A 115,343-nucleotide genomic window follows, 5' to 3' on the forward strand; every position below is an offset into this window, starting at 1 on the left:
TACCTCGACGCGATGAAGGCCGCCGACTTCACCCTCCCGGTGATCCCGTCGGCGTCGAAGAGGCCGTCCCCGATCACGGGCGCCTCCGGGATGAAGATGAACGGCCCGTACGACTACGTCCCGCCGGTCTACTGGTACGACAAGTCGCAAAAGGACCGTGGTGGCGCCTGGAACTTCAACTCGGAGACCAGTGCCGGCGTCGACATCCCGACGATGGACACGCTGAAGCGCATGATGTCGCCGAGTGAGCTGGAAACGATGTGGAAGGACCCTTCGGCGCCGCAGTACCACCGTTCCTCGTCGACGACCTTCGCGAACCTGAAGCTCTTCGGCAACGCGCTCACCAAGCGCTACGGCGCACCGGCGGACCTGAACGACTTCGTGCGGAAGTCCCAGCTCGCGCAGTACGAGAACGTGCGTGCGGAATTCGAGTCGCATTCGCGCAACTACACCGACTCGACCAACCCGTCGACCGGGTTGATCTACTGGATGCTCAACAGCCCGTGGACCTCGTTGCACTGGCAGCTGTTCGACGCCTACATGGACCAGAACGGCGCTTACTACGGCGCGAAGAAGGCCAACGAGCCCCTGCACATCCAGTACTCGCACGACAATCGCTCGGTCGTGGTGATCAACCAGACGTCGAACGCGGTGAGCGGGCTGACGGCGACCACGAAGCTGTACAACCTCGACGGCACGGAGAAGTACAGCAACACCAAGACCGGGGTGTCGGTCGGGGCGCTGGGCGCCAAGGCCACCGCGGTCACCATCCCGGCGGTGAGCGGGCTGTCGACGACCTACCTGGCGAAGCTGGTGCTCACCGACTCGTCCGGCAAGGAGGTCAGCCGGAACGTGTACTGGCTCTCCACCAAGGCGGACACGCTGAACTGGGCCGGCAGTGACTGGTACTACACGCCCCAGTCGGCCTACGCCGATCTGTCCGGCCTGAAGAACCTCGGCCAGTCGGCCGTCGGCGCGACGGCCAAATCGGTCGCCGGAGCCGACGGCACCACCACGACGACCGTGACGCTGAAGAACACCTCGGGCGGCAAGCTCCCGGCGTTCTACGTCGACTCGAAGGTCGTGGACTCCGCGGGCAAACCGGTGCTCCCGGTGGAATGGAACGACAACGCGGTGAGCCTGTGGCCGGGTGAAACGACCACGCTGACCGCGAAGTACCGCACCTCCGACCTCAAGGGCTCCAAGCCTTCGGTGCGGGTCTCCGGCTGGAACACCGGGACGCAGACCGTTCCCGCCGACGGCTCCGGCCCCGGCCCGAACAACCCGGTCGACTACCAGGCGGAGGACGCCACGGTCGTCGGCGGCGCGGTGGAGTCCAACCACGCCGGGTTCACCGGCACCGGGTTCGTCAACTACGACAACGTTGCGGGCAGCTCGGTCGAGTGGACGGTCACCGCGCCCGCCGCGGGCACCTACGACGTCGTCGTCCGGTACGCCAACGGCACCACGGCGAACCGGCCGCTGGACTTCTCCGTCAACGGCACGGTCAGCGCGTCGGGTGTCGGCTTCGGCGGCACCGGGGCCTGGCCGAACTGGACGACGAAGACCGTCAAGGTGACGCTGGCCGCGGGGGTGAACAAGATCAGGGCGGTCGCCACCACGGCGACCGGCGGTCCCAACGTGGACAAGATCACGCTCTAGTACGGAAACCCACCCGAGGCCCCCTTCGCCGCCCGGCGAAGGGGGCCTTCGGCGTCTCAGCGTGGGTTACGCTTTCCGGGTGACCGGACAGCGTGCCCCCGACCCGCGCCTGCGCGACCTCGCCATGCTGCGACGCGTCCGCGACCGGATCGACCGCGACTACGCGCAGCCGCTCGACGTCGAGGCGCTGGCGCGCGGCGTGCACGTCTCCGCCGGGCACCTGAGCCGGGAGTTCCGGGCCGCGTACGGCGAATCGCCCTACAGCTACCTGATGACCCGCCGGATCGAGCGGGCGATGATGCTGCTGCGGCGCGGGGACATGTCAGTCACCGAGGTCTGTTTCGACGTCGGTTTCTCGTCGCTGGGCACCTTCAGCACCCGGTTCTCCGAACTGGTCGGCATCTCGCCGAGCGTCTATCGCAAGCAGGCGGTGGAAGAAGGCCGCGGCATGCCCGGCTGCGTCGTCAAACAGGTCATGCGGCCGATCAGGAATAGAGAAGCGGCTTCCCCGCGTCCCGACCTACCTTGACTCGCATGACCCTCTCGATTCACTCGTCCTTCCTCCCCGCCGACGATCTCGAGGCCGCTCTTTCCTTCTATCGCGACGTCTTGGGCTTCGAAGTGCGTGAAGAAAGCCCGCTGCGGGTGACCGTCGGAGCGCCGGGCCGGCCGGGGACGTCGATCGTGCTCCGTTCCCCGGCGGCCGATCCGGAGGTCACCGGCGAGGAACGCGCCGTGATCGCCGAACTGATGGCCAAAGGCAGCTACGCGACCATCGTGCTCGCCACGCGGGACCTGACGGAGACGTTCGACCGGATCCAGGCGACCGGCGCGGACGTCGTCCAAGAGCCACTCGACCAGCCCTGGGGCGTCCGCGACTGCGCTTTCCGCGACCCGGCCGGCACCCTGGTGCGCATCGAACAGCGGTAGCCGGGCCTCGGTGCGCGCGCACCGGGGCTCTCGGGTGATGATGAGCGGCGTGGAGATCGCGGTAGAACTCGTGGCACTGGTGGTGGCCGTCCTCCTGGTCACCGCCGCGGCGCGGAAACTCGACTGGTCGGCGCCCCTGTGCCTGATCGCGGTCGGGGTCGTCGCCTCGTACGTCCCCGGCGTCCCGGAGTACGAACTGGACCCGGAGGTCGTCCTGCTGGGGCTGCTGCCCCCGTTGCTGTACGCGACCGCGATCCGCACCTCGCTGATCGACTTCCGCCGCAACCGCGGGCCGATCCTGCTGTTGTCGGTGGGTCTCGTCATCTTCACCACGGTCGCGGTCGGCGTCGTGGCGTGGCTGGTGATCCCCGGCCTGCCGCTCGCCGCCGGGCTCGCGATCGGCGCGGTGGTCGCCCCGCCCGACGCGGTCGCGGCCACCGCCGTCGCCCGCAAGGTCGGGATGCCGCGCAAGCTGACCCGGCTACTGGAGGGCGAGAGCCTCTTCAACGACGCGGCCGCGCTGGTCGCGTTGCGGACGGCCATCGCGGCCATCGCCGGTTCGGTCAGCCTGCTGCAGGTGGGCGGGGACTTCCTGCTCGCCGCGGGCGGCGGTCTGGTGATCGGGTTCGCCGTCGGCGCGCTCGCCGCGATGATCCGCACGCGGCTCGAGGATCCGGTCAGCGACACCGCGCTTTCGCTGGTGGTCCCGTTCGTCGCCTATCTGGCCGCGGAGGCGATCCACGGTTCCGGGGTGATCGCCGTGGTCGTCGCGGGCCTGATCCTCGGGCACAAGGCGCCCAGCATGCTTTCGGGCCGCTCCCGGCTGGCGAGCAGGCTGAACTGGCAGACCATCCAGTTCCTGCTCGAGAACATCGTGTTCCTGCTGATCGGGCTGCAGGTCCGCCGGATCATGACCGAGGTCGGCGACAGCGGGCTGAGCGCGCTCCAGCTCGTCCTGATCTGCGTCGCCACGCTCGCCGCGACGATCCTCACCCGCGTCGTCTGGATGATCGGTATCGGCCTGGCGCGACGAGTGTTCCGCCGTCACGCCTGGCCCTGGCGGTACTCGACGGTGATCGCCTGGGCGGGGATGCGCGGGGTCGTCACGCTCGCGGCGGCGTTCGTGCTGCCGGCGGACACCCCGCAACGAGCCGTGCTGGTCCTGGTCGCGTTCGTCGTGGTGGCGGGGACCCTGCTGCTGCACGGCACGACGCTTCCGGTCCTGGTCCGGCGCCTGAAACTGCCCCCGCCCGATCCCGCCGAAGACGCGTTGCAGGAGGCCGCCGTCATCAACGACATGACGCGGGCGGCCCTCCAGGAGCTGGAGAAGATCCGGACCCCCGAGGATCCGGACGACATCGTCGAGCGGCTGCGCAGCAGGCTCCAGCACCGCTCCGACTCTGCGTGGGAAGAACTCGGCAGGCAGAGCGCGCTGACCGAAACGCCGAGCGACGCCTATCGCCGCCTGCGGTTGAGACTGCTCGAAGTCGAGCGGGAGAAGTTCCTGGAGGCGCGCGACTCGGGGATGGCCGATGATGATGTCCTGCGCCGGATCCTCGAACGCCTCGACATCGAGGAATCCATGTTGGACAGGGAGGAGGAGACCGTGCCGGACTCCGATCGGGAACTGCGCACCCCCGCCGCGACGGCGGGATCCTGCAAGCATCTGACCAAGGAGTGGCCCGCTGTCGAACCCAGCTCGCCCGACGTGTGCGCGGTCTGCGTCGAGAACGGGATGACCTGGGTGCACCTGCGCGAATGCGTCAAATGCGGGAACGTCGCCTGCTGCGACTCCTCACCGGGCAAACACGCGACCGAGCACTTCCACGACTCCCTGCATCCGGTGATGCGCAGCCACGAGCCCGGCGAGACCTGGCGTTGGTGTTTCGTCGACAAACAACTGGGCTAGCTCGGTATCGTCGGCGTGCATGAGCACCCCAGAGCAGGAGATCGAATACCGCCAGCACCGGTTCTCTCCCCCGCCGGGATCGACCGAGATCTTCCTCGTCCGCCACGGTGAGTCGGCCCCGGCGAAGGGCGACTCGCCGTTCGACCTCGTCGACGGGCAGGCCGATCCGGACCTCGCGCCGGAGGGCAGGGACCACGCCGAACGGGTCGGGCGCCGTCTGGCGGACGAGCGGATTTCCGCGCTGTACGTGACGACGCTGCGCCGGACCTCGCAGACCGCGGCACCGCTGGCTGCGAAGCTCGGGCTCACGCCGGAGGTCGAAGCCGGCCTGAGGGAGATCCACCTCGGCGACTGGGAGAACGGACTCTTCCGCCGCTACACCCACGAAGGCCACCCGATCGTCGAGAAGCTGTGGCGGGAACAGCGCTGGGACGTCATCCCCGGCGCGGAGACGATGGAGGCGTTCGGCGGCAGGCTCAGGGCGGCCATCGGCAGGCTCGCGGCGGCCAATCCGGATCGGCGGATCGCCGTGTTCACCCACGGCGGGGTCATCGGTGAGGTCTTCGCGCACGCCAGTGCCGCGAAGAACCGGTTCGCGTTCCTCGGGGCGGACAACGGCTCGATCTCACACCTGGTGGTGTCGGGCGAGCACTGGATGGTGCGGCGGTTCAACGACACTTCGCATCTTCAGTCGCCTTTCGGCTGATCCGGCCCGCGGCGACCAGGTGCACGGCGACCAGGACCGCGACGGCCTCCGCGGCCAGCAGCCCGATGAGCACGAGCACCTGGGTCACCCCGGCCTGCAGCGGCCCGGCGCCACCGAGGAGGACCCCGACGTAGGCGCCGGGCAGGGTCACCAGGCCGACCGTCCGCGTCTGGTCGAGCGCCGGGATCAGCGCGTGCCCCGCCGAAGGACGGCAGATCTCCAGCGCGGCCGGGCGGCGCGGGAAACCCAGCGCCAGCGCCGCTTCGTACTCGCCGTGCCGGGACACCAGTTCGTCCAGTGCGCGCCTCGCGGCCTGGGAGGTCGCGGACATCGCGCCGCCGATGACGATCCCGGCGATCGGGACGATCGCGATGGGCCGCCACGGGACCACCCCGGTCGCGAGCACGAGCGCCAGCACCGGCACCACACCGGAGGCGATGGCGAGCGCCACCCACGCGAGGTCTTTCGGCACACCGATCCGGCGCGACGAGGTGACCGCCGCGATCGCGAACATCAGCAGCACGAACCCGCCGGTCAGCCAGCCCGATTTCAGGATTCCGACGATCACCAGCGAGACGGCGGCGAGTTGCACGACGGCGCGCGCGGCCGCGAACAGCACCGCCTTGCCCTGCCCCAGCCGTCCGAACTGCACCACGGCCGCACCGAAGATCGCCAGCACGGCCAGGACCACGGCGAGCACCGGGCCAAAAGCGATCGCACCATCCGTCACGCGGACGATCCTGCCGCAGCGCGGGGGATCAGGACGTGCAGGTCACCGGCGCGCCCGCGGCGGGGGCGGCGCGTTCGCTGACGACCTCGCCGTCGACGAGGATCCGGCACCGCAGCGCGCCGCTGCCCGTGCCCTGTGCGGAGAGACTGTAGAACTCGTCGCGGCCTTCCTGGCCCACCCGCTCGAAGGTGGTGCTCCACGGCGCCGTCACTTCGGTCTTCTGCATGAGCTCGGAGCCCTGCGCGACGTACGTGACGTTCTGAGCGCCCTTCGCACCGGAAAGCTCGTAGACGACCGAGTGCGTCACGGTGCGCACGGCGGCCGCGGCCTGTTCGACCTGCGGCGCGGGCGGGTTCTGCACCGGCTTGGACGCCTTCGGCAGCACATAACTGGTCAGGGTGACGGCGACGGCCATCACACCCAGCACGACCACGACGGACCCGAGCGGCTTAAGCCTGCCCGGGGCACCCTGTCCCGGCGCCGATGCCGGAGGGGTCGCGATGGGAACACCCATGGAGAGGTCTTCTCTCGTCCGAGCGCACTTCCAACGAGTGCGTCGTTTACTTCTCGTTCCAAGGTGACTCCGCGTTAGCCGTTATCGGGAAGAAACCCGATATTCACCCTTTTGGGTGCCCTGAAGACAGCGGAGTACCTGGTCATCGGACGATCGGCGTAAACACGGTGAGCCGGATAGCTCACTTTGAGTGATATGCCTGGCTCGATTCCTGTCGTACCCCCGGGGCATCATGGCAACCGTGTACCGGGAAACGACGGCATCCGCCGGGCTGGGCGGCGTGGTGCGTTGCCTGTGGGAAGACGCGGGCCGGGCGCCGAAGCGGATCGTGCCCGACGGCTGCGTCGACCTGGTCGCGAGCGGAGATGAGGTCTTCGTCGCCGGACCGGACACCACGGCCTGGACCTGGGAAACGCCGTCCGGCGTCCGGGCGCGCGGCGTGCGGTTCGCGCCCGGCAGGGCGGGCGACGTCCTGGGGCTGGGCGCCGACGAGCTGCGTGATCAGCGCGTCCCCCTCGGCGACCTTTGGGGCAAGGAGGGCGCGCTGCTCACCGAGCGGGTGCTCGACGGTGCCGCCTCGCTCACCGACGTCGTCGCGGAACACCGGACCGGACGAGGCGACCGGGAGATCGCGGAGCTGATCGCCAGGCTCGACGGCGGCGTCTCCCGGGTCTCCGCCGCGCTGAAGACGTTCGCCACCGGGGAGCGGCAGTTGCGGCGGCGGTTCACCCTCGCGGTCGGCTACGGCCCGGCGACGTACCTGCGCGTCACGCGGTTCCAGCGCGCCATCGGGCTCGCCGGGACGGCGCCGGATCTCGCCTCGCTGGCGTTCTCGGCGGGCTATGCCGACCAAGCCCACCTGAGCCGGGATTGCCGCGAGTTCGCCGGGGTTCAGGCGAGGGAGTTCTTCCTCGCCAGGAAATGCGCTATGTCCACTGTGGACTCGTACAGCGCGCGATAATGCGGATAGAACTCGTCGTAGACCTCGGCGTCCGGGCCGGGGCGGACGATCTCGGCGACCGGGTTCCAGGCTTCGACATCCGGCTCCCGGCCCAGGGCGACGGACGCGAGAACGGCGTTGCCGAACGCGGCACCGATGGTCTCCGCGGGGATCTCCTGGTCGATCCGCGCGACGTCGCTGACGATCCGCGTCCACACGCCGCCCTGCGTCCCGCCTCCCACGGCGACGAACCGCCGTGTGCCGCCACCGGCTTCCCGCATGGCTTCGAGGTTGTGCCGCACCCCGAACGCCGTGCCTTCCAGCGCCGCGCGGTAAAGGTCGGCGCGGCCGTGGGAAGTGGTGAGCCCGGCGATGACGCCGCGTGCGTCCGGATCCGGGATCGGTGTCCGCTCTCCGGCGAAGTACGGCAGCATCAGCAGTCCGCGGCTGCCCGCCGGGACCTCGCCCGCCGCGGCGGACAGTTCCCCGAACTCGCCGCCGGTGAGTTCGCGCAGCCAGTCGGTGATCGCGCCGGACGTGGCCATGCCCGCCGCGAGTGAATAGGTGCCGGGGAACACGCCGCGGGTCGTCCACAACCCCTGGCCGGGGCGTGGATCGGCGAGCACCTGGAGCAGGAACATCGTGGTGCCGTACATCAGCATCGTGTCCCCGGGCGAGGTGACCCCGGCACCCGTCGCCTCGGCCCAGGCGTCGATCGTGCCCGCCGTCACCGGGATCCCTTGCGGCAGGCCGGTTTCCGCGGCCGCCTCGGCGGTGACCGAACCGACCACCTCGGTCGGCCACGCGAGCCGGGGCAGCTCGATGCCCGGCGCGATCGCGGCGACCCGGTCCGGTGCCCACCGGGCCTCGCGCAGGTCGTACATCGGATCGCACTGGCTCGCCGAATGGTGGTCGAGGACGTACTCACCGGTCAGCCGCAGCACGAGGAACGAACTCGCCATCAGGAACAGCTTCGCGCTTTCGAACACGTCCGGCTCGTTCTTGGCCAGCCAGCGCCATTTCGGCCCGACGGCTTGCGAGCCGAGCGCGCTGCCACCGCGTTCCACAATGGATTCTTCACCGAATTCCCGGTTCAGCTCACGGATTTCGTCATGAGCGCGGGTGTCCACGCCGTAAAGGATCGCCGGGCGCAACGGTTTTCCGGAAGCGTCCGCCGGGAGGAGCACCGGTCCGATCCCGCTGACCGAGACTCCGATGATGGGATGATCCCCGGCTCCTGCCAAGAGTTCCCTGGCCAGGGCGAGAAAATCCTGCCACCACACGGTTTCGGCGTCGTGTTCGAACCAGCCGGGACGAGGGCGGGAAGTGTCGTGCCGCCGGAATGCTCGTGCCACCACGGTTCCCCGGGAATCGACGAGGACACCTTTGGAACTCGAGGTGCCGATGTCGATGCCGAGCACCAGGCCCGGGTCCCCCACGGCACCTCCGGAGTCCCAGCGCGAACTTTCAAGCGCGAGTAGCGCGATCAGCGGATGGTAACGATTGTCGGTCAAGCTATTCTTCCCGTGCGAAGGTGTCAAGACACCTGCAGAAGGGGAGGTCACGGTGGCCACCATCAACGACGTGGCGGCGAAGGCCGGGGTTTCGACGGCGACCGTGTCGAGAACGCTCAACGGGAAGTCCACTGTGGACCCGATCCTCGCGGCGCGGGTACAGGCCGCCGCCGCGGAGTTGGGATATCACCCGAACGGGCTCGCAAGGAACCTGCGCCGTCAGGAAACCGCGGTGCTCGCGCTCATCATCTCCGACGTGGAGAACCCGTTCTTCACCGCGATCGCCCGCGGCGTGGAGGACATCGCGCAGACGGCGGGCTATTCGGTGGTGCTGTGCAACGCCGACGACAACGAGGAGAAGGAGCGGCGCTACATCGACGTCGCCCTCCAGGAACGGGTCGCCGGCGTGGTGCTCTCCCCCACCGGCCGGGCCACCAACGTCGACAGGCTGACCCAGCGCGGCACGCCCGTGGTCGCCGTCGACCGGCCGCTGCTGGAGAACACCGGCGACCAGGTGCTCGTCGACACGCGGCTCGCCGCCCGCGACGCGACACGCCACCTGATCGACGGCGGCTACCGGCGGGTCGCCTGTGTCAGCGGGCCTCCCGGGGTGCGCACGGCCGAAGACCGGCTGGCCGGGTACACCGACGCCGTCGGCGTGGAGAACGCGCTCACCCGGCGTGCCGAGTTCCGCGCCGAGGGCGGCAGGCTCGCCGCGCTCAGCCTGCTCGACGAGCCGGAGCCGCCGGACGCGCTGCTGGTCGGCAACAGCACGATGGCGATCGGCGTCCTGGAAGCGCTGGCCTCGCGCGGCCTGCGGTCGGGACAGGACGTGGGGATCGTGTCGTTCGACGACGCGCCGTGGACGACGTTGATCGATCCGCCGCTGACGGTGGTCGCCCAGCCCGCGAACGAGGTGGGCAAGGTCGCCGCCGAGCTGCTGCTCGCCCGGATCGGCGACAGCACGCGCAAGGCCACGACGACCACGTTGCAGGCGAAGCTGATCGTGCGCCGGAGCTCACGGCGCGGCTGATCCCGGAGATCCCGGATGAACGACGTGCCTGGGCGACCGGTTCGCGCCGGCCGCCCAGGAACGCCCCACCCCCTTGTTCCCCCAAGCCGGCCCCATACCAGCCGGGTTCTCCGAAGCGGTGGGAAGAAATCGATTACCTTTCGGAAGGTAAGTTCCCCCCTACGACCTGTCAAGCCGGGATCCCTGGACAAGGTCGCCCGATCCGGGCACACTGTTCCGATATTGCCTACTGCGCGTGTGTGATCCCGTGCGCTCTGTGTTCGTTTCTGGTGAATTCCCCCACGAAACCGAGATGAGACCGCACGAACCCGCACAGACGCGTTACCCTAGGCGCTATGTCCATTGCGCTCGAGAACGTTCTCGCCAAGGCGGGCCTGAAGGTCGACGCCAACGAGTTCCTGAACCTCGTCGAGGACGCGGCGCGGAGGCTTTCCCCGCCGAACCCCGATCCGTCGCACTACTTCTCAGCGGATCAACGTGCCGCGCTCACCGACGTCGGCCTGGACATCTCCCCCCGCAGCGAGGACGAACCGGACTTCCGTGCCCGCACGGTCGCCGCGCACGCCGTACTCGCCGATTCGGCACTGAGCGTGCTGGAGGCGGCGAAAGCGCTGGGCGTGGACGACAGCCGCATCCGTCACCGCCTGAAGGAGGGCAGGCTCACCGGCTGGAAGGACCAGGGCTGGCGGCTGCCCGCCTGGCAGTTCACCGGCTCCGGAGTGCTGCCCGGCCTGGAGGTCGTGCTGCGCGCCGTCCCCGAGGACCAGCCCGCGCTCGTCGTCGCCGCGTTCATGAGCACCCCGCAGTCCGATCTGGTGATCAACGAACACCCCGCCACCCCGCGCCAATGGCTGCTCTCCGGCGGCGACCCCGAACATGTCGCGAGGCTGGTGGCCACTCTCGGTTCCCCGTTCTGAGGTTTTGCCCGACGACGGAAAAATTCAGTCGGGGGCAGGCCGTAGGCTGACCCCACCGAGCAAGATCACCCGACAAGGACGGACGACTCCCGAGGTATGGCCCGGCTCCCCCTGCCGCCCGCACGCTCTGTCCTGGTCAAGGAGCTGCACCGCACCAATGACGTGGTGACGGTGCATCCCGGCACCAGGCTGGTCAGGATCTTCACCGCGCACGGCAACCACCCCCAGCAGTGGAATTCGTTCCGCTACAGCGGCCCGCTCCCCCATGGCCGCTTCGACCCGCAGACCCCAGGTCGCGGCGGGCGCCCGGTCACCGACCCCGGGAACGGTGTCCTGTACTTCGGCCTCACCGTGCGCACCAGCATCGCGGAGGTCTTCCAGACCACGTCGACGGTCGACCGCAAATCCCGCGGCCCGCGCCTCGTCGTCGTCCGGCCGACCCGCACGCTGCGGCTGCTCGACCTCGCCGGCCTGTGGCCGACCCGGGTCGGCGCCTCGCAGGAGATCTCGAGCGGGCCGAAGAAGATCACCCAGGCTTGGGCTCGCGCCATCCGCGCGGCCTTCGGCGACCTCGACGGCGTCTGGTACCGGTCGTCCATGGACTCCGGCGGGCCCGCGCTCGCGCTGTGGGACCCCCCGGCGGGGAACTCGCTGCCGGTCGCGCCGGACGTGCTGCTCCCGCTGGACCACCCTGGGCTCGACGTCCCGCTGGGCCGGGTGTGCGAAGAGCTGAACTACACGCTGTTGAGCTGACCGATGCTGAGCTGACCAATGCTATGAAAGGCCCGTTACTTGCAAATTTTGCAAGTAACGGGCCTTTCATAGCGTTCGGTACCGAAGATCAGAGGTGACGGGCCCACCACTGCAGCACGGCGTCGAACCGCTGCACCCGGTGCCGCGGCTGACCCGAACGCGTGAGTTCGTGCCCCTCGCCCGGGAACAGCAGGAACTCGGCAGGGGCCCCGGCGCGCCGCAGCGCCACGTACATCCGCTGCGCCTGCTCCAGCGGGCACCGCCAGTCCTGCTCGGAGTGCGCGACCATGAACGGGATGTCGATCTTTTCCGCGTAGGTCAGTGGGCTGCGCTTGCGCTGTTCTTCGACATCGTCGCCGATGTAGCCGCCGGCGAAGAACCAGCCGATGTCCGAGCTGCCGACGAACGAGTCGTGGGCGTTGACGGCGCGCTCGCTCCACGCCGCCCGGAACCGGCCGCCGTGGTGCGCGGCGAGCCAGCTGGTCATGAAGCCGCCGTACGAACCACCCATCACACCGACGCGATCACTGTCCAAATTGGACATCTTGAGCGCTTCGTCCAGCAGTGTCAGCAGATCCTGCGCGTCCACGGTGCCGAAGCCGCGGACGATGCTGCGACCGTGGCTCTCGCCGTAGCCCGCGGAACCGCGCGGGTTCCCCAGGACGACGGCGTACCCCGCCGCGGCGAGCACCTGCGCCTCGTCGAAGACCTTCCATTCGTACGGCGCGAACGGCCCACCGTGGATCATCAGGACGACAGGATGCGGTCCGTCGCCCTCGGGCCGGACGATCCAGCCGTGCACCGGATAGCCGTCGGACCCGGTCGCGTCCAGTTCCTCCAGCGGCCGGATCCCGATGTCCCGCAACGTCTTCGAGTAGTCCGTGAGCACACGGGGCTCCTCGTCCGACAGGAGCACGACGTCGCCGGAACTCTCGGGCGTCCCGATCACCGCGGCGATCCGCGCGCCGTCGACGACGAACGACTTCACCGCGGCGAACTCGCCGGCCAGGTACCGCAACGACTTCAGCTCGGCCAGTTCGGCGTCGAGCGGAACGGCGCGCAACTCGGCGGCGCCGCGGGTGCGGACCACGACGAGCACCTCGTCGCCGAGGACGGCGGGCGGGCCGGCCGCGTTGTCGCAGTCCACCGTTTCGACGTCGGTCAGCCGGCGCGCGGACGACGGCTCGTCACCGGAAGGCCACGGCGCGTGCCACAGCCCGGTGTTGCGGGCGATCTCCTCCATACCGGGGAATTCGGTGCCGTAGAACAGGATCGCACCGTCCGGAGTGGACACCGGACTGGCCGCGCTGCCCGGGGTCCTGACCAGCAGCCGGGGCTCGCCACCTCCGGCGGGCACGGCGTAGACGTCCGAGCGGACGGTGTCTTCGACCGCCCAGTCACGGGGCGCGACGATGAGGACGAACTCACCGTCGACCGTCCACGAAGGATGCTCGACGTCGGCGCGGTCGTCGGTCAGCGGCGTGAGGTCGGCGGGCGCGGCCTCCTCCAGCGCGGCGACGGCGTCCACGACGAACAGACGTTGTGGACGGTCGTTGAGGAAACCGATGTCGTCGACCCGGTAGAAGAGGTTCGTGATGTGCCGCGGCGCTTCTTCGGCGGGCTCCGGGGTTTCGCCGTCCGCGTTCTCCGTGCCGTAGCGGCCCGGCTCGGGCACGCGGGCGACGAAGGCGATCCGGCGGGAATCGGGTGCCCAGACCGGGGTGCCCGCGCCGAGGGGCAGGTCGGTGATCCGCTTCGCGTCACCACCGGCCACCGCGATCACGTGCACCTGCGACTTGGCTTCGCGCCCGGAGCCCTCTCCCGCCCGGAGGAAGGCGACCCACCGGCCGTCCGGGGAGATGACGGGGGCGGAGTCCTTGGTCCCGTGGGTCCAGGGCTCTTCCCCGCCACCGCGAGGATCGACCCTGCGCAGGCCGCCGCGGTAGCTGTTCGTCTTCAGATCAGGCCTGCTCAGCGCGGTGAGCAGCAGGTCGCCGCGCAGCGCGGGGATGCCGGGGACCGTCAGGGCTTCGATGTCAACGGGACGCACAGCCCCGACGGTACCCGATCCTTAGCAGCTCTAACTACTGATTGAAGACTCCCGCTCGGCGGCTTCCAGCTTCTTCGCTTTCGACAGGCTGGCCACCGTCGTCACGGTCAGGACCACGACGATGACACCCAGGGAGACCCAGTTGTTGATGTCCAGCCAGTCCGGCACGACGTGGTACTCGTGCAGCGCGTGCAGGAACAGCTTGGCGCCGATGAAGGCGAGGATCACCGCGAGGCCGTAGGACAGGTACACCAGCTTGGTGACCAGGCCACCGAGCAGGAAGTACAGCTGGCGCAGGCCCATCAGCGCGAACGCGTTGGCGGTGAAGACCAGGAATGCCTCCTGCGTGATGCCGAAGATTGCCGGGATCGAGTCGACGGCGAACAGCAGGTCCGCGCTGCCGATCGCGACGATCACCAGGAACATCGGGGTGATCCAGCGCTTGCCGTCCTTCTTCACGAACGACTTGTGGCCGTGCCACTCGTTGGTGACCGGGAAGAGCTTGCGCACCCAGCGGGTGAGCGCGTTCTCTTCGTATTCCTCGTCCTCGTCCTTGTTGCGGACCATGCTGACCGCGGTCCAGATGAGGACGGCGCCGAAGAGGAAGAAGACCCAGACGAACTGCGCGATCAGCGCGGCGCCCACGGCGATGAACACGCTGCGCATGGCGAGCGCGAGCAGGATGCCGATCAGCAGCACGCGGTGCTGGTGGATCGCGGGCACCTTGAACGACGTCATGATGATCATGAAGATGAACAGGTTGTCGACGCTCAGCGAGTACTCGGTGATGTACCCGGTGAAGAATTCGACGCCGGGGTCGTGTCCCCCGAAGATCCAGACACCGATGCCGAAAGCGACGGCCACGGCGACGTAGAAGATGACCCACCGCGCGGCTTCGCCGGTGGTGACCTCGTGCGGCTTGCGATCGACGATGACCAGGTCGAGTGCGATCAGCGCGAGCAGACCACCGACCGTGGCGATCCATAGCCACAGGGGAACAGACATGTAACCAACCCTCCGGATAGTGCACAGCAGCAACTAACCGGAGGTCTCTTCCGCCGGTACGAGACCGGCCGACGGTGCCGGGGGCCTGCGAAGACCACCGTGCTGACGACACCGCCGCGAAGGAATACTCCCCTCACAGCTGGTCCAGTTTGACCTGTCTGTACGCATGACGCCAGTTAAGGTTGCCCTTGTCACCAAGATGATGGCGTAACTCCCGTCACACTCACCTCTCCTCGCTGTTCTAGTACCCGTTTTGATGGCGGGACAACCCACCCTTGTGTGGTCCGCGTTAGCTCGACGAGGCGTTCTCAGCTTCGGGCGAATACGGTCATTCCGTGCCCCGAATCCCGCTCCCTCGTACGCGAGGCGCGAAGCTCATCGCGCTCGCCGCGGTCGTGGTGGTCCTGGCCGCCGCGGCCGTCGTGTGGACGAACAGCGATCCCGCTCAGTCCACGGTCAAAACCCAGGAAGCGACCCTCGACCTGCCGGAAGTCCCCGGCTCGTCCGAGGTCGTCAAGATCGACACGACCACCTACCTCCCCGAGCAGACCCCGGCGCCCGCCGTCTTGCTCGCCCACGGCTTCGGTGGCGACAAGAACAGCGTCGCCACCGAAGCACGCGAGCTCGCCGAGAAGGGTTTCGTCGTCCTCGCCTGGTCCGCGCGTGGTTTCGGCCGCAGCACCGGGAAGATCGCGCTCAACGACCCCGACCGCGAGGTCGCCGACGCCCGGAAGCTGATCGACACCCTGGCCGCACGGCCCGAGGTCCTCAGCGAAAACGGCGATCCGAAGGTGGCCGTGTCCGGCGCTTCGTACGGCGGCGCGCTTTCGCTGCTGCTCGCCGGGACCGACAAGCGCGTCGACGCGATCGCACCGGTGATCACCTACAACGACCTGGCACAGGGACTCTTCCCGAACGCCGCCGCCCCGGCGGCGCCGAACGCCACCACTCCCGCCGCCGGAGCGTTCACTTCGGACGGTGTCTTCAAGAGGTCGTGGGCGGGCATCTTCTTCTCCGCCGGTTCCGGTGCGGCCCAGGGTGGATCGCCTTCCAACGACGCGCCCGAGGCCGGTGACGAGACCAGTGAGTCCGGCGCCTCCCAGGGCGCGGCCGCGGCGGGCGCGGCGGCGCAGTCCCTTCCGCTCGGCGGCCCGAACGGACAGCGGCCGACACCCGGTCCCGCCGACCCGTGTGGACGGTTCACCGCCGACGTCTGTCAGGCCTACACCGAACTCGCGACCACCGGCAAGGCGAGCCAGCGCACCGTCGACCTGCTTCGCCGCGTCTCCCCCGCGTCCGTGACGGACAAGATCACCGTGCCGACCCTGCTGGTGCAGGGCGAAAGCGACACTCTGTTCGGATTGGACCAGTCCGACGCGAGCGCCCGGCAGATCGCCGCGGCGGGCGGCAAGGTCCGCACGATCTGGTACACCGGCGGCCACGACGGCGGGAAGCCCGGGCAGAAGCTCCGGGCGCAGATCGCCGATTTCCTCAAGTTCTCGCTGACCGGCCAGGGCACCGACCCCGGCACCGGGTTCAGCTACGACATCCAGGGCACGCTGCGGGCCAACGGCGCCCCTTCGGTCCGGACCGTCACCGCGCCCGCGTACCCGGGAGCCACCGGGGACGCCACCGAGCGGCGGCGTTTCGCGCTGGAGGGCCCGGCCCAGCCGGTCGTCCGGCCCGCGGGCGGCAACCCCGCCGCGGTGAGCGGGATCCCCGGTTTGAACGGAGCGGTCGCGGGCTCGTCCCGGCTTTCCGGGCTGTTCAGTATCGACCCGCCCGGTCAGGCCGCGCAGTTCGCGACGACGCCGCTTAGCGAGCAGACGATCGTGGCCGGTTCGTCCACGGTCCGGCTGCAGGTGTCCGCGGATCCTTCCGCCGCGCCGGCGCAGAAGGAAGCCGTCCTGTTCGCGAAGCTCTACGACGTCAACTCGGAAGGCGTCCGCACGCTCCCGGCCAACGCCGTCGCACCCTTCCGTGTCTCCGGACTGCCCGCCGACGGCAGCCCGGTCGAGGTGACGGTGACCCTGCCGGGCATCGTGCGGCCGCTGGAGGCCGGGCACACGCTCCGGCTCGTCGTCGGCACGACGGATCAGGCGTTCGCCACCCCGGTCGAACCCGCGGTGTTCCGCATCGGGCTGGCGGACGGCGGAGGGCTGGGAGTCCCGGTCGTCCACGGCACGTCGGTCGGCGCGGGAGCCCCCGTCGCGCAGCTGCTCGGGATCGCCGGAACCCTGCTCGCGGGAATCGCGATCACGGTGATCGCCGCGTTCCGCCGCCGCCGCGCCCACGACGTCGACGAGAGCCTCTCGAAGACGCCGCTGGTGATCGAGGGCCTGCACAAGTCCTACGCGGGCGGTTTCGTCGCGGTGAAGGACCTGTCGTTCCGGGTCGAACCCGGTCAGGTGCTCGGGCTGCTCGGGCCGAACGGCGCGGGCAAGACGACGACGCTGCGCATGCTGATGGGGCTGATCACGCCGACGGCGGGCCACATCCGCGTGTTCGGCCATCTGATCGCTCCCGGCGCGCCGGTGCTGTCCAGGATCGGGTCCTTTGTGGAGGGTTCGGGCTTCCTGCCGCATCTGTCCGGCAAGGAGAACCTGGAGTTGTACTGGGCGAGCACGGGCCGCCCGAAGGAGAGGGCGCATTTCGCCGAGGCACTGGAGATCGCCGGGCTCGGCGACGCGGTGAACCGGCGGGTCCGCACCTACAGCCAGGGCATGCGGCAACGGCTCGCGATCGCGCAGGCGATGCTCGGCCTGCCGGAGCTCATGGTGCTCGACGAACCGACCAACGGACTCGACCCGCCACAGATCCACCAGATGCGCGAGGTGCTCCAGCGCTACGCGGCGACGGGGCGCACCGTGGTGGTCTCGAGCCACCTGCTGGCCGAGGTCGAGCAGACCTGTACGCACGTGGTCGTGATGCACCGCGGCATGCTGGTCGCTTCGGGTGAGGTCGGCGAACTGGCCGCGTCCAGCGGCGAGGCGACCTTCCGGGTCGACAAGCCCGCCGAAGCGGCCGAAGCGCTGCGGAAGGTCGGGGGCGTTTCCGGCGTCGACGTCGACGGGGAACTGGTCCACGCGGATCTCGACGGTCTCGCACGCGCCGAGGCGGTCGCCGCCCTCGTGCGGGCCGGGGTCGCGGTCGAGCAGGCCGGGCCGCGGCGCCGTCTGGAAGACGCGTTCCTGCAGCTGGTCGGAGAGGACTCGAAGGGTGAGTAAGACCAATGGTTCTTCCCCGGTGACCCGGGCGGATCACGGAGTGCACACCGATCCGGCGGCCCTGCTGGAGCTGACCGAGGTCGCGTCGCACGAACGCACCGAGGTCGGCCCGGACGGGGCGGTGGCGGGTTACCGCGCCGACCGGACGCTGCGGCTCGGCGTCGAACTGAAACGGCAGCTCAAACGGCGGCGGACCCAGCTCATGCTGGGGTTCGTCGCGCTGCTGCCGTTCATCCTGGTGATCGCGTTCGAGATCGGGCAGGCCAACCCCAACCGCCGCAGCGGCGGGTTCGTCGACCTCGCCACCGCGAGCGCGCCGAACTTCGTGGTGCTCGCGCTGTTCGTCTCCGGGACGTTCCTGCTCCCGATGATCGTGGCGCTGTTCTACGGCGACACGATCGCGAGCGAGGCGTCGTGGTCGAGCCTGAAATACCTACTCGCGATGCCGGTCCCCCGGCATCGGGTGCTGCGGCAGAAGGCGATCGTCTCCGGCATCCTGTCCGCGATCGCGCTGATCCTGTTGCCGCTGGTGGCGCTGATAGTCGGCGTCATCTGGTACGGGGCGGGCGACGCGATCAGCCCGACCGGGGACGCGGTGTCGTTCAGCGACAGCCTCGTGGCCATGGGGCTGGCGACGATCTACATCATCCTGCAGCTGGCGTGGGTGGCCGGTCTGGCGATGCTGCTCTCGGTCGCCACCGACGCCCCGCTGGGCGCTGTCGGCGGTGCGGTGATCGTCGCGATCGTTTCGCAGATCCTCGACCAGATCACCGCGCTGGAAGGGCTGAGGGACTACCTGCCGACGCATTTCGCCTTCTCGTGGATGGATCTGATCTCGACCGACATCGACTGGACGAACATGGCCAACGGCCTGCTGTCGGCGGCGTTGTACGGCACGGTCTTCTTCCTCCTCGCCGGCCGCCGGTTCGCGACGAAGGACATCACCAGCTGAGAGCGTTTCCGTACTCGAAAATCACCGGGGCCCACCGGGAAGACGAAAATCACTTCCCTGGTGGGCCCCGGTTTTCACTGGCCGTGGCGACCTTCACCCATTAGCGCCGGTAACCGGTGTTTCATGCGCATGAGAACATCGATTTTCCGATCATCGACTCATTGGGTGAAAAGTCACCGTTCAGCTTCGGCGACCCCCGGGAAATCCTTATCTTCAGGGGAAAGGTGCCGACGCGAGCAGAAAGCGGGGATGTCACCATGACCCAGTCACTGGAGATCCCGGTCCAAGAATTCTCCCTTGCTTGGACCATGACCGCCGACAAGGGCGGCAGAGTCGGATTCGCCGCTTCGGGTCAAGTGACACTTCTCGACAACAAGCGTTTCTACAAGATCGACGGGGTCCTCTACATCTCCGAGGGCAGCGCCTACTGCCGCGACATCGGCAACCCGCACCTGTTCGTCCGCCGCAACGGCGTCGAAGAGAGCGGCAGGCAGTGGGGCTGGGAGACCATCTGCAACCGCAAGTCGTGCAGCAGGCTGTGCGCGATGGACGCGTACTTCGTCCGCACCGGCTACTGGTCGCCCTCCGACCGGGCGATCCAGCTCAGCATCGGCGCGGAATCCGGCTGGAACCGCAAGCGTTCCTTCAGCCCGACGATCACCGTGCGCCTCGCGGATTGAGCGGTCCACTGTAGATCTCCGCGGGCTCGGGTACGGTCGGCCCATGGCCACCTCTTCGATCCGCGTGGACGACGAAGGCGGGATCGCCGTCGTCACCCTGCAGCACGGCAAGGCGAACACCCTCGACACGGAATTCTGCCAAGAGCTGGCCCTCCGGCTCGAAGACGTCCAGCTCGGCGGCTGTCGCGCGGTCGTGCTGACCGGTACCGGCGGCGTCTTCTCGGCGGGCGTCGACCTCCGGCGGGTGCACGACGGCGGCGCGGACTACGTCGAGGACTTCCTGCCCGCGCTGTCGGACGCGTTCCTCTCGGTGTTCGGCTTCCCCGGCCCGGTGGTCGCGGCCGTCAACGGGCACGCGATCGCCGGCGGGGCGGTGCTCGCCGCCGCCTGCGACCGCCGCGTCCTCGCCGACGGCCCTGGCCGGATCGGGATCACCGAACTGCTCGTCGGCGTCCCGTTCCCGTTGGCGGCGCTGGAGATCCTGCGGTCCGGGTTCGGCGCCGACATCCTCGCCGAACTCGCGTTCCTCGGCGAGACCCACCTGCCGGAGGACGCGCTCCGGCTCGGGCTGGTGAACGAGGTGACCGCGCCCGAGTCCGTGCTGCCGCGCGCGATCGAGGTGGCCAAGAAACTCGCCGAAATCCCCGCGGCCGCGTACGCGCACACGAAGGCCCAGCTGCACCGGCCGTTCCACGAGCGGATCGCCGAGCACCGCACCGGCGACGACGCCCACGTCCTCGAACTGTGGAGCTCACCCGAGGCGCTCGCGGCCATCAAGGCCTACGTCGACCGCGTGCTCCGCCGCGCCGGATAGCCGTCCCGGTCACCGGGACACCGTCCGGATAGGCGATTGCCCACCGGCGGGGACTCTGTGAGTATCCGACCGCTCAACAGGTCCCGATGGGGAGGGCATGGATGCGGAAGCTCACGGCGGCGTGGTCGGTCCTGGCGATCACCGTTCTCTCACTGGCCGGGCTGACCCCGGTCGCGCAGGCGGCACCCGAGGACGTCAAAGAGGCACTCGGGCGGATACCCGGCCTGACCGTCGTCTCGGAGAATCCGGCGCCGACCGGATACCGGTTCTTCAAGCTCAGCTACACCCAGCCCGTGGACCACCGCAGGCCTGGCTCCGGCACCTTCCAGCAGCGTTTCACCTTGCTGCACAAGGAGTTCCGCTCGCCGACCGTGGTGTACACGAGCGGGTACAACGTGTCGGAATCGCCCAACCGCTCGGAGCCGACCCAGATCGTCGACGGCAACCAGCTGTCGATGGAGTACCGGTTCTTCACCCCGTCGCGGCCGGACCGGCCGGACTGGGGCAAGCAGCTGACCATCTGGCAGGCCGCCGCCGATCAGCACCGCGCTGTGGAGGCCTTCAAGCGGCTCTACCCGGGCAAGTGGCTCGCGACGGGCGGCAGCAAGGGCGGCATGACGGCGACCTACTTCCGTAGGTTCTTCCCGAACGACGTCGACGCGACGATCCCCTACGTCGCGCCCAACGACGTCATCAACTCGCACGACCGCTACAACCGGTTCCTGGCGAACGTCGGGAACGACCCGGCCTGCCGGTCGGCACTGAAGGCGATCCAGCGCGACGTGCTGACCCGGCGTCCGGAGTTCGCGGCGCTCGCCGCGGCGGACGCGGCCAAGAACGGCTACACGTTCACGACCGTCGGCTCGGCCGACATCTCGCTGGAGATCTCGGTCATCGACTCGTACTTCGCCTTCTGGCAGTACCAGAAGCAGTCCGACTGCGCGACGATCCCGAAGGCCGGCGCCCCGGTGGCCGAGGTCTACGCGTGGTTCGAACGCGTCGAAAGCCTCAACACCTACTCCGACCAGAACCTCGGGATCTACGTCCCCTACTACTTCCAGGCGGCCTACCAGCTCGGCGCCCCGGAATCCTACGAAGGCTATCTCCGGGATCTGCTGCGCTACCCGGGATCCAACGTGTCGCGGACGTTCGTGCCGAAGTCGGTCGACATCCCGCGGTTCGATCACCTGGCGATGCCGGACATCGACTTCTGGGTGAAGACGCAGGGGAAGCGGCTGCTGTTCGTCTACGGCGGGAACGACCCTTGGGGCGCCGAACCGTTCCAGCTCGGCTTCGGCACGAAGGACTCGTACAGCTACACCGTGCCGGGCGGGAACCACGGCGCCCGGATCTCGCAGCTTCCGGCGGCTCAGGCCGCCGAAGCGACGAACAACGTCCGGCGCTGGGCGGGGCTGCCCCCGGTTTCGCCCGGGGTGACCACGCGCTCGATGCCGTCCGGCTTCCCGGACTTCGACGCGGACCTGAGCCTGCAGCACCGTCCGCGCCTCTGACCCCTTACGCGTTTCGTCCTCTAGTTGCGGTAGTTGCACGCGCAAGGATCGCAACTAGAGGACTAATTGCGGGATAAGTCTCCTCCGCGCCCGGTTTGGCCAGGCAGTACTCGATCACGTCCTCGACTGTCATCGGCCGCCCCCAGCGCTCCTCGCGTTTCGTCCTCTGGTTGCGGTACTTGCACGCGCTACTTGATGCCGGCCGCGTCCATGCCGCGCAGTTCCTTCTTAAGGTCGGAGACCTCGTCCCGCAGCCGGGCCGCCAGCTCGAACTGCAGGTCGCGCGCGGCCTGCATCATCTGCTCGGTCATCTGCTGGATGAGGTCCGCGAGCTGGGCGCGCGGCATCCCGGAGACGTCCTTGTCGACGAGCATCCCGGAGCTGCGCACCCTGTCGCCCTGCTCGGGCTTCTTGCCGCGCGACGCGTTCCGGCCCGAACCGCCGACGGCGACCGTCTCCTCCGAGTCCTCGGCCTCGCTGTAGACGCGGTCGAGGATGTCGGCGATCTTCTTCCGCAGCGGCTGCGGGTCGACGCCGCGTTCCTCGTTGTAGGCGACCTGCTTCTCGCGGCGGCGATCGGTCTCGTCGATGGCGTGCCGCATCGAGTCGGTGATCTTGTCCGCGTACATGTGGACTTCGCCCGACACGTTTCGCGCGGCACGGCCGATCGTCTGGATCAGCGACGTGCCGCTGCGGAGGAAGCCTTCCTTGTCCGCGTCGAGGATCGCGACCAGCGAGACCTCGGGCAGGTCGAGGCCCTCACGGAGCAGGTTGATGCCGACCAGCACGTCGAAGTCGCCCGCCCGCAACTGCCGCAGCAGCTCGATCCGGCGCAGGGTGTCCACCTCGGAGTGCAGGTACCGCACGCGGATGCCCAGCTCCAGCAGGTAGTCGGTGAGGTCCTCGGACATCTTCTTGGTGAGCGTGGTGACGAGGACGCGCTCGTCCTTCTCGGCCCGCTCGCGGATCTCGTGCACCAGGTCGTCGATCTGGCCTTCGGTGGGCTTCACGACCACCTTCGGGTCGACCAGGCCGGTCGGCCGGATGACCTGCTCGACGAACTCGCCGCCCGCCTGCCCCATCTCGTACGGCCCCGGCGTCGCCGACAGGTACACCGTCTGCCCGATCCGGTCGGTGAACTCCTCCCAGGTCAGTGGGCGGTTGTCGACCGCGCTGGGCAGCCGGAACCCGAACTCGACCAGGTTCCGCTTCCGCGACATGTCGCCTTCGAACATGCCGCCGATCTGCGGGACGGTCTGGTGCGACTCGTCGATGACCAGCAGGAAGTCGTCCGGGAAGTAGTCGATCAGCGTGGCGGGCGCCGTCCCCGCCTCGCGGCCGTCGATATGCCGCGAGTAGTTCTCGATGCCGGAGCAGAACCCGACCTGGCGCATCATCTCGATGTCGTACGCGGTGCGCATCCGCAGCCGCTGCGCTTCGAGCAGCTTGCCCTGCTTCTCCAGCTCGGCCAGCCGCTGCTCCAGCTCGGCCTCGATGCCGTGGATGGCCTTCTCCATCCGCTCCGGGCCCGCGACGTAGTGCGTGGCCGGGAAGATGCGGACCTCGTCGACCTCTTTCACGATGTCGCCGGTGAGCGGGTGCAGGTAGTACAGCTTCTCGATCTCGTCGCCGAAGAACTCGACGCGGATCGCCAGTTCCTCGTACGCCGGGATGATCTCGACCGTGTCGCCGCGGGCGCGGAAGGTGCCGCGCGCGAAGGCGATGTCGTTGCGGGTGTACTGCACGTCCACCAGTGCGCGGAGGAAGACGTCCCGGTCGAGCTGCTCGCCGACCTTCAGCTCCGAGGACCGGTCCAGATACGACTGGGGCGTGCCGAGGCCGTAGATGCACGAGACACTCGCGACCACGATGACGTCACGCCGCGAAAGCAGGTTCATCGTCGCCGAGTGCCGCAGCCGCTCGACGTCGTCGTTGATCGACGAGTCCTTCTCGATGTAGGTGTCCGTCTGCGCGATGTACGCCTCGGGCTGGTAGTAGTCGTAGTAACTGACGAAGTACTCGACCGCGTTGTGCGGGAACAGCTCCCTCAGCTCGTTCGCCAGCTGCGCGGCGAGCGTCTTGTTCGGCGCCATCACCAGCGTCGGGCGCTGGACTCGCTCGATCAGCCAGGCCGTCGTCGCCGACTTGCCGGTACCCGTCGCGCCCAGCAGCACGACGTCCCGCTCGCCCGAGTTGACCCGGCGTTCGAGCTCGTCGATGGCCGCCGGCTGGTCACCGGCGGGCTTGTAGTCACTGACGACCTCGAACCGGCCGCCGGTCCGGGGGATGTCCGTGACGGGCCGGTGGTCCGACTGGGCGAGTACGGGGTGTTCGGTTGCGAAAGCCACGAGGACCAGAGTAGGCGCTGGGTCCGACAGTTTCCGTTTCGCCTGGTCGGCTCAACAGGAACAGTCACAGCAGTTGCAGCAGTCACAACCGTCACAGTTGTTGCACCAGGCCTCGTGCGGCTTCCCGCTCCACGCCCCCGGGAACGGGTCCCGGCAGCAGAACTGGCACGAGCAGCACATGTAGGTCGCCACCGCGCAGCCGAAGAAGAACCCCCTCGGCTGGGCGGGCACCCGGAACTTCGGCGTCCAGCAGCAACCACCCTGGCCGTCGGTCGGCGGGCCGCCGTGCTTCCGCTTCTGCTTGGGCGGCTCCTGGGGCGGGCCTCCACCACCGGGAGCGCCCGGCGGCGGAGGCGGCGGCTGGTAACCGCCCTGGTGAACCGGATAGGGCTGGTGGGGATGCTGTTGCGGCCGAGGTCCGGGACCGATCCACCCCGGCGGTGGCTGCTGGGATCCGTGCCCGAAGGACCGCCGCACCGCCTGACGCAGTTCGTGCACCAGCAACGCGTGCACCAGCTTGGGCTGATCGAACCTCACCTCGCGAAGGGCGAGTTCGACACCGAGCACGGCGTCGTCGCACAGCCGCCGCGCCTCGGCGAGCCCGGTCCCGGTGGCCGTCAGCGGGTTCCAGGCACCGGCGGCCTCGTCCACGGCGAGATCTTCGACGGCGTCGAGCAGATGCGCGGCCCTGCCGAACAGGCGACCGGCCTCGGCCAGCGGCGCGGCGTTCTCCGGACGCCCGGCCAGCACGGCGGTGTGCGCGAACGCGGCCGAAGTCGCCAGTTCGGCGGGTTCGGTGGCGAGCACGGCCGAATCACCGAGACTGACGGCGCGTTCGATCTCGCCCTGTCTGTCGACGGCCTCGGTCAGGACCGCCGTGTCGAACCCGACCCTGATGCCCGTGCGGCTCCCCTGGTCCGCCCAGCGCGTCGCCACCCGCCTCGCGGCGAGAGCGACGGAGCGCCGCGCGAAGGCGCCGTCACGGTCCTCGACGTGGTCACTGATCTTGGCCGAAGCCAGCACCAGGGAGACCGCCGCCGCGAGCTGCGCGCCGTCCCCCTTCGCGACCGAAGTTCCCTTCATCGCCCGAAGCGGGCAAGGACCGGCGTCGCGCCGTCCCTCCGCACGCGGTGACTGGGCTTCGACGAGCGCCGAGATGATCAAGCCGTCATAGTTCGTCACCATTCGGGCGAGATGTCCGTGTTCGTCGCGCAACGCCAGGCAAAGACCGCAGAGATGAGCGAGCCAATCCGCGTGCAGACCCGCGGAAAGCCGATGGCGGCACGGCCTGATGATCCCGAACATGCGTTGTCTCCCACTCACCCCTATGGCGGAACCAGCGCACCCTATCCGGCCCCGGCGCCTTGCTCCGGGGAAACCACGAAACCGTGATCGTCCACCCGGTTGGGTGGTGGCCGCGGGCGCCGGGGCCTTCCAAGATGAGCGCATGACCGCGCTGCACCCGCCCAAGGTCGAGTACTTCGATCCGGCCGCGAAGACCAACACGGATCCCAAGGGCGTCGTGAGGGACGTCGAGGAATACCGCGAGGAGCCCTTCGGCCTCTACATGGCGCGACCGGCTCCGGGGCGGAAGCAGTTCCGCTACCTCGAGTCCTGGCTGCTGCCGGATCTCGGCCTGCGGATCACCGACTTCTGGTTCAACCCCGGCCACGAACGCGATCAGGACTTCTACCTCGACGTCGTCGACGTCCGTCGTGAAGACGGCGTCTGGGTCGCCACCGACCTCTATCTCGACCTCGTCCTGCGGGACAAGAAGTCCGTCGAGGTGATCGACACCGACGAACTCCTCGCCGCGGTCACCACCGGGCTGCTCTCCGCCGCCGACGGCGAACGCGCGCTCGGCGTCAGCCACACGACCGTGGACGGGCTGGCCGCCCACGGTCACGACCTGCGCCACTGGCTGTCCACAAAGGACATCACGCTCGGCTGGCGGCGGCATTGACCGGTCCACATCCACCGATCGGTTGATCCTGACTCATCCCTAGGATGAACGGACCCTGACCGGCCGGACGATTACCGGAGGAGTTGCCTCACGGGACCCTCGATCATCAGCGAAACCGATCGAGAGGGGGCGGATACCCGTGGTCGTCGAGGCCGAGGGACTCCGAGAGCGGTACGGGGAACGAGAACGCGCGGAGGTCGCGCCGTTCGCCAGGACGCCGGTGCTCGCGATCGCCGGGGCGATGGGTGCGGTGCTCACGGCGACGGCCGGTCGCTACGGCTACTTCGGCGACGAGCTGTACTTCCTGGCGGCGGGCCGGCATCTGGACTGGGGGTATGCCGACCAGCCGCCACTGTTGCCGCTCCTGGCCCGGCTGATGGACGCGTTCGGCGCCGATTCACCCTTCGCCCTGCGGATCCCGGCGACGCTGGCGATGGTCGCCGGAGTCGTGCTGACCGCGTTGATCGCCAGGGAACTGGGCGGCGGCCGCCGGGCGCAGGTGATCGCGGCGGCGACCTTCGCGGTGTCCGTCCAGATGCTCGGCGGCGGGCACTACCTGGCGACCAGCACCCTCGACCCGTTCCTGTGGACGCTGCTGATCTGGCTGCTCGTCCGGTGGACCCGGACCCGCGCGGACGGCCTCCTGCTCTGGAGCGGCGTGGTGACCGGGGTCGCGCTGAACACGAAGTTCCTCATCGGGGCGTTCTGGGTCGTCGCGCTGGCCGCCACGGTGGTCTTCGGGCCGCGCGATCTCCTGCGCCGTCCGGCACTCTGGTTCGGCGCGCTGATCGCCGTCGCGATGATCACCCCCACGCTCGTCTGGCAGGCCGCGAACGGCTGGCCGCAGCTGACGATGGGCGCCGCGATCTCCCAGGAGGTTTCGGCGGGCTGGGGCGGGCGGGCCACGTTCGTTCCGACGCTGGTGATGAGCGCGGGCGTCCCGGTGGGGATGGTCCTCGTCTGCTACGGGCTGTGGCGGCTGCTGCGCTCCGAACGCCTGCGGCCGTACCGGTTCCTCGGCTGGACCGCGCTCGGCGTACTCGCCCTGTTCCTGCTGGCGAACGGGCGTTACTACTACGCGGCCGGGATGTTCGCCCCGCTGTTCGCCGCCGCCGCGGTGGAGATCGAAGCGGGTCAGGCGTCGAAGTACTGGCGCTGGATCGCCACCTGGCCGGTCTACGTCCTGGCGGCGGTGATCACGATTCCGCAGACGCTTCCGATCCTCCCGCCGTCGTCGGTCGCGAGCACCCCGGCCTGGGCACGGCCGCTCCTCGCCGACGAGGAGATCGGCTGGCGGGAGATCACGGAGTCGGTGGCGGGGGCGTACCGCGCCGTTCCCGACCCGTCTCGCACGGGCGTCATCGCGGCGAAGTACTGGCAGGCCAGTGCCATCGACCACTATGGACCGGAGCTGGGGCTACCGTCGCCGTCGAGCCCGAACCGCGGCTACGCGACTTTCCCGCGGCCGCCGGAATCGGCACGGGACGTCCTGTTCGTCGGGAACGACGCTTCGGTGCTTGTGCCGTACTTCACGCAGGTGCGTGAGGTCGGCGCGCTCGACAACCGTGCCGGGGTGCCGAATTCGAGTCAGGGCATGAAGATCTGGCTGGCCACGGGCCGGAACGGGACGTGGGACGAGGTGTGGCCGAGACTCAAGGACTGGGGCTTCTGAGCTTCTCCGGTCCTCTCAAGACCGACGTGTCGCGCCGGTGGCGGCTAGGGTGCGAGAGGACCGGCACCCGAAGGATCTGCGAGGAATGGATGGAAGCCGCCAGCGCGGCCGAAACACCGACCGCGTGCGGTACGGCGTTCGCCCGGCTCCCGGTGGCGCTGCTCGCCGCCGCGACCGCGGCTCTCCTGCTGGCGACGGCGTGGCGGTACGGCTACTTCGGCGACGAACTGTACTTCCTCTCCGCGGGCAAGCGGCTGGCCTGGGGTTACGCCGATCAGCCACCGGTGCTCCCCTTCCTGGCGATGGTGATGGACTGGCTCGCGCCGGGCAACGTCTTCGTGTTCCGGCTCCCCGCCGTCCTCGCGACGGCCGCGGGGGTCGTGTTCACCGGGCTCATCGCCTACGAGATGGGCGGCGACCGCCGGGCACAGACCCGGGCGGCCGCCGCGTACGCGATCTGCGGCCAGTTCATCGGGAGCGGGCACTACCTGGCGACCTCGACGATCGACCCGGCCCTGTGGGCGCTGATCGCGTGGCTGCTCGTGCGGTGGATGCGGACGCGTGACGACAACCTCTTGCTGTGGCTGGGCGTGGCCACCGCCGTCGCGCTGAACGTCAAGCTCCTCATCGCGACCTTCTGGGTCGCCGCCGGGATCGCGATCCTCGTCTTCGGGCCCCGGGATCTCTTGCGCAGGCCCAAACTCTGGCTCGGCGCGGGGATCGCCGCGTTGTCGCTCGTGCCCACGCTGTGGTGGCAGGCCGCGAACGGCTGGCCGCAACTGGAGATGGGCGACGTCATCGCGCACGAGACCACCGGCGGCTGGAGCGGCCGCGCCGGGTTCCTGCCCGCCCTGCTGACCGGGGCCGGGCTCGGCATCGGCGTCGTGGGCGTCCTTTATGGACTTGGGGTGCTGCTGTTCTCGGCCAAGTCGCGCGAGTACCGTTTCCTCGGCTGGACCGCCGTCGGGGTGATCGCGCTGTTCATCCTGTCCAACGGCCGGTACTACTACGCGGCGGGCATGTTCGGCGTCCTGTGGGCGGGCGCGGCCGTCCACTTCGGACAGCTGAAGCCGTCCGCGTGGTTCCGCTGGATCCCGACCTGGCCGGTGTTCCTGCTTTCCGCGCTGTACACCCTTCCGTACGCGCTCCCGGTCTGGCCCGCCACCTGGCTCGCGGAAGGCCGCGAGGTCCCGCGTCCGGCGTACGCGCTGGAGGAGATCGGCTGGCCGGACCTCGCCCGTTCGGTCGCGGACGCCTACCACCGGCTCCCGCCGGAGCAGCGAGCGCGCACCACGCTCGTCACGGCCGGGTACTGGCAGGCCGGGGCGCTGGACCGGTACGGCGCCGACTACGGACTGCCCGCCGTGTACAGCCCCAGCCGGGGCTTCTGGTACTTCGGCCGCCCGCCCGAGACCGCGGACAGCGTGCTGTTCGTCGGACCGGATCCGGCGCGGCTGCTGCGTTCGTTCACCGACGCCCGGATCGTTTCCCACGTCGACAACGAGCTCGGTGTCCGCAACGTGAGTCGCGGGATGCCGATCTGGCTGGTCACCGGCCACACCGAATCCTGGGCGATGGCGTGGCCCGGCCTGCGGGAGTTCCGCGTGTGACCTACGGCGTCCAGCCCGTCGCCCCGGCCCACGCGTCGGCCCGCGCGAAGGCCGCGTCGACCCAGACCTGCTTCTCGTCGGTGTACCGCTCGACGGTCCCGTCGCCGGCGTGCTTCGCGGCCATGGCGTTCTTGACCGCGGCGTAGGCGTCACGCTCGTCGGAGTTGCGGCGCAGCCACTCCGGGAACAGCAGCGCGAGCCGCCAGGCAGGCGTCTCCTGGGAGCGGACGTGCAGGTTGACCGGACGGCGCGGGTCGCCACCGAAGTGGAACCGTTTCGGCCAGGTGCCTTCTTCGCCGTGGGCGTCGTCGAACCACTCGCCCTCCGCGCGTGGGAACCCGGCGTCGGACAGCGCTTCGGACAGCTCGTCGGCCTTGTCCAAAGTGGACACGGTCAGCTGGAGGTCGAGGATGTCCTTGGCGGGCAGTCCCGGCACCGACGTCGAACCGATGTGGTCGACCCGCACGGCGTCGTCCCCCACCACCACGCGGATCCGCGCGAGTGCCCGTTCGGCCTGCGCGGGCCACGTCCGGTCGTACTGGGCGATCTTCGGCGACATCGGCGCTCGCGGTTTGCGGAGCCGCACGTTCGCCTCGAACGGGGTCAGCCTGTCCGCCCACAGCGCGTCGACGTCGGCGAGCACGATGTCGGGCGCTCCGCTGTTGTCGAACCAGACGTCGGCCACCGCCCGGCGCTGATCGGTCGTGGCCTGCGCCTTGATCCTGGCGCGCGCGTCGGTCTCGGCCATCCCCCGCGCCTCGACCAGGCGGCGGACCCGGACCTCTTCCGGCGCGTCGACCATGACGACGAGGTGGTACATCGGCGCGAGGCCGCCTTCGACCAGCAGCGGGATGTCGTGGACGATGATCGCGTCCGGCGCCGCGGCGGCCATCAACTCGGCCGTGCGGGCGCCGACCCTCGGGTGGACGATCGAGTTCAGCCGCTTGCGGGACTCCTCGTCGGCGAACGCCTTGGCGGCGAGCGCGGCACGATCGAGCGAACCGTCGGACGCGAGGATGTCGTCGCCGAACGCTTCGACGAGCTCGGCGAGCCCGGGTGTCCCCGGTTCGACGACCTCCCTGGCGATCTTGTCGGAGTCGATGAGGACGGCGCCGTGCTCGGAAAGCCGGTTCGCCACCGTCGATTTTCCGGCGCCGATCCCGCCGGTCAGGCCCACACGCAGCATGACGATCAGCCTAGTGGCGTCACCTGGGCCGACCGCCGAGGGTCACGCGATGAGTACATCCGGCACAGACAGGTGCAAAAGGCAAGATCATCGTGACGCGCGACTCAACCATTTCGAGTGACACGCCGGTCGGTTACGCGGATTTGGGGGCTCGATTGCGTACCGTGCGCGGCGAAGGTAGCCCACACGGAGGAACGATGGCAGACGGCAAGCACACTGGAAGGCACCGGCTCGGATCGCCGGGCCTGGTGCACTGTGTCCTCCATCGTCCCGTGGCCGAGGCCCTCGCCGAATACCGGCGCACCTGGCTGAGCGCGCTCATGGTCCCCGCCAGGCACAGCTTCGCCGGACTCCGCCGCAAGGCCCGCGCCGCGGCGCTCGAACGCATCTGGGTGCCGGCCGTCCGGCCCGCCACCTCCTGACCCCGTCCCACCCGCACCGCAGGTAGTCCTCTACTTGCGGTAGTTGCGCGCGCAAGGACCACAACCAGAGGACGAAACGCGGAAAAGACAGCGGCCCCGGTCCGTGATGGACCGGGGCCGCTGTCTGTCAGCTAGCTAGTGGCTGAGCGCCTGGATCACGCGCCGCCCGACAGCTTCTCGCGGAGAGCCGCGAGCTGCTCGTCGCTGGCCAGCGTGCCACCGCTCTTGGCCTCGGCCGGAGCGGAGGTGTAGCTCTGCTCGCCCGAGTCGCTGCTGCTGGTGACACCGGTCGCGGCGTCGGCGGCGGCTTCGGCGTCGGCCTCGGCGGCCTTGACGACCTGCTTCATGTGAGCCTCGTAGCGAGTGTGAGCCTCGGCGTACTGACGCTCCCACTCCTCACGCTGCTTGTCGAAGCCTTCCTGCCACTCCTGGGTGTCCGGGTCGAAGCCCTCGGGGTAGATGTAGTTCCCCTCGGTGTCGTACTCGGCGGCCATGCCGTACTGAGTGGGGTCGAACTCGGTCTCCGGCGTGACGCCCTCGTTCGCCTGCTTCAGCGAGAGCGAGATGCGACGACGCTCGAGGTCGATGTCGATGACCTTGACCATCACGTCGCCGTTGACCTGGACGACCTGCTCCGGGATCTCCACGTGGCGCTCGGCCAGCTCGGAGATGTGCACCAGGCCCTCGATGCCCTCTTCGACGCGCACGAACGCACCGAACGGAACGAGCTTGGTGACCTTGCCCGGCACGATCTGGCCGATCGCGTGGGTGCGGGCGAACTGACGCCACGGGTCTTCCTGGGTCGCCTTCAGCGACAGCGAGACGCGCTCGCGGTCCATGTCGACGTCCAGAACCTCGACCGTGACCTCCTGGCCGACCTCGACGACCTCGGAGGGGTGGTCGATGTGCTTCCAGGACAGCTCGGAGACGTGCACCAGGCCGTCGACGCCACCCAGGTCCACGAAGGCACCGAAGTTGACGATGGACGACACGACGCCCTTGCGGACCTGGCCCTTGGCGAGCGCGTTGAGGAACTCGCTGCGCACCTCGGACTGGGTCTGCTCCAGGTAGGCACGGCGGGACAGGACCACGTTGTTGCGGTTCTTGTCCAGCTCGATGATCTTCGCCTCGAGCTCACGGCCCACGTACGGCTGCAGGTCGCGCACACGGCGCATCTCGACCAGCGACGCGGGCAGGAAGCCACGGAGGCCGATGTCCAGGATGAGGCCGCCCTTGACGACCTCGATGACGGTGCCCTTGACGGGCTCGTCCTTCTCCTTGAGCTCCTCGATCGTGCCCCAGGCGCGCTCGTACTGCGCACGCTTCTTGGACAGGATCAGACGGCCTTCCTTGTCCTCCTTCTGGAGGACCAGGGCTTCGACCTCATCGCCGACGGTGACAACCTCAGCCGGGTCGACATCGTGCTTGATGGAGAGCTCACGCGAGGGGATGACACCCTCGGTCTTGTAGCCGATGTCGAGCAGGACCTCGTCACGGTCAACCTTGACGATGGTTCCTTCGACGATGTCGCCATCGTTGAAGTACTTGATCGTCTTGTCGATCGCTGCGAGGAAATCTTCCTCCGACCCGATGTCGTTGATAGCGACCTGCGGGGCCCCAGTGGGGGCGGTCGGGGCGGTGGCGGTGTCGGTCGTCATTAGGCGGGTTGCTCCGGTGGATGGGAAGTAGTGGGTTTGCGGTTAGGGCACCATGGGCTCTTCCGGCATGAGGCGACCACATCTGCAAACGTCCACAGGGAACGACCGCGAGCATCACCGCATCCGGTACGCGACCCCCTGACCCGGACGCTGAGCGAACCGGGGGAAAGAGTAGCGCGAACCCACTGCGCTAACAGATATCCTACGCGGCCCCCTGTACACGGCACAATCAGGGTGGCTACCGCGATCACGCCGGGCGGATAAGCTGTCCAGCGAAGCCCTGACCTGGGGAAAGGATATCGGTTTGAGTCAGCAGTCCGCCACCGAGCAGCAGCCGGAGGCCGAAAGGCACGCGCAGGCCGAGGAGCGGCTCGGCACCGCGGGCGTCGCCTATCGGGCGGTCTCGGCGCCCGAGGCGACGGCCGCGAACCTGGCGTGGTGGGACGCCGACGCCGACGACTACCAAGCGACCCACGGCGGGTTCCTCGGCGACGCGGACTTCGTCTGGTGCCCGGAGGGCGTCCGCGAGGCCGATGTCGCACTCCTGGGTGAAGTCGGTGGCAAGCGGATCCTCGAAGTCGGCTGCGGGCAAGCGGCGTCCTCGCGCTGGCTTGCCGCGCAGGGCGCCGAAGCGGTGGCGACCGACCTGTCGGCGGGCATGCTCCGCCACGCGAGGGACGGCAACGAGCGGACCGGTCCCGCCGTCCCGCTCGTGCAGGCGACGGCGGAGTCGCTCCCGTTCGCCGACGCGAGCTTCGACGCGGCGTGCTCGGCCTTCGGCGCGATCCCGTTCGTGGCGTCGGTGGACGTCGTGTTCGCCGAAGTCCACCGGGTACTCCGGCCGGGTTCCCGGTGGGTGTTCTCGGTGACCCATCCGATGCGCTGGATCTTCCCCGACGACCCCGGGCCGCAGGGCCTCACCGTCACCCAGCCGTATTTCGACCGCACTCCCTACGTCGAGGTCGACGAGGAGGGCGTCGCGACCTACGTCGAGTACCACCGCACCCTCGGCGACTACGTCCGCGCGCTCGCCGACGCGGGTTTCGCGCTGACGGATCTCATCGAGCCCGCCTGGCCGGAGGGCCACTCCCGCACGTGGGGGCAGTGGAGCCCGCTGCGCGGCAAGCTCTTCCCCGGCACCGCGATCTTCTGCACCCAGCGGGGATGACCTCGACGGCGGCGCGGCAGCGGGCGCGGTTCGCCGCGCTCGACCCGCTGCTCCCGTCGCCGCCGCCGCTTCCGCCCGGCGAGCCCGTCGAAGCGGGCGGCGCCGCCGGGACGATCGCGCACGTGCGGTTCGCGGTGGGCTCCTGGCAACGGCTCTGGAGCCCGGCGCACCTGCAGATCCTCACCGCGATCCTGCCCCGCGACGCCGGCGCGGGCATGAGCGCGCTGCTCGCCGCCTGGCGCGAGCGGATCGCGCTCGCCGACCCCGAGCCCGATTCGTCGTGCACGGTCACCTGGCCCAGCCGTGACGTCGTGGTCACGCGGGCCCTGCTCGACCACGGGCTCGCACCGCAACTCGCACTGGCCGTCCGCGCGCCCGCACTGGGCGAGGCGCACGCCGTGCCCGGCGTGACCGTCCGGGAATCCTCCGGCGGCGACCTGGAGGAGATCGTCGCGCTGCGGTTCGAAGAACTTCGCTACACCTCGTTCGTCGGCCACGGCGTCGTCCGCTCCGGGGCCAAAGCCCTGCTCGCCGAGGAGGTCCGGCGCGGACTGCAGTTCGGCGGCCGCGTCTGGATCGCCGAAGAGGAAGGCGTGACGGTGGGGATGGTGACCGGCGGAAAGCGCTCCCCGGTCGCGGGCGACGCGCTCGCGGGACGGCTGCCGCCCGGCGAGTGGGGCTACGTCGGCACGCTCGCGGTCACCGCCGCCGCACGGGGGCGCGGGATCGGGCGCGCGCTGACCGCCGTGGCACACGACGAGCTGTTCTCTCCGTCGTCGCGCGGTACCTTCGTCTCGTACAATCCGGCCAATCCGCTTTCCCCGGTGTTCTGGCACCGGCAGGGTTATCGTCCTCTGTGGACGACGTGGGCGGCGAGCCCCGCCAGTGCCCTGCGGTAGCGGTGACCGGCGCGGTCGACCCTGGGGGCGGGATGGAAATCGAAAAGACGCTGTTCGACGCGCACCGGGCACGGTTCGCGGCGGTCGACCGGCTGCTGCCCGAAGCCGCCCCCGCCCCGGTCGCCGGCGAGCGGGTGGACGCCGCCACGGCGGCGGGTGTCCAGGTCACCGGCGTGGTCCAGCGGCAGTTGCACGGCCCGGACGACATCCCCCTGCTCTGGTCCGCCGCCGACGTGCGCCAGCTCTTCCCGTTCATCGGGAACACCGGTACCGAGGGCATGGACGTGCTGCTGCGCGCGTGGCGGACGTGGATGGACGCCGAATCCCCCGGTGAGGATTCGTCCTGCGTGGTCAACTGGCCGAGCCGGGACGCCGAGGCGATCCGCGCCTTCCTCGACCACGGACTGGTGCCCATGTCCGCGCTCGCCGTGCGCACGGGCTGCCACCCCGACGCCGCGGCCGACGACGGGGTGACCATCCGCCGGGCACGGACGGAGGACTTCGAGGAAGTGCTCGCGATGGCCGTGTCGACGCACGACTACATCGGCCAGGTCGCCACCCGTCAGCGCTCGAACGCCGCCGAACTGCTCGCCCCGGCCCTGGAACGGGCCCTCGGCAAGGACACCCCGCTGCTGTGGCTCGCCGAGCGGGAGGGGGCGGCCGTCGCGTTCGCGCACGCCGCCTGGATCACGTCGTCACCGGGGTCGGCCGAAGCGGAACTCCTCCCCCACGGCCGCTGGGGCTACGTCAACAACGTCGTCACCGTGCCCGGCCTGCGAGGGAACGGACTCGGCCGGACTTTGATGTCCGTGGTGCACAAAGAGTTCTCCGCCGACGGCGCGGACGGCACCTACCTCTACTACAACCCGACCAACCCGCTTTCTTCGGTGTTCTGGCACCGGCAGGGTTATCGTCCACTGTGGACGTCCTGGGAGGTCCACCCGGCTTCGGCCCTGCGCTAGCCGAAAGCGGCGCTAACCGTCCGGTTTGCGGTGGTTTCGTCACCCTTGCGTGTGACGTGGGCCCCGCGCGGTTGTGCACCTCCCAGGTCAGGGCTAACTTTTGAACTGACCAGTCAGTTCAAAAGTTCCGCGAGTCACCGACCTGGGAGTTCTTCGTGCGGGTTCAAGCCGACAGGGTGTCCGTCACCGGACCCCACGGCACGTTGCTGTCGCCTACCTCACTCACCGTTTCGGGTGGTGAGCTGGCGATCGTGCACGGCGAGCCCGGAGTGGGCGTCACGGCCTTCGGGCTGGCGCTGGCGGGCAGACTCAAGCCCGCCACCGGGACGGTGACCGTCGAGGGCGGCGACCCGCACAAGGTCGTGGCGGTCGTCGACGCGCCCGGCGTGAGCGAGCCGGACGGCGCGCTGTCACTGCAGGTCGTCGTCGGGGAGGAACTCGAGCTGGCGAAGCGGCCGTCGAACAAGGCCGCCGTCGCGAGCTGGCTGGCCGAGCACGACGCCGCCGCCTTCGCCACCACCCGCTTCGAAAACATCGCCGCGGTGACGCGCACCCGGCTGCTCACCGCGCTCGCCGCGGGCCGCAAGGACGTCGGCGTCCTAGTGCTCGACACCCCCGACAGGCACACCAGCGACGTCGCCAGCTGGGCCCGGCTCGCCCGTGAACACGCCGAACGCGGCCTCGCCGTCATCGTGCTGACCGCCACCACCCCGGTTTCGGCCCTGCCGGAGACGCCCGCCCTCTGCGGCGCCCTCGAGCAGCCCGACCCCGTGCGCTGCGCGCCTCTCGAACCGGAGGCGGAGCCGGACGAAACCGAAGAGACTGAAAAGACTTCAGGAGACCAGGAATGAACCCCGTCCGGATCGCCGCCAACGAGCTGCGCCGGCTGAGCAGCGGCACCCTGCCGAAGCTCGCCATGGCCGCGCTCGTCCTGGTGCCGCTGCTCTACGCGTCCTTCTACCTCTACGCGAACTTCGACCCGTACTCGCGCCTCGACAAGCTGCCCGCCGCCGTCTTCACCTCCGACGCCGGCGCGAAGGACTCGGCCGGAGCGGAACGCAACGTCGGCCGTGAGGTCACCGACGAACTGGTCAAGTCCGGCACGTTCCAGTGGCACGAGGTCTCCCCGGAGGAGGCCGCCAAGGGCGTCCGCGACGACACCTACTCGTTCGCCATCGGCATCCCGCGCGACTTCTCCACGGCACTGCTGTCCTCGGGCAACTTCCAGCCCCAGCAGGCGACGATCACGCTGACCACGAACGACGCCAACAACTATCTGTCGGGCACCATCGCGAAACAGGTGGCCGAACAGGTCCGCAAGACGATCGCGGAAAAGGTCGGCAGCGAGGCGGCCGACAAGTTCCTGGTCGGCTTCTCCACGATCTACGGCAAGATCCAGGAGGCGTCGACAGGCGCTTCGCAGCTCGCCGACGGCGCGGGCAAACTCAAATCGGGCCAGCAGCAGCTCGCCGACGGCGCGTCCCAGCTCGCCTCCGGCAGCTCCCAGCTGGCGACCGGGCTCGGCACCCTGAAATCCAGTACCGCCCAGCTGCCCGCCCAGACCCAGAAACTCGCCGACGGCGCCGGTCAGGTCGCCGACGGGAACCAGAAGGTCGCCGACGCGGCCTCGCTCGCGGCGACGGCGTCCGGGGACGTCCAGGCCAAGCTCGACGGCTACCGCACCCAGCTCGCGCAGGACCTGCGGAACGCCGAAGTCCCGGAGGCGAAGGTCCAGGAGATCCTGAGCCGCCTCGACACCCTCCGGTCGCCGGTGGACCAGGCCAACACCAAGATCCAGGGCGCGAACAGCCAGCTCACCCAGCTCGCGTCCGGTGCGCGGCAGGTGTCCGACGGCGCGCACCAGCTGGCCTCGGCGACGCCGCAGCTCACCAGCGGGATCGCACAGGCGGCCGACGCGTCGAACCAGATCCGTGACGGCGCTTCGAAGCTGAACGACGGCGAGAAGTCCGCGGTCACCGGCACGAACCAGCTCGCCGACGGCGCGGTCCAGCTGCGTGACGGACTCGCCGCCGGGCTCAAGGAGATCCCGAACCCCGACGACCCCACCCGCGCGGCCACCGCCAACACGATCGCCGACCCGGTCGCGGTCAGCTCGTCCGGCGTCGCCTCGGCCGGGACCTACGGCGCGGGCCTCGCCCCGTTCTTCATCTCGCTCGCCACCTGGATCGGCGCGTTCGTGCTGTTCCTGTTGCTGCGGCCGCTTTCCACCCGCGCGCTGACCGCGGGCGCGTCACCGTTCAAGGTCGCGCTCGGTGGCTGGCTCGCCTCGGCCCTGCTGGGGATCGCGCAGGTGATCGTGCTGTTCGGCGCGGTGACCTGGCTGGTCGGCATCGACGTCGCGCATCCGCTCGGTGCGATCGGATTCGCCGTGCTGGTGTCGCTCACCTTCACCGCCGTGGTGCACGCGCTCAACGCGTTCTTCGGCGCCGTCGGGAAGTTCCTCGGCCTGGTGCTGCTGGTGCTGCAACTGGTCAGCGCGGGCGGCACGTTCCCGTGGCAGACGATCCCGGACGCGCTGTACCCGTTGCACATCGTGCTGCCGATGGGTTACGCGATCGACGGGTTCCGGCACCTGCTCTACAGTGGCGCGTCGATGAAGATCCTCGGTGACATCGGTGTCCTGGTCGCGTACCTCGTCGGCGCGATCCTGGTTTCGACGCTGGCCGCGCGGAAACGGCGCACCTGGACGGTTTCGGCGCTGAAACCCGAGCTGGCGTTGTGACCACCCGGGGTGAGGCGACGAAGCAGAAGTTGTTCGAGGCGACGCTGCGGCTGTCCGCCAGCCGCGGCCTCGTCGGGCTGACGGTGGACGACATCGCGGCCGAGGCGAAGGTCGCCAAGGGCACCGTCTACTACAACTTCGGCAGCAAAGACGGTCTCGTCGACGCACTGCTGCGCTACGGCGTCGGCGTGCTCGCGGACCGGCTGCGCACGGCCACCGGCGACGGCGACCCGATGGACGTCATCGAGTCCCAAGTGGACGGTGCGCTGGAGTTCATCGCCGAATACCCCGGCTTCTCACAGATCTTGGTGAGCGAGATGTGGCGCACGCCCGGCACGTGGCACGAGACGTTGACGTTGCTGCGCGAGGAGATCATCTCGATCGTGCGGGAACAACTCCACCGGCTGGACGCCGCCGGGCGGCTGCCCGACGGCGTCCAGATCCAAACGGCCGCGGCCGGATTGTTCGGCACGATGCTGGTGGTCGCGCTCGACTGGCAGGTGTTCCAGCCGAAACGGACGCGGGCCGACGTCCGGGAATCGGTGATGGTACTGATCCGGGGCCTCGGCCGCTAACGGGTCCCCGGGTCCCGGACCCACTTCAGCTTGACCTCGAAGTTCCCTTCCAGCCCCGTTTTCGCGATCACCGCGCCCGCCTGAGCGGTCAGCTTGACGCCGAACTTGAGCTCGACCTCGTCCGGCCCCCTCGTCATCGACCGGAAGGTGTCGAGTGCCGCCGCGGCCGCGTCCTTCACGTTCGCCAGCGCCGCCTCGAACGATCCTTTGGCGTCCTCGACCAGGTCGTCACGCCGGGAGACCCGGGAGGTGCCGGGGACCGGGTCGATCTCGACGACCACCGAACCGCCGCCTTCGAGCGGGAACCGCGCCAGGTCGTTCACCGGCACTCCTTTACTGTCCACATTGGATTTTCAACCACTCGCCGGGCTGGATGCTCTTCCGGACGTCGTCGAGCTGTCTCAGCAGGATGTCCAGCCGGTCCCGGTTGCTCAGGTATTCCAGGACGGCGCGGTAGAAGGCGCCGGTCATCGTCGCGGGCATCAGGTCGGAAGCGTCGAAGCACAACGCGGGGGCCGAAGTGAGCGTGTCCGCGACCTTTCTGCGCACCTGGTCGGTGTAGACGTCGAGCCCGAGATTCCGGTTGACCGAGAACGCGCTCGCGTCCGGGATGGACGGCCAGATCCGCTGTGCCTTCTCCGAAGCCAGGTACTCGATCAGTTTCCTGGCCCGCGGGTTGTCCTGGAACATCCCGGCGAGGTCGGCGGTGACCTCGGAGACGTCGCGCCCCGGGAAGGAGAGGAAGTCGAAGTCGGCTCCGGGCCTCGGTGCCGTCCCGTCGGCCCGCTTGGCCTTCTCGTAGCGGCTGATGATGAAGGACGGCTGGTGTTCGAGCACGCAGCCCGGCGGGTCGGCGAACATCGGCTTTCCCGCGTCGCCGAAGTCGGTCAGCAGCGCGGCCGCGGCGCCGCCGCGGATCGCGGCGGACTCGAGCACCGAACCCCAGTCCAGCCAGGCCTGTTTGACCTCGGGAGAGGTCCACTCCAGACTGCCGGACGCCCATTGCCAGTACTTCTCGGGCCCTGCCGAGTGCAGCAGGATGTCTTCGATCCAGTCGGTTCCCGGCCAGCCCGAGGCGGGCGGGGCGCCCATCCCGACACACCACGGCGTGCCGCCCGCGGCCGTCAGCCCGGCGGAGTACGCGCGGAGGCCCTCGAACGTCGTCGGGCGGATCCCGGTCAGCTTGGCCGGGTTGTACCAGATCACGCTCTTGAGATCGGCCTTCACCGCGACCGTGTAGAGGTCCTGGGTGCCGATCTTCTGCAGGGCGACCCATTGCGGGCTGAAGGACCGCGTGACGGTGGCCGAGAGCTCGTCGCCGAGCGGCAGCAGGTCGCCCGACTTCCGGTACTTCGCCAGCACTCCGGCGTTGGGCAGGACGGCCACGTCCGGCGGCGTTCCGCGCTGGACGTCCGAGGCGAGGACCTGGTCGACGGCACGGGTGCCCTGATAGAGGTGGCTGATCCCGGTGTCGGCCGTGAACGCTTCCAGCACCTGCCGGAACGCGTCCTCCTCGGCGTCGGTCCACGACGCGAGCACGACGACCGGCCGGTCGTCGGCGGGCGCCGAGCAGCCGCCCGCGAGCAGCGACAGCGCCATGATCAAGGCCAGCGACCGTTTCACGGGCGGTACCGGTATTCCTCGACGCGGGCGTGCATCCCGAGCAGGATCAGCCCGCCGGCGAGCAGGGTGCCCGCCGGGATCAGGAACTCCCGGCCGCCGGATTCGGCCGCACCGTAGGCGTCGGCCGCCACGGCCCGCGCCCCCGCCGTGGCCACTCGCGTGTTGTCCGTCTCCACGGTGCCGGCTTGTCGTGCCCGCACCCGGAATTCGTCGGCCGTCACGCCGCATCCCTGCTCCTCGTCGCAGTACTCGCCCAGCAGGTCGGCGAGCCGTCGCTGGCCCGCGTCGTCGGCCGCCTGGATCTGCGCGTCCCTGGCGGTGGCGACGCCGTCGAGCCGCTCACCCACCGAATCCAGCCGGTCGCGGCTGACCAGGGTGAATACCAGGGCCACCCCGATCGCGGCGACCAGCACGGTCGCCGCGAGCAGCGGGACGTTGGCCACGCGGCGGAAGCGTTTCTTCAGGTACAGCTGAGTGAGCACCAGCAGCACCAGCAGGGCCAGCACCGGCAGGAGCCACAGCGGGAGCGTCGCGAGGCTCACCCCGGTGGACGACAGTTGCTTGTCCAGGGCCTCACGCTGCCCGGCCTGCAACGATTCCAGCTCGTCCAGGACACCACCGGGGGCGTGCAGCAGCCGCGAGGCGTGCCACAGGTCGACAGCGCCCAGAACGGGAGCGTCCGGCTGACGGAAGTGCACGTCGGCCTGCCCGATGGAGCCCGAGTAGGCCGCGACCTGGCTTTCCACCACCTGCAACGCGTTGCCGCCCGCCGCACCGGCCTGGTTGAACTCCGCGATCCGCGCGAGGCTCTGGCTGGCCAGCGACAGCTGATTCGAGTACTCCTGCCCCGGGCCGGCGAGTTTCGCCTCGCCGGAGGCGAAACTGGTGATCGCGGCGGCGTCGGCGGCCACCAGCGCTGCGCGCGCGGCGGTCACTTCGAGCACCGCCTGCGACGTCCGGTCGCGGACGGTCTCCGCGGTGCTCTGGACACTGTGGAACGCCCACAGCGAGAGCACCAGCACCGCGAGGGTGAGCGCCAGCAGTGCGGTGCGGAGCCGCACCAGCCGCACCCGGGTCGCCGTCACGAATCCGCCCCGTCGAGCGCTCTCCTGCAGCCGACGCAGAAGCTCGCCCAGCCGGGAGACAACTCGTGACAGACGGGACAGGCGACCGGCGGCACGTCGGCGGGTTCGGGCATCGGCCGATCTTCCTGCGCCGAAGCGATTTTCGAAACCCTCGACGGGACGACGAGATGCAGGATGGCGGAAGGTGGCACCTCGTCGCGCACGCGCACGAGGAAGTCCTTTTCGTCGAGGACCTCCAGGACGGCGCGGAGTCTGTCGAGCATGTCCGCGTCGTCCAGCTTGGTGGCCAAGGAGAACGCCTCGCGCCACTCCCGTTCGGCGGTTTCACGGTCGCCTGCCAGATAGGCTTCGGTGCCGGCGCCGAGCGCCTCGCTGAGCGCGTTCTGGTCGGCGTACCGGGAAACGAGCGGGTCGACCTTCGTCGGCGGGATCGGGTCGTGGGTCCACTGCCCCGCGATCGCCAGCGCGTTCTCGTCCCGCGAGACTCCGGGAACGGGCGCCAGTTCCGTCCACGCCAGCTGACGATCCCGCCCGAACCGGGGTTCGAGATCGGGATCGAGATCGAGGATCAACTGGTAGTCCCGTGTCTCGTCGCCCGCGAACGAACCGAGCGAGAGCTCCACCTCGCGGACGGCGGTCTCCTCGCACCGGTCGGTGAGGTCGTACTCGTCCGGGAACACCTGCTTGACCGATCTCAGCCAGCTGTACGGCATGGTGCCGATCCGCAGCCGGACCTCGGGCAGCACCTTCGTCATCGCGCTCTCGACGAGCTGCCGGAAGTCTTCGGCGAGCTTCTCGTCCTCGACGACGGAGTCGATGTTCCCGCGCAGCACCCGGCCGATCTGGGTGAGTTCGGCAGGCTCCCAGCCGTCGCCGATTCCCCTGGCGTCGCAGACGAACCGGCCCTCGCAACTGTTCAGCACGCTCATCAGGTCGGCCCTGGTCTGCGAATCGTTGCGGCCGTCGGTGAGGAGGATCGCGTGCCGGACGGCGTCGGGCACGCCGTCGAAAAGGTCGCGTGCCTTGGCGAGCCAGGCACCCATCGCGGTACCGCCGACGGCCGCGAGGTGCTCGACCGCCGCGCGGGCCTCCGCCCGGGTCTGGTCGGACGCGGCCACCAAGCCGCCCTCGGCCGGGTACAGCATCGTCGCGCGGTCGGTGCCCTGGATGACGGCGAAGCGCACGCCGTCGGGAAAGACGTCGATGGCGGCCGCCGCGGCACGCCGGGCCTCGCCGATCTTGGTGCTGGGAAAGCGCATCGAGCTGGAGCAGTCGATCATCAGGACCTCGGCGGCCGTCCTGGCGACGGGCGCCTCACCGCCGCGCGAGACGACGCGGACGATCGCGGTCATCGACCGGTCCCCCTCGGCCAGGAACTTGTTCTGGTGCACTTCGAGGCCCAGACTCGGTTCCCTCATCGTTCCCCTCTCACACCAGAGTCACCGGTCGCACCGAATTGGCGAGATCGATCAGGACGTCGTGCGGCCCGGCCCCGGGCGCGTGGTGGGCGAGCCGCCGGTACGACTTGTCCAGGAGCGTGCGGGCGCCCCTCTCGGTGGACCGCAGGATCTCGCCGTCGGTGATCCCGTCCTGCCCGGTGAGCACCGCCGCCAGCCCGGTCTCGCGCACGACCGTGACCAGCCTGTCGAAGGCGTCGCCGTCGAGGTCCGAAGCGGACAGCCGGACCACGGCGTCGTCGAGTTCCGCGGACGACGGGAGGTCGCCGGTCCCCGGCATCGGCGAGGACAGCACCCGCACGCCGGCGATCCGCGCGGCCTCGTCGTAGCGCGAGAACTCCGGGACCTGGTCGAGGATTTCGACGGCGGCCGCGCGGTTGCCCCGCAGCAGCCGGACCCGCGCGAGCCCGAACGCCGCGCTGACCTGGGACCGGTCCCGCGCCCACAAGGCGTCGTAGTACCGCTCGGCGGCGGCCGCGCCGTTGAGGTGCTCTTCGCAGAGGCCGAGCGCGAGTTTGGGCGGCTCCTCACCGGGGATGTCCCGGTAGACGGCGTCGAAGTTCTTCTTGGCCTCCGCGAAATCGCCCGCGCCGAGCGCGAGGAGGCCGCGATGCCAGGCCACCCGCCAGTCCTGGGCGGCGCGCTCGCCGAGCAGCCGTTCGGACTCCGCCACCGCCAGCGTGGCCTCCACGGTCGCCCCGAGTTCGAGCCAGGCGCGGCACCGGCGGAACCCGACCTCGACCGAACCGGGCACCTTGTCGAGTTTCTTCAGCAACCGCGCCGCGTCGGGGGCACGGACCGCGCGGAGGAAGTTCGCCTGCGCGTCCTCCGGATCCTCGCGCGGCAGCGGGAGACCGACGGCGATCTCGGCGGCGCTCGGCCGGTCCCCGAGCGAGACGGGTGTCCCCCGCGTCCAATGCTCCAGCGGCGGTGCCTGGCCAAGTCCCGCGTCGAGCAGCACCGATCCTTCGGTGAACAGTGTCGACCCTGCGGGCCGGGATCGCCTGTCCCGCAAGGAAAGGATTTCGCCGAGTACGCCGTCGAGCTGGACCAGCATCTCGTGCGCGGTCGCGAACCGCCGCTCGAACGGAGCGGTCGCGCGGTCGAGGACGCGGCCGAACGATTCGATGCCGAACCGGACGCCGCGTACGTCGGGGGTGACGGACCAGCCGTCGCTGGCCTGGAAGAGTTCCCGCAGCGTCACGCCGACGGTGTGGATGTCGGACCGGACGGTGAGACCGTGCTTCTTCAGTTCTTCCCGGGGCACCTGATAGTGCTCGGTTCCGACGACCGGGCTCTCGTCGTCGGTGATCTTCCTGATCGCGCCGAAATCGATGAGCTTGATCCGCTTCTCGCCGTGGATCACGTTGTCCGGCTTCATGTCGCAGTACAGCAGGCCTTCGCCGTGCAGGTACCCGAGCGCGGTCAGGATCTCCCTTCCGTACGCCACGACGTGTTCGACCAGCAGCCGTCCCTCGCTGGAATCCAGCCCGGCCCGGCCGCGGTTCTTGATCTCCCGCAGGGAAAGACCGTCGATGAACTCCATGACGATGTAGCGGGCACTGTCGTGCTCGACCACGTTCAGGATCCGGACGACGTTCGGATGTTCGAGCGCGATGAGCACCTGGCTCTCGTTCTCCGCGAGCTTGTCGGCGGCGGTGTCGTTCGCGTTGATCAGGCCCTTGAGCGCGACGTGCCTGCCGTCGAGACCGGAATCCGTTGCCAGGTAGACGAAACCCATGCCGCCGCGGGCGACACAGCCGAGTACGTGATAGCGGCCGTCGACCACGTCGCCCGCCGCGAGCTTCGGCGAGAACGAGAAGGGCGTCCCGCAGACCGGGCAGAAGCCCTCGACCGGCGCGGTCCTGCCGCCGATCGAGCGGCCGACCGGGGTGCGGGAGCAAGCGTGCTTGCCGCAGAACCGTTCCTCCTCCGGGACGTGCGGCACGGTCAGCAGACGGCTCGCGACGTCGGGGAGTTCGACGATCGGCAGCGGGACCCGGTCGTCCGCGGTCGCGTGGCCCGCCATCTGCTGGGAGCGGGTGACCATCGTGGTGGTGGTCCTGGCCGGGATCTCGCCGGGGCCCAGGATCACCAGGGTCGGTTTGTCCGGCCGCGCGGGTTCTTCCGGCGCTCCGGGCGCCAGCCCGCAGTACTCGCAGAAGCCGGTCTTGGCGAGCTTGCCCGCGCAACCGTCCTGTTCGCAGGCCGTCATCCGTCGATCCGTTTCCGTACGGTGTCCGCGTACCGCTCGACGGCGGCCGCCGCGGCCCCGAGGTCGCACGGTCCTTCGAAGAGCCTCCGCCAGGCGGGAGCGTAGGCGGCGTCCAGTTCGACGTCCTCGACGAGCCCGCTGTTACGGGCCATCTCGCCGTACGCGTCGAGCCGCGCACGGAGTTCCGCGCGCCGGGCGAGGTTCTCGTCGAGGAGACGGCGGAGGTCGCGGGCCCGTTCCCCGGCCCTGGCCACGGTCCGCTCGCAGGCGGGCAGATGTCGTTTCACCCATTCGGGTTCTCCGTCCCGCTCCGCCGAACGCAGTTGGGTCAACGCGCCTTTCAGCCGTCGCACCCTGGCCGGGGCCTCCGGCGCGTCCAAGAACCGGGGTGCGTCGCTCAGGTTGTCCTTCTCCAACCGCGCGAGTTCGTCCAGCCGGGTCTCCAGCGAAGCGAGGCGGCCCTCGATGTCGTCCTCGCCGGAGGGCAGGACATCGGTGCTCGACCGGACCACGCTCACCCCCGGCGAGCTCTCCTTCCGGAAGGCCAGCGCGAGCCGCAGGCCGAGTTCGTGCGCGCGCTGGGCCAGTGGCAGGAGCACCTCGCCGACGAGTCTGTCGGGTTCGGCCGACTCGTCGATCCCGTAGACGACGACGGTCCGGCCGGTCCCGTGACGGCAGGCGGGCGAGTCCGCGGCGACGTCCAGGCGTTCGGAGATGCGGCGGCGGACCTCGTCGGCGGTCTTGCCGACCGCGTCGACGGCGAGGACGACACTGCCCACCGGCGGCACCGTCGGCCCGGACGCGCTCCGCCCCGCGCCGTGTTCGCGGTCGGCGAGGAAGATCGCGCGGCGCAACGAGCCCGCGACGGCGGAATCGTCCGCGCCCATGATGATCACCCGGACGTCCGACCGGCCGTGCCCGCCGAGCCAGCTGGCGAATTCGCGGGCGAAGAGCACGTCGATCACCGGCGGTTCGGGATAGTGGACGAAACTCGGGTCGATCGCCGGGCTGCCCTCGGCCCAGCGGCGCAGTTCCGGCAGGTAGCCGAGCATGGTCTCGACCGGGATCATCCAGGAGACCTTGGCGGCCTCGGTCGCGTACCGGGTCGCGACCATGCCGACGACGTGCCCGGTCCGGTCGGCGATCACCGCGGAACCGCTGAACCCGTGGGTGATCGGCTCGGCGTCGGGGGTCCGGTGCAACTGGACGCGCTCGAGACCGTGCCCGCCGTCGCCGACGACGGTCGCCAGCGACCACATGCCGTCCGAACCGGACGGGAAGCCGTACGCGCGTACGCGCTGATTGTCTTCGAGAGCCGTCCGGTGGAGCGGGGCGCCGGTGATCTGTTCCTCGGGGTGCCGCAGGCGGAGCAGCGCGACGTCCCCGCCGTCGTCGCCGATGGGGTCCGCCCGCGCGACGATCGTGGCGATTCCGGGCTCCACCCCGGGAAGCGCCACGAAATCCACCGTGACGTCGTCGTGGCCTTCGATCACGTGAGCGCAGGTGAGGAGATGCTCATGGTCGAGCATGGTCCCGGCGCCCAGGATCCGCCCACGATGATCGCGCAGCCGCACCCGCCAGCGTCTGCGCTCGGAAGTCACCCGGGAGACCCTACCGATCGTGAGTGGTAATGACGGTTCTCACCGTCATTACCACTCACGAGGCCTAATGCGCGGCGTCGTTCCAGGACCGCCCGTACCCGACCGAGACCTCAAGCGGGACGGCCAGTTCATACGCCGAGCCCATTCCCTGGCGCACCAACGCTTCCAGCTGCTCGCGCTCGCCTTCGGCGACCTCGAGGACGAGTTCGTCGTGGACCTGCAGCAAGACCCGGCTTTTCAGCTTCGCCTCGGTCAGCGCCTTGTGGACGTTGAGCATGGCGACCTTGATGATGTCGGCCGCGCTGCCCTGGATGGGGGCGTTGAGCGCCATCCGCTCGGCCATTTCACGGCGCTGGCGGTTGTCGCTGTTGAGATCCGGCAGATACCGGCGGCGGCCGAAGATCGTTTCGGTGTAACCGACCTTCGCCGCGTCGCCCACGACGGAATGGAGGTAATCGCGCACGCCGCCGAAACGGGAGAAATACGCTTCCATCTGTTCTTTGGCGTCTTCGGTCGAAATCCGCAGCTGCTGCGAAAGCCCGTACGCCGAAAGCCCGTACGCCAGGCCGTACGACATCGCCTTGACCCGGAACCGCAGTTCCGGCGTGATCTCCTCCGGCGGGAGCGAGAACGCGCGCGACGCCACGAACGTGTGCAGGTCCTCGCCGCTGTTGAAGGCCTGGATCAGCCCTTCGTCGCGCGAGAGGTGCGCCATGATCCGCATTTCGATCTGGCTGTAGTCCGCCGTCATCAGCTCGGCGTACCCGTCCCCGACGACGAACGCGTCGCGGATGCGGCGGCCTTCCTCGGTGCGGATCGGGATGTTCTGCAGGTTCGGGTCGACCGACGAGAGCCGCCCGGTGGCCGCGATCGTCTGCAGCAGCGTGGTGTGGATGCGGCCGTCGTCGGCGACCGCCTTGATCAGGCCCTCGACCGTGGTGCGTAGCCGGGTCGCGTCCCGGTGCTCCAGCAGGTGCTGCAGGAACGGGTGCTCGGTCTTCTCGAAGAGGCTCTGCAGCGCCTCGGCGTCGGTGGTGTACCCGGTCTTGGTGCGCTTGGTCTTCGGCATGCCGAGTTCGTCGAACAGGATCACCTGCAGCTGCTTCGGCGAACCGAGGTTGACCTGCTTGCCGATGACCGCGTACGCCTCGTCCGCGGCCTGCGTGACGCGGTTGAGGTAGTGGGATTCCAGGTTCGTCAGGTGCTCGATGTCGACCGCGATCCCCGCGGCTTCGAGTCCGGTGATGACCTGCAGCAGCGGCAGCTCCAGCTCGGCGAGCAGCTGCGCGCCGCCGAGTTCCTCGAGCTCCTTGGTCAGCGCGCCCGCCAGTTCGGCGACCGCGCGGGCCTTGACCAGCTCGGCCTGGATCTCCTTCAGCTCCAGGTCCTCGGCGCCACCTCCGTCGAGCAGGGAGAGCTGCCCGTCGCCGGTGTCGGCCTCGGAACGCAGCTCGCGGTGCAGGTACCGCAGGGCCAGGTCGTCGAGCTCGAAGGTGCGCTGGCCCGGCCGGACCAGGTACGCCGCGAGCGCGGTGTCCATGACGAGCCCGGCGAACGCCCAGCCGCGCGCGCCGACGGCGTGCAGCGGGACCTTGAGCTCGTGGCCGATCTTCTGGATCTTCTCGTCGGCGAGCCAGGCGGTGAGCGCCTTGTCGTCCTCGGCGTCCATCTCGGTGACGTCGACATACGCGCCTTCGCCGTCCGGCGCCGCGAAGCTGATGGCCCTCAGGTCCGAGCGGACCGAGGCACCGGTGGTGCGGAATGCCACGCCGACCGGCTCGTCCTGCCCGGTGTGCGCGGAAAGCCAGCCCGCGAGCGCGCCCGGGGCGAGCTTCGCGCCGCTGACCTCGAAGCCTTCTTCGGCCTCGGGCTCGGCGCTCTGCAGGGTGGCGAAGAGACGGTCGCGCAGGACGCGGAACTCGAGCTCGTCGAACAGCGCGTGGACGGCTTCGCGATCCCAGGGGCGCAGCTCGAGACCTGTCGGGCCGAGCTCCAGCTCGACGTCGCGGATCAGTTCGGTGAGCTGGCGGTTCAGCATCACGGCGCCGAGGTGCTCGCGCAGCGCGTCGCCGACCTTGCCCTTGACCTCGTCGACCCGGTCGATCAGCTCGTTGAAGGAGCCGAACTGCCTGATCCACTTCGCGGCCGTCTTCTCGCCGACGCCGGGGATGCTGGGCAGGTTGTCCGAGGGGTCGCCACGCAGCGCGGCGAAATCCGGGTACTGGGCCGGGGTGAGGCCGTACTTCTCCTCGACCGCCTCCGGGGTGAACCGGGTCATCTCCGACACGCCGCGCTTCGGGTACAGCACGGTGACCTGGTCGGTCACCAGCTGGAGCGCGTCACGGTCGCCCGTACAGATGAGGACGTCGAAGCCTTCGGCGGTCGCCTGTGTCGTGAGCGTGGCGATGATGTCGTCGGCTTCGTAGTTCTCCTTGGTCAGCGCGGGGATGCCGAGGACCTTGAGCACGTCCTCGACCAGCCCGACCTGGCCCTTGAACTCGTCCGGGGTGGCGCTGCGGTTGGCCTTGTACTCCTTGAACGTCTCCGAGCGGAACGTCTTGCGGGAAAGGTCGAACGCCACCGCGAGGTGGGTCGGCGCTTCGTCGCGCAGCAGGTTGATGAGCATCGAGGTGAACCCGAACACCGCGTTCGTCGTCTGCCCGGTCTTCGTCTTGAAGTTCTCCGCGGGCAGCGCGAAGAACGCGCGATACGCCATCGAATGGCCGTCGATCAGCAGCAGCTTGGGCCGCTCGGCCTGTGCGGTGGCAGGTGTGGCGTTGGCAACGGTCGTGTTCTCACTCGGGCTCACGGGAGCGAGTCTAGGGTGAGGGTCTGACAGTCCTACCTGTCGTGTCGTTTAAGGAGCTCTGCGTGACCGAACAAGCCCTCGAATCCTTCGCCGGGATCGACCCGGCCTTCGCCGGCCAGCAGCTCAACGACAAGCTCGGGCTCGAGATCAGCGAATTCGGTCCCGAACGTGTCGTGGGCAGCATCCCGGTAGAGGGCAACCTCCAGCCTTACGGCCTCCTCCACGGCGGGGCCAACGCCGTCGTCGCCGAAGCGCTCGGCTCGATGGTCTGCGCGCTCAACGCCGGCACCGACAAGGCGACGATGGGGCTCGAACTCTCGTGCACCCACCACCGGGCGGTCCGTTCGGGGCGGGTGACCGGCGTCGCGACCCCGGTGCACGTCGGACGCGGGACCGTCACCGCCGAGATCGTGCTGACCGACGACCAGGGGCGCCGCTCCTGCACGGCGCGGCTGACCTGCGTGGTGCGGGAACGCCCGCCGGGCGCCTGAGCGCGCATCCCCGTGGATCTCGACACGGCTCAGGTGCGCGCGTTCGTCGCGACCGCGGACCACGGCCATTTCGGTCGCGCGGCAGAATCCCTGTTCCTCACCCAGCAGGCACTGTCGAAACGGATCCGGAAGCTCGAGGACGCCCTGTCGGTCCCGCTCTTCCGGCGCACCAACCGGTCCGTCGAGCTGACCTCCGACGGCGACCGTTTCCTTCCGCACGCGCGCGAGCTGATCCGCGCGGCGGACGCCGCCGTCGCCGCGATGGGCCTGCAGGATCGCCCACCGCGCCTCGACGTCATCGACCCGCGCCTCTCGCCGATGTACATGCTGCGGCGCATCGCCCAGCGCGACCCCGCGCTCGCCGTCGAACGGATCGCCGGGCGCGGACTGGCCAACGCCCTCGACCCGCTGGTCCGAGGCGAGATCGACCTCGCGTTCGGCCGCGTCGCGGACCTCGGCCGCGAAGTGCCCGCGGAACTCGAACACCGGCTCCTCCGGCTAGAGCCGCTGGTCGCCCTTCTCGCCCCGGAACATCCGCTGGCCGGCAACGAAGTGCTGAAACTGTCCGATCTCCGAAGCGAAGGCATCTGGATCCCGCAATTGGGCGGCCCGGTCGAATGGCTTTCCTATTTGCAACGCCTATGCAAAGAATTCGACGTCCCGATCGACGACTCCGGAGTCAGCTACGACCTCCGGCACACCCTGGAACAGACCCGCTACGGAAAGCAGCGGGTCACCCTCGCCGGCGCCGACATGGACCTCGCCTCCGACCTCAATCTGGCGGTCCTGCCCTTCGAGCCGTCGCCACTGTTCCCCTGGTCGGTGGTGTGGCGGCGGGGCGAAGGCCCGGCCCTGCGGCGCCTGCTGGCGCTCGCGGGCCGGACCAGCCACGAAGAGGGGTGGTGCGCCTACGATCCCGAGCGGTCGTGGCTGCCCGACGACGACCTCAGACAGCTAGGTGCCGGGCGAACCAGCGCGTGAGCTCGGCATCGACCAGCTTCGCGTGTTCCGTCTGCGGAGCGGGTTCGAGCCCCGGAGCCTCGGCGAATTCGTGCGCCATCCCCGGGATGGTGACGAGTTCGGATCGCTGCTCCCCCAGCACCTTGTGCAGTGCTTCGGCCGGTTCCGTGATCGAGACGTCGTCCTCCCCGCCGATGACGAGCAGCACCGGCGCGGTCAGTTCCCCGGCCCGGCGCACGTAGTCGTACTCGTTCGCGACCGCGCGGGACCGGTCCGACCAGGGGTAGGTGACGTCGTAGACCCGCTCGTTCGCGGCGATCACCGGCGCCAGCTGGGTCACCGGGTTCACCAGGGCGGCCGCCGCCACTTCGATCTCGGTGTGGGTCAGCATCTGCAGCGCGACCCCGCCGCCCTGCGAACCGCCGACCAGCCCGACCGGACCGTCCTCAATGGACAACCGTGAGCGCAGTTCCGCCACCGCGGCGGGAAACTCCGCCTCGACCTGCTTCGTGAGCGGCTCGACGACGTTGAGCACGTTGTCCTCGCTCGCGAGGCGGAAGAAGCCCTCGAAACCGCCTTCCGGGAACCGTTTCCCGGTCAGCGGCAACCCGAGGTGCACCCGCCACGCGTGCAGTTCCCGCATCGGCAGCGCCGCCGCCATGGCCGCCTCGCTGAACGGCGCGCCCAGCAGATGCCAGGTGAGCACCAGCGGCGCCGGGCGCTCCTTGTCCGACGGCGGCAGTGCCACGAACGGGACCCCCGCCGCCACGCCTTCGATCGCCCCGTCCAGTTCGATGCTCATCGTCATGCTCCCAGGTCCTCTCGGTCTTTTCCGGCTCTGGGAACAGCTAACCGCGAGGTCAGGGTGCTGATCCAACAGCCGTTCCGGCCTCGATGACAACCATCGGTTGTCATGGCGGAAGAGAAGGGAGGGCACGGTTGACGCCCTTTGGGGCAGCATTGCTACGACGAACGGACGCTCTCGGCGACGGAAAGGGCGCAAGATACGCGCCCGAAACATGATCATTACCCACAAGCATGATCGAGGTGGTAGCGGTGAATCCCCAGCGTGACCAGCGGAGACTCGCCAACCGGCAACATTCGCCTTTTCGTGCAATTCGTTCTGGTTTCGACCGTCACGATGTGGACACAGAGTGATGGGCGTCTGGGCAGATCATGGCGGAGGGGGATATCTTCCGTCCCTAACCTAGCCCCTGTGTCGGGGGCAACGCCTACCGGCGGCTGGTTGGTCATGGGAGGTAGTCGGTGTCAGGAGTGCGTTTTGGACGGGTTTTCGCCGTCGCGGCGGCTGCGTCGCTTGCGCTGGCAGGCTGCGCTGGCGGCAGCAGCTCGTCCGGCAGCGGTGACAGCAGCACGCTGAAGATCGGGTTCATGGGTGACCTCACCGGTGAGAACTCCGGGATCGTGATCCCGCCCCGCAACGGCGCGAAGCTCGCTATCGACGAGTACAACAAGACGAATCCGGCTACCAAGCTGGAACTGAAGGAGTACGACAGCCAGGGCAAGCCCGAGCAGGCGACGTCGCTGATCGCGACCGCCGTCGGCCAGGACAAGATCACCGCGCTGATCGGCCCGGCCTTCTCCGGTGAGTCGAAGGCCATCGGCGGTCAGCTGGAGCAGAACAAGATCCCGAGCGTCTCGCCGTCGGCCACCAACGCGGGCCTTTCCGCGAACGGCTGGAAGTACTGGCACCGTGTCGTCGCGAGCGACGCCAGCCAGGGCCCGGCCATCGCCAACTTCCTCATCACGGCGAAGTCGCCCAAGAAGGCGTACATCATCTCGGACGACCAGGAATACAGTGTCGGCCTGGCTGACAACTTCGAGAAGACGTTGAAGGAAAAGAACGTCCCGAGCGAGCGCGACAAGTTCGCCAAGGACGCGTCGGACTACTCCTCGACCGTGCAGAAGGTCAAGGCCGCGAACCCGGACATCATCCTCTTCGGTGGCTACTACGCCCAGGGTGGCCGTCTGCTCAAGCAGCTGCGTGACAGCCAGGTGACCGCCACCTTCGCCACCGGTGACGGTTCGCTCGACGCCCAGCTGATCAGCGGTGCGGGTGCCGCGGCCGCCGAGAAGGCCGTCGTCGGCTGCCCGTGCAACATCCCGGACGCCGGCTCCACCGACGAGTTCAGCACCAAGTACAAGGCGGCGTTCAACGTCGACCCGGCGATCTACTCGAGCGAGGGCTACGACGCCGCGACCGCCATCATCAACGCGGTCAAGGCGGGCAACACGACCTCGGAGAAGATCAACGAGGCCCTCAAGACGATCGACTTCAAGGGTGCCTCGAAGCAGATCAAGTTCAAGGAGAACGGCGAACCGTCCACGGACGCGATCAACGTCTACCAGGTCACCGGTGGTGTCCTCAAGAACCTCGGTGTCTCGACCGAAGCCAAGCTCAACGGCTGACGGAGCAGATAGGAACACGTAACGGAAGCGGGGGCGCTGTGCGACAGCACCCCCGCTTCCCGCAAATGTGGCGAAAGAATCCGCCCCGTCCCGTAAGGCATCCACGTCATGCTTCAAGATCTGCAAGCCCAGTTCCTCGGTAGTACCATCGGCGGACTGGTCGCCGGAAGCATCTACGCCCTCATCGCCCTCGGCTACACAATGGTCTACGGCGTGCTCCGGCTCATCAACTTCGCACATTCCGAAATCTTCATGATCGGGACGGTCACGTCCCTGTTCATCCTGATCACCATCGCGGGCGGCACCGCCCCGATCACGCTCGGCGTGTTCGGGATGATCGCCGTCCTGCTGCTGATCATCATCGCTTCGGCCGCCGTGTCCGGCGGTGCGGCGGTCCTGCTGGAGCAAGTGGCCTATCGGCCGCTCCGCAAGAAGGGCGCGACCCGCCTGGCCGCCCTGATCTCCGCCATCGGCGCCTCGCTGTTCCTGCAGGAACTGTTCGGCCTCGAGATCATCGAATGGATCACGGACAAGTCCGGGCGTGTGCAACAGAACGCGCCGCGGTTCATCCCGCACGACCCGCTGTTCCACATCGGCAACGGCGTCGTGCGCACCGACCACGTCTTCGTCGTCGTCGGTGCCGTCATCATGATGGTCGTGCTCGACCAGCTGGTCAGCCGCACCCGCATCGGCCGCGGTATCCGTGCCACCGCACAGGATCCCGAAGCCGCCGTGCTGATGGGTGTCAGCATCGACAAGATCGTCCGGCTCACCTTCCTGCTCGGTGGCGCCATGGCCGGTGTCGCCGCGGCGCTGTACGTCATGGAGTACGAGAACACCGATTACCGCATCGGCTTCCTCCTCGGCATCAAGGCGTTCACCGCGGCCGTGCTGGGAGGTATCGGAAACCTGCGCGGCGCTCTGCTCGGTGGCATCGTCCTGGGGCTGGTGGAGAACTGGAGTTCCATCTTCTTCGGTTCAGCATGGAAGGACGTCACCGCCTTCGTGGTACTGGTGCTGGTCCTGATGTTCCGACCCACCGGCATCCTCGGTGAATCGCTACAGCGGGCACGCGCATGAAGGGCAACGAAGAAGTGTCTACAGAAAACGGAAAGCCCGCGCGCTCCGGGTTTCACCCCGTCGACGGTCTTCGGGACTGGTGGGCCCGCGCTCCGCATTGGCAGCGTTATGGCGTCTACATAGCCCTGATCATCGGCGCGCTGATCCTGCCCGCGCCGGCGATCGGCTCGTTCATGTCGCCGGACTCGGACTGGACGACCGTCCTGATCTTCCCGGTCGGGGTTTACATCCTGCTGGCGATCGGCCTGAACATCGTGGTCGGCCATGCGGGCATGCTCGACCTCGGGTTCGTCGCGTTCTTCGCGATCGGCGCCTACACCCTCGCCGTGATGGGCACCAAATACGGCTGGAGTTTCTGGGGATGCCTCGTGCTCGGCATCTTCCTGGCGGCGATGTCGGGGGTAATCCTCGGTGCTCCGACACTCCGGTTGCGCGGTGACTATCTGGCCATCGTGACCCTCGGTTTCGGTGAGATCGTCCGGATCACCGCGACGAACACCGACAGCATCGGCGGCGCCCGCGGTATCACCAACATCCCGCACCCGGACCCGATGTTCGGCACGGAGTTCCTGCTCGACCCGGCGCCGTACTACTACCTGATCCTGGCGGCGATCGTGGTCGCGATCGTCTTCTCGGTCCGGCTGCACCGCAGCCGCGTCGGCCGCGCGTGGGCCGCGATCCGCGAGGACGAGGACGCCGCCGAACTGATGGGCGTCCCGACGTTCAAGTTCAAGCTGCTGGCGTTCGCCATCGGCGCCATGCTCGGCGGGATGGCCGGTGTGGTCTACGCCAGCAAGGCCGTCTTCATCGAACCGAACAACTTCCCGTTCATCCTGTCGGCGACCATCCTCGCGGCGGTCGTGCTGGGTGGCGCGGGAAACCTGCCCGGCGTGATCCTCGGGGCCTTCCTGGTCGCGTGGCTCCCGGAGCGGTTCCGGTTCCTGTCCGAGTACCGCATCCTGATCTTCGGTGGCGTGCTCGTGCTGATGATGGCGCTGCGGCCGGAGGGTCTGCTGCCTTCGCGGCAGCGCAAGGCGGAACTACATGAAGGAACGGGCGGGATGGGTGCCATGGGCGCCGAAGTCGCGGGTCCGGATTCCGAGGCTTCGTCGGAGGTGACGAAATGAGCGCACTGCTCGAGTTCGACAACGTGACGATGCGCTTCGGCGGCGTCACGGCCCTGAAGGAAGTCAACCTCACCGTCAACCAGGGTGAGATCTTCGCCCTGATCGGCCCGAACGGCGCGGGGAAGACCACCGTGTTCAACGTGGTCACCGGCGTCTACCGGCCGACCGAAGGCCAGATCCGTTTCGGCGGTTCGCAGGTCGACGGGATGAAGCGGTTCAAGATCAACCAGGCCGGAATCGCCCGCACGTTCCAGAACATCCGGCTGTTCCACAACATGTCGGCGCTCGAGAACGTGATGGTCGGTGCGGACTCGCACCACAAGACCGGCGCGATTTCGGCGACGCTGGGTCTTCCCGTGCACCGCAGGGAAGAGAAGCGCGGCCGGGAACTGGCGAGGGAACTGCTGGACTTCGTCGGCATCGGACGGGTCGAGCACAACACCGCGAAGAACCTCTCCTACGGCGACCAGCGCCGTCTGGAGATCGCGCGTGCGCTCGCGACCGATCCGAAGCTGCTGCTGCTCGACGAGCCCGCCGCCGGCATGAACCCGGCGGAGAAGAACTCGTTGCAGCAGTTGATCCGCAAGATCCGCGATGACGGCCGGACCGTGCTGCTCATCGAGCACGACATGGGCCTGGTCATGCAGATCGCCGACCGGCTGGCCGTGCTCGACTTCGGCCAGAAGATCGCAGAAGGGCTCCCCCACGAGGTGCAGAACAACCAAAAGGTGATCGAGGCTTACCTGGGGGTGGCGGAAGATGCTTCTTGAGGTTCAGGACATCAACGTCCACTACGGGAAGATCGCCGCGCTCAAGGGAATGAGCATCGAGGTCGGCGAGGGCGAGATCGTTTCGCTCATCGGGGCCAACGGCGCGGGCAAGACCACGACGCTGAAGACGATCTCGGGCCTGCGTCCGCTGACCAGCGGCCGGATCCTCTTCGACGGCAAGGACATCTCGAAGACCCCCGGGCACAAGCGGGTCGAGCTCGGGATCGGCCAGTCACCGGAAGGCCGGGGCGTGTTCCCCGGGATGACGGTGCAGGAGAACCTCCTGATGGGTGCGTACACCCGGAAGGACGACCTGAAGGCCGACCTCGACGAGGTCTACGAGCTGTTCCCGCGGCTGAACGAACGCAAGACCCAGTTCGGCGGCACGATGTCCGGTGGCGAGCAGCAGATGATCGCCATCGGCCGCGCGCTGATGACCAAACCCAAGGTGCTGCTGCTCGACGAGCCGTCCATGGGCCTGGCGCCGATGCTGATCGCGCAGATCTTCGACATCATCCGCGAGATCAACAAGCGCGGGACCACGGTCCTGCTGGTGGAGCAGAACGCGCAGCAGGCGCTGAAGCTCTCCGACCGCGCGTACGTGCTGGAGACCGGTGAAGTGGTCAAGAGCGCCCGCGGTGCCGAGCTGCTGGACGACCCGCAGGTGCGGGCCGCCTACCTCGGTGGCGACCTCGGCGTCTGACGCCTTTCGGGAAGGGCCCCGTCGCTTCCGCGGCGGGGCCCTTTTCTTTGTCGGGCACAGCTATCCCAGCTTGATGTCGGTGCCGGTGAGGTTCTTCATGTCGGTCAGCGTCGGGCCACCGAAAGCCCGCAGTACCAAGGGTTTCGCCGCTTTGGGGAGATCGAAGTAGAGGTCGAACTCGACCCGCACACCGCGTCCCAGTTCGACCTTGTCGGGCTGCCGCTTGATCGTCATGGCCTGATTGTCGACCGCGATCACGGCGCCGGAATCGGTGACGAGTTGCTGGCGCCGGGTGTCGAAGACGATTCCGGACACGCCTTTTCCGGTCACCACCAGCCGGAGCCGGACGAACTGGCCCTTCGCCTCGAACTCGGTATGACTGCCGCTGAGGCTGGGAAGTCCGGCGGCCAGCCCGATCAGCGAGAACTCGGTCTCGCCGTTGAGCGCGGGCGGCAGGTGCAGCGCGGTCTCGTCCGGCCGGACCTCCCGCGCGGGCAGGTCGTAGACGGGTTTGGCGGGCGGCTGCCGGGGTTCGCCGCCGGAGCAGCCGGCGAGCAGGAGAACAGTCAGGGCGGCCGTCAGACTTCTCCTCGCGTCTCTCACCCGGGGATTATCCCAGGTTCGGCGGCTTGATCACGTAGCTTCGCCTCGGTACAACGAGGTATGGCCCCGATCCCGTGCTCCGACCTGTCTGCCGCCGCTTGGCTCGCATCGAGCGACCTACCCTGGCAGCGGCTGGTCACCTTCGGGCCCGCGGGCTTCGACGGGTACGCGCGACTGCGGTTCATCCCCGACCCGGTGTTCGAGGGCCAGAGCGAGAACGACGCCGTCCCCGGCGCCCCGGAGCACGAGCTGCTGGGTGTCCTCTTCGAGATCCTCGGTGCGGAGACCGCGACCCCGGCCGACTGCTACTTCTGCGTCTGGGACGGCTACGGCGACGTGTCCGGCAACCCGAAGATCGTTGTCCCGCACCGGAATTACTTCCTCTTCAGTGGACAGCTCGAAGACGCCGGCTTCTGGGGGACGCCGGGGCCCGCGTTCGTCTGGCCCGCCGATCACGCGTGGTGCGTGACCAAGGACGTCGATCCGCATTGGGCGGGCATCGGGGCCACGAACGCCGTCCTCGACCGGCTTGTCGCCGATCCCCGTTTGGACGTCGGGACCGCCGATCCCGCGCGGGAGCAGCCTGCCTACCGCTGATCAGCAATCGTCGATGTGGGCGGCTTCGACGCAGGCGCCGGTCTCGTTCCGGCTGGTCGCCTGGTACAGCAGGTTGTACAGCGCCTCGCGCTGATCACCGTCCAGCGCGCCGAGCACGTCGTCCTCGACTCCGGCGAGGGCGAACTCCGCCTTGGCGAGCTGCTTGGCGCCGACGTCGGTGAGTTCGACGATATGCCGCCGACGGTCCTCCGGTGAGCGCCGTCGTTCGATCAGGTTCGCCGACTCGAGGTCGTTGAGCAGGCCGACGACGTTCGTGCTGTCCATCTCCAGCGTCTTCGCGAGGTCCTGCTGCGAGCAACCCGCGAGATCTCGCAGCACGGTCAGCGCGACGAGATGCCGCGGCCGCAGGCCGAGCGGGGCCAGGACCGACTCGCTGCGCAGCCGGATCCGGCGGGTGACGTGGTCGAGCAGCGCACCGCAGCGATGCGGGGGCTGGTTCACGACCGGAAGTTCGGACACTCGTCAAGTGTACGTTCCCACATAATGGCCATCACAGCATCAATGGTTTGCGTTACACAAACTATCTGTGCAAGATAATCAGTATGACGCATCTGCTGCACATCGACTCGAGCATCACCGGCGAGCACTCGGCCAGCCGCCGTCTCACCGCGCGGGCGGCCGCGGCCTGGCGCGCGGCGCATCCGGAGGGCACCGTCACCTACCGCGACCTGGGCGCCGAACCGCTGCCCCATTTCGACGCGGCGAGCAACGCGGCCAGGTCGGCACCTCCGGAACAGCACACCCCGGAGCAGGCCGAAGCCTGGCGGCTGATCACCGCGCTCATCGACGAGGTCAAGGCCGCCGACACCATCCTGCTGGGCCTGCCGCTCTACAACTTCGGGGCGCCGAGCACGGTCAAGTCCTGGGTCGACCACCTGATCGTGCCCGGGCTTTCGATCGACGCCGAGACCCGTGAGGGCCTGCTCGGCGGGCGGGACTTCATCGTCCTGGCCTCGCGCGGCGGCGGCTACGGCGAAGGGACCCCGCGCGAGGGCTGGGACCACGCCCAGAGCTGGATCACGCACGGCGTGTCCATGACCGGACTCGAACCGCGGTTCGTCACCGCCGAGCTGACCCTGGCGAAGGTCAACCCGGCGATGGCGGACCTGATCCCGCTGGCCGACGCCAGCCAGGCCGAAGCCGAACGGGCCATCGACGCGCTGTGGACACCGGTGGCGGCCTGAGCGCGGGCCGCCCATGCGGGGGTCGTGAGTGGTAAGGACGGTTCTAACCGTCCTTACCACTCACGAGAGCTAACCGATTCCCGCCGCGAACACGTGCATCGCGCTGTTCGACGGGAGCGTCACCGCGACGACCTCCTTGCCCGCGGTCAGCGGGACGGAGTTCGCGAAGACCCGGTACGGCGTGGTCGGATACGCCGCTCCGGTGCGGGTGTTCTTGCCCAGCACGGTCGCCACCGTCGTCGCGCCGTACTGGGCGGGATCGGCGCAGCACCAGTTGGGGAACCCGAGTTCGGCTCGGCTCGTGCTTCCGTCGGCGTAGCGGACGACGACCGCGCCCTTCGCCGTGCCCGTACCGGTTCCCGTCAGCACCAGCTTGGAGCCCGTCCCCCGCACCGCCACCGTCTGGCCGGACGCGAGGACGTTGTCCTTCTCCCCCGCGCCGGTTTTCGGCCAGGTCAGCTGGGCACCGAGGGCGGTGAAGCCCGCGCCGGGTTTGAGCCCCGCTTCGGCCAGGCCTTCGGCCCGGAAGCTGCTGCCACCGCCGTCGATGTCCCCCACCGCGACGTGAGCCGCGTCGGTGACGCCGACGTTGCCGTAGGCCGCGGCCAGCGAACCGTGCGGGACGGTGACCGTCACCGAGTCGGTCACCCGGTTCTCGCCCAGCCGCGCCTTGTACGACGCCGAAACGGTGAGCTGGTAGTCGTCCGGTTTGATCCCCGCGTCCGGCGTCACCTTCACCGGGACCTTCACCGTCTGGCCGGGCATCACGAACCGGGGACCGGCGGGAATCTCGGCGCGGAACCCGTTGGCGGGCAAGGAGAAGCTGACGTCCCGCACCGGGAGCGGCGTGCCGTTGGTGAAGCTCAGCGTGCCTTCCGCGGTCTGCCCCGGACCGGCGACCGCCGGGACGGACAGCGCGACCGATCCCTTGCGGTCTTCGGGGAAGATCCCGCCGACCGCGCTCGTGCCGAACAACCGGACGTCCTGGCGGTCACCGGCGCCGATCTTGCCGGTCTTGACCCGCGCGACCCCGCCGGTCGCCGGATCGAACCACCAGCCCGACGGTGCCGCGTCCAGTTCGGCCTTGCTGCCGTACTGCCGCAGGATCGAGGTCCCGGCCAGTACGGTCGCGGGCTTGCTTCCCGTGTGGACGGTCAGCTGATAGTTCCGCGACGCGGGCTTCCCGGCGTAGGAACCGGAACCGGCGCCGATCCCGACCGTCACCGTGCCCAGACCTGACTTCGGCGCGTCCACGGTGAACGTCTGCTTGGCCTGGTCACCGTTCTTGTACGCCCTGGTCACGCCGTCGTCTTCGGTGAGCGTGAACGAGCCCTTGCCCTGCGGGTAGACGTCGAGGTCGAGCACGCCCTTGTCCCTGGTCTGCCACGACTTCGTGCCCTCGGCCCACATCGGGACCACGGCCCCGGCGCGGACGAACAGCGGCAGGGTGTCGAGCGGCGCGTCGTAACCGTCCACAGTGGTCGGTCCGGTGTAGGTCTTGCCGCTCCAGTAGTCGACCCAGGTCCCCTTCGGCAGGTAGATGCCGTTGCGGACGGTGGAGTTCTCGTACACCGGCGCGACCAGGAAGTCCTTGCCGGACAGGAACTCGTACTTCGCCTTCTCGCCCCAGACGTTCGGGTCGTCGGGGTATTCGAGAGCGAGCGGGCGGACCTGGCCGACGCCGGTCCGGTGCGCCTCCACCGAATGGCTGTAGGTGTAGGGCAGCAGCCGCTCCTTGAGCAGCAGGTACTTGCGGTTGATCGAGGTGAACGGTTCGCCGTACCGCCACGGCTGCTTGTCCGACGCGGCCCAGCCGTCCATCGTCATCGAGACCGGCAGGAACGCCTTCCACTGCAGGTCACGGACATAGGTCTGCGGGCTGCCGCCGAAGATGCCGTCGATGTCGCCGGTGTTGTAGGCGATACCGGAGGTCGTGGCACCGGCATAGGTCGGGATCTGCCACTTGATGTAGTCGTAGGAGCCGGCCTGGTCGCCGCTCCACAGCACGCCGCAGCGCTGCGCGCCCGCCCAGCTGACCGGCGTCCAGACGAACCCGCGCGCGTCGCTGTTGTCCTCGATGCCCTTGTGCGCGGTGTCGCACGCGTCCAGCGCGAACTGGTAGCCGGGGCCGACCCACGCGACGTCGAGTTTGCGGACCCGGACCCCGGCCTTGACCTCTTCGACCTGGTTCGGCACGCCGTTCTCGGTCCACAGCCCGAGCTGCATCCCGTTCTTGCGCAGGCCTTCGCCCGTCTGCTGGAGGTTTTCGTACCCGCAGCCGTAGCCGTCGTTGACGAGCATCCAGCCGTTGGGCATCCCGTGCTCGGTGTACCCCTCCGCGACCTTCACCGCGTCCAGCGTGTGCCGTTCGCCGCGGTTGGCGTTGTGCAGGTAGCAGTCGGCGTCACCGTGTTCGAGCCCGTACAGCGGTGGCAGGAAAGGCTTTCCGACCAGATCGGTGTAGCCGGTGATGACGTCCTTGAGCCCGTCGCCGACCACGTAGGTCGCGTCGAAGCGGCGCTCGTCGTGCGTGGTGCGCACCGGCTCGGTGAAGGCGTAGGTGCCTTGGGCGAAGGTGTTGCGCAGCACGCCGTAGCCCGCCGTGGAGGCGTAGAACGGCTGCGAGTTCGGTGCCCCGCCGTCATCCCAGTTGTAGTCGGCGAAGATCCGGATCGTCTGGTCACGGTGGCTGAACCGGCCGTTCTGCTCACCGCCGCCGACGAACTGCTCGGCCGCCGTCCGCGCCAGGTTCTGCGTGGTCGTCTTGTCGGTCCAGGACAGCGGCGCCGACTCCTCCCAGAGCCGCTTGCGGTCCGCGCCGTCGTACAACGCGAGCCGCATCGGGTGCTTGTACGCCCGCAGCGTCGCCTTGCCCGTGGAAACCGCCCAGTAGTCCCCCTTGTCGGTCCTCTTCGGCGTGACCGGGTCGCCCGTGCGCGGCAGCACGATCTTGCTCCCGGCCGGATCGGTGAACGTGCCGTCCGGCGCCAGCCAGACGCGGACGGCTCCTTCGGCCGGGAAGCTGACGCGCACGGCGGCGCTTCCCGATTTCAGGGTGACCGTGGGGCCTTCGGCGGAGATCCCGGTCAGGTCGCCCAGCTTGCCGGACGCCGCCGCGGCCGGATCGGCGTGGGCGAGGACCGGGGAAAGTCCGAGAAGGGCCACTGCAGCCAAACAACTCAGGGATTGCGCAACTCTGCTCATTCAAGACACCTTTCGCGCATGAATACGCAATATGGTCTCTGTATAGCGCACGGTTCGCGCAAAGTCATCCGCCGAAGCGGTGCTGCCGACTTTCGTCGGGTCGTTCGAAGATCCTTATGCGGCAAGGAGTCTTCCTGCCCCGGACGTCAGGAAAGGGGCTTTCAGGACAGAATTCGTCCTGAAAGCCCCTTTCCTGACATTCGGAGCGGCCGGGTCAGACGGCCTGGACCTCGACCCCCGCGGCCTCAAAGGCACGCAGCACCTTCGGGTCGGCGTTGGAATCGGTGACCAGGGCGTGCACCTGCGGCGTCGAGCAGATCCGTGCGAACGCGCGGCGGCCCAGTTTCGAACCGTCGGCGACCGCGACGACGCGTTCCGACCGCTCGACCATCAGCCGGTTGATACTCGCCTCGCCCTCGTGGTGCGCGAAGGCGCCGGCCTCGGCGTCGAACGCGTCGACACCGAGGAAAAGCAGGTCGATCGTCAGTTCGCTGAGCACCCGCGTGGCCAGCGGACCGCTGAGCTCGAACGACTGCGGGCGCGCGACCCCGCCGGTCACCACGATCTTCACATGCGGCCGCACGGCCAGTTCGTGCGCGATGTTCAGCGCGTTGGTGACCACCGTCAACCCCGGCGAATCCCGCAGGCCCGCCAGATCCGACCGCGTCGCCAGCGACCGCGCGACCCCGGCCGTGGTGGTCCCGCCGTTGAGGCCGACCACCATGCCCTGCGCCACGAGTGCCGCCGCGGCGACGCTGATCCGTTGCTTCTCGGGCACGTGCCGCGCGGTCTTGTACCGCAACGGCAGGTCGTAGGCGAGATCGTTGGCCACCGCGCCACCCCGGGTGCGGGTGAGCAACTGCTGTTCCGCCAGGTGGTCGAGGTCGCGCCGGATGGTGGCCGCGGAGACGTTCAACTCCTCGGCCACGTCCTCGACGTCGATCTTTTCCCGCTGCCCCAGCAGGTCCAGCAGGGTGCTCAGCCGTTCGTGCCGGGCCATCCGCGCCACTCCTAGCTCGCTGCGGCCTATCGCGCATGACGTTGCGCTGTTGGCCACTGTTTCGAGCAGTATGCTGCATCGCGGTTGTCCGCCGCGAGCGGCACGCCGGTCGAGTGGCCCGGCCGCTCACTTCATCCGGAAGTCATGGTGTTCCGGCAGCGGTTCGTCGGAAACCGCCGCCCAGGTGTCCGAAAGAGACGTTTCCCCTTCCCTGAGGTTCGAGACCTCGAAACCCGTGTCGTACACGGCCTTGGCCGCGGCGAGATCACCTCGCGCGAGGTGGGTCCGGGCGGCCAGCAGGGCGATCCGCCCCTCCTGGGGCAGCCCGTCGAGCAGCTCGCCCGCTTCGTCCGGGAGCCCCGCGGCGAGCTGCGCCGCGATCGCCTCCACGACCAGAGGGCGCAGCGACGGCGCGAGGGCCACCGCCCGCCGGTACAGCCACGCGGCTTCGTGCCCGGCCGTGGCGACCGCGAGATTCCGCAGCGCCCAAGGATTCTCGTTCGCCGAGACGGACTCGCGCCAGGCGCCGACCGCGTCCGACTGCCGTCCGGCAGCCCAGTGCGCGACGCCGCGGTGATACCAGGTCAGCCAGTTCTTCGGGGCGTACTCCATGAGATCCGCCCAGTACCGGTTCACCAGCGTCGACGGCGGGACGGCGAGCGGATCCCCGTCCGGCGGCGTTCCGTCGAGCAACGCGAGCCACGGCTCCTGATCCGGCCCGAGGGACTCGTCCGGGAACGGTGTGCCGGGCAGGCACATCGGCGCCCGCCGGTTCTCCAGCGCGCCCCAGCCGGAGCCGGTGGCCAGGAAGGATTCCGGGGTGACGTCGGCGATCTTCCGCCAGGCGTCGTGGTACTCGTCCAGAAGCTCCGCCGACGGCAGACCGGCTGCGACGGCTTCACGCGCCGCCGTCCAGTCTTCCCCGTGCACCGTCGCCGGATCCGCGGTGACCGGACCGTAGGCCTCCAGCCAGTCCCAGCCCTCCCCCGGTGGCAACCGCAGGTGCTCCAGCTGGGTCCGGGCCAGTCCGGCCTGGATCTCCAGGTAGCCGCCCGCCCCGGGCGCCAGCCACTCCTGCCAGCGGCGTCCGCCGGCGGACTCGCCCCACAGGAACAGCTTCCGGCCGCGCAGGCGGTCGGTGGACAGCTGCGCCAGCCCCGTCCCGTCCTCCTCCACGGCCGCGACCCACGGTCTTCCGTTCACCTCGAAGAAGTAGTCCGCCGCGGCCTCGGCGCGGGCCGGGTACGTCAGCTCGCCGGGGACGTCGACCAGATCGAGCCGCCCCGAATAGCCGTAGTGCCAGGCCTGTGTCGCGGGAGCCAGTACCCGGGTGCCCTCGTTCTGCGGCACCGCGATGTTCGACCACCAGTACACCGGGACGTCGTAGGGATGCGGATTCCGCACCCGCACCGCCACGAGCAGCTGGTCCGAGCCGTCGGGCAGCCAGAAGTCGACCTGATAAGGCAGGTCGCGGGTCCGTTCCCACTCCCACAGCCGCAGCACCGGCGTGCCGTCCGGGCCTTCGATCTCCGCGGCGAACATCGGCTCGCAGGTCAGCGTCGTATGGCCGGTGCTGCCGAGGTTCCACTCGACGCCACCGGCGAACCACGCGTCCCGCAGGGCGAGGTTCGCGGGCTGGAACACCGGGTTGCGATAGAGCAGCTCGCGTCCGGACGGCTTGTGGACCAGCGAGTACAGCCGCCCTCCCAGCGAGGGCAGCACGGTGGCGCGGAGCTTGTCGTTCTCCAGCACCAACGCCGGGAGCTCGCGTTCGACGCGCTCACGGGTGTAACCGTCCTGCAGCAGACACGGCAACGTGGTGTCCAGGCGGCCGTATCCGACGCCCTCCGCGAGATCCGGCGGCAGTTCGTCCACATTGGACACCTTGGCCACCGCCTCCGGTTTCCGGAGCGGTGGCAACGGGTTCTCCGGTCCCAGCTCGGCCGCCGGGAGCACCAGCCCGGTGCGGTACAGGCGGGTCATGCGTCCGGGAGCCGGTCACCGGTGGCGGCGTCGAAGAGGTGCACCGAACCCGGCTGCGGGGCCAGCGAGATCTGCTCGCCACGCTGCCACGGCGCCATGCCCGGGGTGCGGACCGTCAGCACGCGGTCGCCGTCCCGGCAGTAGAGGTACTGGTCGCTGCCCAGTTCTTCGACGACCTCGACGACGGCCTCGAAACCGCCGTCGCCGATCGTCCAGCCCTCGGGCCGGACGCCGACGACGATGCCGGGACCGGTCAGCGCCGACCGCTGTGCCGGGGTCAGCGGCAGCCGCGTCCCGCCGACGACGGCACCGTCGGCGTCCACGGTGGTCTCCAGCAGGTTCATCGCGGGTGAGCCGATGAACCCGGCGACGAACACGTTGACCGGCCGCGCGAACAGCCCGACGGGGGTGTCGCACTGCTGCAGGATCCCGTCCTTCAGCACGGCCACCCGGTCGCCCATGGTCATCGCCTCGACCTGGTCGTGCGTGACGTAGAGCGTCGTGATGCCCAGCCGCCGCTGCAGGGACGCGATCTGGGTCCGCGTCTGCACCCGGAGTTTGGCGTCCAGATTGGACAGTGGCTCGTCCATCAGGAACACGCTGGGCTCGCGCACGATCGCCCGGCCCATCGCGACGCGCTGCCGCTGCCCGCCGGACAGCTTCGCGGGCTTGCGGTCCAGGTACTCGGTCAGGTCGAGCACGGCCGCGGCCTCGCGCACCTTGCGTTCGCGTTCGGCCTTGGGCATCTTGGCCAGCTTCAGGTGGAAGCCGATGTTCTCCCCCACCGTCATGTGCGGGTAGAGCGCGTAGTTCTGGAACACCATCGCGATGTCCCGGTCCTTCGGCGGCAGTTCGGTGACGTCGCGGTCGCCGATGTGGATGGAGCCGTCGTCGACGCCCTCCAGCCCGGCGAGCATCCGCAGCGTGGTCGACTTCCCGCAGCCGGACGGGCCGACCAGGACGAGGAACTCGCCGTCGGCGACCTCGAGGTCGAGGCCGTCGACGGCCGGGCGTTCGACCCCGGCGTAGAACCGGGTGGTGTCGGAAAAGGTCACGGTGGCCATCAGGTCCTACTTTCCGGCGCCGAGGGTCAGGCCGGTGATGATCCGGCGGGCGAGTACGAGGTAGAGCACCAGCATCGGGAGCACGACGATCGCCACCCCGGCGATCAGGCCGCCGTACTCCGACTGGTAGCTCGCGGCCCCGTAGAAGGTGAAGAGCGCGCGGGAGAGCGTGAAATGCGCCTGGTCCTTGAGGAACACGATCGCCAGCAGCGTCTCGTTCCACAGGCCGATGGCGTTCAGCGTCAGCGCGGTGATCATGCCGCCGCGCGTCAGCGGCAGCATGACCGAGAAGAACGTGCGCATCGGCGAAGCGCCGTCGAGCGCGGCGGCCTCCTCCAGTTCGTCCGGCAGCGACCGGAAGAAGCCGGTCATCAGGAACACCGTGAACGGGATGGACAGCGCCACGTACAGCACGAACAGGCCGTACTCGTTGTCCAGGTGGATTTTGCTCAGCACCACGAACAGCGGGATGATCACGGTCTGGAACGGCACGCCCATGCCGATCGCGACGACGTTCGTCATCGGACCGGAGCCGCGGACGCCGAGCCGGGTCAGGGCGTACGCGCAGGGTGCCGAAACGGCGACCGTCACGACCGTCGCGAGCCCGACCAGGACCACGGTGGTCAGTACCGCGTCACCGAAACCGGCGTTGTTCCAGGCGTAGACGAAGTTCCGGAACGGCTTGCCGTTCTTGAACCACTGGTACGGCAGGTCGAACGGCTTGGTGAAGATCTCCACCGGCGTCTTGAACGACGCGGTGAGCAGCCAGTACAGCACCAGGATGTTGCCCGCGGTGAACAGCCAGACGATCGTGGAACCCAGGACGCGCAACGGACTGAACCGTTTCGAGCCGGGTGCCGGACGAGGTTTGCGCGGTGGTTTGCGCACCGGTTTCGCCGGCGGGCGCGCGGGCGCCTCGACGTCGGTGACGGACATTTCGTCTCCCTCAGAACTGGATCGCGTCACGGCGCATCAAACGACGGAGCAGGACGACGAGCACGGACACCAGCGCGATCATCGCCACCGCGCAGGCACAGGCGGCGCCGAAGTCCGGGGTGCCGTTCGAGCCGAAGGTCCGGTCGAACACGTAGATCCCCAGCGTCCACGCCTCGTTGGGCGGGGCGTAGGTGCCCGGCCCGGCCAGCACGAACACCAGCTCGAAGATCTTGAGCGCGTTGATCGTCCACAGCACCCCGGCGACGCCGACGACGTCCCAGGTCATCGGCAGCGTGATGTTGCGGAACTTCTGCCACGGTGACGCGCCGCCCAGTTCCGCGTCCTCGTAGAGATACGGCGGGATGCGGTCGACCGCGGCCATCAGGATGGTGATGTAGAAGCCCGAACTGGCCCAGATCAGCGACGCCGTCACCACACCGGTCACATTGGACGGTGCGAGGAACTTCGCCGCGTCGGCGCCGAGGCTCTCCATCACGTAGTTCGCGAGCCCCTGCTTCCCCGGCTGGTACTTGAACACGAAGCCGAGGAACATCCCGAGCGCCACCGGCGCCACGATGTTGGGGAAGAACAGGATGGCGCGGACGGTCTTCCCGCCCTTCATGTCCCGCAGCACCATGGTGAACAGGAACGCCAGCGCGAACGTGCCGATCCCGCCGAGGAACACGTAGATCAGCGTGTTGCCGAAGGCGTACTGGAACGAGTCGCTCGACACCATCTGCGTGTAGTTGGTGACGCCGTTGGGTTTCGGCGTGTCCCCCGCACCGGCCCAGCTGGTGAAGCTCAGCACCACGGTCGCGATCGTCGGCAGCACCAGGAAGGCCAGGTACAGCGCCAGTGCCGGCGCCGCGAACGGCCAGAACAGCCGTTTCTTGCGGTGCAAGTGGGCCCCGGCCTTCAAGGGCCGGGCCGACTTGGTCGTGACCGTGGCCATCAGCCCTGGTTCTTCCAGAACTCAGCGCCCTTGGTGGCGAGCTGGTCCACGAACTGTTCCGGGGTGATCTGCCCCTTCAGCAGGGCGATGTCGGCCGGGTCGAAGACGTCGGTCTGCCATTTGCCGCCGGCGATGCCGTCGATCCCGTCGTACTGCAGGACGTGTTCCTTCTTCGGGTCGTCCAGCGCGGCCTTGACCTGCTTGAGGTCGTCCGGCACGGCGAGGTCTGCGCGCGGCACGAGGTTGTCGGCCACCGCCGGGATCCCGGAAAGCAGGTCCTTGTTGAGGAAGTAGGCGATGAACGCCTTGGCACCCTCGGCGTGCTTGGCCTTCTTGGTCACCGAGAAACCGATCGACATCTGCTCGACGGTGTCGTGCGTGGCGCCCGCGGGCATCGGGAACTGGAACGAGCCGTAGTTGATCTTCGTCCCGGAGCCCTGCTTGTCGAGGTACTCGCGGGTCTCGCTCGGCGCCCAGCTGCCGACGTAGAGGAAGCGGGAGTCGCCGTCGGCCCAGCGCTGCTGCACCTGCGGGAACTTCGCCGCGTCCCAGCCGTCGATGAAGTGCTTGGGCAGCTTCGCGGTTTCGGTGGCGGCCTTGAGGAAACCGGGCTCGGTCTTCCACGCCTGGCCGGTCTTGTCGGTCGCCGCCTTGTAGAGCCCGCCCGCGCCGACGTACCGCTCGGCGAGCTGGGTGTAGTAGTACATGTTGTAGAACGGGATGTCGCCGTCGAGGCTGATGGCGGCCTTGCCGTCGGTCTTCGCCTTGTCGAACAGGCCGATCAGCTCGTCCATCGTCTTCGGCTGCTGGATGTCGCCCGCGGTGTCCTTGTTGAACCACCAGGCGCTCGACTGGATCGTGTACGGGACCATGAAGTTGTGGCCCTCGCGGTCCTTGTTCTGCGGGAAGTCGTACGAGCTGGGCGAAAGCACGTCCTTGACGGTCTTGTCGCCCTCACCGACCTTCATCGCGAAGACGTCGTCGACGCTCTGCGTTCCGCCCGGCGTCATGATCGCCGCGCCGACCTTGCTGACGTCTTGGTCGAACAGATCCGGCACCGCGTCGGTGTTCAGCGCGGGCACCAGGTTCTGCGTGTAGGCCTTGCGGCCCAGCCACTGCACGTCGACCTTGACGCCGGTCTTCTCCGTGAAGCACTTGAAGGCCTTCTGCAGGACCTTGCCCTGCGGCTCGTCGGCCGTCCACATGGACCAGTACGTGAACTCCTTGTCCGTCGCGGGTTTCACCGCCGCCTCCGGACAGGGCGCGTTGAGGAACTGATCGACGCCCGGGAGCGCGTTCTCGCCGGTGCCACCGGCCGTGTCCCCGCCGCCGCATCCCGCGAGCAGGAGCGCCGCCCCTGCCGTCAATGCCGTGAGCCTGCCTACCCGCATCCGCCACCACCTGGATCGAAGATCACACAAGTTCTGCTTGTTCTTGCGCAGTTTTGTGAGGTTTCACGCACATGTCAACACTCAATCGCGCAAACTCTGCTCAATCGTCACCTTGACCGGTTCAACATGATCAAGCTTGAGCACTCCCAAGAGCCGCCGCACCTCGACGGCGACCGCGGCACGCCCGGCGCCGAGGTACTTCCGCGGGTCGACGCGCCCGGGATGCGCGCGCCAGTCGTCCGCGACGGCCGCGGTGAACACCTTGTTGAGCTGGGTGGCGATATTGATCTTCGTCATCCCGGCTCGCACCGCCTCGGCCAGCCCGTCGTCGGGCACACCCGACGAACCGTGCAGCACCAGCGGCACCGGCACGCGTTCCCGGAGCCGCGCGATCAGCTCGAAGTCCAGTGCTGCGTCACGGGTGAGCATGGCGTGCGAACTGCCGACGGCCACCGCCAGCGCGTCGACGCCGGTGGCCGCGACGAACTCCGCCGCCTCGTCCGGATCGGTGCGCGCGCCGGGGGCGTGGACGCCGTCCTTTCCCCCGACCTCCCCGAGTTCGGCCTCGACCCACACTCCGTGGTCGTGGCAGTACGCGGCGACTTCACGCGTCGCGCGGACGTTGTCGGCGTAGTCCAGTTTGGACGCGTCGAACATGACGGACCCGAAGCCGAGCGCGACGGCCTCGCGGACGAGGTCGGCCGATTCGGCGTGGTCGAGATGCACCGCGACCGGCGTGACGGCACCCCTGGCCGCGGCGAGCGCCGCCGTGCCGACCGGCGCCAGCGAGCCGTGGTACTTCACGGCGTTCTGGCTCAGCTGCACGATCACCGGCGCTTCCGCCGCGGCGGCGCCGTCGATGATCGCGGTGATGTGTTCGAGCTGGATCGCGTTGAACGCGCCGCAGCCGTGCCGGGCCGCCGCGGCGGCACCGACGATCTCCCCGGTTCCTGCCAGAGGCATGACGGTTCTCCTAATCCGGGCGGGCGCGCACGGCGACCAGCCCCTGTTCGGCTTGGTAGTGCGCGAGGTCGACGTCCCCGGCGAGCGGGCCGAGCACGGCCGCGCCGGACAGCGCGACGGCCCGGCGCAGGATGTCCGGCCACGACTCCCGGCGGCTCAAGCCCAGTGCCAGCGCCGCGACGACGGCGTCGCCCGCGCCGGTGGTGTTGCCCCGCAGCACCGTGGACGGTGCCGCGTGCCAGGTGCCGGATCCGGTCACCGCCAGCAGCCCCTCGTGGCCGAGGGAGACCACGACCGCGCCCGCCCCGGCCTCGCGGAGTTCGGCCGCGGCGGCCACCGGATCGCGCAGGCCGGTGACCTCGCGCAGTTCGTCGGCGTTCGGTTTGACCACGGACGGTTTCCCGGTGAGCCCCGCGAGCAGCGCCTCACCCGAAGTGTCCAAGATGGACGGTGAGGCGCCGAGCAGCCCGGCATATCCCCCGGCTCCCGGCGGGAGGCTGCCCGAGCAGACGAGCACGTCCGCTCGCCGGGCGCGGACGGCCACCGCAAACGCTTGCCATTCGTCCTCGGTGAGCCTGGGGCCGGGTTCGTTGAGCAGCGTGACCGATCCGTCGCCGGCCAGGACCGTGGTGGTGCGCCGGGTTTCCCCGCCGATCGGGACGGCCTCCGCGGCGACCCCCACCGCCGCGAGGTCCGCCACGACGGCGGATCCCGTCGCACCACCGGCGGTCAGGACCGCGCGGACGTCGGCGCCGAGCGCGTGCAGCACCCTGGCGACGTTGACGCCCTTGCCGCCCGCCCGGTTCCGCACGTCGCCCACCCGGTGCACCTCACCGGGCCGCAGACCGTCCACTGTGTACGTGACGTCCAGCGCGGTGTTCGGCGTGACGGTGACGATCACGGCGGCCTCAGGTCAGGACGACGGAACGGGTGAGGCTGCGGGGGTTGTCCGGGTCGAGCCCCTTGCGGGCGGCGATGGCCCCGGCCACCCGCTGCGCGCGGACCAGGTCGGCGAGCGGGTCCAGGCCGCTCTCGACGAACAGGCCGCCCGCGCGGGCGACGTCGTCGGCGAGGCCGTCCGGCGCCTGCCCGAACATCCAGGTCACGCGGCCGGGTTCGCTGATGCTGATCGGCCCGTGCCGGTAGTCCCACGCAGGGTACGACTCCGTCCACAGCAGACATGCCTCGCGGAACTTGAGCGCGGCCTCGTTCGCGATGCCCACCGACCAGCCGGTGCCGAGGAAGCTGAACTGCTCCGCGGTGATCAGTTCGTCGGGCAGCGGTTCGGCGAGGACACGTTCGGCCTGGTCCGCGGCCGCGTTCAGGTCCTCGCCGAGGTGCGCTCGCAGCATCGCCAGCGCCGTGGTGGCGAAGCGGGTCTGCACGACCGAGCGTTCGTCCACAACAGACAGGTCGACGATGGTGTCGGCGGCGTTCTCGATCTCGCCGGGCACCCCGGTGATCGCGATGGTCGGCGTCTTGCCCCGCAGCTTCGCCAGCAGGGCGTGGACCTCGGTGGTCGTACCCGACCGGGTCAGCGCCACCACGTGGTCGTAGCCGCGGCCCACCGGGAACTCCGACGCGGCGAAGGCGTCGGTTTCGCCGAGCCCGGCGGACTCGCGGAGGACGGCGTACGCCTGGCCGATGAACCACGACGTGCCGCAGCCGACGATCGCGACCCGCGCGCCGGGCGGCGGCAGCAGATCACTGTTCGCCGAGGCCAGCGCCGCCGCGTCCCGCCAGCAGCCGGGCTGGCTCGCGATCTCCGCCGCCATGAAGGTCCCGCTCATGAACTCCCCATCCGTGCCAGTTGTGCGCAATAGCTGTCACGTTAGGTGCAGTTTTGTGCAACGTCAATGCTCCAAGAGTGCAGTTTCACGCATTTGACCCGCTCAGATGTGCAGGATGCGCTGGTCACCTACCGTGGACGGATGCGGATCGTCTCGTTGCTCCCCGCCGCGACGGACTTCGTCGCGGCCCTCGGGCTGCTGCCGTCACTGACCGGCCGGACCCACGAATGCGACTGGCCGCCCGGCGCGCTCGACGACGTCCCGGTGGTCACGAGCAGCGCGATCGACCACGACGTGCTGTCGAGCCGGGAGATCTCGGCGGCCGTCGGCGGCGAGCATCGCGGCTCGGGCCTGTACTCCCTCGACTCCGCGCTGCTGGCGGCCGCCGAACCCGACGTCGTGCTGACCCAGGACCTCTGCGACGTCTGCGCGATCTCCTACCGGCAGGTCTCCGAAACCGTGCGCGCCATGGAGGGCGACACCCGCGTCGTCAGCCTCGAACCGCGAACGCTGGAAGGCATCTTCACCTGCTTGACCACACTCGGCGAGGTGCTGGGCGTCCCCGAACAGATCGAAGCGGCGGGCGGAACCCCGCTGCTCGCGGACGCGGGCGAACACACCCGGCCGATCACCTGGGACGCCGTCGTCGGAGCACGGCCCGACATCCTGCTGCTCATCCCCTGCGGCTTCCCGCCGGAACGGACCGAGGCGGAGCTCCCCCTGCTGACCGGCCTTCCCGGCTGGGACGAGATCCCCGCCGCGCACATCCTGGACGGCCCGGCCTACTTCAACCGGCCGGGCCCCCGCGTCGTCGACGGCGCGGAGCTCCTCGCGGACGTCCTGCACGGGTGACCGGCGTCACGCCGAAAGCTGTCACAACCTCTCCGGCCGGATCGTCATGTGTGCAGAAACCGACGGAGAGGAAAGATCATGGAACCGCGCATCAACCTGTTCGAGAACGAGGTCGCCCTCAAGTTCGTCAAGCGTCTCGGCGCCGCGAGCCGCCCGATCGAGGAGTCCTCGCTGCCGCACGCGACCCAGGAACTGGTGAAGCTGCGCGCCAGCCAGATCAACGGCTGCGGCTTCTGCACCGACATGCACAGCAAGGACGCCGCGCACGCCGGCGAGACTTCGGTGCGGCTCAACCTGGTCGCCGCCTGGCGGGAAGCGAACGTGTTCACCGAGGCGGAGCGCGCGGCGCTGGCGCTCACCGAGGAGGGCACCCGCATCTCCGACGCGCACCACGGCGTCAGCGACGACACCTGGGCGCAGGTGCGCAAGCACTACGACGACGAGCAGATCGGCGCCTTGATCTCCCTGGTCGCCACGATCAACGCCTACAACCGGCTCAACGTCATCGCGGGGACCCCGGCGGGCGACTACCAGCCCGGCATGTTCGGCTGAGCCCCGCGTTCACCGACAACAGGATTGCCTCGCCGGACAACGATTCCCGCGGGCCGCGGTGCTAAACCTTCGGAACCAGCGATCCTTCCGGAGGTTCAGCCCGTGGAACTCGATGTCCGCTTCTTCCCCGTGACCGGCACCCACCAGCTCAGCAACGATCTCGTCGGGCTGCGGGCGAACTTCCACTACGGCTCGGGAAACGTTCTGGAGCAGCACTACGCGGACAAGACGACGATGATCTGGACCGGCGTGTCCGGCGACTTCACCGGCGTCCGGCAGAAGGAGACGACGCTGCGCGTCTTCGAAACCGGGCCGGCGCAGTACTTCGTCACCTGGTACGAGACCGGGACCGTCGCGACGGCCGCGCACGGCGAGATCTTCGACGGCGGCTATCCCATCGCGGTGATGGCCGACTTCGGCCGGTCGATCGCGACGGCCGCCTATACGAACCCGCGGGAGGACGGCGGGCAGTACTTCCTGGTCGACCAGGCGACCATCGAGGTTCTGGAGCGGCCGCACCGTTGGCCTTCCTTCCCTGAGCCGCGATAATTCCTGAATGAACGCGTCAGGAGTTCCGCGGCAGAGCACAACCCACGAGTGGGCGAGTTCCGTGGATGCCGGGCACCTGGCACTGATTCGGCGGAACCCGGCGGAATTCGCGCCAGGCGGTGTCGCACAGCTGATCCTCGAGGTCCTCGCCTACGCGGCCGAGGAGGCCGAGAGCAACGGCGGCGGACGATGCACCCTCACCCTGCACCCCGACGGTTCGGTGTCCGTGGCGGACAACGGGCGAGGCACCGAAACTCACGTCACCGATCAGGGACGAACCGTGAGGAAGCCGATCATGGCGACGAAGGATCTGCGGTTCTTCGACTTCCCCGACGCCCAGCTGCTTCCCGACGGCCACCCGCGCCGGGGGATGTCCGTCGTCGCGGCGCTGAGCGAGTGGCTCGTGCATACCAACCGGCGCCACAACGGCTCCTGGACCCAGCGCTACGAACACGGAAACCCGGTCACCGACCTGACCCCGATCGCCGAGGACGGCACGACCGGGACGACCGTCCATTTCCGCCCGCGGCAAGACTTGCGCGCGACGGATCAACTGACGGTGAGCACGCTCAAGCGATGGACCGAGTCGTGGCCTCAGCTGTCCACCGAGACGCTTGACCGGCGAATCGGCTGACCTCGGCTATCGCACTCCAGCGTCGGCCTATGTCCTGAGATGCATGGTGTTACGCCTCGGTTCTCCGGTGGGGTCGAGGTAGGCAGGGGCGGTGAACTCCGGCAGGCCGTCTTGGGCAATCTGGACTTTCCATTCGCTGTGGTGGATCAACCGGTGGTGCTTCGTGCACAACAGAACCAGGTTGTCGATCTTCGTTTCGCCGTGGTGTCGCCAGAAAACGATGTGGTGTGCCGTGCAACGGGGCACGGGCATGTCACAGCCGGGGAAGGCGCACCCGCCGTCGCGGATGGTGAGCGCGTATTTCTGGGCCAGTGACACGGTGCGTTTGGAGCGGCCGATGTCGAGGGGTTCCCCTGCGGTGCCGAGGACTCCGGGCCGGACACGGGCATCACAGGCGAGGATCCTTGCGTCGGTGGCGCTGATCGGCCCGACCAGATCCAAATGCGCTTCACCGATGTCCCGGATGAGGTCTTCGTAGGACATGGTGACGAGGATGTGGGTGGCCTCGCCCGCCTGGCCGGGAAGGTTCCGGCTCGTGGTCTTCAACCGCACATAGTCGGTGAAGGCATCCCCGTACCGTTCGTCCTGGGTACGCGAGTCGCGGACTCCGTCGATGGCCTTGTGCGGTTTGGCCATCGGATCCAGGTCGGACTTCAACCGTGCGTAGGTCTCCAGATCCAGCGTGCCTTTGAGGCCGAGGGTGCCATTGCGGTGCTTGACGAACCGTAACTCCGGTCGAGTGTCCTTCGGGTTCTCGTCGCGAGGCTCTTTTCCGTCCGGATCGAGCTTGTCCAGGAGTCTCCGTCCGGCTTGGGCGATCGTGCGAGGCCCGGCGTGCCGGGCCAGATCCACAAGAATCTTCTCCCCACCCCGCACCTCCTCTTCCGGGACGAAAGACGGGATCCGCGCCAGGGCGCGGATGATCGCGTCGATCTGCGCACCACCGACCGCACCCTCCGCCGCGGCGTCAGCGGTCAGGGGCGCAAGTGGCGGTACTCGATCACCACCCACTGCTACGCCAGCATGTAAGGCGAGAACGCGGTCTGCGCGGGCATCGGCTTCCTTGGCAGTGACGTGGAAGTCCTCGAAAATCATCGCCGACAACGTCGCATGACCCGAACACCCACGAACCCCACGGATATTGATTTCCGCGAGAATCGCGTTCTGCTCAGCATCCAATTGCCGCTTCAGAACTTCGAGTTCCTGTTTACGGGCATGCAGCACAGCGGTCTCGACACGCCACCACTCGGCGCGCGTCGTCTGGGGTCTGTCATCGCTGGCCACGACATCGACATTACCGCCGTTCGAACACCTGTGCTATCACACGTTTATGTGACACGGCGAAAGAAAAGCTGTGGAAACAGTCGGCCTCGTGAGTGGTAAGGACGGTTCTAACCACCTTTATCACTCACGAGGCCCGAGACCTACCGCTCCGGCGAGCACCGAGACCGGGCACTGGCGAACAAGGGCCGAGCGCGCAAAGGCAAAGCCCGCACCCCCGTCCGCTCCCATACTGGCCGTCCAGCGAACAAGAGGAGCAGCGAATGAGCCGAGACGACACGTCGCTCGCCAAGAACGTCCTGGGCGTGCCAGGCATCGTCTTCCTCGTGCTCGCCGCGGTCGCGCCCTTGACCGGGATGGTCGTGATCGCGGCCATCGGCATCGCGGTCGGGAACGGCGGCGGGATGGTCGCCGCGTTCCTGCTGGCCACGGTCGTCCTGCTGTTGTTCGCGGTCGGCTACGCGCAGATGTCGAAGGTCCTCACCAGCGCGGGCGGCTTCTATGCCTTCGTGGTCAAGGGGTTGGGCCGGACGCCGGGTCTCGTCGCCGGTTTCATCGCGATGCTCGGCTACAACTGTTTCGTGGCGGGCGCTATCGGCACGAGCGGATTCTTCACCTCCACCGCGATCGACACCGTCTTCGGGCTGAAGCTCGACTGGCTCTTCTGGAGCGCGCTTTCGGTCGTGCTGGTCCTGCTGCTCAGCCGGCGCGGAATCGCTGTCAGCGCGAAGGTGCTGGGAGTCTCGCTGATCCTCGAAGTGTCGATCCTGCTGATCATGGACTTCAGCGTGTTGTTCCGGCACGGCTTCTCCTTCGCCGCGTTCAGCCCGTCCGTGATGTTCCAGGGCGCGAGCGGACTGGCGTTGTTGTTCGCCGCCAACGCTTTCATCGGGTTCGAGGCGACGGCGTTGTTCGGCGAGGAGGCCAAGAATCCCCAGCGGACGATCCCGCGGGCGACCTACATCGCGATCGGGTTCATCGGGGTGTTCGCCGCGTTCACGACCTGGGCCGTGGTCAGCGCGATCGGCGCCGAGCAGGCGCAGGACGTGGCCGCCGCGCACCTTTCGACCGGCGACCTGGTGCAGTCGGTCGCCCAGGAGTATCTCGGTGACACTCTGACCAAGGTGATGTTGCTGCTGCTGGTGGTCAGCCTGTTCGCGGCGTTGCTGGCGCTGCACAACTCGGCCACGCGTTACCTCTACGCGCTGGGGCGGGTCGGCGTGCTGCCGCGGCTGCTGGGCAAGACCGACCCGCGCAACGGCGCGCCGCGCTACGCCTCGATCGTGCAACTGGCCTTCGGTTCGCTGGTGGCGGTGGCGTTCCGGCTCGCCGGACTCGACCCGGTCGCCGACCTCACCGCGAGCATGACCGGCTTCGGCACCCTCGGCATTCTCACCCTGCAACTGTTCGCGGCGGTGGCGATCCTGGTCCATTTCCGCCGGACACGGGACCGCCGGATCGTGAAGACGCTGCTCGCTCCCGGGCTGGGCGCGGTGGGACTCGGGCTCATCGTGACGCTGGCGATCCTCAATTTCCCGACCCTCGCCGGATCCAGCAACGGCGTCGTCCCGCTGCTGCCGTGGCTGCTGCTGATCGTCGCGCTGGCCGGGCTCGCGCTCGCCGTCTGGCTGCGCAGGTTCCGCCCGTCGGTGTACGCGGCGCTGGAGTCCGACCTGGAACGCGAACCGTCAGACGTTGTTGGTCAGTGAAAGGTTGAACGAGTAGCGCGAGGCGCGGTAGACGTGCCACCCGTGTTCGACGACCCGGCCGGCGTCGTCGTAGGTGGTACGCCGCATGGTGAGCAGCGCCGCCCCCGGCTTCTCGTGCAGCAGCTCGGCGTCCTCCTCGGTCGCCTGCCGGGCGCCGACGTTCTGCTGGGCCGCGTGCAGCCGGACACCCGCGGACCGGAGTAGCTGGTAGAGCCCCTTGTCCCGCAGTTCGTCGTCGGCCGGGTCGATGATGCCGTCGGGCAGGTAGTTGTTCATGATCGCCAGCGGTTCGCCGCCGGTCGAGCGCACCCGCTTCAGCCGCCGGACGTGGGTCAGGCCCGGTGTCTCGAGCCGCTCGGCCACCTCTTCGCCGGCGGGCTCGACCTGATTGACCAGGACGACGGACTCCGGCTTGTCCCCGAGTTCGCTGAGATCGTCGAAGAGGCTGCTCAACCGCAGCGGGCGGGCGACCTTGGTGCGGACGACCTGCGTCCCGACACCACGTTTGCGGACGAGCAACCCCTGGTTGACCAGGGATTGGATCGCCTGGCGGATCGTCGGCCGTGACAGGTGCAGCCGCGCGGCCAGATCCAGCTCGTTGTCCAGCCTCGCTCCGTTCGGCAACCTGCCGTCTTCGATCGCGGCGCCGAGCTGCCGGGCGACCTGCGAGTACAACGGCTCCGGGCCGTTCGGATCCACCACGATCTCGCCGGGCGCCCAGGGCTTCATGCGCGGAGCTTACCTCGGACGAGACATATGACCTTATGTCCATATGTCTTGACAAAGTCTTCGGGCTCTTGCGATGGTCGAAGGACTAAGCGAGCCGGAAGGAACAACGGGTGTCCGAAACAGTACGCCGGGTAGTCGCCGCACGGGTGCGCGATCCGGAGGCCATCGCGGTGGCCGCGGCCACCCGGGTCCGGGCGAAATCGCCGTTCAACGACAAGGGCCGCACGATGATCATCGCCGCGGACCATCCGGCGCGCGGCGCGAACGGCGTCGGCGCCGATCCGCTCGCGATGGCCGACCGCGGCGAGCTGCTGGATCGCCTCGGCCTGGCGCTGGAGCGGCCCGGTGTCACGGGGGTGCTGGCGACGCCGGACATCATCGACGACCTGTTGCTCCTCGGCGCCCTCGAGGGCAAGACCGTCATCGGCTCGATGAACCGCACCGGCCTCGCCGGGTCGAGTTTCGAGATCGACGACCGGTTCGCCTGCTACGACGCCGAAGCGATCGAGCGGATGCGGTTCGACGGCGGCAAGACGCTCACCAGGATCTGCCTGACCGACCCGGCGACGCCGAGCGTCCTGGAGAACACCGCGAAGGCGATCAACGAGCTCGCGGACCGGAAACTGATCGCGATGGTCGAGCCGTTCCTCGCCGACTGGGTCGACGGCCGCCTCCGCAACGACCTCTCCCCCGAGGCCGTGATCCGCTCGGTCACCATCGCCTCCGGTCTCGGCCGCTCGTCGGCCTACACCTGGCTGAAACTGCCGGTGGTCCAGGACATGGAGCGCGTGCTGGCCGCCTCGACGTTGCCCGCCGTCCTGCTGGGCGGCGAGGTCAAGGATCCCGACGCCGCGTTCGCCGCCTGGCAGCGGGCGCTCGCGCTGCCGACCGTGCAGGGCCTCGTGGTCGGCCGGTCCCTGCTCTACCCGCACGACGGCGACGTCGCCAAGGCCGTCGACACGGCCGTCGGATTGCTGTGAACACCGTGGAGGACGACAAGTGAAGACCATCGACCACTGGATCAACGGCACCGCGACCACGGCGGGCTCCACTCGCACCGCTCTCGTTTACGACCCTGCCGCGGGGCGCCCGCAGGCGGAAGTGCTCCTCGCGGAACCGTCCGATGTGGACACCGCGGTGGCGGCCGCGGGCAAGGCTTTCGAGTCGTGGGGTGATTCGTCGTTGTCGCAGCGGACCAAGGTGATGTTCGCCTTCCGCGAGCTGCTGGTGAAGCACGAGGACGAACTCGCCCGGATCATCTCCTCCGAACACGGCAAGGTGATCGACGACGCGCGCGGCGAGATCGTCCGCGGCCGCGAGATCGTCGAGTACGCCTGCGGGATCGCCGACGCGCTGAAGGGCGGCTTCTCCGACCAGGTCTCGCGGGACGTGGACGTGCACGACTTCCGGCAGCCGCTCGGGGTCGTCGCCGGTATCACGCCGTTCAACTTCCCGATCATGGTCCCGCTGTGGATGCACCCGATCGCCATCGCGACCGGTAACACCTTCGTGCTCAAGCCCAGCGAGCGGGTCCCGTCCGCGTCCCGGCTGGTCGCCGAACTGTACGCCGAGGCGGGTCTTCCCGACGGCGTGTTCAACGTGGTCAACGGGGACAAGGTCGCGGTCGACGCGATCCTCGAACACCCGGGTATCGCCGCCGTGTCGTTCGTCGGGTCCACCCCGATCGCCAAGTACGTCCACGAACGCGCGACGGCCACCGGCAAACGCGTGCAGGCCTTGGGCGGGGCCAAGAACCACGCCGTCGTCCTGCCGGACGCCGACCTCGAATACGCCGCGAACCATCTCACCGCCGCCGCGTTCGGTTCCGCCGGTCAGCGCTGCATGGCGATCTCCCTCGGCGTCGCCGTCGGTTCGGCGGGCGACGGGCTGGTCGAGATCCTCAAGCGCAAGGCGGCCGAGATCAAGGTCGGCCCCGGCGACGAGAACGGCAACGACATGGGCCCGGTGGTCACCGAGGCCGCGCGACGGCGGGTGATCGACTCAGTCACCCGCGGCGCGGAGCAGGGCGCGACCGTGGTCGTCGACGGCAGGGCGCTGCAGGTCGAGACCCATCCGGACGGTTTCTTCGTCGGACCGTCCCTTTTGGACAACGTGACCGCGGAGATGTCCGCCTATCAGGACGAGATCTTCGGGCCGGTGCTGGGGATCGTCCGGGTGGCCGGCGTGGAGGAGGCGATCGCGCTGATCAACGCGAACCCCTACGGCAACGGCACCGCCATCTTCACCGGCAGCGGTGAAGCCGCGCGGCGGTTCCAGCGCGAGGTCAAGGTGGGGATGATCGGGGTCAACGTGCCGATCCCGGTGCCGATGTCGTACTACTCCTTCGGCGGCTGGAAGGACTCCCTCATCGGGGACAGCCCGATCCACGGCCCGGCGGGCGTCCGGTTCTACACCCGGGCGAAGGTCGTCACGACGCGGTGGCCGCACTCCACCGCCGGTTTCCACTTCCCGACCTCCAGCTGACCCCCGCGATTCGTCCTCTAGTCGCGGTAGTTGCACACGCAAGGACCGCAACTAGAGGACGAATCGCGAGAGGGGGTCAGCGCACCTGCTGCTGCCGTTTCCCGACGACCCGCCAGCCGACCGCCAGCACGACGACCAGCACCGGGATCGAGTAGAACGCGATCTTCTCCGCACCGTCGGAGAAGCCCATCAGGACCACGACCAGCGCGAGGAAGCCCAGCGTCGCCCAGCCGCTGTAAGGCGCCCACGGCATCCGGTAGGACGGCCGTTCCAGCTCCCCGCGCAGGGCAGCCTGGCGCATCCGCATCTGGCAGAAGATCAGCGTCGCCCAGGTCGTGATCACGCCGAGCGAGGCGATCGCGATCGCGATGTCGAAAGCGTCCTTCGGCACCAGGTAGTTGAGCACCACGCCCAGCACGTAGGCGGCGGAGGTGAACAGGATCCCGCCGTAAGGCACGTGACGGCTGCTCATCTTGCCGACGAACTTCGGCGCCTCGCCCTTGTCCGCCAGCGCCCGCAGGATGCGGCCGGTCGAATAGAGGCCGGAGTTGCAGCTCGACAGCGCGGCGGTGAGCACGACCGCGTTCATCACGTCACCGATGCCCGGGATCCCGAGCCGCGAGAAGACCGTGACGAACGGGCTCTCGCCGCCGTTGTAGAACGGCCACGGCAGCAGCATCGCCAGCATGAGCACGGATCCCACGTAGAACACGCCGATCCGCCAGACCACCCCGTTGATCGCCTTCGGCAGCACCTTGCGGGCGTCCTTGGTCTCGCCCGCGGCGATGCCGACGACCTCGATCGCCGAGTACGCGAAGATGACCGCCTGCAGCGTCATCAGCGCGATGCCGATACCCGCCGGGAAGAATCCGTTGTGGGCGGTCAGGTTGTGCACACCCGCCGTGGTGCCGCCGATGTCGGCGCTGGTGAGCACCAGCCCGATCGCGGTGACCAGGAATACCACGATGGCCAGCACCTTGACCACCGAGAACCAGAATTCCAGCTCGCCGAACAGCTTCACCGAGAGCAGGTTCACCAGGATCAGCACGCCGAGTGCGACCAGGGCGGTGATCCACTGCGGCACGTCGGGCAGCCACTTGTGCACGTAGATCGCGACCGCGGTGATCTCCGCGATCCCGGTCATCGCCCAGTTCACCCAGTACATCCAGCCGGAGGCGAAACCCGCCCACGGACCGATGAACTTGCGGGCATAGGTGACGAAGCTGCCGGAAGTCGGCTCGTGCAGCACGAGCTCACCGAGCGCGCGCATCACGAAGTAGGCGGCGACGCCGCAGAGCGCGTACGACAGGACCAGCGACGGCCCGACCTGCTGGAGCTTGCCACCGGCACCGAGGAACAGCCCGACGCCGATCGCGCCGCCGATGGCGATCATCTGCACTTGGCGGTTGCCCAGTGCTTTTGAGTAGCTTTCACCTTTTTCGGTGAGCAGCGAGGAATCCATGGTTGCCAGACGCTAGAGCGTGTGCGGCAGGTCACCAACAGTGCTAAGGAAGACTTAAGGTGTGCGGGACGTCACTCTAGGGGTTTTACCGGTATTTCCCTTTTCGATTTGACAAATTCGCCCGCGAACCCCGATCTTCGCGCGCGAAGGCGGCCTCCTACGCTACGGCCGTGGACCTCGCGGCGTTGCTGGACCGGATCGCGGACGACGTCGCGCCCGAGATCGGCCGCGGCGCCGTCGCGGACTACATCCCCGCCCTCGCCAGGGTCGATCCCCGGCGGTTCGGCATCGCGGTGGCCGAAGTGGACGGTGCGGTGCACGGGGTCGGCGACTGGGAGACGCCGTTCTCCATCCAGAGCATGTCGAAGGTCTTCACGCTGGCGCTCGCGCTCTCCCACGGCGACGGCGTGTGGACGCGGGTGGGCCGCGAGCCGTCCGGCAACCCGTTCAACTCGCTGGTGCAGCTGGAGAACGAGGACGGGATCCCCCGCAATCCTTTCATCAACGCCGGCGCGCTGGTGGTGACCGACGAACTGGCGCACCACGGCGACGCGGCGGAAACACTGCTTCGCTTCCTCCGTGAGGAAAGCGGTCGCGCGGACATCGGGATCGACGACGAGGTCGCCGCCTCGGAGGCCGCGCACGCCGACCGCAACCGCGCGCTCGCGTACTTCATGGCGTCCTACCGGAACATGCTCCGTCCGGTACCCGAGGTCCTCGACCAGTACGTGCGCCAGTGCTCGATCGCGATGAACTGTGGTGACGTCGCGCGCTCGGCGGTGTTCCTCGCCCGCCACGGCGTCCGCAACGACGGCACCAGGCTGCTCGGGCTGAGCGCGGCCAAGCGGGTCAACGCGGTGATGCTGACCTGCGGCACCTATGACGCGGCGGGCGAATTCGCCTACCGCGTCGGGCTTCCCGGCAAGAGCGGCGTCGGCGGCGGCATCGTCGCGATCGTCCCCGGCCGGTGCGCGGTCTGCGTGTGGAGCCCCGGACTGGACGCGCGCGGCAACTCGGTCGCGGGCGTCGCGGCGCTGGACCGGTTCACCACGCTGACCGGCTGGTCGATCTTCTAGGTGCTCGGCTTCCCCATCTCGTGTCCCGGCCGTCCCTCGGTACGCCGACGCCGCTTGATCAGCTCTTCGTGCAGATGCCGCCGTCCGCCGGTCAGGTCACCGGTGACGTCCCCGGTCATCTCGCGGAAGGCCGCGTAGTAGCCGTCGTCGTACTCCTCGACCAGCTGGAAGGTCCACCGCTCCGGCAGCACGTTGAGCCCGATCAGCTCGGTCCGGATCCGCTCGGCCCACTCGGGATGCCCGGCCTCCCGGAGTGCCTCGGCGGCCTCGTCGAGGGCGAAGTCGGCGCTGCCCGTCAGGTGATGGAAGGCGTACAGATGTCCTCGCGCCTGCTCGACCGTTTCGAGCGCGGCGACCAGCTTTCCGACGGCGTCGACGGTCGCGTCGTCGGGTTCTGAAGGTGTTTCCGGCATGCCCGGTGATTCCCCGGAGCAGGTGGTTTCACACCACCCTCAACGGTGGCTTTCGACGGCGATCCGGGCGAACGAGCGGATCAGCGGGCTCTCCTGTCCGGTCACCCACGCGACGACGAGCGGGCTCGGCGGCATGTCGGCCAGCGGCACCCAGGTGAGCCCGTCGGGCAGGGCGTGGCCCAGCGGCGCGATTCCCGCGGAGCCGTTCCACAGGACGGCTTGCAGGCATTCGCCGACCGTGCGCACCACCGGCCCGGCGGGCCGCTCCCCGACGGGCGCCGCCCCGTTCCAGTACGCGCGCCACAGTGGATCGGTCCCGTCCGGAAGCTGGAACCAGGGCCGGTCGGCGACGTCGGCCAGCCGGAGGGACTCACGGCCGGCGAGCGGATCCCCGGTGCGCAGGACGAGCCCGACGGGGTCGGAGCGCAGGACGCGGACGCTGATGCCGGTCTCGTCGAACGGCGACCGGGTCAGCGCGACGTCGGCCAGCCCGGCGCGCAGACCGGTGGTGGGGTCGGTGAAATCCGCCTCGCGGAACCGGATCGAGACCTCGGGATGACGCCGCCGGAACGCCTCGGCCAGCCGGATGCCCGCCTCCCCCGCTCCGTCGGCGAGGGTGCCGACGGTGAGCGTCGCGGGGCCCGCCACCGCCGCCACCCGAGCGCGGGCCCGCTCGGCCTGGTCCAGCAGGGTACGGGCCTCGGCGTACAGGGTGGTCCCGGCCGCGGTGGGCTCGACGCCGGCGGCCGAGCGAAGCAGCAGCACGACCCCCAGGTCGTTCTCCAGTTGCTGGATGGCCCGGCTCAGCGGTGGCTGGGTCATGTGCAGCCTCGCGGCGGCGCGGCCGAAGTGTCTCTCCTCGGCGACGGCCACGAAGTAGCGCAGCAGACGGAGTTCCATCACCGGCGATGATACCCAGCCGGTATCGGTACGCCGGAATCGGACTTGGACGGCGGGCGAGTACCGGCGCGACAGTGTGATCATGCCCTTCGAACCACTCACCCATGAGCCCTCCGTCGACCCCGGCGAGGCCCGCGAGATCGCCCGCGACCTGGTGGTGATCCCGAATCTCGGGGTCGACCTCGTCCCCAACATCGGCGTCATCGGCGGCTCGCACTCGGTGCTCGTCGTCGACACCGGTTTGGGTCCGCGCAACGCCGCGAAGGTCCTCGCCTTCGCGACCGAGCACGCCCGCGGCCGCAAGCTGTACCTGACCACGACGCACTTCCATCCCGAGCACGCTTTCGGCGCCCAGGTCTTCGCGGACCAGGCGACCTACCTCGTCAACAGCGCGCAGGCCGCGGACCTGGTCCACAAAGGACCGGGCTACCTCGAAATGTTCCGCGGCCTCGGCGCACCGGTCGCCCGCGACCTCGATGGTGTCGAACTGGTCGCTCCGGACGTGGTCTACGACGACGGGTACGACCTCGATCTCGGCGGGCGGGTCGTCCGGCTGGAGGCCACCGGGCGCGCCCACAGCAAGGGCGACCAGGTGGTGACCGTCCCCGACGCTGGTGTGCTGTTCACCGGGGATCTGGTGGAGACGGGCCAGTTCTCGATCTTCCCGTGGTTCCCGCCGTACGACACCGACGTCTCGGGACTCCGGTGGATCGAAGTGCTGCGACGGCTGGCCGCCGCCGGGCCGGACCTCGTCGTCCCCGGCCACGGCGACGTCTCCGGACGCCGGATCCTGACCGACGTCCGCGAGTACCTCGAACTGCTGCGCGACGAGACCTGGACACGGCGTGACTCGGCTCTTCCCGAAGAGACGATCGCCGCGGAGGTCGAAGCGCTGATGATCGAACGCCATCCCGAGTGGGAGGGCCGGGACTGGATCACGAAGGGTGTCGGCTGCTTCTGCTCGGAACACTCAGGCCATGAGACAGCAGGCGCCGGTGAAGCAGCCGAAGGCCCCTCCGCTTGACGTGTTCTTCCAGTTGTCGAAGTGATCGATCACGACGTCGACTTCGGCCTGCCCGGCCGCGGTGAAGTCGACACCGGAGTCGGCGAAGAACGAACGGATTTCGTCGGAAACGGTGGTCTGCATCGGAAATCTCCCCTGTCGAACCTGCGGTGTGGTACCGAAATCGTGCAGGTTCGGGGCCGCGGGCCGACAGTGCGAAGCGCCATGGACGACGTGTGGCTTTCGTCTGCTCCATTCGGCCGTGGCGGGGTTACTTGAAGATGGCGATGGGATGGACGACGAGTTCCCCGGTTTCGGGATCCCAGTCCTCGACCTTGCCCAGGCACCGCGCCCGGAACGCGCCGGCGGGCGCGGTGTCCCGCAGATCGCCGGTCAAACAGGTGAACCGGATCCGCCTGCTCTGGTCCGGATCGTCCGGGTTTCCGTACGGTGCGACGAAAACCGTCTCGTCTTCGGTCTCGGATCGTTTGCGGAACAGGCCCTTCACCGAGACGAACGCCTCGACACCGCGCAGCCTCGTCTTGAGCTGCCGGGTGCTCTCCGGACCATCGGCCCAGCCGAGTTCCTTGACCAGCGCGCGATTGTGGACCAGTTCCTGCTTCGCCAGGTCGACGTAGATGATGTCGTGGTGCTTCTCCAGCACCTTCATCACGATGCCGATCACGGTGATCGGTTCGGCCTTGCGGATGTACCGCCGGAACTCCTCGTCGGTGTCGGTGCGCTCAGCTTCCCCTTTCAGCGGGCCGAATCCACCCGATCCCCAGAACCGCCAGCCCCGGCTCCGGCGTTTCTCCACCTCCTGTTCCAGCGCCTCGTTGTAGCGATGCAACTGGTAGAGACCCATCACGGACTTCGTGTGCAGGTAGAACCCGATCCCCCGGATCATCCCTTGATCGCCGTCGGAACGCGCGCGACGCCAATGCTTCACGAAGATCACGATCGTGGTGACGATGGCGGCCAGGGTCAGCACCCAGACCGCCAGCCACAGTCCCCAGACTTCCCACCACAGATTACCGGCAGCCACGGATCTCCTTGAAGGCGTCGAGAAGGGAGGTCGAGTTCGCGTCGACCATGCGACCACCGGTGGCCTCGGCCGCGCGGGCCAGTTCGGCGGGATTCGCCTCGCCGAACCGGACGGTGTACGTGTGCACGCCGGATTCCCTCGGCGCGCGCAGGAATTCCTCGATGTCCGGCCCGGCGTTGCTTTCACCGTCGGTCATCAGCACGATCGAAACGTTCTGGCCGGGTTCCGCCCGGCGATGGGCACCGGCCTTCGCATACGCCTCACCGAGGGCCGACCAGACGGCGGTGGTGCCATCGAAGTCGTCGGTGGCGATGAAGGCCCGCAACGCGTCGAGATCCTGCGGCCCGTTGACCGTGAATTCCTTGTCCCCCAGAACTTTCCCGCCGAAGCGGAGGACAGTGAGCCGCTCGCCGCGATAGAAGCGGTCGAACCCGCCGCCCGAATCGCTCAGCCCGGCGAAAGTCGCCCTGAGCGCGGCGATCCGCGATCCTTTCATCGAACCGGAGAAGTCCAGCACGAAGATCACCCGCCCGGGTTTCCAGCCCGCGGGATCGGCGTAGTCGGCGAGCAGTTCGTCCACCACGGCGGGATCGTCGGGGAAATACAGCGAGTTCCCGGTCGAGGCGGGCAGCCTCGGGTCGAGCGCCACGTCACCGATGACCGGCCGCCGGAGGGTTCTTTCCATCAGTTTCTTCTGTGTCGCCGGGCTTTTGACCCACGACACGATCTTGTCGTACGCCTCCCGCTTGGCCGGGTCGAGCAGCAGGATCGGGTAGTCCGCCTGGACGATGCCGTCACGCGGGTACACCAGTTCCAGCGGCGCCTTGAGTCTCCCGCTGCCGTTCAGTGTGAGCAAAGTGGACTCGTAGCCGATGAACGCGCCGACTTCCTGGTGCTCGGCGAACCGATCGGCCAACGCGGCCGCGGTGTCCGCGGTGATCGTGTGCCCGGTGCGGAAACCCTGCAGCTTGTCGCACTTCACGTCCTCGAGCCGCAGCGCCGCCCCGGTGCCCGCGGCCGCCGTCGCCACCCCGACGAGAGAGATGAGCCCGCTGGTCGCCGTGGCGGGGTTCGCCATCGCGAACTGGAACGCTCCGCTCGCGGCGGCGTCCGCCAGATCCGCCCACGACAGCTTGCCGTCCGGTTTGCCGCGGCGCAGTTCCGCCGCCTTCGCCGGCGTCATCCCGACGACGACCGGCGAGATCATGGTCTTGGTGGCGAGCGGCCGTTCGCCCTTGTCCGCGGCCCGCCGGAAGTCGAGCTGGAAGAACCGGTCGGTGGAAAGCCAGGCGAGGTCGTGCGAGGCCCTTCCGGGAATGAGGGCGGTACTCGTGTTGACGGTTCCCTGGAAATCCATTTCCAGTTCGATTCCCGTTTCCTCGCGGAGTTCGCCGAGGAGTGGTCCGAGGTCCGCCAGTTCGGGACTGGCCAGCACACGCAGTTTCACCTTGTCCCCACCGCTCGTGCACGCGGTGGTCACCAGGAGCAGGCAGCACAAGATCATCAAGACCCGCTTCACGGGCAGTCCCCGACGGTCTTGATCATCTCTTCCAGCACCAGGTTGTCCGGCAGCGGCGTGGTGCTGTCGTTGTCCGCGATCTCCGGGGTCGGCAGCCCCTGTTCGCGCAGGAAGTCGTACAGCCGCGCGCTTTTCGTGCTGCCCGCCGGGGTCGCGACGCCGAACCCGAGCTCCATCGCGCGGTGTTGCAGCTCGGGATCGAAGGTGATCAGTTCGCCCAGCCGTTCCGCTTCCGGTTTCAGGGCGAGGAACTGCGGCTTCGTCAGGATGTTGTCCTTGGGGTACAGCAGAACCCGGTCCGGGTCCGGCTGTCCGCTCTGCGCCTTGGCCCGCAACTGCATGGCGAGGTACTGGTGCTCGTAGATGACGACGATCGGTTTGTCACCCTCGGCCAGGTTCGCGTAGGACTCGGACAGGTCGGCCGACGGGAAACCTTGCGCGGCCACGAGCGGTTTGACCCGGCCCGCCAGTTCCTTCGCGCTCGACAGGTTCGGCGGCCCGGCGGGCGCACCGGCCGGTTGCGGATCGACGACCGGAACGTGGCGGTCGTTTTCCAGGAACGCCAGCAAGATCAGATAGGTCGCGCCGGAATTGGCATCGCAGATGTTCGAGGTCTGCGCGAGCACCTGGTTCCCGTTCGCCGCGCCGAAGGCACCGACGCCCAGCGAGTCCCAAGTCGCTTTCCCCTTCATCGCCTGGATGAACTTCTCGGTGTCCAGCGTGTAGTACAACGGGTCCTGTCCCGGCGGTTTCGACGCGATTCCCCTGCTCGCCAGCGTTTCGGCGTAGCGGCGATACGTGGCGAGGACGATCGGGCTGGTGAACGGCTGGCGCGCGCTGCCCGTCCACTGGTTCGCCCTGGACCGCCGGACGAGGCTCGCGGCGGGCTCGCCGGACATGAACACGAAGTCGTACTGGCTGAGGTCGTGCGAGGCGACGTCCCGTGAGCCCGCCCGGGTCACATGGACCCGGATGTGATGGCGCATCAGGATTTCCTGGATCCTCGCGTCTTCGAAGAGATCCGATTTGGAGCCCATCTTGCCGCGCAGGACGAGCGTCTGCTGGAAGGGCACCACGACCGTCCCGGTCAGGAGCAGCAGGACCAGGCCGCTCACGGCGAGGGCCAGCGCGGGCCCGAAAGTGCGGAGAAAACGGCGGCGCAGGAAGAACGCCGCGGGTTTCGGTCTGATGGTGAGCTGGGGTTCTTCACGAAGCGAGCGATCGGTGGTCACCGATTTCCTCCCCGAATGTCCGGCAAGGCCCATTTTACCGGGACGCACCGACGGAAAAGCACGTCTCGATTCGGCTTCCCCACCACTTCGAGACCCACCCTCACCAGGCCGGGAGACCGAACGGTTAGGCTCTTCGGTGGCGAAAACAGCCATGCACCACGACGCCGGGAGATCTGAACCGCCATGCTGGACCGAGCAGTCATCGACGCCCTCTTCCCCGCCGACCTGCCCGAGCCCGAGCACTGGGAACAGCGTTACCCCGCCCGCGAGCTTCCCGAGGGCGCCCGGGTCACCCGTTTCGGCCCCTCGCCGACCGGATTCGTGCACATCGGCGGCGTCTACGTCGCCACCATCGACCAGGACGTCGCCCGCCGCAGCGATGGCCGCTACCTGGTCCGGGTCGAGGACACCGACCGGTCCCGCGAGGTCGAAGGCGCCATCGAGCAGTTCGAACGCGGCTTCGCCTACTTCGGCCTCGCCGCCGACGAGGACATCCACCGCGGCGGCGACTACGGCCCGTACCAGCAGTCCGAGCGCGAGCAGATCTACCTGACCTACGTCCGTCACCTGCTCCGCGCCGGCCGCGCGTACCTCGACTTCGCCACCAAGGAAGAGCTGGCCGCGATCACCGCGCGGCAGCAGGCGACGAAGCTGCCGACCGGTTACTACGGCTCGTGGGCCATCTGGCGCGACGCCGAGCCCGCCGACGTCCAGGCCAAGCTCGACGCCGGTGACCCGTACGTCGTGCGATTCCGCGCCCCGGACGACACCGGCGCCCGTGCCCGGTTCACCGACGCCATCCGCGGCCCGCTCGAGGCCGAGGCCAACCGCAACGACGTCGTCATCCTCAAGAGCTCCGACCAGAGCCCCCGGCTGCCGACCTACCACTTCGCGCACGCCGTCGACGACCACCTCATGCGCGTCAACCTGGTCATCCGCGGCGACGAGTGGATCTCGTCGGTGCCGACGCACCAGCAGTTGTTCGACGCGCTCGGCTTCGAGCCGATCACCTACGCGCACATCGCGCCGCTGATGAAGCAGGAGGGCGGCAGCAAGCGCAAGCTGTCGAAGCGCAAGGACCCGGAAGCGAGCGTCGACTTCTACATCGAGTCCGGCTACCCCACCAAGGCCGTCCTCTACTACCTGCGCGGCCTCGCGAACGGCCGTCTCGCCGAAATGCCGCTCGACCAGGCCCTGTCCGAGCCGATCAACCTGGACGAATGCGGTGTCGCCGGTCCGCTGGTCGACCTGGTCAAACTCGACGACATCTCGGCCGACCACATCGCCACGCTGTCCGGCCCCGAGATCCTCGAAGAGGTCCGTGCCTGGGCGGAGCGGTTCGACCCCGCGCTGCGGACCGTCCTCGACGCCGAGCCCGACCTCGCGATCCGGGCGCTCGCCGTCGAACGTGACGGGGCCGAGAACCCGCGCAAGGACCTGAAGAAGTGGAGCGAGTTCCGCGCCGTCTACGGCTTCTTCTTCCCGCAGCTGCACGCCGCCGTCGAGAGCCCCGACGACGAGCGGATCACCGCCCTCGGCGTCGACCGCGACGTCGTCCAGGCCGTGGTGCGCGACTTCGTCGGGAACTACCAGCAGCTCGACGACGGCCAGGAGTGGTTCCAGCAGATCCGCGACGTGGCCGCGAAGCACGGTTTCGCGAAGAACGCCAAGGAACTCAAGAAGAACCCCGAGGGCTTCCCCGGCTCCATCCGCGAGGCTTCGCAGATCATCCGGATCGCGATCACGGGCTCGACCCGGAGCCCGGACCTGCACTCGATCACCCAGGCGCTGGGGCGCGAGGAGACGCTGAGCCGGTTCGCCGGTCTCGAGTGACTCGTGAGTGGTAAGGACGGTTCTAACCGTCCTTACCACTCACGAGGGGGTGAAACGCGCGGGGCCTGACAGACGACTTACCCAGTACGCAAGTACGGAAAGTTGTGGTCCATGAGCACTGATCGCGTTGTCCAGCTGCGCTGGGAGTCCCGGCACGTGGCCGCCGACGACCGCGCGGCACTGTCGTATCCCGGGATCTCCGTGGTCCGCAGCCAGCGCGGCGAGGTCGTCGACCGGACCTGGTTACCGGTCGGCGAAGAACCCACCTTCGCCGACGACGAAGTCCTGATCGCCGTCCTGCGCGACGCGTGGCGCTGGACGAGGACGGCCGCTTAGGCGCGGGCTACGTCCGGCTCACTCGTCGCCCGACTTGTACCGGCGCCGGAGTTCTTCTTCCTGCTCACGCGGCGACTTCTCCACCCATCGCCCGTGGACCAGGTCGTTTTCCGTGTAGTCCGCGCGCCGCGAGGCCCAGCCCGGGAGCATGATCTTGCGGGTCCCGCCTCGCCCCCGATCACGCAGATCGGTGACCACGGCGACGCCGATCACCAGAACGAGTATCCCGAGCCCTACCCAGATGCCGACCATGTCCGCTCCCCCGCAGATCAGTCAGTTTCCACCAGGTTAGCGTCGAACGGCCCGCGGGCGGGCATCCTTTTCCCGTTCCCCCGCGCCCGCGTCCTCTCCGGGTGTCCGGCGGAACGGCGCCGCCAGGGTCGGCAGGAGGTGGCGGCGGTTGCGGATCAGGGCGGCGAGCGCGATGACCGCGTAGACCCCGCACAGGAGGTAGCGCGCGGTCTGGCCCGGCAGCGCGAACTGCACCGCGAACAGGCCGAGCAGGGTCCAGGCGGCCCAGCGAGGGAAACGCAACGCGAGCAGGGCGGCGACGCCGAGCAGGGTCTGGGTGGCGGTGAGGAGGAATTCCTCGATCTGACGGGCGTCCAGGTGCAGCGCGCTTCCTCCGCCGCCGAGGACGTAGGCGATCGGAAGGCTGCCCACCAGCAGCGTCCATTGGTTGACCTTGCTGGAGATCAGCGTGCCGATCGCCGCGTCACCCTTGCCGCGCAACGCGAAGAGGATCGCCACGATGAACTCCGGCGCCTCCGACGCCAGCGGCGCGAGCCATTGCACGAGCAGGAACCGGTCGATGCCCAGTTCGGTCCCGACGGAGATCAGGTTGTGCGCGAAAGGTTCCGCGCTCGCGAGGATCACGACGGCCGCGAACACGAACAACGCCGTCACCAGGATCCGGCGAGGTCGCTTGGCCAGGCCGCCGAGGGTCGCGGCCGGGCCGACCAGCTCCGGTTCGCCGGGTTCGGCGCGGGAGACCTTCCACAGGTAGAACACGAAGAAACCGAGCAGCGCGAAGCCGAGGACCAGCGAGATCTGCCCGGTCCCCGGGATGACGAACGCGACGATCGAAGCGATCGCGAGGAACCCGAGTTCGATCCGGTACGGCGAATCGAGGACCAGTTCCCGGACCGTGGCACCGCCGCGTTTCTTGGCGACGGCGAGCGCGATCAGCACGACGGTCGACCAGCCGAGGCCGAGCAGCAGCCGGTTGGAGCCGGTCATGTTCGCCGCGGCGTAGGCGACGTATTCGGGATTCGAGCCCGCCGTGTAGGCGAAATACAGGTCGATCGCGTACTCGGGAAGCACCGCGATGACGGCCAGGACGGCGATCGCGAGCCCGCCGGAGATGTCCACCTGCGCGGCCTCCGCGGCCCAGGCGAGGAGGAACGACGCCGCGACGACGGCCAGCCCGAACAGCAGCAGACCGGCCACCGCACCCGGTTCGGCGCCGGAGAACCGCAGGACGAGCGCGGGCGCGGTCAGCACGGCGCACAGGCCGATCGGCCTCAGTCGTTTGACGATCACGAACCGAGATTCCCGTCGGCCACCGGGTTACCACAACCGTTTCCCTTTTCGCCGCCCCGGCTAGAATCCCCTTGTGGGGCAAGGAAAAAGGAAGATCGTCATGCCGAAACCCGGACGTCGTCCCGCCGGAGTATCCGGGCCTTCCTGCTCCGACGTCACCCGTCCGCGACAGCGGCGGCAGGCGGTGCCGCGCTGCCGAACCGGCGGCGCACCGGTGGTCCTGGCGGAAAGTGCGCCTGATCACACCGTGAGGACGCGGACATGACGGATCCCCGGTATCCGCGAGTCGCGGATACCGGGGAGACCGGGGGCGGTCAGCCCCGGGCGTTCGGGTCGATCACGCCGCCCGCCAGTCCGGTGGCGGCGTCACCGAAGGCGCCGGTGGAGTCGACGACGCCCTGACCGGCCGCGGTGGCCGAGTCGACGGCGCCCTGACCCGCGGCGGTGGCGCCCTCGGCGAGCCCCTGGCCGGTCTCGGCCAGGTCGCCGGCGGACTGGGTGGCCTGGTCGGCGGCACCGGAAAGGTCGACGCCGGTCAGTTCGCTGACCTTGTCGCCCGCGCCACCCAGCAGTTCGGCGGCCTTCTCCTTCAGCGAGTCGAACAGGCTCATCAGGGGTACTCCTCGGATCGGTCGTGCGGAGGCGGCTGAAAGTTCACAGTACAGGACAAATCGGTCACACCGTGCAACGGGGCAGCTAACCGTCCACAAGGGACGATGCACCCGAGGAGGACCGACGACGTACCGCCGCACGATCGAATAGGGCCTCACCTGGCATTTCAGGGGGGATCGGTGCGCTCAGAGACAGGGCGGCCGGTAGCGATCGATCGCCAGGCCGCGGAAATCGAGTTCGTTCGGGGTCTTGCCGACGAAGACCAGACCTCGCGCTTCGGTCAGGGCCGAGGCAAAGGAGTACGTGGGCTTGCCCAGCTCAGGCAGTGTCGTCCACGCGTCGGACGCGAAGCTGAAGAACTTTTTCACGAGCTTCCCGCCCGTCGACGGCACCTTCGTGAGCCACTTGTCGCCGCCGCTCCAGTGCGAGGCGGGGCGGAGCTGGACGTAAAGGTCGTCGGTCGCGCTGTAGGTCATCCAGAATCCGGCGGATTTCGAAAGATCTGCCTGCGCCTCGAACTGATTCCCCAGCCAGACGACCACGACGTGCCATTCGGCGTTGAGGAACGCCACCTTGGCCGCGTAGCCACCGCGCTCGCGGACGAGCAGGCTGCCGGTCGACGGAACCGTGGTGCCCTCACCGGACGCGAGCCACTGCTGCAACCGGTCGATCGACGGGGTCGCGCACTCGCAGCCGTGCCGCGGCGGATGCCCGCCGGACGCGTTCGCGACGGCGCCGGGGCCGGCCAACGAGAGCAGAAGCGCCGACGCGACAACCGCGAGCGTCCGGCCGAAAGGAACCCTGGATCCTCCGCGCATGCCCCGGAAGTTAGCACAGCGATCACCGAAAACGTTCACACAGCGGGAAAGCGGTCCGGGATGCACCGCTCAGCGGAAACCGTCCTTTGTGGACTACTCATGAGCGACGAGGGCGTCCAGCTCGGCGGCGAAGAGCACGCCGGGATCGAACCCCATGCCGTCGAAGTGACCGGCGAGTTCGAGGGACAGGACGCCGTGGAGCCGGGTCCAGAACGTCATGGCACGACGGAGGACCGCGGACGGCACCGACGGGTCGCCCGCCCACTCGCGATGGTCTTCGAGGTGGACGTCGAACGGCGTCGGCCGCCTCTCCTCGGTACACGCGGAGTGGACGTCGAGGAGCACGGCCATGATCTCGTTCGAGATCTTCGTGGTGTCGCCGGGCGCGCGATAGCCGGGGATGGGCGTGCCGTAGACGAACAGGTATCGCTGCGGGTCCGCCAGCGCCCACTCCCTGATGGCGTGGGCGACTTCGGCCACGCCTCCCGACCCGGCGGCGGCTTGGACGACATCGGCGAGGCTCCGGTAGGCGTCGCGGACGAGGTCCGTGATCAGGTCGTCGCGACTGGCGAAGTACCGGTACAGCGCCGGGCCGCTCATGCCCACGTGCTTCGCGATCGCGTTGAGGGACAGCGCGGACACGCCCGTCGTGGCCAGCTGCTCCCATGCGTACTGCTTGATCTCCACGCGCACCTGGGTCCGGTAGCGCTCACGTGAGGTCTTCATCGGCCACTCCCTCCGAGCTCGTCGCCGCGTCTAGTTAGAGGTTATCACTTTTCCTATTGACACTCACACCGAGTGGTTATAGCTTCTAACTATCGCAAGCGACACTAACCAGTCCCGGACAAGGAGCAAAACCATGACGGACACCCGGCCCGCCCCGAAGACCCGCCGCCGCATCGCCGCCCGTACGGCCGTGCTCGCCCTCCCGCTGGCCATCGGACTCCTGGGCGGCGCCGTCACCCCCGCCCAGGCGGCCACCCCGGCCTCCCCCGCGCCGCTGTCGTGCCAGGGCAAGACCATCGACACGAAGGCACCGATCCACTACCGCACCGAAGCCTTGATCAAGGCTCCCCTGAGCAAGATCTGGCGGCTGCAGACCGATGTCGAGCGCTGGCCGTCCTGGCAGGAGCCGGTGCTGAGCAACGAGCGCCTCGACTGGGGCCCGCTCCGGAAGAACTCCCGGTTTCGCTGGACCACCCCGGCGCCGGCCACCGCCACGACGCCCGCCACCACGCTGTCGATCACCTCGACCGTCCACCAGCTCCAGCGCGGCAAGTGCATCCGCTGGAGCGGGCCCGCGGTCGGCGAAGGCCTGAGTATCGACAACGGCATCCACGTCTGGAACTTCACCGAGGTCAAGGGCGGCGTGCTCGTCCGCACCGAGGAGAACTGGTCCGGTGCCCAGGTCGAGGCCGACGTCCCCACCTCGACCCAGTTCCTCGGCTGGGGCCTCGAAGCCTGGATGAAGGACCTGAAAGCCGCCGCCGAATCCCACTGCTGACCACACCCGAAGCCGACCCGGAACCCCTAGGAGAAAACGATGTCCACGCAGACCCTCGACCGTGAAACCACCGTTCGCCGCGCCCCGCGCGCCGTCATCATCTCGGCCTGGGCCGTCCCGATCATGGTCCTCGGCCAGTTCGCGATGATCGCCATCGTCCCGGTCGCCCTCGTCCTGATCGGCACCCTGCGCGACGCCCGCCTCAAGGCGCTCCGCTGGGGCGCGATCGCCCTCACCGCCGCCTACGTCACACCCTTGGCCCTCTGGGCGATCGGCCCCGAACGCGCGCAGAGCCTCTCCAAGGACATGCATCCGGTGTTCGCCGCGATCATCGTCGGCGTGGGCGTCGCCTTCGCGGTCGCCTTTCACGTCCTGCGCCGGAAATCCCGCACCGAGGCCGTCTGATCACCCTCATCCGAAGAACGCCACGAGCCCTCAGCTCGTGGCCTTTTTCGCAGGCTTTGTGGTTAGCTATGCCTTACCTAACTAACTCCAGGTAAGGGTTCGACCACACATGAGCACTTCCCTTTCCCCTTCCGTGGACACTCCGGCAGAAGTCCCCGCCCGTTCTCCCGGCAGAGCGCATCGGCTCGCCTTGGCCGCGATCCTTCTCGTCACCACCGCTTGGTACGGCTGGGGGATCTGGGAACTCGGCTACGGCTATCCGTATTACAGCGCCGCTGTCGACTCGATGTCCGGCAGCTGGACCGGTTTCCTCTTCGGCTCGGTGGATCCGCTCGGCGTGGTGACGGTGGACAAGCCACCGATGGGACTGTGGGTCCAGGTGCTTTCCGTGCAGGTACTGGGTTTCCACGGCTGGGCGCTGATACTGCCGCAGGTGCTCGAGGGCGTGGCGACGATCTGGGTGCTGTTCCTGACCGTCCGGCGCTGGCAGGGTGAACGGGTCGCGCTGCTCGCCGCCGCGCTGTTCGCCTGCACGCCGATCGTCGTCGCGGTGATCCGCGACAACATGCCGGATCCGTTGCTGTTCCTGCTTCTGGTGAGCGCGGCCTACGCGGCGACGCGGGCGATCGACGACTCCGGACGCGAACGCCGCTGGATGCTGCTGGCCGCGGTGTTCCTCGGCTGCGCGTTCACCACGAAGATGGTCCAGGCGTGGCTCGTCCTGCCCGCCTTGGCCTTGGCCTACCTGGTCGGCTCGTCGTCGGGCGTCCGCGCGAAGGCACTGACGACCGCTTTGGCCACCGGGGTCCTCGCCGTCACGTCGTTCTGGTGGGTCGTGGTGGTGGACCTGTGGCCGAGCCCGAAGCCGTACATCGGCAGCAGCGCCGACGGCTCCGCCCGCGATCTCGTCTTCGGGTACAACGGCTTGGGCCGGATCGTCGGCCAGGACTTCGCCGCGGCGGCCAGCTACGCCGAGGAGCACGGGAAGTCCTTCTACCAGAGCGATCCCGGGCCGGGAAGGCTGCTGGGGACGTCGCTGGGCGGCCAGGCGGGCTGGCTGTTACCGCTCGCGCTGGCGGCGGTGCTGGCGGCCGTCGTCCTGGTGGTCCTCGGCAAGCGGCCGCCGCGCCGGACGGTGGCGGGATGGGTGCTCTGGGGCGGCTGGCTGCTCGTGTGCGTGGCCGTGTTCAGCTTCATGCGCGGAATCTGGCTGCTGTACTACACCGCGGAACTCGCGCCCGCGATCGCCGCGCTGTCCGCGGCGGCCCTGGCCACGCTGTGGCGGCAGTATCGGGCGGAGGGACGCTGGTGGCCGTTGCTGCCCACGGTCGTCGCCGCTCTCGGCTTCTGGGCCTGGCTCCTGGTGAACCGGGCGCCGGAATGGAACGGCTGGACGGGGATCGTCGTGGCCGCCGCGACGGCACTGGCTGTCGGCCTCCTCGTCCTCGGCAAGCTCGGACCGCGCCGCGTCGCCCTTCCCGGGTTCGCGATCGGGCTCGTGGCGATCTCGGCCGCGCCGGTGGTCTGGTCGACGGCGACGAGCATCGGCTACTCCGCCGGTTTGCCCATGCTCCCGGCCGCCGGTCCGGTCTCCCTGCAGACGGACTACCTCGAACCCGCCGTCCGCGACGACCTGAGGGGGCTCCTCGGCGGCTGGGGCGCCCGTGACTACCGGGCTTCGGCCGGGACTCTCGACGAAACCGGCAAGGCACTTCTCGGTTATGTGGAACGAGAGTCGGGTGACACGCGGGTGACCCTCGCGGTCGAAACCGCCGACACCGCCGCGCCGTTCATCATGGCGACCGACCGGGCGGTGATCGGCATGGCGGGCTTCACCAACCGCGACCCGGCACCGGCGCCGGACCGGTTGCGGGAGTGGATCGAACGCGGCGAAGTCGCCCACGTTCTGCTTCTGCCGGAGGAAAAGGGCCAGTACGAGTTCGTGCGGACGACGTGTGTCGCCGTGCCGCCCGCGGCGTACGGCGCCGAGGAAGGGCCGGGAGACCTTTACCGCTGCCGCCGATGAAAACTCGTGAGTGGTAAGGACGGTTCTAAGCCGAAGGGGTCTTAGGTACCTGCTGTTTGTGGCAGCAGTTGGTCGCAGGTCCGTGAAGGCCTCCTTGCCTACCCTGAAGGTAGTGAAGGAGGCCTTCACACCTTCCCCGAGTACATGAAGGCCCCCTTCCTGTACCTAGGCGCAAGGAAGGGGGCCTTCATGTACCGCAGAGGAGAGCCAGGGCGACAGTGGCGTGGTGGGTCGAGTCGTTGCGAGGGCCGCGCCAGCCAGCCCGGGTGTCGCGAAAGCCACTTTCGGGACATCAGACGTCGCGAAAGTGGCTTTCGCGACACGACCGCTGGGCATCACGAACTCGCGAACACTCGCACGCAGAATCCAGCAGGCACCGAAGGCACCCCTTGGTTCTAACCGTCCTTACCACTCACGAGGCCCAAGCGGCTCAGAACTCCTTGAGGATCTTTTCGATCTCGTCCTGGAAGGACATCGCGGCCTTGTAGTGGAGCGCGTAGAAGTTGCCGGTCGGCAGGGACTTGCCCGCCTTGACCGCGCGCAAACCCTGGTACGCGGGCAGATCGATGATCTGCTGGGTGTCCGCGCCCGCCTTGCCCTGGTAGTCGGCCTGGTACAGGATCACGTCGGCTTCGTTGAGCTTGTCCAGGTTCTCGGTCGAGAACTCCGGGGTGTTCTCCTTCGGGTCGGTGATGCCGGCCCGCGCGAACTGGACGCCGAGGTCCTTGAGGATCGTGCCGCCCCAGGATTCGTCCAGGTTCAGGTACCACTTGCCGCCGCCGCCGTTGATCAGCGCGAACTTGACCTTGGACAGCTTGTCCGCGTAGGTGCTGCGGATCTGGGCGGCGCGGTCCTCGTACTGCTTCTTGAGCGCTTCGGCCTCGGGCTTCTTGCCGACCGCGTCGGCGGCCTGGATGACCCACTGCGGCCACGCGACACCGGGTTCGCCCGCGGCGCCGCCGAGGATCGCCGTCGGCGCGAGCTTCTGGTAGTCCTCGATCTTGTGCTTCTCCAGGGAGAGGAACTTGTTGCCGAGGATCAGATCCGGTCCCTGCGCGCCGACCTGCTCGATGTCGATCTCCATCGAGCCGCCGACCTTGGGCGCCTTGGCGTACTCGTCGGCGTAGGCCGGGAACACCGCGAAACTGTCGGTGTAGCCGGACGCCGTGGCCTTGGGGTGCACCCCGACGTCCAGTAGCCCGAAGTAGGTGTACTGGTCGAGCGCGACCACCGATTTCGGCTGGACCGGGATCTGCACCTGACCGCTCGGGGTGTCGAACGGCCTGGTCGCGCCGGCACTGCCGGCGCTGTCGTCGGTCGAGCCGCAGGCGGCGGTGCCCAGAGCCAGTGCGGCCGCCGAAACCACGGCGACCGTCGTACGCCACTTCTGGAACTGCGTCCTCACGACGCCTACCTCTCTGTCAAGCGAACATTAGCCCGATTAGGGCAGGCTATCCTAATCACGCTTCGCGGCCCGAGAGGTCACCAGCCGGTCAAGATTTGTCATCCAGCCTTCGGCTATCCGGGTGAGGTCTTCGGCCGGAAGGACCTCGGGCAGATACGACCAGTGCGCGGTGAGCACGCCACGTTCGACCGACGCGTTGATCGACAGCGCGTGCGTGGCGGGCGCCTCGGGATCCACGTCGCCCCCGATGACGTTCTCCCCCGCGGCGAGCAGCCAGTCCTCGTCGCGGGCGCCACCCGCGTCGACCTGGCCGACGTAGTTGAACAGCACCTCGGCGCCGTCCAGGTCCTCGCCGTCCCGGTAACGCAGGAGGCCGTAGCCGATTCCGTTGTCCGGCAGCGCTTCCCGGTCTTCGCGCAGTTGTCGAGCGGTCGTGGCGAGCTCGACGGAAACCGCGACGCGGACCGGATACAGCGACGTGAACCAGCCGACCGTGCGCGAAAGATCCGCGTCACCGAGCAGTCCTTCCGCCCGGCCGTGGCTCTCCAGGTCGACCAGCAGCGCTCGCCCGCCACGGTGTTCGGCGATGGCCGCCGCGAGCGCGGCCAGCAGCAGGTCCTGCACCCCGCAGCCGAGCGCGGCGGGGACCGGGCCCAGCAGCGCGCTGGTCGTCTCCTCCGGCAGCGTCAGGGTTTCGTTGCGCCCGCGCGAGATCGTGTCCGACGAGCGGAGCGGCCGCCCGGCGGGCCGGATGTCGGCACCGTCCACAACGGACCGCCAGTACGGCAGTTCGGCGCGGCGGTCGGCCTCGTTCAGGCGCAGGGCCCATTCCCGGAACGACACATCGACCGGCGGCAGTGCTTCGCCCGGCGCGCGGCCGAGTACCGCGACGTCCTCGAACAACGGCTGCCACGACACCGCGTCGACCACCAGGTGGTGCACCATCACCAGCAGCCTGCCCGGCCGCTCCTCCCCCGCGTCGAACCACACGGCGCGCAGGACGTCGCCGGTGAACGGGTCCAGTTCCCGCACGGTCCGTTCGAACTCCGGGAACTCCGTGGTGAAGAGATCGTCGACAGGCCGGTCCGCCAGGTCGACGCGGCGCAGCAGGGCGGCGGCGTCGGCCGAGTCCCGCACGTGGACGGTCCAGTCTTCGGCCAGCCTGGCGCGGAGGACGTCGTGCCGGTCCAGCACCGAGCTCAGTACTTCGGTGAGACGGGGAAGACCGACACCGGCCGGGACACGCAGGACCGCGTACTGGCTGAGCCTGCCGATCGGGCCACCGCGTTCCCGTTGCGCCAACATGATCGGCGTCGCCGGGAACTCGCCGACGGCGGGCACCGCGGGACGGCTTTCGCCGGTGTCTCCGGTCGCGATCAGGGCGAGCGCGGCGACGGTCCGCTGTTCGAAGACCGCGCGCGGGGTGATCCGCAGCCCGGCGGCCCGCGCCCGCCCGACCACGCGCATGGACAGGATGCTGTCGCCGCCGAGGGTGAAGAAGTCGTCCTCCACCCCGACTTCGTTCAGCCCGAGCACTTCGGCGACGATCTCGGCCAGCTGCCTTTCGCGTGGATTACGCGGGGCCGTCCCGCCGCTGAGCGCGCTCAGATCCGGCGCCGCCCACTCCGCGGTGGCGAGCACGGCCCGGTCGACCTTCCCGTTCGGCGTCATCGGCAGTTCCCCGAGCAGCACGACCGCCGCCGGGACCATGAAGTCCGGCAACGCCTCCGCCACCGAAGCGCGCAGCGCCGCACCATCCACAGTGGACTCGTCAGCGATCGCGTAGCCGACGAGCCGGTCGCCCCGGACGACGACGACCGCGTCCGACACCGCCGGATGCGCCGCCAGCCTGGCTTCGATCTCGCCCGGCTCGACCCGGTGCCCGCGGACCTTGACCTGGTCGTCGGCCCGGCCGCGGAACTCGACGCGGCCCTCGTCGGTCCAGCGGGCGAGGTCGCCCGTGCGGTACATGCGCTCGCCGGGACCGCCGAACGGATCGGCCACGAACCTTGTCGAGGTCAGTGCCGATGCGCCGAGGTAGCCGCGGGCGAGCTGGTCGCCGCTGAGGTAGAGCTCTCCGACGACGCCGGGCGCGACCGGCATAAGGGCGTCGTCGAGCACCCGGATCCGCGTGTTCGCGACGGCCCGGCCGATCACCGGACCGTCGCTGTCCCGCAGTCGCGCGATCACCGTGTCGACGGTGCATTCGGTCGGCCCGTAGAAGTTGTAGCTCTCGGTTCCGTCGAGGTTCCGCAGTTCGGTCCACAGTCCCGGCGGGACGGCCTCACCGCCAACGCCCACCACGGCCAGCGGCGACTTCCCGTCGCGCACCAGTCCCGCGGCGGCGAGCTGGACGAAATGCGAGGGCGTGACCTCCACGAAGTCGATCCGCCGGTCGATCAGGAACCGCGCGAGATCCTCCGCGTCGAGCCGGACGTCGTCGGTGACGACGTGCAGTTCGTGCCCGCCGAGCAGGCCGAGCGTCGGCTGCCAGGACGCGTCGAAGGCGAACGACCAGTTGTGGCCGATCCGCAGCCGCTCCCGGCCGGTCCGCTCGATCGCGGGCCCGAGCACGTCGCGATCGTGGCTGTGGAACAGGTTCACCACGTTCCGGTGCGGGACCAGGACCCCCTTGGGCCTGCCGGTCGAGCCCGACGTGTAGATCAGGTGCACCGGATGCCGCGGCAGCAGGACACCGGAACGGTCGGCGTCGGTGACCGGTCCGGCGGAGAACGCGCTGTCGTCGGGCCACTCGTCCTCGGACAGCACGAGTGACGGCTTCGCGTCGTCGAGGATCCCGGCCGTCCGGTCCTCCGGCTGCGCGGGATCGATCGGCAGATACGCGGCACCGGATTTGAGCACCGCCAGCATGGCCACGAAGAAACGTTCCGATCGCCGCAGCCGGATCGCGACGACACCCTCCGGTCCCGCGCCCCGGGCGATCAGCGCGCGGGCCAGACGGTTCGCGCGGGCGTCCAGCTCGGCGTAGGTCAGCGCCCGGTCCTCGCAGGCCACCGCGATCGCGTCCGGTCCCCGACGGACCTGCTCCTCGAACGCGGCGACCACGGTGGACTCGGGCACGGTCAGCGCCGTCTCGTTCCACGCGCGCAGCACGAGTTCGCGTTGCGCGGGCGGCACCAGCTCCAGCCGCCCGACCGGGACGTCCTGCCGGTCCGGGACCCCGGCCAGCAGATCCACAAAGGACTCTCCCAGCTCACGGACCCGTTCGGCGGTGAACACGTCGGTGCGGTATTCGAGGATCAGCTCCAGCTTCGGTCCCGGCGCGGCGACGACGGTGAGCGGGTAGTGCGTGGCGTCCTCGCCTTCGACCCCTGTCACCTGCACGCCCGCCTGGCGCTCGCTCTCGGCCAGCGCTTCGGCGTCGACCGGATAGCTCTGGAAGATCAGCAGCGTGTCGAACAGTTCGCCGGAACCGGCCTGACGCTGGATCTCGGCGAGGCTCAGGTAGTGGTGGTCCAGCAGCGCGGCCTGCTCGGCCTGCACCCGGGAAAGCAGCGCTCCCAGGGTTTCCGAGGCATCGCTGCGGACGCGGACCGGCAGGGTGTTGATGAACAGGCCGATCATCCGGTCCGCGTCGGGCAGGTCCGCCGGCCGCCCGGACACCGTCGCACCGAACACCACGTCGCGCCGTCCGGTCAGCCCGCCCAGCAGCAGCGACCACAGGGTCTGCAGGACCGAGTTCAGCGTGACCCCGTGCCGCCGGACCCAGCCGGTCAGCCGCCGCGTCTGTTCTTCGGTGAGCCCGACGGTGAGCTTGTCGGGCAGGTTCTGCCCTCGGCCGATTCCCGGCGGCGCGATCAGCGACGCGCCTTCGAGTCCGGCGAGCGCGTCCTTCCAGGCCCGGCGCCCGCCCTCGCGATCCTGGCGGCCCAGCCATTCCAGGTAGTCCCGGTACGGACGGGCCTTCGGCGGCGACCCGGTGCGGTAGAGCTCCAGGAGTTCCTGGCCCAGCAGCGGCGCCGACCAGCCGTCCAGCACGATGTGGTGGCTGGTGATCAGCAGCCGGTGGCGGCCGTCCCCGAGGTCGAACAGGGTGAACCGGATCAACGGCGGCTCGGCGAGGTCGAACGGGCGCAACCGCTCGGCGGCCGTGACCGCCTCGATGTCCTCACCGGGGAGGTCACGCCAGTCGAGGGTCGCCTCCCCCGGCACGATCTGCACCGCGCGCCCGGAGTCGAGATAGCGGAAACCCGCGCCCAGGTTCGGATGCCGTTCCAGCAGGCGGCCCGCCGCGGACCGCAGCCGCGCCGGGTCGACGTTGCCGAGGTCCAGCATCTGCTGGGTGACATAGACGTCGAGGCTGTCTTCGTCGAACGAGGCGAGGAAGAGCATGCCTTCCTGCAACGGCGAAAGCGGCCAGGCGTCGGCGGGGGCGCCGAGCTCGTCGACCTCGTCCAAAGTGAGGTCCAGCAACGGGAAGTCCGCCGAAGAGAACCCTCCGGTCCCGTCCGCGGTCAGCCGGGCGGCGAGGACGGCCGCGGCCGCCATCCATTCCGCGCCGATCGCCTCGGCGTCCTTTTCGGACAGTGCGTCCGGCAGGTAGGCAAGACTCGCGGAGAGCCCGTCCGGCGTCACGGAACAGTTGACCTCCAGCAGATGCGCGGCGGGCATCGCCGGGTCGAGGTCGCCGCCGAGGCCGGCGTGGTCCGGGCCCGGACGCCAGTCGGCTTCCTCGCCGGGGGTCTCGACGTCGAAGCGGCCGAGATAGTTGAACAGCACCTCCGGCCGTCCGCGTCCGGCGAGTTCTCCGGTGAGATAGCGCAGCAGCGGGTAGCCCGCGCCGCCTTCGGGCAGCCGGAGCCGGGTGTCCTTGGCGTGTTTGAGCTGACGGACCGGATCGGGGTCCGCGGTGATCCGCATCGGCGCCACGGTGGTGAACCAGCCGACCGTGCGCGAGAGATCGCTTTCGTCGTCGCGGCCGTGTCCTTCGGTCTCCACGAGAACCGAACGGGTGCCCCGGACCCGCGTGATCGCGGTGACCAGGGTGCCGAGCAGCGCGTCCTGCATCCCCGACCGGAACGATTTCGGCACGCCCGCCAGCAGCGTCGCCGTGGTGTCCGGCGAGAGCGAGACCTGGATCTCGCGGGTGCCGCCGACGGTGCCCGTGACGGCGGGACCCGGCTCGCCCAGGACCTCGCGCCAGTACGGGAGTTCCTTGCGATGCCGTGCGATCCGCGGCGCCAGACCGGCCGCCCACGCGCGCAAGGACACCGGCACCGCGGGGAGTTCCTTGCCCTCGTCCGCGGCGGCGAGGTCGTCGAAGAGCACCCGCCAGGACACGCCGTCGACGACGACGTGGTGGATCACGAGCAGCAGCCGTCCTGGCGCTTCACCGGCGTCGAACCAGACCGCGCGGACCATCGCGCCGGACGCCGGGTCCAGGGCGGCCTCGGCCTCGCGAGCTTCGCGGTGCAAGAGATCCTGGTCCAGGTCACCCGGCACGCGGCGCACGACATCGGACGCCGTCACCGCGCCCGGCGGCGGGATCCGCAACGTGGTGCCGAGGACGGCCCGCAGCGCGTCGTGCCGGTCCAGGATCGCCTGGATCACCTTGTGCAACGCGGCCTCGGTGAGCCCTCGCGGAGTCCTGACCACGGCGGACTGGCTGAACCGGCGCGGCACCCCACCCCGCTCCAGCAAGGCCGCGATCATCGGGGTCTGGGCGACGACACCGACGGCGGGAACCGCGGCGGTCCCGGCACCGGAGACCAGCGGCTCGGCCAGTTCGGCCAGGGCGGCGACGGTACGGGCCTCGAACACCTGACGCGGGGTGATCCGCAGTCCGGCCTGCCGGGCGCGGCTGACCACCTGCAGAGACAGGATGCTGTCACCGCCGAAGCCGAAGAAGTCGTCGGTCACCGAGATCGACGGGAGGCCGAGCACGGCCGCGAAAGCGTCGGCGAGGGCCTTCTCCTCGGGTGTGGCCGGCGCGGCACCGCCGGTCAGCCCGCTCAGGTCCGGGGCGAACTCGTCCGCCCCGGCCAACGCGCCCCTGTCGACCTTCGCGTTCACGGTCAGCGGCAGCCGGTCGAGGACGACGACGACCGAGGGCACCGAGTAGTCCGGCATCCGCGCGGACAGCGCGGCCCGCAGGTCACCCGGCACCGGCTCGGCACCGGGTTCCGGGGTCACGTAAGCGACCATGCGCTTGACGCCGGGCTGGTCCTCGCGGATCACCGCGACGGCCTCGGCCACTCCGGGCCGGTCGCACAGCGCGGTCTCGACCTCGCCCAGTTCGACCCGGAAACCGCGGATCTTCACCTGATGGTCGACACGGCCGAGGAAGTCGAGTTCGCCGTCCGCGGTCCAGCGGACCAGGTCGCCGGTGCGGTACATCCGGTCCCCGGGCGCGCCGAACGGGTTGGCCACGAACCTCGTCGAGGTCAGTCCCGGCAAGCCGAAGTAGCCGCGGGCGAGTCCTCCGGCGACGTACAGCTCGCCGGCGAACCCGGGCGGGACCGGCCGCAGGTCGGCGTCGAGCACGTACGCCTGCTTGTTCGGGTCGGGCGGGCCGATGACCACGCGGCGGTCCGCGCGGCACTGCCACAGCGTGGAGTTCACCGTGCATTCGGTCGGGCCGTAGGCGTTGAACATGCGGCGGCCGCGGCTCCAGCGCGCCACCAGCTCCGGGGTGAGCGCGTCGGTGCCCGCGATGAGCGTGACGCCCTCGGGCAGGTCGCTCCCGGCGAGCGTGGTGAGCGCCGACGGCGGCACGAACATGTGCGTCAGGCCTTGCGTGGCGACGAATTCCGCCAGCGGCTCCCCGAGACGGCTCTCCTCCGGCACGACCACCGCGGTCGCGCCGACGAGCAGCTGGGTCGACAGCTCCGCCAGCGAGACGTCGAAACTCGGCGACGCGAACAGCAGCACCCGGCTTCCCGGCCCGCTTCGGACGGACTCGGCGAACATCGCCACCAGGTCGGGGACGCCGCGGTGCGGTACGAGCACGCCCTTGGGCCGTCCGGTGGAACCGGAGGTGTAGATCAGGTACGCGGCGCTGTCGGGATGCGGCAGGGGCAGTTCGGCGGGCGGTTCGAGCAGGGCGTCGTCCAGGACGACGACCGGGACGCCGTGCTCGCTCACTTTCCCCGCGGTAACGGAATCGGCGACCAGCAACGCCGGACGCGCGTCGGACAGCATGTAGGCGATCCGGTCGGGCGGGTACTCCGGATCCAGCGGCAGGTACGCGGCGCCCGCGAGCTGCACGCCGAGCATGGCGGTGAGGAACCCGAGACCGCGTTTGATCGCGACACCGACGATGCGCTCCGGCCCGGCGCCACGGGCGGCGAGCACACCGGCCAGGCGTGACGCCCGCTCGTACAGCTCGCCGTAGGTGACCGCGATCCCGCCGTCCTCGACCGCGACCGCTTCCGGCCGGGCCCTTACCTGTTGGACGAAGAGTTCGATCAGCGACTCGCCCGCGCGGGGCAGAGTGGCGCTGTTCCACTTGCGCAGCACCAGTTCCCGCTCGTCGGCGGTACCGAGGTCGACCGATCCGGCGCGGCGGTCCGGCTCGGCGGGCAGCGCCGTCAGCAGGTCGGTCAGCAACGCCGCGACGCGCCGGACGAAACCGGCTTCGAGCAGGTCCTCCCGGTACACCAGGGCGATCACGAACTCGTCGCCCGGCGCGGCCACGGCGGTCAGCGGATAGTGCGTGACACTGCGGGTCTCCTCCGGTGACACGGCGAGCCCGGCCGCGTCGTCGGCGCGGCGGAGCGCGTCGGCGTCGGCGGGCGCGCTCTGGAACACCGTGAGGGTGTCGAAAAGTTCCCCGTGCCCGGCCTCCTTCTGGATCTCGGCGAGCCCGAGGTACTGGTGGTCCAGCAGTGCGGCCTGCTCGGCCTGCACGCGGGCGACCAGCCCGGTGAGCGTCTCCCCCGGGTCCAGCCGGACCCGGACCGGGAGCGTGTTGATGAACAGGCCGATCATCCGGTCGACCCCGGGCAGTTCGGCGGGTCTGCCCGACACGGTGGTGCCGAAGACGACGTCGCGGCGGCCGGTGAGCTTGCCCAGCGCGATCGCCCAGGCCGCCTGCACGACGGTGTTGAGGGTGACCCGGTGCTCGCGCGCCCACGACGTCAGGCGTTCGGTGTCCACAGTGGAGAGACGGACTTCCAGCTCGCTCGGGAACTCCGCCGACGGTGTGCCGCCCGGGGCCAGCAGCGTCGGCTCCGCGAGCCCGGCCAGCGACCCGCGCCAGGCCGCACGCGCGGCTTCCCGGTCCTGGCGTCCGAGCCAGGCCAGGTAGTCGCGGTATTTCGGCGCGGGCGGGAGTTCCCCTCGGCCGTAGGCGGTGAACAGCTCCTCGCCCAGCAGCGGCCCGGACCAGCCGTCGAGCAGCAGATGGTGCGCGGTGACGACGAGTTTGTGGTGCGCGGGCGCCAGCTTCAGCAGCCGGAACCGGATCAGCGGTGGCGAGGCCAGATCGAACCGCCGCGCCCGGTCGGCGTCGAGCAGCGCGGGGACTTCGGCCTCGCCGACCTCGTCCACCTGCCACGGCACCGTGACCGCTTCCGGGATCAGCTGGACGGTCTCACCGCTCTTGCGCGGCCGGAAGGCGGCACGCAGGTTGGGATGCCGGGTGAGCACCGTCTCCGCCGCCGCGCGCATCCGCCCGGGGTCGAGGTCACCGCGCAGGTCGAACACCTGCTGGATGGTGTAGACGTCGGTCGCCGCACTGTCCCATGTGGACAGGAAGAGTAATCCTTCCTGCAACGGGGACAGCGGCAGCACGTCCTGGACACCACGGGCGGTACTCACGAAACACTCCAATCACCGGAGAACTCGGCGAATTCGTCGTCGTCCAGTTCGATCAGCGGTCGTTCTTCTAGCGGCAGTTCCTCCGCCGCCTGGGTGACCTCCGCCAGCGCGGCCACGGAACGCAGCTCGAACACCTGGCGGGGGGTGATCTTCAATCCCTCGGTCCTGGCCCGGCCCACGAGGTTGAGCGACCGGATGCTGTCGCCGCCGAGCGCGAAGAAGTCGTCGAACACGCCGACCCGGCCGAGGTCCAGCACTTCGGCCATGCAGACGGCGAGGACCCGTTCGGTCTCGTTCCGGGGCTCCGCGGAGCCGGTCTCGGCCTGGCGGTCGGGTTCGGGCAGCGCGGCACGATCGAGCTTTCCGTTGGGTGTCACCGGGAACGCGTCGAGCCAGACGAAAGCGCCCGGCACGAGCTGCTCCGGCAGGCCTTCCCGCAGCGCCGTCCGCAGGTCGTCCGAGGATCGCGCGTCGCCGGTCAGGTACCCGACCAGTCCGGCGGTCCCGGCGACCACCTCGGCCCCGGTCACCCCCGGCAGCGCCGAGAGGGCGGCCGAGACCTCGCCGAGTTCGATCCGCACCCCACGGATCTTGACCTGGTCGTCGCCACGGCCGAGATACTCGAGAACGCCGTCCTCGCGACGGCGGGCGAGGTCGCCCGTGCGATAGAGGCGCGTCCCGTCCGGCCCGGCGACGAACCTGGTCGCAGTCAGCCCGGGGCGCCGCAGATACCCGTGCGCCAGCTGGACTCCGGACAGGTACAGCTCGCCGGCGCAGCCTCGTGGCACCGGCCGGAGCGCGGCGTCGAGGACGTGCGCCCCGGTGTTCCACACGGGCCGTCCGAGCGGTACCGGACGAGCGGGATCGTCGCCCGCCGTGTCGTGGAAGGTGACGTCGACGGCCGCTTCGGTGGGTCCGTACAGGTTGTGCAGACCCGCCTCGGGCAACACCTCGCGTGCCGCGGCGACGAGGTCGCCGGGCAGTGCCTCACCGCTGCACACGACGCGCCGCAGCGGAAGGCCCGCCGCGGCGGGTTCGGCCAGGAACGGCCGGAGCATCGACGGGACGAAGTGGACGGTGTCGACCCGTTCGGCCCGGATGACCCCGGCCAGCAGCGCCGGGTCCTGGTGCGCTTCCGGCGGAGCCACGACGAGCGTGCCGCCGGTGAGCATCGGCAGGAACAGCTCCCACACGGAGACGTCGAACGAGATCGGCGTCTTCTGCAGGGTGCGGGTTTCCGGCCCGAAGCCGTACTCCTCGGCCATCCAGCGCAAGCGGTTCACGATCGCCCGGTGGTCCACGACCACGCCCTTGGGACGGCCGGTCGAACCCGACGTGTAGATCACGTACGCGGGCGCGGTGTCGGGGACCGGCACGAGCGGCTGACGAGTCTCCCCGGCCAGCAGATCCGGCAGGCTCTCCGGCGTGACGAGCACCGACGGCGCCGAATCCTCGGCGAGGTATTCCTTGCGCGCCTGCGGATAACCCGGGTCGATCGGCACGTACGCGGCACCGCGGCGGTGAACCGCGTGCAGGACCGCGACCAGCTCGATCGACCGGGGCAGGCTCACCGCGACGAGGTCGCCCGGTGCCACGTCGAGCTTCGCGGCGATCCGGGCGACGAGGTCGTCGAACCCGGCGTAGGTCAGCGACCGCCCGTCCGCGGTGATGGCGACGGCGTCCGGCGTGGCGGCGACCTGTGCGGCGAACAGTTCCGGCAGGGTCGCGGTCTCGACGTCGACCAGGTCGCCCTGCGGTTCCTCCTGGGTGGCGAGGGGAATGCGTCCCACCGGTACCGCGGGGTCGGCCGTGATGGCGTCGAGCACGCCGGTCAGCCGGGCGAGCACCGCGTCGGCGTCGACCACGCCGGGGCGGTGGTCCAGCCCGAGCGTCAGGTCCTCCCCCGGCTCGACGATGAGCGCCAGCGGGTAGTGCGTCGCGTCGGTCCCGGCGACGGCGTCCACCGTGAGACCGGCGGAATCCTCGGCGCCCGCCAGGCTCGCGTCGTCGACCGGGTAGCTCTCGAACACGACGAGGGTGTCGAACAGCTCCCCGGTGCCCGCCCAGCGCTGGATGCGGGTGAGGCCGGCGTGCTGATGGTCCAGCAGCGCGATCTGCTCGCCGTCGGTCCGGCCCACCAGCGCGGCGAACGACTCGGCCTGCGAGATCCGCACCCGCACCGGGACGGTGTTGATGAACAGGCCGATCATGCGTTCGGCGCCGGGCAGGTCGGCGGGGCGGCCGTGCACGGTGACGCCGAAGACGACGTCGGTCCGGCCGGTCAGCTGCCCGAGCACGAGCGCCCAGGCGGTGTTGACCAGCGTGCTGACCGTGACGCCGAGCTCGCGGGCCACCGCCGTCACCTTGGCCGTGCGCGCGGCGCCGAGATCGGTCTTCGCGCGGTCCGGCCGGACAGTGTGGCGTGCCTCGGTCGGCGGCACGAGCAACGTCGGGCCGTCCAGGTCCGCGAGCGCCGTGCGCCAGGCCTTTTCGGCCGCGTTCTCGTCGCGGCCCGCCAGCCACTTCAGGTACCCGGCGTACGGCCGGACCGGCGGCAGCTCTCGTCCCGCGTAGAGCGTGAAGAGTTCCTCGGCCAGCAGCGGGCCGGACCAGCCGTCCGCGAGGACGTGGTGATGCGCCAGCAGCAACCGGCGGCTGTCCGGGCCCGTGCGGACCAGCGCCATCCGCACCAAGGGCGCGTCGGCGAGGTCGAACCTGCGCGTGGCGAACTCGGCCGTGAACGCCTCTGCGTCGACGTCTTCGACGACCTCCCACGGCAGCTCCGCCGACTCCGGCACCACCTGGACGGTGACGCCCGAGCGCAGCTGACGGAACGCCGCCCGCAGGTTGCCGTGCCGGGCCAGCAAGGCGTTTCCGGCCGCGCGCATGCGGTCCGGATCGACCGGACCGGTCAGGTCGAAGGAATGGCAGACCGAATAGACGTCCTCGTCCTCGGTGTCGAACGACGCCTGGAACGCGATCCCTTCCTGCAGCGGGGAAAGCGGCAGGACGTCGGCCGCGTCGGCGAGTTCGTCCACATCGGACTGTTCGAGGGTGACCAGCGGGAAGTCCGACGGGGTGCGGAACGGCTCTCGGATCGTCTCGGCCAGTTCGGCCAGCGCGGTCTGCCAGCCCTCGGCGAGTTCACCGATCTCGGCCGCGGTGAACAGGTCGCGGACGAAGGCGAACTCGCCGTGCAGGCGCAGCCCGTCCTCGTGCCGGACCGCGACCGCGTTGATCTCCAGCGGATGGCTGACCGGCGTGACCTGGTCGGCACCGCCGTCGAGCAGCGAGGACTCCGGCGCGGGCCGCCAGTGCCCGGTCGTCGCCGGGCCGTCGAGCCGCCCGAGGTAGTTGAACAGGACCGTCCGCGCGCCGGTGCCGGGCGGCGCCAGCAGCCCGAAGCTGATCGCCTCGGGCAGGGTGCGCAGCTGTTCCTTCACGGTCTTGAGCCAGGCGATGGAGTCATCGTCCACCCCGCCGATGCGCGCCGGGTAGATGCTGGTGAACCAGCCGACGGTGCGCGAAAGGTCGGCTCCGGGCACCAGATGCTCGTCGCGGCCGTGGCCTTCGAGGTCGATGACCAGACCGCCGTCGTCGGACAGCCCACGAGCCGCCCGCCATCGCGAGACCGCCATCGCGAAGCCGGTCAGCAGGACGTCCTGCACGCCGGCGTGCGCGGCGGCGGGGACCGCGGTCAGCAGCTTCTCGGTGAGCTCGGCCGGGACCTCCATGGTGTGCCCGTCCACAGTGGAGCCGGTGTGCACCGCCGGGTCGAGAACGGTTTCCCCGCCCAGGAAACGGTTCCCGGCGAGGACGTGCTCCCAGCGTCCGGCCTGGTCGGTCCACTCCAGTTCGCGGATGGACCTGGCCCAGTCCTGCAGCGAGGTCTCGGCCGGGGACGGCCGCGCCCCTTCGGCGAGGTCGTCCATCAGGATCCGCCAGGAGACGCCGTCCACGACGAGGTGGTGCGCCACGAGCAGCAGAAGGTTCTCCCGCTCGAACCACACCGCCCGCAGCATGACCCCGGCCTCCGGGTCCAGTTCCCCGAGCGCGGCGTCGAACTCCTCGCGGACGTCGCCGGTGGCGCGCCGGAGTACGTCGGTCCCGGAAACGTCGCCCTCGGGCCGGATCCGGTACACCCAGCCCGGCTCGAGCCGGGCGCGCAACGCGTCGTGCGCGGCGAGGATCCCGTCCAGGAGCGAGGTGAGCCGCTCTTCGGTCAGCTCCGGTGGCGTGGTCAGCAGCATCGACTGGCTGAACCGCCGGGTGTCGCCCCCGAGGTCGCGCAGGGACTCCATCACCGGCAGCAGCGGGACGACGCCGATGCGCGTCCCGGCCACGACGGCCGCGCCTTCCCGCCGCGCGAACGCGGCCAGCGCGGCGGGCGTCCGGTGCTCGAAGATCTCGCGGGGGCTGAGCCGGTAACCCGCCCGTCGCAGCCGCGCGATCAGCTGCAGGGACGAGATGCTGTCCCCGCCGAGCCGGAAGAAGTCCGCCGTCGCACCGACCCGGTCCAGGCCCAGCACCGCGGCGATCTCGGCGGCGATGGCCGTCTCCACCGGCCCTTCGGGCGTCTCGTCACCGGCGTGCGCGGCGAGATCCGGCTCGGGCAGGGCTTTGCGGTCCAGTTTGCCGCTGGGGGTCAGCGGGAGTTCGCCGAGCACGGTGACGATCGTGGGCACCATCGCGGCGGGCAACTGCTCGGCCAGCCGCGCGAGGACGCGTTCCCCGTCGACGTCCCCCGTCACGTACGCGGTGAGCACCGAATCGCGGTGGACGGCGACCGCCGCCGTCTCGACCCCGTCGACCCGGCTCAGCGCGTGCTCGATCTCGCCGAGTTCGACGCGCTGGCCGCGCAGTTTCACCTGGTGGTCGGTGCGGCCGAGGTAGGTGAGCGTGCCGTCGTCGTTCCACCGGGCGAGGTCGCCGGTGCGGTACATCCGGCCGCCGTGGAAGGGATCGGCCACGAACCGCCCGGCGGTGAGCCCCGGCCGGTTCCGGTAGCCGTGCCCCAGCTGGGTTCCGGCGAGGTAGAGCTCGCCCGCCACGCCGGGCGCGACCGGACGGAGCGCCGCGTCGAGCACGTAGGTCCGGGTGTTCCACACCGGTCGGCCGATCGGCACCGGCCGGGTGCCGTCCTCGCCCGCGGTGTCCCACGCCGTGACGTCGACGGCGGCTTCCGTCGGACCGTAGAGGTTGTGCACGGCCACGCCGAGCACTTCCCTGGCCCGCAACGCCAGGTCCGGCGGCAGCGCCTCACCGCTGCAGATGACCGTGCCCAGGCTCAGCCCGGCCGCGGCGGGTTCCGCCACGAAGGCCGCCAGCATCGACGGGACGAAGTGGACGGTGTCGACCTTCGCGGAACCGATGATCTCCGCCAGCCGCACCGGATCGCGGTGCGCGTCCGGCTCGGCGATCACCAGGGTGCCGCCGGTGATCGACGGCAGGAACAGTTCCCAGACGGAGACGTCGAACGACGCCGGGGTCTTCTGCAGGGTCCGGGTGTCCGGGCCGAACCCGTACTCCCGCGCCATCCAGAGCAACCG

General features: G+C 69.1%; 93 protein-coding genes (2 of these 93 cut by a window edge). 47 read left to right on the forward strand and 46 right to left on the reverse strand.

Translation table 11 applies throughout. The features are described 5' to 3' along the window. The 5 genes from ACLJPX_RS06340 to ACLJPX_RS06360 all read left to right on the forward strand — a co-directional run. Window positions 1-1,662: the 3' portion of a glycosyl hydrolase 2 galactose-binding domain-containing protein gene (locus ACLJPX_RS06340; RefSeq protein ID WP_410599182.1), read on the forward strand. It extends 1,437 nt beyond the left edge of the window; only the last 1,662 of its 3,099 coding nucleotides appear in the window; its start codon lies off the left edge, out of view; the stop codon is at window positions 1,660-1,662. Window positions 1,663-1,723: 61 nt separating this feature from the next. Next, on the forward strand, window positions 1,724-2,191 hold the full coding sequence (locus tag ACLJPX_RS06345) for a helix-turn-helix transcriptional regulator (RefSeq protein ID WP_410599183.1): 468 nt from the start codon (window positions 1,724-1,726) through the stop codon (window positions 2,189-2,191). A 5-nt stretch (window positions 2,192-2,196) separates the two neighbouring features. Beyond that, on the forward strand, window positions 2,197-2,592 hold the full coding sequence (locus tag ACLJPX_RS06350) for a VOC family protein (protein ID WP_410599184.1): 396 nt from the start codon (window positions 2,197-2,199) through the stop codon (window positions 2,590-2,592). A gap of 40 nt (window positions 2,593-2,632) precedes the next feature. Next, window positions 2,633-4,501 carry a Na+/H+ antiporter gene (locus tag ACLJPX_RS06355; RefSeq protein ID WP_410599185.1) on the forward strand — a complete coding sequence of 623 codons (1,869 nt, stop codon included), beginning with the start codon at window positions 2,633-2,635 and terminating at the stop codon, window positions 4,499-4,501. A gap of 19 nt (window positions 4,502-4,520) precedes the next feature. After that, entirely contained in the window at window positions 4,521-5,207 is a 687-nt protein-coding gene (locus ACLJPX_RS06360; RefSeq protein WP_410599186.1) for a histidine phosphatase family protein, read from the forward strand. Here the strand turns inward: ACLJPX_RS06360 and ACLJPX_RS06365 are convergent. Beyond that, a complete protein-coding gene (locus ACLJPX_RS06365) occupies window positions 5,170-5,937 on the reverse strand; it encodes an ABC transporter permease (RefSeq protein ID WP_410599187.1) in 768 nt (255 codons plus the stop codon). The genes ACLJPX_RS06360 and ACLJPX_RS06365 overlap by 38 nt on opposite strands. 28 nt (window positions 5,938-5,965) lie before the next feature. Then, a complete protein-coding gene (locus tag ACLJPX_RS06370) occupies window positions 5,966-6,451 on the reverse strand; it encodes an MmpS family transport accessory protein (RefSeq protein WP_410599188.1) in 486 nt (161 codons plus the stop codon). Between the two features lie 241 nt (window positions 6,452-6,692). On the opposite strand from ACLJPX_RS06370, the gene ACLJPX_RS06375 reads away from it, so the two are divergent. Further along, entirely contained in the window at window positions 6,693-7,412 is a 720-nt protein-coding gene (locus ACLJPX_RS06375; protein WP_410599189.1) for a DUF6597 domain-containing transcriptional factor, read from the forward strand. Here the strand turns inward: ACLJPX_RS06375 and ACLJPX_RS06380 are convergent. After that, on the reverse strand, window positions 7,343-8,830 hold the full coding sequence (locus ACLJPX_RS06380) for an FGGY-family carbohydrate kinase (protein ID WP_410599190.1): 1,488 nt from the start codon (window positions 8,828-8,830) through the stop codon (window positions 7,343-7,345). The two genes, ACLJPX_RS06375 and ACLJPX_RS06380, sit on opposite strands and share 70 nt — an antisense overlap. 127 nt (window positions 8,831-8,957) lie before the next feature. Here ACLJPX_RS06380 and ACLJPX_RS06385 point away from each other — a divergent pair, with 127 nt between their 5' ends. From ACLJPX_RS06385 to ACLJPX_RS06395, 3 genes are all read left to right on the forward strand, one after another. Next, window positions 8,958-9,938, forward strand: coding sequence for a LacI family DNA-binding transcriptional regulator (locus tag ACLJPX_RS06385; RefSeq protein WP_410599191.1), 981 nt, complete (start codon window positions 8,958-8,960; stop codon window positions 9,936-9,938). 335 nt (window positions 9,939-10,273) lie between these two features. Further along, the gene (locus tag ACLJPX_RS06390) at window positions 10,274-10,855 is read left to right on the forward strand and encodes a DNA-binding protein (RefSeq protein WP_410599192.1); all 582 of its coding nucleotides are present in this window, start codon (window positions 10,274-10,276) and stop codon (window positions 10,853-10,855) included. 96 nt (window positions 10,856-10,951) lie between these two features. Next, window positions 10,952-11,608, forward strand: coding sequence for an RES family NAD+ phosphorylase (locus ACLJPX_RS06395; protein ID WP_007028108.1), 657 nt, complete (start codon window positions 10,952-10,954; stop codon window positions 11,606-11,608). 88 nt (window positions 11,609-11,696) lie between these two features. Here ACLJPX_RS06395 and ACLJPX_RS06400 read toward each other — a convergent pair whose 3' ends face one another. After that, window positions 11,697-13,658 (reverse strand): alpha/beta fold hydrolase, encoded by a 1,962-nt coding sequence (locus ACLJPX_RS06400; protein ID WP_410599193.1) that lies wholly within the window; start codon window positions 13,656-13,658, stop codon window positions 11,697-11,699. Window positions 13,659-13,688: 30 nt separating this feature from the next. Further along, complete coding sequence (locus tag ACLJPX_RS06405) at window positions 13,689-14,663, reverse strand: TerC family protein (protein ID WP_101608814.1); 975 nt, start codon at window positions 14,661-14,663, stop codon at window positions 13,689-13,691. 335 nt (window positions 14,664-14,998) lie between these two features. Between ACLJPX_RS06405 and ACLJPX_RS06410 the strand changes: the two genes are divergently transcribed. The 5 genes from ACLJPX_RS06410 to ACLJPX_RS06430 all read left to right on the forward strand — a co-directional run bounded on the left by ACLJPX_RS06410 (window position 14,999) and on the right by ACLJPX_RS06430 (window position 21,847). Continuing rightward, the gene (locus tag ACLJPX_RS06410; protein WP_410599194.1) at window positions 14,999-17,890 is read left to right on the forward strand and encodes an alpha/beta fold hydrolase; all 2,892 of its coding nucleotides are present in this window, start codon (window positions 14,999-15,001) and stop codon (window positions 17,888-17,890) included. Next, complete coding sequence (locus ACLJPX_RS06415; protein WP_410599195.1) at window positions 17,883-18,842, forward strand: ABC transporter permease; 960 nt, start codon at window positions 17,883-17,885, stop codon at window positions 18,840-18,842. The genes ACLJPX_RS06410 and ACLJPX_RS06415 overlap by 8 nt, the downstream gene beginning before the upstream one ends. 257 nt (window positions 18,843-19,099) lie before the next feature. Next, window positions 19,100-19,522: a hypothetical protein gene (locus ACLJPX_RS06420; RefSeq protein ID WP_101613300.1), complete on the forward strand. Its 423-nt coding sequence runs from the start codon at window positions 19,100-19,102 to the stop codon at window positions 19,520-19,522. Between the two features lie 43 nt (window positions 19,523-19,565). Next, entirely contained in the window at window positions 19,566-20,336 is a 771-nt protein-coding gene (locus ACLJPX_RS06425) for an enoyl-CoA hydratase/isomerase family protein (protein WP_410599196.1), read from the forward strand. Window positions 20,337-20,437: 101 nt separating this feature from the next. Next, on the forward strand, window positions 20,438-21,847 hold the full coding sequence (locus tag ACLJPX_RS06430) for a S28 family serine protease (RefSeq protein ID WP_410599197.1): 1,410 nt from the start codon (window positions 20,438-20,440) through the stop codon (window positions 21,845-21,847). Between the two features lie 188 nt (window positions 21,848-22,035). Here ACLJPX_RS06430 and uvrB read toward each other — a convergent pair whose 3' ends face one another. Together uvrB and ACLJPX_RS06440 are read right to left on the reverse strand one after the other, a co-directional pair. Then, window positions 22,036-24,195 (reverse strand): excinuclease ABC subunit UvrB, encoded by a 2,160-nt coding sequence (uvrB, locus tag ACLJPX_RS06435; protein WP_410599198.1) that lies wholly within the window; start codon window positions 24,193-24,195, stop codon window positions 22,036-22,038. Between the two features lie 51 nt (window positions 24,196-24,246). Continuing rightward, the gene (locus tag ACLJPX_RS06440) at window positions 24,247-25,500 is read right to left on the reverse strand and encodes a DUF5685 family protein (RefSeq protein WP_410599199.1); all 1,254 of its coding nucleotides are present in this window, start codon (window positions 25,498-25,500) and stop codon (window positions 24,247-24,249) included. 142 nt (window positions 25,501-25,642) lie between these two features. Between ACLJPX_RS06440 and ACLJPX_RS06445 the strand changes: the two genes are divergently transcribed. The 3 genes from ACLJPX_RS06445 to ACLJPX_RS06455 all read left to right on the forward strand — a co-directional run bounded on the left by ACLJPX_RS06445 (window position 25,643) and on the right by ACLJPX_RS06455 (window position 29,440). Then, window positions 25,643-26,158 carry a DUF402 domain-containing protein gene (locus tag ACLJPX_RS06445; protein WP_410599200.1) on the forward strand — a complete coding sequence of 172 codons (516 nt, stop codon included), beginning with the start codon at window positions 25,643-25,645 and terminating at the stop codon, window positions 26,156-26,158. A 139-nt stretch (window positions 26,159-26,297) separates the two neighbouring features. Further along, window positions 26,298-27,830: an ArnT family glycosyltransferase gene (locus tag ACLJPX_RS06450; protein WP_410599201.1), complete on the forward strand. Its 1,533-nt coding sequence runs from the start codon at window positions 26,298-26,300 to the stop codon at window positions 27,828-27,830. Between the two features lie 89 nt (window positions 27,831-27,919). Then, window positions 27,920-29,440, forward strand: coding sequence for an ArnT family glycosyltransferase (locus ACLJPX_RS06455; RefSeq protein WP_410599202.1), 1,521 nt, complete (start codon window positions 27,920-27,922; stop codon window positions 29,438-29,440). Window position 29,441: 1 nt separating this feature from the next. Here the strand turns inward: ACLJPX_RS06455 and coaE are convergent, their stop codons facing one another. Further along, entirely contained in the window at window positions 29,442-30,626 is a 1,185-nt protein-coding gene (coaE, locus tag ACLJPX_RS06460; protein ID WP_410599203.1) for a dephospho-CoA kinase, read from the reverse strand. Window positions 30,627-30,823: 197 nt separating this feature from the next. Here coaE and ACLJPX_RS06465 point away from each other — a divergent pair, with 197 nt between their 5' ends. After that, complete coding sequence (locus tag ACLJPX_RS06465) at window positions 30,824-31,048, forward strand: hypothetical protein (protein ID WP_101608825.1); 225 nt, start codon at window positions 30,824-30,826, stop codon at window positions 31,046-31,048. 155 nt (window positions 31,049-31,203) lie between these two features. Here the strand turns inward: ACLJPX_RS06465 and rpsA are convergent, their stop codons facing one another. After that, a complete protein-coding gene (gene rpsA, locus ACLJPX_RS06470) occupies window positions 31,204-32,706 on the reverse strand; it encodes a 30S ribosomal protein S1 (protein WP_410599204.1) in 1,503 nt (500 codons plus the stop codon). A 304-nt stretch (window positions 32,707-33,010) separates the two neighbouring features. Between rpsA and ACLJPX_RS06475 the strand changes: the two genes are divergently transcribed. The 6 genes from ACLJPX_RS06475 to ACLJPX_RS06500 all read left to right on the forward strand — a co-directional run bounded on the left by ACLJPX_RS06475 (window position 33,011) and on the right by ACLJPX_RS06500 (window position 39,053). Continuing rightward, window positions 33,011-33,874, forward strand: coding sequence for a class I SAM-dependent methyltransferase (locus ACLJPX_RS06475; protein WP_410599205.1), 864 nt, complete (start codon window positions 33,011-33,013; stop codon window positions 33,872-33,874). Beyond that, complete coding sequence (locus ACLJPX_RS06480) at window positions 33,871-34,773, forward strand: GNAT family N-acetyltransferase (RefSeq protein ID WP_410599206.1); 903 nt, start codon at window positions 33,871-33,873, stop codon at window positions 34,771-34,773. The genes ACLJPX_RS06475 and ACLJPX_RS06480 overlap by 4 nt, the downstream gene beginning before the upstream one ends. 32 nt (window positions 34,774-34,805) lie before the next feature. Continuing rightward, window positions 34,806-35,735 carry a GNAT family N-acetyltransferase gene (locus ACLJPX_RS06485; protein ID WP_410599207.1) on the forward strand — a complete coding sequence of 310 codons (930 nt, stop codon included), beginning with the start codon at window positions 34,806-34,808 and terminating at the stop codon, window positions 35,733-35,735. A 155-nt stretch (window positions 35,736-35,890) separates the two neighbouring features. Then, window positions 35,891-36,586, forward strand: a complete 696-nt coding sequence (locus tag ACLJPX_RS06490) for an ABC transporter ATP-binding protein (protein WP_410599208.1) — start codon at window positions 35,891-35,893, stop codon at window positions 36,584-36,586. Continuing rightward, window positions 36,583-38,478, forward strand: a complete 1,896-nt coding sequence (locus ACLJPX_RS06495; RefSeq protein WP_410599209.1) for a YhgE/Pip family protein — start codon at window positions 36,583-36,585, stop codon at window positions 38,476-38,478. Before ACLJPX_RS06490 ends, ACLJPX_RS06495 begins: the two co-directional genes overlap by 4 nt. Continuing rightward, a complete protein-coding gene (locus ACLJPX_RS06500) occupies window positions 38,475-39,053 on the forward strand; it encodes a TetR/AcrR family transcriptional regulator (RefSeq protein WP_101608832.1) in 579 nt (192 codons plus the stop codon). Before ACLJPX_RS06495 ends, ACLJPX_RS06500 begins: the two co-directional genes overlap by 4 nt. Here the strand turns inward: ACLJPX_RS06500 and ACLJPX_RS06505 are convergent. The 7 genes from ACLJPX_RS06505 to polA all read right to left on the reverse strand — a co-directional run bounded on the left by ACLJPX_RS06505 (window position 39,050) and on the right by polA (window position 49,843). Beyond that, the gene (locus ACLJPX_RS06505) at window positions 39,050-39,376 is read right to left on the reverse strand and encodes a CU044_2847 family protein (protein WP_410599210.1); all 327 of its coding nucleotides are present in this window, start codon (window positions 39,374-39,376) and stop codon (window positions 39,050-39,052) included. The genes ACLJPX_RS06500 and ACLJPX_RS06505 overlap by 4 nt on opposite strands. 10 nt (window positions 39,377-39,386) lie before the next feature. Continuing rightward, on the reverse strand, window positions 39,387-40,676 hold the full coding sequence (locus ACLJPX_RS06510) for an ABC transporter substrate-binding protein (RefSeq protein WP_410599211.1): 1,290 nt from the start codon (window positions 40,674-40,676) through the stop codon (window positions 39,387-39,389). Beyond that, window positions 40,673-41,761, reverse strand: coding sequence for a hypothetical protein (locus ACLJPX_RS06515; protein WP_410599212.1), 1,089 nt, complete (start codon window positions 41,759-41,761; stop codon window positions 40,673-40,675). Before ACLJPX_RS06515 ends, ACLJPX_RS06510 begins: the two co-directional genes overlap by 4 nt. Next, window positions 41,758-43,179, reverse strand: coding sequence for a VWA domain-containing protein (locus ACLJPX_RS06520; RefSeq protein WP_410599213.1), 1,422 nt, complete (start codon window positions 43,177-43,179; stop codon window positions 41,758-41,760). Before ACLJPX_RS06520 ends, ACLJPX_RS06515 begins: the two co-directional genes overlap by 4 nt. Window positions 43,180-43,189: 10 nt before the next feature. Further along, a complete protein-coding gene (locus ACLJPX_RS06525) occupies window positions 43,190-45,433 on the reverse strand; it encodes a tetratricopeptide repeat protein (protein WP_410599214.1) in 2,244 nt (747 codons plus the stop codon). Continuing rightward, complete coding sequence (locus tag ACLJPX_RS06530; protein WP_410599215.1) at window positions 45,430-47,034, reverse strand: trypsin-like peptidase domain-containing protein; 1,605 nt, start codon at window positions 47,032-47,034, stop codon at window positions 45,430-45,432. The genes ACLJPX_RS06525 and ACLJPX_RS06530 overlap by 4 nt, the downstream gene beginning before the upstream one ends. A 64-nt stretch (window positions 47,035-47,098) precedes the next feature. Next, the gene (gene polA, locus ACLJPX_RS06535) at window positions 47,099-49,843 is read right to left on the reverse strand and encodes a DNA polymerase I (RefSeq protein WP_410599216.1); all 2,745 of its coding nucleotides are present in this window, start codon (window positions 49,841-49,843) and stop codon (window positions 47,099-47,101) included. Window positions 49,844-49,905: 62 nt separating this feature from the next. On the opposite strand from polA, the gene ACLJPX_RS06540 reads away from it, so the two are divergent. After that, entirely contained in the window at window positions 49,906-50,334 is a 429-nt protein-coding gene (locus ACLJPX_RS06540; protein ID WP_038511292.1) for a PaaI family thioesterase, read from the forward strand. A gap of 12 nt (window positions 50,335-50,346) precedes the next feature. Then, the gene (locus ACLJPX_RS06545; protein ID WP_410599217.1) at window positions 50,347-51,315 is read left to right on the forward strand and encodes a LysR family transcriptional regulator; all 969 of its coding nucleotides are present in this window, start codon (window positions 50,347-50,349) and stop codon (window positions 51,313-51,315) included. On the opposite strand, the gene ACLJPX_RS06550 is transcribed toward ACLJPX_RS06545, so the two are convergent. Next, window positions 51,281-52,102, reverse strand: coding sequence for an alpha/beta fold hydrolase (locus ACLJPX_RS06550; RefSeq protein WP_101608840.1), 822 nt, complete (start codon window positions 52,100-52,102; stop codon window positions 51,281-51,283). The genes ACLJPX_RS06545 and ACLJPX_RS06550 overlap by 35 nt on opposite strands. Window positions 52,103-52,569: 467 nt before the next feature. On the opposite strand from ACLJPX_RS06550, the gene ACLJPX_RS06555 reads away from it, so the two are divergent. The 5 genes from ACLJPX_RS06555 (at window position 52,570) to ACLJPX_RS06575 (ending at window position 57,404) form a co-directional block, all read left to right on the forward strand. Continuing rightward, the gene (locus tag ACLJPX_RS06555) at window positions 52,570-53,724 is read left to right on the forward strand and encodes a branched-chain amino acid ABC transporter substrate-binding protein (protein WP_410599218.1); all 1,155 of its coding nucleotides are present in this window, start codon (window positions 52,570-52,572) and stop codon (window positions 53,722-53,724) included. Between the two features lie 108 nt (window positions 53,725-53,832). Then, window positions 53,833-54,804, forward strand: coding sequence for a branched-chain amino acid ABC transporter permease (locus ACLJPX_RS06560; protein WP_410599219.1), 972 nt, complete (start codon window positions 53,833-53,835; stop codon window positions 54,802-54,804). After that, a complete protein-coding gene (locus tag ACLJPX_RS06565; RefSeq protein WP_410599220.1) occupies window positions 54,801-55,931 on the forward strand; it encodes a branched-chain amino acid ABC transporter permease in 1,131 nt (376 codons plus the stop codon). Before ACLJPX_RS06560 ends, ACLJPX_RS06565 begins: the two co-directional genes overlap by 4 nt. Further along, window positions 55,928-56,701 (forward strand): ABC transporter ATP-binding protein, encoded by a 774-nt coding sequence (locus ACLJPX_RS06570; RefSeq protein ID WP_410599221.1) that lies wholly within the window; start codon window positions 55,928-55,930, stop codon window positions 56,699-56,701. Before ACLJPX_RS06565 ends, ACLJPX_RS06570 begins: the two co-directional genes overlap by 4 nt. Then, the gene (locus tag ACLJPX_RS06575) at window positions 56,691-57,404 is read left to right on the forward strand and encodes an ABC transporter ATP-binding protein (protein WP_016335497.1); all 714 of its coding nucleotides are present in this window, start codon (window positions 56,691-56,693) and stop codon (window positions 57,402-57,404) included. Before ACLJPX_RS06570 ends, ACLJPX_RS06575 begins: the two co-directional genes overlap by 11 nt. Window positions 57,405-57,464: 60 nt before the next feature. Here the strand turns inward: ACLJPX_RS06575 and ACLJPX_RS06580 are convergent, their stop codons facing one another. Further along, complete coding sequence (locus ACLJPX_RS06580; RefSeq protein WP_410599222.1) at window positions 57,465-58,007, reverse strand: hypothetical protein; 543 nt, start codon at window positions 58,005-58,007, stop codon at window positions 57,465-57,467. A 60-nt stretch (window positions 58,008-58,067) separates the two neighbouring features. Here ACLJPX_RS06580 and ACLJPX_RS06585 point away from each other — a divergent pair, with 60 nt between their 5' ends. Next, a complete protein-coding gene (locus ACLJPX_RS06585; protein ID WP_410599223.1) occupies window positions 58,068-58,604 on the forward strand; it encodes a hypothetical protein in 537 nt (178 codons plus the stop codon). Here the strand turns inward: ACLJPX_RS06585 and ACLJPX_RS06590 are convergent, their stop codons facing one another. Beyond that, on the reverse strand, window positions 58,605-59,084 hold the full coding sequence (locus ACLJPX_RS06590) for a MarR family winged helix-turn-helix transcriptional regulator (protein WP_410599224.1): 480 nt from the start codon (window positions 59,082-59,084) through the stop codon (window positions 58,605-58,607). It abuts the gene before it with no gap. An 83-nt stretch (window positions 59,085-59,167) separates the two neighbouring features. Here ACLJPX_RS06590 and ACLJPX_RS06595 point away from each other — a divergent pair, with 83 nt between their 5' ends. Next, the gene (locus ACLJPX_RS06595; RefSeq protein WP_410599225.1) at window positions 59,168-59,809 is read left to right on the forward strand and encodes an FMN-dependent NADH-azoreductase; all 642 of its coding nucleotides are present in this window, start codon (window positions 59,168-59,170) and stop codon (window positions 59,807-59,809) included. Window positions 59,810-59,878: 69 nt separating this feature from the next. Here the strand turns inward: ACLJPX_RS06595 and ACLJPX_RS06600 are convergent, their stop codons facing one another. The 10 genes from ACLJPX_RS06600 to ACLJPX_RS06645 all read right to left on the reverse strand — a co-directional run bounded on the left by ACLJPX_RS06600 (window position 59,879) and on the right by ACLJPX_RS06645 (window position 73,092). After that, window positions 59,879-62,974, reverse strand: coding sequence for a TIM-barrel domain-containing protein (locus ACLJPX_RS06600; protein WP_410599226.1), 3,096 nt, complete (start codon window positions 62,972-62,974; stop codon window positions 59,879-59,881). Between the two features lie 253 nt (window positions 62,975-63,227). Then, window positions 63,228-64,013, reverse strand: a complete 786-nt coding sequence (locus tag ACLJPX_RS06605; RefSeq protein ID WP_101608850.1) for a DeoR/GlpR family DNA-binding transcription regulator — start codon at window positions 64,011-64,013, stop codon at window positions 63,228-63,230. Window positions 64,014-64,139: 126 nt separating this feature from the next. Further along, window positions 64,140-65,996 carry a DUF5107 domain-containing protein gene (locus ACLJPX_RS06610; protein ID WP_410599227.1) on the reverse strand — a complete coding sequence of 619 codons (1,857 nt, stop codon included), beginning with the start codon at window positions 65,994-65,996 and terminating at the stop codon, window positions 64,140-64,142. Beyond that, the gene (locus ACLJPX_RS06615; RefSeq protein ID WP_101608852.1) at window positions 65,993-67,060 is read right to left on the reverse strand and encodes an ABC transporter ATP-binding protein; all 1,068 of its coding nucleotides are present in this window, start codon (window positions 67,058-67,060) and stop codon (window positions 65,993-65,995) included. Before ACLJPX_RS06615 ends, ACLJPX_RS06610 begins: the two co-directional genes overlap by 4 nt. Before the next feature lie 6 nt (window positions 67,061-67,066). Continuing rightward, complete coding sequence (locus tag ACLJPX_RS06620; protein WP_410599228.1) at window positions 67,067-67,996, reverse strand: carbohydrate ABC transporter permease; 930 nt, start codon at window positions 67,994-67,996, stop codon at window positions 67,067-67,069. Window positions 67,997-68,006: 10 nt separating this feature from the next. Further along, on the reverse strand, window positions 68,007-68,948 hold the full coding sequence (locus tag ACLJPX_RS06625) for a carbohydrate ABC transporter permease (protein ID WP_410599229.1): 942 nt from the start codon (window positions 68,946-68,948) through the stop codon (window positions 68,007-68,009). After that, the gene (locus ACLJPX_RS06630) at window positions 68,948-70,339 is read right to left on the reverse strand and encodes an ABC transporter substrate-binding protein (protein WP_101608855.1); all 1,392 of its coding nucleotides are present in this window, start codon (window positions 70,337-70,339) and stop codon (window positions 68,948-68,950) included. Before ACLJPX_RS06630 ends, ACLJPX_RS06625 begins: the two co-directional genes overlap by 1 nt. Window positions 70,340-70,420: 81 nt before the next feature. After that, a complete protein-coding gene (locus ACLJPX_RS06635) occupies window positions 70,421-71,302 on the reverse strand; it encodes a class II fructose-bisphosphate aldolase (RefSeq protein ID WP_410599230.1) in 882 nt (293 codons plus the stop codon). A 10-nt stretch (window positions 71,303-71,312) separates the two neighbouring features. Continuing rightward, window positions 71,313-72,203, reverse strand: coding sequence for a 1-phosphofructokinase family hexose kinase (locus ACLJPX_RS06640; RefSeq protein ID WP_410599231.1), 891 nt, complete (start codon window positions 72,201-72,203; stop codon window positions 71,313-71,315). Window positions 72,204-72,210: 7 nt separating this feature from the next. After that, window positions 72,211-73,092: an SIS domain-containing protein gene (locus tag ACLJPX_RS06645; RefSeq protein WP_101608858.1), complete on the reverse strand. Its 882-nt coding sequence runs from the start codon at window positions 73,090-73,092 to the stop codon at window positions 72,211-72,213. A 141-nt stretch (window positions 73,093-73,233) separates the two neighbouring features. On the opposite strand from ACLJPX_RS06645, the gene ACLJPX_RS06650 reads away from it, so the two are divergent. The 4 genes from ACLJPX_RS06650 (at window position 73,234) to ACLJPX_RS06665 (ending at window position 75,679) form a co-directional block, all read left to right on the forward strand. Next, complete coding sequence (locus tag ACLJPX_RS06650; protein WP_410599232.1) at window positions 73,234-73,944, forward strand: cobalamin-binding protein; 711 nt, start codon at window positions 73,234-73,236, stop codon at window positions 73,942-73,944. A gap of 78 nt (window positions 73,945-74,022) precedes the next feature. After that, window positions 74,023-74,496: a carboxymuconolactone decarboxylase family protein gene (locus ACLJPX_RS06655; RefSeq protein ID WP_410599233.1), complete on the forward strand. Its 474-nt coding sequence runs from the start codon at window positions 74,023-74,025 to the stop codon at window positions 74,494-74,496. 102 nt (window positions 74,497-74,598) lie between these two features. Beyond that, window positions 74,599-75,045, forward strand: a complete 447-nt coding sequence (locus ACLJPX_RS06660) for a MoaF C-terminal domain-containing protein (RefSeq protein ID WP_101608860.1) — start codon at window positions 74,599-74,601, stop codon at window positions 75,043-75,045. 7 nt (window positions 75,046-75,052) lie between these two features. After that, window positions 75,053-75,679 (forward strand): ATP-binding protein, encoded by a 627-nt coding sequence (locus ACLJPX_RS06665; RefSeq protein ID WP_410599234.1) that lies wholly within the window; start codon window positions 75,053-75,055, stop codon window positions 75,677-75,679. 27 nt (window positions 75,680-75,706) lie between these two features. On the opposite strand, the gene ACLJPX_RS06670 is transcribed toward ACLJPX_RS06665, so the two are convergent. Then, the gene (locus ACLJPX_RS06670) at window positions 75,707-76,963 is read right to left on the reverse strand and encodes a DUF222 domain-containing protein (protein ID WP_410599235.1); all 1,257 of its coding nucleotides are present in this window, start codon (window positions 76,961-76,963) and stop codon (window positions 75,707-75,709) included. Between the two features lie 260 nt (window positions 76,964-77,223). Between ACLJPX_RS06670 and ACLJPX_RS06675 the strand changes: the two genes are divergently transcribed. Then, on the forward strand, window positions 77,224-78,669 hold the full coding sequence (locus ACLJPX_RS06675; RefSeq protein WP_410599236.1) for an APC family permease: 1,446 nt from the start codon (window positions 77,224-77,226) through the stop codon (window positions 78,667-78,669). Here the strand turns inward: ACLJPX_RS06675 and ACLJPX_RS06680 are convergent. Further along, entirely contained in the window at window positions 78,649-79,398 is a 750-nt protein-coding gene (locus ACLJPX_RS06680; RefSeq protein ID WP_410599237.1) for a GntR family transcriptional regulator, read from the reverse strand. The genes ACLJPX_RS06675 and ACLJPX_RS06680 overlap by 21 nt on opposite strands. A gap of 110 nt (window positions 79,399-79,508) precedes the next feature. Between ACLJPX_RS06680 and ACLJPX_RS06685 the strand changes: the two genes are divergently transcribed. Continuing rightward, the gene (locus tag ACLJPX_RS06685; RefSeq protein WP_410599238.1) at window positions 79,509-80,378 is read left to right on the forward strand and encodes an aldolase; all 870 of its coding nucleotides are present in this window, start codon (window positions 79,509-79,511) and stop codon (window positions 80,376-80,378) included. 19 nt (window positions 80,379-80,397) lie between these two features. Next, window positions 80,398-81,882 (forward strand): CoA-acylating methylmalonate-semialdehyde dehydrogenase, encoded by a 1,485-nt coding sequence (locus ACLJPX_RS06690; protein WP_410599239.1) that lies wholly within the window; start codon window positions 80,398-80,400, stop codon window positions 81,880-81,882. Between the two features lie 76 nt (window positions 81,883-81,958). Here the strand turns inward: ACLJPX_RS06690 and ACLJPX_RS06695 are convergent, their stop codons facing one another. After that, complete coding sequence (locus ACLJPX_RS06695; RefSeq protein ID WP_410599240.1) at window positions 81,959-83,344, reverse strand: amino acid permease; 1,386 nt, start codon at window positions 83,342-83,344, stop codon at window positions 81,959-81,961. A 170-nt stretch (window positions 83,345-83,514) separates the two neighbouring features. Here ACLJPX_RS06695 and ACLJPX_RS06700 point away from each other — a divergent pair, with 170 nt between their 5' ends. Next, entirely contained in the window at window positions 83,515-84,420 is a 906-nt protein-coding gene (locus ACLJPX_RS06700) for a glutaminase (RefSeq protein ID WP_410599241.1), read from the forward strand. Here the strand turns inward: ACLJPX_RS06700 and ACLJPX_RS06705 are convergent. Together ACLJPX_RS06705 and ACLJPX_RS06710 are read right to left on the reverse strand one after the other, a co-directional pair. Next, window positions 84,417-84,833: a hypothetical protein gene (locus tag ACLJPX_RS06705; RefSeq protein WP_410599242.1), complete on the reverse strand. Its 417-nt coding sequence runs from the start codon at window positions 84,831-84,833 to the stop codon at window positions 84,417-84,419. The two genes, ACLJPX_RS06700 and ACLJPX_RS06705, sit on opposite strands and share 4 nt — an antisense overlap. Window positions 84,834-84,872: 39 nt before the next feature. Then, window positions 84,873-85,733: a LysR substrate-binding domain-containing protein gene (locus ACLJPX_RS06710; RefSeq protein WP_410599243.1), complete on the reverse strand. Its 861-nt coding sequence runs from the start codon at window positions 85,731-85,733 to the stop codon at window positions 84,873-84,875. Window positions 85,734-85,815: 82 nt separating this feature from the next. Between ACLJPX_RS06710 and ACLJPX_RS06715 the strand changes: the two genes are divergently transcribed. Further along, window positions 85,816-86,757: an MBL fold metallo-hydrolase gene (locus ACLJPX_RS06715; protein ID WP_410599244.1), complete on the forward strand. Its 942-nt coding sequence runs from the start codon at window positions 85,816-85,818 to the stop codon at window positions 86,755-86,757. Here the strand turns inward: ACLJPX_RS06715 and ACLJPX_RS06720 are convergent. The 4 genes from ACLJPX_RS06720 to ACLJPX_RS06735 all read right to left on the reverse strand — a co-directional run bounded on the left by ACLJPX_RS06720 (window position 86,704) and on the right by ACLJPX_RS06735 (window position 90,532). Next, window positions 86,704-86,880, reverse strand: coding sequence for a hypothetical protein (locus ACLJPX_RS06720; protein WP_168214347.1), 177 nt, complete (start codon window positions 86,878-86,880; stop codon window positions 86,704-86,706). The two genes, ACLJPX_RS06715 and ACLJPX_RS06720, sit on opposite strands and share 54 nt — an antisense overlap. A 127-nt stretch (window positions 86,881-87,007) precedes the next feature. Beyond that, on the reverse strand, window positions 87,008-87,781 hold the full coding sequence (locus ACLJPX_RS06725; protein WP_410599245.1) for a hypothetical protein: 774 nt from the start codon (window positions 87,779-87,781) through the stop codon (window positions 87,008-87,010). Then, on the reverse strand, window positions 87,768-89,300 hold the full coding sequence (locus tag ACLJPX_RS06730; protein WP_410599246.1) for a VWA domain-containing protein: 1,533 nt from the start codon (window positions 89,298-89,300) through the stop codon (window positions 87,768-87,770). Before ACLJPX_RS06730 ends, ACLJPX_RS06725 begins: the two co-directional genes overlap by 14 nt. Further along, window positions 89,297-90,532: a hypothetical protein gene (locus ACLJPX_RS06735; RefSeq protein WP_410599247.1), complete on the reverse strand. Its 1,236-nt coding sequence runs from the start codon at window positions 90,530-90,532 to the stop codon at window positions 89,297-89,299. The genes ACLJPX_RS06730 and ACLJPX_RS06735 overlap by 4 nt, the downstream gene beginning before the upstream one ends. Before the next feature lie 183 nt (window positions 90,533-90,715). Here ACLJPX_RS06735 and ACLJPX_RS06740 point away from each other — a divergent pair, with 183 nt between their 5' ends. After that, window positions 90,716-92,365 (forward strand): glutamate--tRNA ligase, encoded by a 1,650-nt coding sequence (locus ACLJPX_RS06740; RefSeq protein WP_410599248.1) that lies wholly within the window; start codon window positions 90,716-90,718, stop codon window positions 92,363-92,365. Between the two features lie 111 nt (window positions 92,366-92,476). Further along, window positions 92,477-92,701 carry a hypothetical protein gene (locus ACLJPX_RS06745; RefSeq protein WP_410599249.1) on the forward strand — a complete coding sequence of 75 codons (225 nt, stop codon included), beginning with the start codon at window positions 92,477-92,479 and terminating at the stop codon, window positions 92,699-92,701. Between the two features lie 18 nt (window positions 92,702-92,719). Here ACLJPX_RS06745 and ACLJPX_RS06750 read toward each other — a convergent pair whose 3' ends face one another. The 5 genes from ACLJPX_RS06750 to ACLJPX_RS06770 form a co-directional block, all read right to left on the reverse strand. Next, window positions 92,720-92,953 (reverse strand): hypothetical protein, encoded by a 234-nt coding sequence (locus ACLJPX_RS06750; RefSeq protein ID WP_410599250.1) that lies wholly within the window; start codon window positions 92,951-92,953, stop codon window positions 92,720-92,722. A gap of 36 nt (window positions 92,954-92,989) precedes the next feature. Next, complete coding sequence (locus ACLJPX_RS06755; protein ID WP_410599251.1) at window positions 92,990-94,243, reverse strand: sodium:proton exchanger; 1,254 nt, start codon at window positions 94,241-94,243, stop codon at window positions 92,990-92,992. A gap of 314 nt (window positions 94,244-94,557) precedes the next feature. Beyond that, on the reverse strand, window positions 94,558-94,854 hold the full coding sequence (locus tag ACLJPX_RS06760) for a hypothetical protein (protein ID WP_101608877.1): 297 nt from the start codon (window positions 94,852-94,854) through the stop codon (window positions 94,558-94,560). A gap of 186 nt (window positions 94,855-95,040) precedes the next feature. Next, window positions 95,041-95,673, reverse strand: coding sequence for a hypothetical protein (locus ACLJPX_RS06765; protein ID WP_410599252.1), 633 nt, complete (start codon window positions 95,671-95,673; stop codon window positions 95,041-95,043). A gap of 93 nt (window positions 95,674-95,766) precedes the next feature. Further along, window positions 95,767-96,399, reverse strand: coding sequence for a TetR/AcrR family transcriptional regulator (locus tag ACLJPX_RS06770; protein ID WP_410599253.1), 633 nt, complete (start codon window positions 96,397-96,399; stop codon window positions 95,767-95,769). 133 nt (window positions 96,400-96,532) lie between these two features. On the opposite strand from ACLJPX_RS06770, the gene ACLJPX_RS06775 reads away from it, so the two are divergent. The 3 genes from ACLJPX_RS06775 to ACLJPX_RS06785 all read left to right on the forward strand — a co-directional run bounded on the left by ACLJPX_RS06775 (window position 96,533) and on the right by ACLJPX_RS06785 (window position 99,608). Continuing rightward, complete coding sequence (locus ACLJPX_RS06775; RefSeq protein ID WP_410599254.1) at window positions 96,533-97,177, forward strand: SRPBCC family protein; 645 nt, start codon at window positions 96,533-96,535, stop codon at window positions 97,175-97,177. Between the two features lie 39 nt (window positions 97,178-97,216). After that, the gene (locus tag ACLJPX_RS06780) at window positions 97,217-97,582 is read left to right on the forward strand and encodes a hypothetical protein (RefSeq protein ID WP_410599255.1); all 366 of its coding nucleotides are present in this window, start codon (window positions 97,217-97,219) and stop codon (window positions 97,580-97,582) included. Window positions 97,583-97,691: 109 nt separating this feature from the next. Then, complete coding sequence (locus ACLJPX_RS06785) at window positions 97,692-99,608, forward strand: ArnT family glycosyltransferase (protein WP_410599256.1); 1,917 nt, start codon at window positions 97,692-97,694, stop codon at window positions 99,606-99,608. A 430-nt stretch (window positions 99,609-100,038) separates the two neighbouring features. On the opposite strand, the gene ACLJPX_RS06790 is transcribed toward ACLJPX_RS06785, so the two are convergent. The 3 genes in view from ACLJPX_RS06790 to ACLJPX_RS06800 are tightly spaced (at most 51 nt apart) and all read right to left on the reverse strand, a layout consistent with a single transcriptional unit that may run on beyond the window. After that, window positions 100,039-101,013 (reverse strand): ABC transporter substrate-binding protein, encoded by a 975-nt coding sequence (locus tag ACLJPX_RS06790; RefSeq protein WP_101608883.1) that lies wholly within the window; start codon window positions 101,011-101,013, stop codon window positions 100,039-100,041. A gap of 51 nt (window positions 101,014-101,064) precedes the next feature. Beyond that, the gene (locus ACLJPX_RS06795; protein WP_410599257.1) at window positions 101,065-109,794 is read right to left on the reverse strand and encodes an amino acid adenylation domain-containing protein; all 8,730 of its coding nucleotides are present in this window, start codon (window positions 109,792-109,794) and stop codon (window positions 101,065-101,067) included. Then, on the reverse strand, window positions 109,791-115,343 hold the 3' end of the coding sequence (locus tag ACLJPX_RS06800; protein WP_410599258.1) for an amino acid adenylation domain-containing protein. The gene runs 7,779 nt beyond the window's last position; the window shows 5,553 of its 13,332 coding nt (coding positions 7,780-13,332); the start codon falls outside the window, past its right edge; its stop codon occupies window positions 109,791-109,793. Before ACLJPX_RS06800 ends, ACLJPX_RS06795 begins: the two co-directional genes overlap by 4 nt.

Origin of the sequence: Amycolatopsis sp. lyj-90 (assembly GCF_046549035.1) — a bacterium.
GTDB lineage: Bacteria > Actinomycetota > Actinomycetes > Mycobacteriales > Pseudonocardiaceae > Amycolatopsis.

Bases quoted from the DNA above. Each gene is read 5' to 3' on its own strand.
- ACLJPX_RS06350 (WP_410599184.1), top strand. From the start codon at position 2,197: ATGACCCTCTCGATTCACTCGTCCTTCCTCCCCGCCGACGATCTCGAG.
- ACLJPX_RS06355 (WP_410599185.1), top strand. From the start codon at position 2,633: ATGAGCGGCGTGGAGATCGCGGTAGAACTCGTGGCACTGGTGGTGGCC.
- ACLJPX_RS06360 (WP_410599186.1), top strand. From the start codon at position 4,521: ATGAGCACCCCAGAGCAGGAGATCGAATACCGCCAGCACCGGTTCTCT.
- ACLJPX_RS06370 (WP_410599188.1), bottom strand. From the start codon at position 6,451: ATGGGTGTTCCCATCGCGACCCCTCCGGCATCGGCGCCGGGACAGGGT.
- ACLJPX_RS06390 (WP_410599192.1), top strand. From the start codon at position 10,274: ATGTCCATTGCGCTCGAGAACGTTCTCGCCAAGGCGGGCCTGAAGGTC.
- ACLJPX_RS06395 (WP_007028108.1), top strand. From the start codon at position 10,952: ATGGCCCGGCTCCCCCTGCCGCCCGCACGCTCTGTCCTGGTCAAGGAG.
- ACLJPX_RS06405 (WP_101608814.1), bottom strand. From the start codon at position 14,663: ATGTCTGTTCCCCTGTGGCTATGGATCGCCACGGTCGGTGGTCTGCTC.
- ACLJPX_RS06420 (WP_101613300.1), top strand. From the start codon at position 19,100: ATGACCCAGTCACTGGAGATCCCGGTCCAAGAATTCTCCCTTGCTTGG.
- ACLJPX_RS06425 (WP_410599196.1), top strand. From the start codon at position 19,566: ATGGCCACCTCTTCGATCCGCGTGGACGACGAAGGCGGGATCGCCGTC.
- ACLJPX_RS06430 (WP_410599197.1), top strand. From the start codon at position 20,438: ATGCGGAAGCTCACGGCGGCGTGGTCGGTCCTGGCGATCACCGTTCTC.
- ACLJPX_RS06440 (WP_410599199.1), bottom strand. From the start codon at position 25,500: ATGTTCGGGATCATCAGGCCGTGCCGCCATCGGCTTTCCGCGGGTCTG.
- ACLJPX_RS06445 (WP_410599200.1), top strand. From the start codon at position 25,643: ATGACCGCGCTGCACCCGCCCAAGGTCGAGTACTTCGATCCGGCCGCG.
- ACLJPX_RS06455 (WP_410599202.1), top strand. From the start codon at position 27,920: ATGGAAGCCGCCAGCGCGGCCGAAACACCGACCGCGTGCGGTACGGCG.
- coaE (WP_410599203.1), bottom strand. From the start codon at position 30,626: ATGCTGCGTGTGGGCCTGACCGGCGGGATCGGCGCCGGAAAATCGACG.
- ACLJPX_RS06465 (WP_101608825.1), top strand. From the start codon at position 30,824: ATGGCAGACGGCAAGCACACTGGAAGGCACCGGCTCGGATCGCCGGGC.
- rpsA (WP_410599204.1), bottom strand. From the start codon at position 32,706: ATGACGACCGACACCGCCACCGCCCCGACCGCCCCCACTGGGGCCCCG.
- ACLJPX_RS06480 (WP_410599206.1), top strand. From the start codon at position 33,871: ATGACCTCGACGGCGGCGCGGCAGCGGGCGCGGTTCGCCGCGCTCGAC.
- ACLJPX_RS06485 (WP_410599207.1), top strand. From the start codon at position 34,806: ATGGAAATCGAAAAGACGCTGTTCGACGCGCACCGGGCACGGTTCGCG.
- ACLJPX_RS06495 (WP_410599209.1), top strand. From the start codon at position 36,583: ATGAACCCCGTCCGGATCGCCGCCAACGAGCTGCGCCGGCTGAGCAGC.
- ACLJPX_RS06520 (WP_410599213.1), bottom strand. From the start codon at position 43,179: ATGAGGGAACCGAGTCTGGGCCTCGAAGTGCACCAGAACAAGTTCCTG.
- ACLJPX_RS06525 (WP_410599214.1), bottom strand. From the start codon at position 45,433: ATGACGGCCTGCGAACAGGACGGTTGCGCGGGCAAGCTCGCCAAGACC.
- ACLJPX_RS06550 (WP_101608840.1), bottom strand. From the start codon at position 52,102: ATGACGATGAGCATCGAACTGGACGGGGCGATCGAAGGCGTGGCGGCG.
- ACLJPX_RS06560 (WP_410599219.1), top strand. From the start codon at position 53,833: ATGCTTCAAGATCTGCAAGCCCAGTTCCTCGGTAGTACCATCGGCGGA.
- ACLJPX_RS06565 (WP_410599220.1), top strand. From the start codon at position 54,801: ATGAAGGGCAACGAAGAAGTGTCTACAGAAAACGGAAAGCCCGCGCGC.
- ACLJPX_RS06570 (WP_410599221.1), top strand. From the start codon at position 55,928: ATGAGCGCACTGCTCGAGTTCGACAACGTGACGATGCGCTTCGGCGGC.
- ACLJPX_RS06575 (WP_016335497.1), top strand. From the start codon at position 56,691: ATGCTTCTTGAGGTTCAGGACATCAACGTCCACTACGGGAAGATCGCC.
- ACLJPX_RS06585 (WP_410599223.1), top strand. From the start codon at position 58,068: ATGGCCCCGATCCCGTGCTCCGACCTGTCTGCCGCCGCTTGGCTCGCA.
- ACLJPX_RS06595 (WP_410599225.1), top strand. From the start codon at position 59,168: ATGACGCATCTGCTGCACATCGACTCGAGCATCACCGGCGAGCACTCG.
- ACLJPX_RS06605 (WP_101608850.1), bottom strand. From the start codon at position 64,013: ATGGCCCGGCACGAACGGCTGAGCACCCTGCTGGACCTGCTGGGGCAG.
- ACLJPX_RS06610 (WP_410599227.1), bottom strand. From the start codon at position 65,996: ATGACCCGCCTGTACCGCACCGGGCTGGTGCTCCCGGCGGCCGAGCTG.
- ACLJPX_RS06615 (WP_101608852.1), bottom strand. From the start codon at position 67,060: ATGGCCACCGTGACCTTTTCCGACACCACCCGGTTCTACGCCGGGGTC.
- ACLJPX_RS06620 (WP_410599228.1), bottom strand. From the start codon at position 67,996: ATGTCCGTCACCGACGTCGAGGCGCCCGCGCGCCCGCCGGCGAAACCG.
- ACLJPX_RS06625 (WP_410599229.1), bottom strand. From the start codon at position 68,948: ATGGCCACGGTCACGACCAAGTCGGCCCGGCCCTTGAAGGCCGGGGCC.
- ACLJPX_RS06630 (WP_101608855.1), bottom strand. From the start codon at position 70,339: ATGCGGGTAGGCAGGCTCACGGCATTGACGGCAGGGGCGGCGCTCCTG.
- ACLJPX_RS06635 (WP_410599230.1), bottom strand. From the start codon at position 71,302: ATGCCTCTGGCAGGAACCGGGGAGATCGTCGGTGCCGCCGCGGCGGCC.
- ACLJPX_RS06645 (WP_101608858.1), bottom strand. From the start codon at position 73,092: ATGAGCGGGACCTTCATGGCGGCGGAGATCGCGAGCCAGCCCGGCTGC.
- ACLJPX_RS06650 (WP_410599232.1), top strand. From the start codon at position 73,234: ATGCGGATCGTCTCGTTGCTCCCCGCCGCGACGGACTTCGTCGCGGCC.
- ACLJPX_RS06655 (WP_410599233.1), top strand. From the start codon at position 74,023: ATGGAACCGCGCATCAACCTGTTCGAGAACGAGGTCGCCCTCAAGTTC.
- ACLJPX_RS06665 (WP_410599234.1), top strand. From the start codon at position 75,053: ATGAACGCGTCAGGAGTTCCGCGGCAGAGCACAACCCACGAGTGGGCG.
- ACLJPX_RS06675 (WP_410599236.1), top strand. From the start codon at position 77,224: ATGAGCCGAGACGACACGTCGCTCGCCAAGAACGTCCTGGGCGTGCCA.
- ACLJPX_RS06680 (WP_410599237.1), bottom strand. From the start codon at position 79,398: ATGAAGCCCTGGGCGCCCGGCGAGATCGTGGTGGATCCGAACGGCCCG.
- ACLJPX_RS06695 (WP_410599240.1), bottom strand. From the start codon at position 83,344: ATGGATTCCTCGCTGCTCACCGAAAAAGGTGAAAGCTACTCAAAAGCA.
- ACLJPX_RS06705 (WP_410599242.1), bottom strand. From the start codon at position 84,833: ATGCCGGAAACACCTTCAGAACCCGACGACGCGACCGTCGACGCCGTC.
- ACLJPX_RS06710 (WP_410599243.1), bottom strand. From the start codon at position 85,733: ATGGAACTCCGTCTGCTGCGCTACTTCGTGGCCGTCGCCGAGGAGAGA.
- ACLJPX_RS06715 (WP_410599244.1), top strand. From the start codon at position 85,816: ATGCCCTTCGAACCACTCACCCATGAGCCCTCCGTCGACCCCGGCGAG.
- ACLJPX_RS06720 (WP_168214347.1), bottom strand. From the start codon at position 86,880: ATGCAGACCACCGTTTCCGACGAAATCCGTTCGTTCTTCGCCGACTCC.
- ACLJPX_RS06740 (WP_410599248.1), top strand. From the start codon at position 90,716: ATGCTGGACCGAGCAGTCATCGACGCCCTCTTCCCCGCCGACCTGCCC.
- ACLJPX_RS06745 (WP_410599249.1), top strand. From the start codon at position 92,477: ATGAGCACTGATCGCGTTGTCCAGCTGCGCTGGGAGTCCCGGCACGTG.
- ACLJPX_RS06750 (WP_410599250.1), bottom strand. From the start codon at position 92,953: ATGGTCGGCATCTGGGTAGGGCTCGGGATACTCGTTCTGGTGATCGGC.
- ACLJPX_RS06760 (WP_101608877.1), bottom strand. From the start codon at position 94,854: ATGAGCCTGTTCGACTCGCTGAAGGAGAAGGCCGCCGAACTGCTGGGT.
- ACLJPX_RS06765 (WP_410599252.1), bottom strand. From the start codon at position 95,673: ATGCGCGGAGGATCCAGGGTTCCTTTCGGCCGGACGCTCGCGGTTGTC.
- ACLJPX_RS06770 (WP_410599253.1), bottom strand. From the start codon at position 96,399: ATGAAGACCTCACGTGAGCGCTACCGGACCCAGGTGCGCGTGGAGATC.
- ACLJPX_RS06775 (WP_410599254.1), top strand. From the start codon at position 96,533: ATGACGGACACCCGGCCCGCCCCGAAGACCCGCCGCCGCATCGCCGCC.
- ACLJPX_RS06780 (WP_410599255.1), top strand. From the start codon at position 97,217: ATGTCCACGCAGACCCTCGACCGTGAAACCACCGTTCGCCGCGCCCCG.
- ACLJPX_RS06785 (WP_410599256.1), top strand. From the start codon at position 97,692: ATGAGCACTTCCCTTTCCCCTTCCGTGGACACTCCGGCAGAAGTCCCC.